The 112,911-nt window shown below is 66.6% G+C and carries 115 protein-coding genes and 2 pseudogenes (2 of these 117 cut by a window edge); 54 read left to right on the top strand and 63 right to left on the bottom strand.

The annotated features are described in order from the left end of the window. Together OCQ_RS04250 and OCQ_RS04245 are read right to left on the bottom strand one after the other, a co-directional pair. Window positions 1-511, bottom strand: the 5' end (the start) of a protein-coding gene (locus tag OCQ_RS04250; protein WP_014383875.1) for a CaiB/BaiF CoA transferase family protein. Its footprint begins 569 nt before the window's first position; 511 of the gene's 1,080 nt are visible here — the first part of the coding sequence; the start codon lies at window positions 509-511; the stop codon falls past the left edge of the window. Window positions 512-516: 5 nt separating this feature from the next. Further along, the gene (locus OCQ_RS04245) at window positions 517-960 is read right to left on the bottom strand and encodes an SRPBCC family protein (protein ID WP_009951796.1); all 444 of its coding nucleotides are present in this window, start codon (window positions 958-960) and stop codon (window positions 517-519) included. A gap of 35 nt (window positions 961-995) precedes the next feature. Here OCQ_RS04245 and OCQ_RS04240 point away from each other — a divergent pair, with 35 nt between their 5' ends. Next, window positions 996-2,711: an alpha-keto acid decarboxylase family protein gene (locus tag OCQ_RS04240; protein ID WP_009951798.1), complete on the top strand. Its 1,716-nt coding sequence runs from the start codon at window positions 996-998 to the stop codon at window positions 2,709-2,711. 4 nt (window positions 2,712-2,715) lie between these two features. Here the strand turns inward: OCQ_RS04240 and OCQ_RS04235 are convergent, their stop codons facing one another. The 5 genes from OCQ_RS04235 to OCQ_RS04215 form a co-directional block, all read right to left on the bottom strand. Beyond that, window positions 2,716-2,901 carry a (2Fe-2S)-binding protein gene (locus OCQ_RS04235; RefSeq protein WP_008253794.1) on the bottom strand — a complete coding sequence of 62 codons (186 nt, stop codon included), beginning with the start codon at window positions 2,899-2,901 and terminating at the stop codon, window positions 2,716-2,718. Window positions 2,902-2,910: 9 nt separating this feature from the next. Then, entirely contained in the window at window positions 2,911-3,537 is a 627-nt protein-coding gene (locus OCQ_RS04230) for a hypothetical protein (protein WP_014379215.1), read from the bottom strand. Continuing rightward, window positions 3,534-4,937: a FadD3 family acyl-CoA ligase gene (locus tag OCQ_RS04225; RefSeq protein ID WP_014383874.1), complete on the bottom strand. Its 1,404-nt coding sequence runs from the start codon at window positions 4,935-4,937 to the stop codon at window positions 3,534-3,536. Before OCQ_RS04225 ends, OCQ_RS04230 begins: the two co-directional genes overlap by 4 nt. A 257-nt stretch (window positions 4,938-5,194) precedes the next feature. Further along, the gene (locus OCQ_RS04220) at window positions 5,195-6,385 is read right to left on the bottom strand and encodes an amidohydrolase family protein (protein ID WP_009951843.1); all 1,191 of its coding nucleotides are present in this window, start codon (window positions 6,383-6,385) and stop codon (window positions 5,195-5,197) included. A 91-nt stretch (window positions 6,386-6,476) separates the two neighbouring features. Continuing rightward, complete coding sequence (locus OCQ_RS04215; protein WP_026071394.1) at window positions 6,477-6,896, bottom strand: lipoprotein LpqH; 420 nt, start codon at window positions 6,894-6,896, stop codon at window positions 6,477-6,479. A gap of 107 nt (window positions 6,897-7,003) precedes the next feature. Here OCQ_RS04215 and OCQ_RS04210 point away from each other — a divergent pair, with 107 nt between their 5' ends. Then, on the top strand, window positions 7,004-7,759 hold the full coding sequence (locus OCQ_RS04210) for an enoyl-CoA hydratase/isomerase family protein (RefSeq protein ID WP_014379212.1): 756 nt from the start codon (window positions 7,004-7,006) through the stop codon (window positions 7,757-7,759). A gap of 71 nt (window positions 7,760-7,830) precedes the next feature. Then, window positions 7,831-8,196: a hypothetical protein gene (locus OCQ_RS25780; protein ID WP_009951839.1), complete on the top strand. Its 366-nt coding sequence runs from the start codon at window positions 7,831-7,833 to the stop codon at window positions 8,194-8,196. On the opposite strand, the gene OCQ_RS04205 is transcribed toward OCQ_RS25780, so the two are convergent. Then, a complete protein-coding gene (locus OCQ_RS04205; protein ID WP_014379211.1) occupies window positions 8,112-8,813 on the bottom strand; it encodes a TetR/AcrR family transcriptional regulator in 702 nt (233 codons plus the stop codon). The genes OCQ_RS25780 and OCQ_RS04205 overlap by 85 nt on opposite strands. A 194-nt stretch (window positions 8,814-9,007) precedes the next feature. On the opposite strand from OCQ_RS04205, the gene OCQ_RS04200 reads away from it, so the two are divergent. Further along, window positions 9,008-10,303, top strand: a complete 1,296-nt coding sequence (locus OCQ_RS04200) for a cytochrome P450 (RefSeq protein WP_009951837.1) — start codon at window positions 9,008-9,010, stop codon at window positions 10,301-10,303. Between the two features lies 1 nt (window position 10,304). Here the strand turns inward: OCQ_RS04200 and OCQ_RS04195 are convergent, their stop codons facing one another. The 4 genes from OCQ_RS04195 to OCQ_RS04180 are packed head-to-tail and all read right to left on the bottom strand — an operon-like array spanning window position 10,305 to window position 12,773. Continuing rightward, the gene (locus OCQ_RS04195; protein WP_029383847.1) at window positions 10,305-10,589 is read right to left on the bottom strand and encodes a cytochrome C oxidase subunit IV family protein; all 285 of its coding nucleotides are present in this window, start codon (window positions 10,587-10,589) and stop codon (window positions 10,305-10,307) included. After that, complete coding sequence (locus OCQ_RS04190; protein WP_009951833.1) at window positions 10,589-11,179, bottom strand: cytochrome c oxidase subunit 3; 591 nt, start codon at window positions 11,177-11,179, stop codon at window positions 10,589-10,591. The genes OCQ_RS04195 and OCQ_RS04190 overlap by 1 nt, the downstream gene beginning before the upstream one ends. Beyond that, on the bottom strand, window positions 11,176-11,991 hold the full coding sequence (locus tag OCQ_RS04185) for a hypothetical protein (RefSeq protein WP_014379209.1): 816 nt from the start codon (window positions 11,989-11,991) through the stop codon (window positions 11,176-11,178). Before OCQ_RS04185 ends, OCQ_RS04190 begins: the two co-directional genes overlap by 4 nt. Further along, complete coding sequence (locus OCQ_RS04180) at window positions 11,988-12,773, bottom strand: hypothetical protein (protein WP_036458235.1); 786 nt, start codon at window positions 12,771-12,773, stop codon at window positions 11,988-11,990. Before OCQ_RS04180 ends, OCQ_RS04185 begins: the two co-directional genes overlap by 4 nt. Before the next feature lie 101 nt (window positions 12,774-12,874). On the opposite strand from OCQ_RS04180, the gene OCQ_RS04175 reads away from it, so the two are divergent. Further along, window positions 12,875-13,477 (top strand): TetR/AcrR family transcriptional regulator, encoded by a 603-nt coding sequence (locus OCQ_RS04175; RefSeq protein ID WP_009951830.1) that lies wholly within the window; start codon window positions 12,875-12,877, stop codon window positions 13,475-13,477. A 5-nt stretch (window positions 13,478-13,482) separates the two neighbouring features. Here OCQ_RS04175 and OCQ_RS04170 read toward each other — a convergent pair whose 3' ends face one another. Further along, on the bottom strand, window positions 13,483-13,872 hold the full coding sequence (locus OCQ_RS04170) for a hypothetical protein (protein WP_014379207.1): 390 nt from the start codon (window positions 13,870-13,872) through the stop codon (window positions 13,483-13,485). Between the two features lie 212 nt (window positions 13,873-14,084). On the opposite strand from OCQ_RS04170, the gene OCQ_RS04165 reads away from it, so the two are divergent. The 3 genes from OCQ_RS04165 (at window position 14,085) to OCQ_RS04155 (ending at window position 16,146) form a co-directional block, all read left to right on the top strand. Continuing rightward, window positions 14,085-14,879, top strand: a complete 795-nt coding sequence (locus OCQ_RS04165; RefSeq protein WP_036458233.1) for a hypothetical protein — start codon at window positions 14,085-14,087, stop codon at window positions 14,877-14,879. Further along, window positions 14,876-15,493, top strand: a complete 618-nt coding sequence (locus OCQ_RS04160) for a hypothetical protein (RefSeq protein WP_014383871.1) — start codon at window positions 14,876-14,878, stop codon at window positions 15,491-15,493. Before OCQ_RS04165 ends, OCQ_RS04160 begins: the two co-directional genes overlap by 4 nt. A gap of 131 nt (window positions 15,494-15,624) precedes the next feature. After that, a complete protein-coding gene (locus OCQ_RS04155; RefSeq protein WP_014383870.1) occupies window positions 15,625-16,146 on the top strand; it encodes an Rv2253/PknI dimerization domain-containing protein in 522 nt (173 codons plus the stop codon). A gap of 45 nt (window positions 16,147-16,191) precedes the next feature. Here the strand turns inward: OCQ_RS04155 and OCQ_RS04150 are convergent, their stop codons facing one another. From OCQ_RS04150 to OCQ_RS04105, 10 genes are all read right to left on the bottom strand, one after another. Further along, the gene (locus OCQ_RS04150; RefSeq protein ID WP_014379204.1) at window positions 16,192-17,931 is read right to left on the bottom strand and encodes an MCE family protein; all 1,740 of its coding nucleotides are present in this window, start codon (window positions 17,929-17,931) and stop codon (window positions 16,192-16,194) included. Next, window positions 17,932-19,218 carry an MCE family protein gene (locus OCQ_RS04145; protein ID WP_014383869.1) on the bottom strand — a complete coding sequence of 429 codons (1,287 nt, stop codon included), beginning with the start codon at window positions 19,216-19,218 and terminating at the stop codon, window positions 17,932-17,934. It lies immediately after the preceding gene. Next, the gene (locus OCQ_RS04140; protein ID WP_009951822.1) at window positions 19,215-20,642 is read right to left on the bottom strand and encodes an MCE family protein; all 1,428 of its coding nucleotides are present in this window, start codon (window positions 20,640-20,642) and stop codon (window positions 19,215-19,217) included. The genes OCQ_RS04145 and OCQ_RS04140 overlap by 4 nt, the downstream gene beginning before the upstream one ends. Further along, window positions 20,639-21,757 (bottom strand): MCE family protein, encoded by a 1,119-nt coding sequence (locus OCQ_RS04135; RefSeq protein ID WP_014383867.1) that lies wholly within the window; start codon window positions 21,755-21,757, stop codon window positions 20,639-20,641. The genes OCQ_RS04140 and OCQ_RS04135 overlap by 4 nt, the downstream gene beginning before the upstream one ends. Then, window positions 21,757-22,779, bottom strand: a complete 1,023-nt coding sequence (locus OCQ_RS04130; RefSeq protein WP_014379201.1) for an MCE family protein — start codon at window positions 22,777-22,779, stop codon at window positions 21,757-21,759. The genes OCQ_RS04135 and OCQ_RS04130 overlap by 1 nt, the downstream gene beginning before the upstream one ends. After that, window positions 22,776-23,939 carry an MCE family protein gene (locus tag OCQ_RS04125; protein ID WP_308012930.1) on the bottom strand — a complete coding sequence of 388 codons (1,164 nt, stop codon included), beginning with the start codon at window positions 23,937-23,939 and terminating at the stop codon, window positions 22,776-22,778. The genes OCQ_RS04130 and OCQ_RS04125 overlap by 4 nt, the downstream gene beginning before the upstream one ends. Before the next feature lie 129 nt (window positions 23,940-24,068). Then, window positions 24,069-24,914, bottom strand: a complete 846-nt coding sequence (locus OCQ_RS04120) for an MlaE family ABC transporter permease (RefSeq protein ID WP_026071391.1) — start codon at window positions 24,912-24,914, stop codon at window positions 24,069-24,071. 40 nt (window positions 24,915-24,954) lie between these two features. Further along, window positions 24,955-25,761, bottom strand: coding sequence for an MlaE family ABC transporter permease (locus tag OCQ_RS04115; protein WP_014381835.1), 807 nt, complete (start codon window positions 25,759-25,761; stop codon window positions 24,955-24,957). 372 nt (window positions 25,762-26,133) lie between these two features. Beyond that, entirely contained in the window at window positions 26,134-27,339 is a 1,206-nt protein-coding gene (locus OCQ_RS04110) for a CaiB/BaiF CoA transferase family protein (protein ID WP_009951816.1), read from the bottom strand. Continuing rightward, complete coding sequence (locus OCQ_RS04105; protein WP_089151357.1) at window positions 27,336-28,913, bottom strand: aldehyde dehydrogenase family protein; 1,578 nt, start codon at window positions 28,911-28,913, stop codon at window positions 27,336-27,338. The genes OCQ_RS04110 and OCQ_RS04105 overlap by 4 nt, the downstream gene beginning before the upstream one ends. Window positions 28,914-29,165: 252 nt before the next feature. Between OCQ_RS04105 and OCQ_RS04100 the strand changes: the two genes are divergently transcribed. From OCQ_RS04100 to OCQ_RS04075, 6 genes are all read left to right on the top strand, one after another. Continuing rightward, window positions 29,166-29,867, top strand: coding sequence for an SDR family NAD(P)-dependent oxidoreductase (locus OCQ_RS04100; protein ID WP_009951813.1), 702 nt, complete (start codon window positions 29,166-29,168; stop codon window positions 29,865-29,867). Between the two features lie 57 nt (window positions 29,868-29,924). Beyond that, window positions 29,925-30,122, top strand: a complete 198-nt coding sequence (locus tag OCQ_RS04095) for a ferredoxin (protein ID WP_009951811.1) — start codon at window positions 29,925-29,927, stop codon at window positions 30,120-30,122. Window positions 30,123-30,168: 46 nt separating this feature from the next. Next, on the top strand, window positions 30,169-31,533 hold the full coding sequence (locus tag OCQ_RS04090; protein ID WP_014379197.1) for a cytochrome P450: 1,365 nt from the start codon (window positions 30,169-30,171) through the stop codon (window positions 31,531-31,533). 100 nt (window positions 31,534-31,633) lie between these two features. Then, window positions 31,634-32,077: a hypothetical protein gene (locus OCQ_RS04085; protein ID WP_172417488.1), complete on the top strand. Its 444-nt coding sequence runs from the start codon at window positions 31,634-31,636 to the stop codon at window positions 32,075-32,077. A 32-nt stretch (window positions 32,078-32,109) separates the two neighbouring features. Continuing rightward, on the top strand, window positions 32,110-32,988 hold the full coding sequence (locus OCQ_RS04080; protein ID WP_009951806.1) for a hypothetical protein: 879 nt from the start codon (window positions 32,110-32,112) through the stop codon (window positions 32,986-32,988). After that, entirely contained in the window at window positions 32,985-33,557 is a 573-nt protein-coding gene (locus OCQ_RS04075; protein WP_014379195.1) for a hypothetical protein, read from the top strand. Before OCQ_RS04080 ends, OCQ_RS04075 begins: the two co-directional genes overlap by 4 nt. Before the next feature lie 52 nt (window positions 33,558-33,609). Here OCQ_RS04075 and OCQ_RS04070 read toward each other — a convergent pair. Next, window positions 33,610-34,904, bottom strand: a protein-coding gene (locus OCQ_RS04070) for an IS3 family transposase (RefSeq protein WP_139826619.1) whose coding sequence is annotated in 2 segments (ribosomal slippage) — window positions 33,610-34,631 and window positions 34,631-34,904 — 1,296 coding nt in all. Because the reading frame shifts where the segments join, the coding sequence is not laid out codon by codon here. Between the two features lie 148 nt (window positions 34,905-35,052). On the opposite strand from OCQ_RS04070, the gene OCQ_RS04060 reads away from it, so the two are divergent. Beyond that, a complete protein-coding gene (locus OCQ_RS04060) occupies window positions 35,053-36,312 on the top strand; it encodes an IS30 family transposase (RefSeq protein ID WP_167324038.1) in 1,260 nt (419 codons plus the stop codon). Window positions 36,313-36,504: 192 nt separating this feature from the next. On the opposite strand, the gene OCQ_RS04055 is transcribed toward OCQ_RS04060, so the two are convergent. The 3 genes from OCQ_RS04055 to OCQ_RS04045 form a co-directional block, all read right to left on the bottom strand. Then, the gene (locus OCQ_RS04055) at window positions 36,505-37,680 is read right to left on the bottom strand and encodes an acyl-CoA dehydrogenase family protein (RefSeq protein ID WP_014383863.1); all 1,176 of its coding nucleotides are present in this window, start codon (window positions 37,678-37,680) and stop codon (window positions 36,505-36,507) included. After that, window positions 37,664-38,662, bottom strand: a complete 999-nt coding sequence (locus OCQ_RS04050; RefSeq protein WP_014383862.1) for an acyl-CoA dehydrogenase family protein — start codon at window positions 38,660-38,662, stop codon at window positions 37,664-37,666. Before OCQ_RS04050 ends, OCQ_RS04055 begins: the two co-directional genes overlap by 17 nt. 124 nt (window positions 38,663-38,786) lie before the next feature. Beyond that, window positions 38,787-39,437 (bottom strand): nitroreductase family protein, encoded by a 651-nt coding sequence (locus tag OCQ_RS04045; RefSeq protein WP_014383861.1) that lies wholly within the window; start codon window positions 39,435-39,437, stop codon window positions 38,787-38,789. 224 nt (window positions 39,438-39,661) lie between these two features. Here OCQ_RS04045 and OCQ_RS04040 point away from each other — a divergent pair, with 224 nt between their 5' ends. From OCQ_RS04040 to OCQ_RS04015, 6 genes are all read left to right on the top strand, one after another. After that, window positions 39,662-40,042, top strand: coding sequence for a carboxymuconolactone decarboxylase family protein (locus OCQ_RS04040; RefSeq protein WP_009952143.1), 381 nt, complete (start codon window positions 39,662-39,664; stop codon window positions 40,040-40,042). Window positions 40,043-40,051: 9 nt separating this feature from the next. Continuing rightward, a complete protein-coding gene (locus OCQ_RS04035) occupies window positions 40,052-40,945 on the top strand; it encodes an NAD(P)-dependent oxidoreductase (protein WP_014383860.1) in 894 nt (297 codons plus the stop codon). A gap of 269 nt (window positions 40,946-41,214) precedes the next feature. Next, the gene (locus OCQ_RS04030) at window positions 41,215-42,306 is read left to right on the top strand and encodes an amidohydrolase family protein (protein WP_014379185.1); all 1,092 of its coding nucleotides are present in this window, start codon (window positions 41,215-41,217) and stop codon (window positions 42,304-42,306) included. 40 nt (window positions 42,307-42,346) lie between these two features. Continuing rightward, on the top strand, window positions 42,347-43,492 hold the full coding sequence (locus OCQ_RS04025; RefSeq protein WP_009952148.1) for an amidohydrolase family protein: 1,146 nt from the start codon (window positions 42,347-42,349) through the stop codon (window positions 43,490-43,492). Between the two features lies 1 nt (window position 43,493). Further along, entirely contained in the window at window positions 43,494-43,907 is a 414-nt protein-coding gene (locus tag OCQ_RS04020; protein WP_026071476.1) for a Rieske (2Fe-2S) protein, read from the top strand. Window positions 43,908-43,922: 15 nt separating this feature from the next. Then, window positions 43,923-44,789, top strand: a complete 867-nt coding sequence (locus tag OCQ_RS04015) for an alpha/beta fold hydrolase (protein WP_014383859.1) — start codon at window positions 43,923-43,925, stop codon at window positions 44,787-44,789. A 26-nt stretch (window positions 44,790-44,815) separates the two neighbouring features. Here OCQ_RS04015 and OCQ_RS04010 read toward each other — a convergent pair whose 3' ends face one another. Further along, a complete protein-coding gene (locus OCQ_RS04010; RefSeq protein ID WP_009952151.1) occupies window positions 44,816-45,289 on the bottom strand; it encodes a hypothetical protein in 474 nt (157 codons plus the stop codon). A gap of 36 nt (window positions 45,290-45,325) precedes the next feature. Between OCQ_RS04010 and OCQ_RS04005 the strand changes: the two genes are divergently transcribed. The 3 genes from OCQ_RS04005 to OCQ_RS03995 are packed head-to-tail and all read left to right on the top strand — an operon-like array spanning window position 45,326 to window position 48,127. After that, window positions 45,326-46,630, top strand: a complete 1,305-nt coding sequence (locus OCQ_RS04005) for an NADH-ubiquinone oxidoreductase-F iron-sulfur binding region domain-containing protein (RefSeq protein ID WP_014383858.1) — start codon at window positions 45,326-45,328, stop codon at window positions 46,628-46,630. Beyond that, window positions 46,627-46,923, top strand: a complete 297-nt coding sequence (locus OCQ_RS04000; protein ID WP_008253702.1) for a ferredoxin — start codon at window positions 46,627-46,629, stop codon at window positions 46,921-46,923. Before OCQ_RS04005 ends, OCQ_RS04000 begins: the two co-directional genes overlap by 4 nt. A gap of 28 nt (window positions 46,924-46,951) precedes the next feature. Next, window positions 46,952-48,127 carry an acyl-CoA dehydrogenase family protein gene (locus OCQ_RS03995; protein WP_014383857.1) on the top strand — a complete coding sequence of 392 codons (1,176 nt, stop codon included), beginning with the start codon at window positions 46,952-46,954 and terminating at the stop codon, window positions 48,125-48,127. On the opposite strand, the gene OCQ_RS03990 is transcribed toward OCQ_RS03995, so the two are convergent. Genes OCQ_RS03990 through OCQ_RS03980 form a run of 3 tightly spaced genes read right to left on the bottom strand, consistent with a single transcriptional unit; the run spans window position 48,128 to window position 50,784 of the window. Continuing rightward, window positions 48,128-49,084 carry an LLM class F420-dependent oxidoreductase gene (locus OCQ_RS03990; RefSeq protein ID WP_009952155.1) on the bottom strand — a complete coding sequence of 319 codons (957 nt, stop codon included), beginning with the start codon at window positions 49,082-49,084 and terminating at the stop codon, window positions 48,128-48,130. A gap of 21 nt (window positions 49,085-49,105) precedes the next feature. Continuing rightward, a complete protein-coding gene (locus OCQ_RS03985; protein ID WP_014383856.1) occupies window positions 49,106-49,849 on the bottom strand; it encodes a hypothetical protein in 744 nt (247 codons plus the stop codon). Between the two features lie 11 nt (window positions 49,850-49,860). Beyond that, a complete protein-coding gene (locus OCQ_RS03980) occupies window positions 49,861-50,784 on the bottom strand; it encodes an NAD-dependent epimerase/dehydratase family protein (protein WP_014383855.1) in 924 nt (307 codons plus the stop codon). 106 nt (window positions 50,785-50,890) lie between these two features. Here OCQ_RS03980 and OCQ_RS03975 point away from each other — a divergent pair, with 106 nt between their 5' ends. The 7 genes from OCQ_RS03975 to OCQ_RS03945 all read left to right on the top strand — a co-directional run bounded on the left by OCQ_RS03975 (window position 50,891) and on the right by OCQ_RS03945 (window position 57,350). Continuing rightward, window positions 50,891-51,214 carry a hypothetical protein gene (locus OCQ_RS03975; RefSeq protein WP_014383854.1) on the top strand — a complete coding sequence of 108 codons (324 nt, stop codon included), beginning with the start codon at window positions 50,891-50,893 and terminating at the stop codon, window positions 51,212-51,214. Between the two features lie 114 nt (window positions 51,215-51,328). Continuing rightward, window positions 51,329-52,984 carry a thiolase C-terminal domain-containing protein gene (locus OCQ_RS03970; protein ID WP_041784801.1) on the top strand — a complete coding sequence of 552 codons (1,656 nt, stop codon included), beginning with the start codon at window positions 51,329-51,331 and terminating at the stop codon, window positions 52,982-52,984. 260 nt (window positions 52,985-53,244) lie between these two features. Next, a complete protein-coding gene (locus OCQ_RS03965; protein ID WP_014383852.1) occupies window positions 53,245-54,207 on the top strand; it encodes an alpha/beta hydrolase in 963 nt (320 codons plus the stop codon). Beyond that, on the top strand, window positions 54,207-55,022 hold the full coding sequence (locus OCQ_RS03960; protein ID WP_009952161.1) for an NAD(P)-dependent oxidoreductase: 816 nt from the start codon (window positions 54,207-54,209) through the stop codon (window positions 55,020-55,022). The genes OCQ_RS03965 and OCQ_RS03960 overlap by 1 nt, the downstream gene beginning before the upstream one ends. 38 nt (window positions 55,023-55,060) lie before the next feature. Beyond that, window positions 55,061-55,819: an NAD(P)-dependent oxidoreductase gene (locus tag OCQ_RS03955; protein ID WP_014941304.1), complete on the top strand. Its 759-nt coding sequence runs from the start codon at window positions 55,061-55,063 to the stop codon at window positions 55,817-55,819. Window positions 55,820-55,931: 112 nt separating this feature from the next. Then, entirely contained in the window at window positions 55,932-57,137 is a 1,206-nt protein-coding gene (locus tag OCQ_RS03950) for a cytochrome P450 (RefSeq protein WP_009952165.1), read from the top strand. 12 nt (window positions 57,138-57,149) lie between these two features. Further along, window positions 57,150-57,350, top strand: a complete 201-nt coding sequence (locus OCQ_RS03945) for a ferredoxin (RefSeq protein WP_007777398.1) — start codon at window positions 57,150-57,152, stop codon at window positions 57,348-57,350. 3 nt (window positions 57,351-57,353) lie between these two features. Here the strand turns inward: OCQ_RS03945 and OCQ_RS03940 are convergent, their stop codons facing one another. From OCQ_RS03940 to OCQ_RS03900, 9 genes are all read right to left on the bottom strand, one after another. Continuing rightward, on the bottom strand, window positions 57,354-57,587 hold the full coding sequence (locus OCQ_RS03940; protein ID WP_230487555.1) for a DUF1330 domain-containing protein: 234 nt from the start codon (window positions 57,585-57,587) through the stop codon (window positions 57,354-57,356). Between the two features lie 81 nt (window positions 57,588-57,668). Then, window positions 57,669-57,857, bottom strand: a complete 189-nt coding sequence (locus OCQ_RS03935) for a ferredoxin (RefSeq protein ID WP_008253680.1) — start codon at window positions 57,855-57,857, stop codon at window positions 57,669-57,671. Next, complete coding sequence (locus tag OCQ_RS03930; protein ID WP_014379176.1) at window positions 57,854-59,128, bottom strand: cytochrome P450; 1,275 nt, start codon at window positions 59,126-59,128, stop codon at window positions 57,854-57,856. Before OCQ_RS03930 ends, OCQ_RS03935 begins: the two co-directional genes overlap by 4 nt. Before the next feature lie 152 nt (window positions 59,129-59,280). Continuing rightward, window positions 59,281-59,799: a hypothetical protein gene (locus tag OCQ_RS03925; RefSeq protein ID WP_008253678.1), complete on the bottom strand. Its 519-nt coding sequence runs from the start codon at window positions 59,797-59,799 to the stop codon at window positions 59,281-59,283. Next, window positions 59,796-60,410, bottom strand: coding sequence for a TetR/AcrR family transcriptional regulator (locus tag OCQ_RS03920; RefSeq protein WP_008253677.1), 615 nt, complete (start codon window positions 60,408-60,410; stop codon window positions 59,796-59,798). Before OCQ_RS03920 ends, OCQ_RS03925 begins: the two co-directional genes overlap by 4 nt. A 123-nt stretch (window positions 60,411-60,533) precedes the next feature. Beyond that, window positions 60,534-61,688, bottom strand: coding sequence for a thiolase family protein (locus OCQ_RS03915; protein WP_008253676.1), 1,155 nt, complete (start codon window positions 61,686-61,688; stop codon window positions 60,534-60,536). 4 nt (window positions 61,689-61,692) lie between these two features. After that, on the bottom strand, window positions 61,693-62,526 hold the full coding sequence (locus tag OCQ_RS03910; RefSeq protein ID WP_008253671.1) for an enoyl-CoA hydratase/isomerase family protein: 834 nt from the start codon (window positions 62,524-62,526) through the stop codon (window positions 61,693-61,695). Between the two features lie 59 nt (window positions 62,527-62,585). Further along, a complete protein-coding gene (locus OCQ_RS03905) occupies window positions 62,586-63,752 on the bottom strand; it encodes an acyl-CoA dehydrogenase family protein (protein WP_008253669.1) in 1,167 nt (388 codons plus the stop codon). A 96-nt stretch (window positions 63,753-63,848) separates the two neighbouring features. Beyond that, the gene (locus OCQ_RS03900; protein WP_008253666.1) at window positions 63,849-65,147 is read right to left on the bottom strand and encodes an amidohydrolase family protein; all 1,299 of its coding nucleotides are present in this window, start codon (window positions 65,145-65,147) and stop codon (window positions 63,849-63,851) included. Between the two features lie 397 nt (window positions 65,148-65,544). Here OCQ_RS03900 and OCQ_RS03895 point away from each other — a divergent pair, with 397 nt between their 5' ends. From OCQ_RS03895 to OCQ_RS03860, 8 genes are all read left to right on the top strand, one after another. Further along, window positions 65,545-66,078, top strand: a complete 534-nt coding sequence (locus OCQ_RS03895) for a carboxymuconolactone decarboxylase family protein (protein WP_009952174.1) — start codon at window positions 65,545-65,547, stop codon at window positions 66,076-66,078. 14 nt (window positions 66,079-66,092) lie between these two features. Beyond that, window positions 66,093-67,370 carry an aromatic ring-hydroxylating oxygenase subunit alpha gene (locus tag OCQ_RS03890; RefSeq protein ID WP_009952175.1) on the top strand — a complete coding sequence of 426 codons (1,278 nt, stop codon included), beginning with the start codon at window positions 66,093-66,095 and terminating at the stop codon, window positions 67,368-67,370. Next, entirely contained in the window at window positions 67,354-67,677 is a 324-nt protein-coding gene (locus OCQ_RS03885; RefSeq protein WP_009952176.1) for a hypothetical protein, read from the top strand. Before OCQ_RS03890 ends, OCQ_RS03885 begins: the two co-directional genes overlap by 17 nt. A gap of 3 nt (window positions 67,678-67,680) precedes the next feature. Further along, the gene (locus OCQ_RS03880; RefSeq protein WP_014383848.1) at window positions 67,681-68,901 is read left to right on the top strand and encodes a metal-dependent hydrolase family protein; all 1,221 of its coding nucleotides are present in this window, start codon (window positions 67,681-67,683) and stop codon (window positions 68,899-68,901) included. Next, window positions 68,879-69,349, top strand: coding sequence for a nuclear transport factor 2 family protein (locus tag OCQ_RS03875; protein ID WP_014383847.1), 471 nt, complete (start codon window positions 68,879-68,881; stop codon window positions 69,347-69,349). Before OCQ_RS03880 ends, OCQ_RS03875 begins: the two co-directional genes overlap by 23 nt. A 23-nt stretch (window positions 69,350-69,372) precedes the next feature. Then, window positions 69,373-70,470: an acyl-CoA dehydrogenase family protein gene (locus OCQ_RS03870; RefSeq protein ID WP_014383846.1), complete on the top strand. Its 1,098-nt coding sequence runs from the start codon at window positions 69,373-69,375 to the stop codon at window positions 70,468-70,470. After that, window positions 70,467-71,300, top strand: a complete 834-nt coding sequence (locus tag OCQ_RS03865) for an acyl-CoA dehydrogenase family protein (protein ID WP_014383845.1) — start codon at window positions 70,467-70,469, stop codon at window positions 71,298-71,300. The genes OCQ_RS03870 and OCQ_RS03865 overlap by 4 nt, the downstream gene beginning before the upstream one ends. Before the next feature lie 87 nt (window positions 71,301-71,387). Further along, window positions 71,388-71,657 (top strand): DUF4190 domain-containing protein, encoded by a 270-nt coding sequence (locus OCQ_RS03860; protein ID WP_008253654.1) that lies wholly within the window; start codon window positions 71,388-71,390, stop codon window positions 71,655-71,657. Window positions 71,658-71,665: 8 nt separating this feature from the next. On the opposite strand, the pseudogene OCQ_RS27300 reads toward OCQ_RS03860, so the two are convergent. Together OCQ_RS27300 and OCQ_RS27295 are read right to left on the bottom strand one after the other, a co-directional pair. Continuing rightward, window positions 71,666-72,076 (bottom strand): annotated as a pseudogene (locus OCQ_RS27300) (acyl-CoA dehydrogenase family protein); the annotation flags it as partial. Window positions 72,077-72,235: 159 nt separating this feature from the next. Next, window positions 72,236-72,817, bottom strand: a pseudogene (locus OCQ_RS27295) (acyl-CoA dehydrogenase family protein); the annotation flags it as partial. 267 nt (window positions 72,818-73,084) lie between these two features. Here OCQ_RS27295 and OCQ_RS03850 point away from each other — a divergent pair. From OCQ_RS03850 to OCQ_RS03840, 3 genes are all read left to right on the top strand, one after another. Next, entirely contained in the window at window positions 73,085-73,735 is a 651-nt protein-coding gene (locus tag OCQ_RS03850) for a TetR/AcrR family transcriptional regulator (RefSeq protein WP_008253652.1), read from the top strand. A 238-nt stretch (window positions 73,736-73,973) separates the two neighbouring features. Then, on the top strand, window positions 73,974-74,822 hold the full coding sequence (locus OCQ_RS03845; protein ID WP_014383844.1) for a mycofactocin-coupled SDR family oxidoreductase: 849 nt from the start codon (window positions 73,974-73,976) through the stop codon (window positions 74,820-74,822). 23 nt (window positions 74,823-74,845) lie between these two features. Then, window positions 74,846-75,676 (top strand): SDR family NAD(P)-dependent oxidoreductase, encoded by an 831-nt coding sequence (locus tag OCQ_RS03840; RefSeq protein ID WP_026071475.1) that lies wholly within the window; start codon window positions 74,846-74,848, stop codon window positions 75,674-75,676. On the opposite strand, the gene OCQ_RS03835 is transcribed toward OCQ_RS03840, so the two are convergent. The 9 genes from OCQ_RS03835 to OCQ_RS03795 form a co-directional block, all read right to left on the bottom strand. Continuing rightward, a complete protein-coding gene (locus OCQ_RS03835; RefSeq protein ID WP_014383843.1) occupies window positions 75,673-76,482 on the bottom strand; it encodes an SDR family NAD(P)-dependent oxidoreductase in 810 nt (269 codons plus the stop codon). The two genes, OCQ_RS03840 and OCQ_RS03835, sit on opposite strands and share 4 nt — an antisense overlap. A 6-nt stretch (window positions 76,483-76,488) precedes the next feature. After that, window positions 76,489-78,912, bottom strand: coding sequence for a CaiB/BaiF CoA transferase family protein (locus tag OCQ_RS03830; RefSeq protein WP_036458227.1), 2,424 nt, complete (start codon window positions 78,910-78,912; stop codon window positions 76,489-76,491). Then, window positions 78,909-79,889, bottom strand: a complete 981-nt coding sequence (locus tag OCQ_RS03825) for an enoyl-CoA hydratase/isomerase family protein (protein WP_009952191.1) — start codon at window positions 79,887-79,889, stop codon at window positions 78,909-78,911. The genes OCQ_RS03830 and OCQ_RS03825 overlap by 4 nt, the downstream gene beginning before the upstream one ends. 2 nt (window positions 79,890-79,891) lie before the next feature. Next, window positions 79,892-81,031 (bottom strand): M24 family metallopeptidase, encoded by a 1,140-nt coding sequence (locus OCQ_RS03820; RefSeq protein ID WP_014379162.1) that lies wholly within the window; start codon window positions 81,029-81,031, stop codon window positions 79,892-79,894. Beyond that, window positions 81,021-82,265 carry a M24 family metallopeptidase gene (locus OCQ_RS03815; protein ID WP_014383841.1) on the bottom strand — a complete coding sequence of 415 codons (1,245 nt, stop codon included), beginning with the start codon at window positions 82,263-82,265 and terminating at the stop codon, window positions 81,021-81,023. The genes OCQ_RS03820 and OCQ_RS03815 overlap by 11 nt, the downstream gene beginning before the upstream one ends. Next, window positions 82,265-83,326, bottom strand: a complete 1,062-nt coding sequence (locus OCQ_RS03810) for an amidohydrolase family protein (protein WP_026071473.1) — start codon at window positions 83,324-83,326, stop codon at window positions 82,265-82,267. Before OCQ_RS03810 ends, OCQ_RS03815 begins: the two co-directional genes overlap by 1 nt. A gap of 164 nt (window positions 83,327-83,490) precedes the next feature. After that, window positions 83,491-84,735 (bottom strand): cytochrome P450, encoded by a 1,245-nt coding sequence (locus tag OCQ_RS03805; protein WP_009952196.1) that lies wholly within the window; start codon window positions 84,733-84,735, stop codon window positions 83,491-83,493. A 2-nt stretch (window positions 84,736-84,737) separates the two neighbouring features. Beyond that, window positions 84,738-84,932, bottom strand: coding sequence for a ferredoxin (locus tag OCQ_RS03800; RefSeq protein WP_026071472.1), 195 nt, complete (start codon window positions 84,930-84,932; stop codon window positions 84,738-84,740). A 12-nt stretch (window positions 84,933-84,944) separates the two neighbouring features. Continuing rightward, window positions 84,945-85,622 carry a TetR family transcriptional regulator gene (locus tag OCQ_RS03795; protein WP_014383840.1) on the bottom strand — a complete coding sequence of 226 codons (678 nt, stop codon included), beginning with the start codon at window positions 85,620-85,622 and terminating at the stop codon, window positions 84,945-84,947. A gap of 278 nt (window positions 85,623-85,900) precedes the next feature. Between OCQ_RS03795 and OCQ_RS03790 the strand changes: the two genes are divergently transcribed. The 4 genes from OCQ_RS03790 to OCQ_RS03775 are packed head-to-tail and all read left to right on the top strand — an operon-like array spanning window position 85,901 to window position 89,889. Then, window positions 85,901-86,947, top strand: a complete 1,047-nt coding sequence (locus OCQ_RS03790) for a glycosyltransferase (protein WP_009952199.1) — start codon at window positions 85,901-85,903, stop codon at window positions 86,945-86,947. Beyond that, window positions 86,944-88,182 carry a glycosyltransferase gene (locus OCQ_RS03785; protein ID WP_041784799.1) on the top strand — a complete coding sequence of 413 codons (1,239 nt, stop codon included), beginning with the start codon at window positions 86,944-86,946 and terminating at the stop codon, window positions 88,180-88,182. Before OCQ_RS03790 ends, OCQ_RS03785 begins: the two co-directional genes overlap by 4 nt. Further along, window positions 88,166-89,047, top strand: a complete 882-nt coding sequence (locus OCQ_RS03780; protein ID WP_036458256.1) for a glycosyltransferase — start codon at window positions 88,166-88,168, stop codon at window positions 89,045-89,047. The genes OCQ_RS03785 and OCQ_RS03780 overlap by 17 nt, the downstream gene beginning before the upstream one ends. Beyond that, window positions 89,047-89,889: a glycosyltransferase family 2 protein gene (locus OCQ_RS03775; protein ID WP_014379154.1), complete on the top strand. Its 843-nt coding sequence runs from the start codon at window positions 89,047-89,049 to the stop codon at window positions 89,887-89,889. Before OCQ_RS03780 ends, OCQ_RS03775 begins: the two co-directional genes overlap by 1 nt. Here the strand turns inward: OCQ_RS03775 and OCQ_RS03770 are convergent. Continuing rightward, the gene (locus OCQ_RS03770; protein WP_014379153.1) at window positions 89,861-90,670 is read right to left on the bottom strand and encodes an SDR family NAD(P)-dependent oxidoreductase; all 810 of its coding nucleotides are present in this window, start codon (window positions 90,668-90,670) and stop codon (window positions 89,861-89,863) included. The genes OCQ_RS03775 and OCQ_RS03770 overlap by 29 nt on opposite strands. A gap of 201 nt (window positions 90,671-90,871) precedes the next feature. Between OCQ_RS03770 and OCQ_RS03765 the strand changes: the two genes are divergently transcribed. The 4 genes from OCQ_RS03765 to OCQ_RS03750 all read left to right on the top strand — a co-directional run bounded on the left by OCQ_RS03765 (window position 90,872) and on the right by OCQ_RS03750 (window position 96,921). After that, on the top strand, window positions 90,872-93,631 hold the full coding sequence (locus OCQ_RS03765; protein ID WP_014383839.1) for a helix-turn-helix transcriptional regulator: 2,760 nt from the start codon (window positions 90,872-90,874) through the stop codon (window positions 93,629-93,631). A gap of 85 nt (window positions 93,632-93,716) precedes the next feature. Then, window positions 93,717-94,484 (top strand): SDR family oxidoreductase, encoded by a 768-nt coding sequence (locus OCQ_RS03760; protein WP_026071471.1) that lies wholly within the window; start codon window positions 93,717-93,719, stop codon window positions 94,482-94,484. Between the two features lie 20 nt (window positions 94,485-94,504). Continuing rightward, window positions 94,505-95,227: an SDR family NAD(P)-dependent oxidoreductase gene (locus OCQ_RS03755; protein ID WP_008253618.1), complete on the top strand. Its 723-nt coding sequence runs from the start codon at window positions 94,505-94,507 to the stop codon at window positions 95,225-95,227. A gap of 152 nt (window positions 95,228-95,379) precedes the next feature. Continuing rightward, a complete protein-coding gene (locus OCQ_RS03750) occupies window positions 95,380-96,921 on the top strand; it encodes a multicopper oxidase family protein (RefSeq protein WP_232065647.1) in 1,542 nt (513 codons plus the stop codon). Window positions 96,922-96,925: 4 nt separating this feature from the next. Here OCQ_RS03750 and OCQ_RS03745 read toward each other — a convergent pair whose 3' ends face one another. The 8 genes from OCQ_RS03745 to OCQ_RS03710 are packed head-to-tail and all read right to left on the bottom strand — an operon-like array spanning window position 96,926 to window position 106,083. Further along, window positions 96,926-97,747: an alpha/beta fold hydrolase gene (locus OCQ_RS03745; protein ID WP_014941295.1), complete on the bottom strand. Its 822-nt coding sequence runs from the start codon at window positions 97,745-97,747 to the stop codon at window positions 96,926-96,928. Beyond that, the gene (locus OCQ_RS03740; protein WP_036458223.1) at window positions 97,747-98,739 is read right to left on the bottom strand and encodes a cyclase family protein; all 993 of its coding nucleotides are present in this window, start codon (window positions 98,737-98,739) and stop codon (window positions 97,747-97,749) included. Before OCQ_RS03740 ends, OCQ_RS03745 begins: the two co-directional genes overlap by 1 nt. After that, on the bottom strand, window positions 98,727-99,554 hold the full coding sequence (locus OCQ_RS03735; RefSeq protein ID WP_139826525.1) for a coniferyl-alcohol dehydrogenase: 828 nt from the start codon (window positions 99,552-99,554) through the stop codon (window positions 98,727-98,729). Before OCQ_RS03735 ends, OCQ_RS03740 begins: the two co-directional genes overlap by 13 nt. Window positions 99,555-99,587: 33 nt before the next feature. Continuing rightward, entirely contained in the window at window positions 99,588-100,892 is a 1,305-nt protein-coding gene (locus OCQ_RS03730; protein WP_014383834.1) for an LLM class flavin-dependent oxidoreductase, read from the bottom strand. Between the two features lie 2 nt (window positions 100,893-100,894). Then, window positions 100,895-102,622 (bottom strand): FAD-binding protein, encoded by a 1,728-nt coding sequence (locus tag OCQ_RS03725; protein ID WP_014383833.1) that lies wholly within the window; start codon window positions 102,620-102,622, stop codon window positions 100,895-100,897. 8 nt (window positions 102,623-102,630) lie between these two features. Beyond that, the gene (locus tag OCQ_RS03720; RefSeq protein ID WP_008253611.1) at window positions 102,631-103,548 is read right to left on the bottom strand and encodes a 3-carboxyethylcatechol 2,3-dioxygenase; all 918 of its coding nucleotides are present in this window, start codon (window positions 103,546-103,548) and stop codon (window positions 102,631-102,633) included. Then, entirely contained in the window at window positions 103,496-105,220 is a 1,725-nt protein-coding gene (locus OCQ_RS03715; protein ID WP_008253610.1) for a bifunctional 3-(3-hydroxy-phenyl)propionate/3-hydroxycinnamic acid hydroxylase, read from the bottom strand. The genes OCQ_RS03720 and OCQ_RS03715 overlap by 53 nt, the downstream gene beginning before the upstream one ends. Continuing rightward, window positions 105,220-106,083 (bottom strand): alpha/beta fold hydrolase, encoded by an 864-nt coding sequence (locus OCQ_RS03710; protein WP_008253609.1) that lies wholly within the window; start codon window positions 106,081-106,083, stop codon window positions 105,220-105,222. Before OCQ_RS03710 ends, OCQ_RS03715 begins: the two co-directional genes overlap by 1 nt. A gap of 126 nt (window positions 106,084-106,209) precedes the next feature. Here OCQ_RS03710 and OCQ_RS03705 point away from each other — a divergent pair, with 126 nt between their 5' ends. Together OCQ_RS03705 and OCQ_RS03700 are read left to right on the top strand one after the other, a co-directional pair. After that, on the top strand, window positions 106,210-106,887 hold the full coding sequence (locus OCQ_RS03705) for an IclR family transcriptional regulator (RefSeq protein ID WP_008253608.1): 678 nt from the start codon (window positions 106,210-106,212) through the stop codon (window positions 106,885-106,887). 26 nt (window positions 106,888-106,913) lie between these two features. Next, window positions 106,914-108,530: an FAD-dependent oxidoreductase gene (locus OCQ_RS03700; protein WP_008253607.1), complete on the top strand. Its 1,617-nt coding sequence runs from the start codon at window positions 106,914-106,916 to the stop codon at window positions 108,528-108,530. Window positions 108,531-108,602: 72 nt separating this feature from the next. Here the strand turns inward: OCQ_RS03700 and OCQ_RS25775 are convergent, their stop codons facing one another. Next, on the bottom strand, window positions 108,603-109,358 hold the full coding sequence (locus OCQ_RS25775) for a CTP synthase C-terminal region-related (seleno)protein (RefSeq protein WP_014710968.1): 756 nt from the start codon (window positions 109,356-109,358) through the stop codon (window positions 108,603-108,605). Between the two features lie 136 nt (window positions 109,359-109,494). On the opposite strand from OCQ_RS25775, the gene OCQ_RS03695 reads away from it, so the two are divergent. Continuing rightward, window positions 109,495-110,238 carry a class I SAM-dependent methyltransferase gene (locus OCQ_RS03695; protein ID WP_014383831.1) on the top strand — a complete coding sequence of 248 codons (744 nt, stop codon included), beginning with the start codon at window positions 109,495-109,497 and terminating at the stop codon, window positions 110,236-110,238. A gap of 133 nt (window positions 110,239-110,371) precedes the next feature. Here the strand turns inward: OCQ_RS03695 and OCQ_RS03690 are convergent, their stop codons facing one another. Further along, the gene (locus OCQ_RS03690) at window positions 110,372-111,592 is read right to left on the bottom strand and encodes a sensor histidine kinase (RefSeq protein WP_014383830.1); all 1,221 of its coding nucleotides are present in this window, start codon (window positions 111,590-111,592) and stop codon (window positions 110,372-110,374) included. A 113-nt stretch (window positions 111,593-111,705) separates the two neighbouring features. Here OCQ_RS03690 and OCQ_RS03685 point away from each other — a divergent pair, with 113 nt between their 5' ends. After that, window positions 111,706-112,359, top strand: coding sequence for a response regulator (locus OCQ_RS03685; protein ID WP_009954400.1), 654 nt, complete (start codon window positions 111,706-111,708; stop codon window positions 112,357-112,359). Here the strand turns inward: OCQ_RS03685 and OCQ_RS03680 are convergent. Then, window positions 112,352-112,911: the 3' portion of a thiamine pyrophosphate-dependent enzyme gene (locus OCQ_RS03680; protein ID WP_014941291.1), read on the bottom strand. Its footprint extends 337 nt past the window's final position; only the last 560 of its 897 coding nucleotides appear in the window; its start codon lies off the right edge, out of view; the stop codon is at window positions 112,352-112,354. The genes OCQ_RS03685 and OCQ_RS03680 overlap by 8 nt on opposite strands.

Here is a 112,911-nt window from a genome sequence, read left to right as displayed (position 1 = left end):
CGATGCCGAACACCACCAGCATCGAGCCGCCACCGAAGTCGGCGACCAGGTTCAGCGGCGGAATCGGCGGACGGTCGGCGTAGCCGAGCGCCGAGAGCGCGCCGGTCTGCGACAGGTAGTTGATGTCGTGACCCGCCGTGCGCGCCAGCGGCCCGTCCTGCCCCCAGCCGGTGATCCGCGCGAAGATCAGGCGCGGATTGGCCGCCGCGCAGTCGTCGGGACCGATTCCGAGCCGCTCGCACGTGCCGGGGCGAAAGCAGTCCAGCAACACGTCGGCCTTGGCGGTCAGCTCGAGCAGGGCCTGCGGTTGCGTCTTGACGTCGAGGTCGACGATCCGCTTGCCGCGATGCAACAAGTCCCGGCCCTCGGCCGGCATTTCGAGGCCGCCCGACGGCCGCCGCACCCGCACCACGTCGGCGCCCAGGTCCGCCAGCAGCATTCCCGCGTGCGGCCCCGGTCCGATGCCGCCGAGTTCGATGACCCGCACCCCGGCCAGCGGGCCGCCGCCCACCGTGACTACTTGCCCTTCTTGACCGTGAGCACCCGCTCGCGCAGGGCCTTGGTGGCGGAGTCGATCGTCCCCTTCACGGCACGCTTCAGCACGAAGCCGGGCAGCGGCACGTTCGGGTCCGCCAGCAGCTCGAACTTCACCAGGGTCTTGTCGCCCTGCGGTATCAGGGTGTACTTCCCGTCCTGCGCCTTCTGCTGCGAGGAACTCACCAGCGTCCAACTCACGGCGTTGTCCGCCCAGGTGTAGGCGACCACCTGTTCGTCGGTGATCCCGGCGACCTTGACCCTCATCCTGACTTGGCGGGGCCGCCCGTCGTCGCCGGTCTCGAGGACCTCCGCGCTCTGGTGCGGTTCCGACCATTCGGGCATCGATTCGAAATCGGCGATGACGTCCAGAATCTCCTCGGGACTGGCTTCGATCACGATGTCGCGGGATTCTTTGAGTGCCATGGCCCGCACGATACTGGCCCGGCGTCCCGCCCGGAATGGATTCGGCCGAGCGTACCGTCGTGCCTGTGACTGATGCCGCGACCGATCCCGCTTACACCGTCGGTGACTACCTGTTGGACCGTCTCGCCGAACTCGGCGTGTCCGAGATCTTCGGCGTTCCCGGTGATTACAACCTGGAGTTCCTCGACCACATCATCGCCCACCCCAGCCTGCGCTGGGTCGGCAACGCCAACGAGCTGAACGCCGGCTACGCCGCCGACGGGTATGGACGGCTGCGCGGAATGTCGGCGTTGGTAACGACATTCGGCGTCGGTGAGCTGTCCGCGGCCAACGCGATCGCGGGCAGTTACGCCGAGCAGGTGCCCGTCGTGCACATCGTCGGCGGCCCGTCCAAGGACGCGCAGGGCACCCGCCGGGCGCTGCACCACTCCCTCGGCGACGGGGACTTCGAACACTTCTTCCGGGTCAGCCGCGAAATCACCTGCGCCCAGGCCAATCTCATGCCCGCAACGGCCCGCCGGGAGATCGACCGGGTGTTGTGCGAGGTGCGCGAGCAGAAGCGACCCGGATACATCCTGCTGTCCACCGACGTGGCCCGCTTCCCCACCGAGCCGCCCGAAGCTCCGCTGCCCCGCTACAGCGGCGGCACCAGCCCGCGCGCGCTGGCGATGTTCGTCGAGGCCGCGACCGAGCTCATCGGCGGCCACCGGTTGACCGTCCTCGCCGACCTGCTGGTCCACCGCCTGCAGGCGATCAAAGAACTCGAGGCGTTGTTGGCCGCGGACGTCGTGCCGCACGCCACGCTGATGTGGGGGAAGAGCCTGCTCGACGAGAGCTCACCGAATTTCCTGGGGATCTACGCGGGATCGGCCAGCGCGCCGGCGGTGCGCACCGCGATCGAAGAGGCACCCGTGCTGGTCACCGCCGGGGTGGTGTTCACCGACATGGTGAGCGGCTTCTTCAGCCAGCGGATCGACCCGGCCCGGACCATCGACGTCGGGCAATACCAAAGCAGCGTCGCCGGAGAAGTCTTCGCGCCGTTGGAGATGGGCGCCGCGCTCGAGGCGCTGGCCACCATCCTGGCCCGTCGCGGGACCGCGTCGCCACCGGTGGCGTCGCCGCCGGCCGCACCGCTCCCGCCGCCCCCGCCCCGCGATCAACCCCTGACCCAAAAAATGCTGTGGGATCGGGTTTGCCGGGCCCTCACACCGGGCAACGTGGTGCTGGCCGACCAGGGCACCTCCTTCTACGGCATGGCCGATCACCGGCTGCCGCACGGTGTCACCTTCATCGGCCAACCTCTTTGGGGCTCAATCGGTTACACGTTGCCCGCCGCGCTGGGGGCCGCCGTCGCGCATCCCGACCGCCGCACGGTGTTGCTGATCGGGGACGGCGCCGCGCAACTGACCGTCCAGGAGCTCGGCACCTTCTCACGCGAGGGGCTCTCCCCCGTCATCGTGGTGGTCAACAACGACGGCTACACCGTCGAGCGCGCCATCCACGGCGAGACAGCGCCCTACAACGACATCGTCAGTTGGAAGTGGACGGACGTCCCGCACGCGCTGGGCGTCACCGACCACCTGGCGTTCCGGGTCCAGACCTACGGGGAGCTCGACGACGCGCTGACCGCCGCCGCCGAACACAAAGACCGCATGGTTTTCGTCGAGGTGGTGCTGCCGCGGCTCGAGATTCCCCACCTGCTGGTCGAACTCGTGCAACCGACGTCACCGGACGGCAGTCCGCGCCGCTGAAGTTCTAGCGCGGATTCGGCGTCCGCTCCGGGGACGATGATCGCAGGATGGCTTGCACCGTCCGCCGGCAGCGACCGCAGTCGGTGCCCGCTCCGCACGCCTGGGCGACTTCGTTGGTGGTCGACGCCCCGCACTCGACGGCCTCGGTCACGGTCTGGCTGGTGACCCCGTTACACAGGCACACGAACACCGGCGAACCTCAGTCCGCCTCGATGCGCATCATGTCGGAGAACCGGCCGACGAACAGCGGGGGGTAGGCGCCGATGCCCGCTCCCGACATCCACTGCGCCGCGGCGTCCGGGTGGTCGATCCACTCTCGCGCGCGTTCTTCGTCGGGGAACTCCTGCAGGATCAGCACCTCGTGGTCGTCGTCGAAAGCCTGGAACACCCAGGTCTTTCGGATGCCGGCCGTGGTGAACCTGTCGATCGCCGTGCTGACTTCGGAGGTCAGCAGGGTCACGTCGTTGACCGACGCGATGGCGGCCACCACGACGCCCGGCGCTGCCGGGGTTTGCGGCGGCTGGGCAATGAACCGGTCGATGATCTCGCCGGCGAACACCGCGGGGATGTCGTCGACACCGGCTTCGTCGAACCAATCGAAGAAGACCCGCGAGCGCAGCAGCTCGACGATCGGCTCACGGCTGTGGACCCCGATCATCACCAGGACCCGGCCGTAGTCGTGGGTCGAGGTGTAGACGAGCACGTGGTGCGCGCCGATGTCGGCCAGGGCCGCCTTGTTGCGTTCCAGCAGCGGCCATACTCGCGACGGATCGGGGACGCGGTAGTCCGACGCGATCACCATCGAATGAATATCGCCGTTATTCATCGAAGTTGGTCCTTCATCACTTTCCCCGTCGCGTTGAGTGGGAGTGAATCAAGGAACTGTACCGCGCGCGGCACCTTGAACCCGGCCATGCGGTCGCGGCACCAGCCGATCAATTCGTCGGCGCTGACCTCGCCCTTGCGGACCACGAACGCCTTGCCCACCTGGCCCATCCGTTCGTCGGGGATACCGATGACGGCGGCCTGCGCGACGGCGGGGTGGTTGAGCAGGAAACCTTCGATCTCGGCGGGATAGGCGTTGAAGCCGCCGACGATGAACATGTCCTTCTTGCGGCCGACGATGCGCAGCCGCCCGGCGTCGTCGAAACTTCCCAGGTCCCCGGTGTGCAGCCACCCCTCGGCGTCGATCGCCTGGGCCGTGGCGGCCGGGTCGTCGAGGTAGCCCTGCATGACGCCGTAGCCGCGGACCACCACTTCGCCGTCGTCGGCGATGCGCACCTCGACTCCGTCGCAGGGCAGGCCGGCGGTGGTGGCGACATCCTCGAAGGAATCCCCGGGCCGCGACAGCGTCACGTTGCCGGCCTCGGTGAGTCCGTAGCCGGTCATCAACGTCTCGAACGGCAATTCGCCGTGGATGCGACGGACGAGTTCGACCGGGATGTCGGCGGCGCCGGTCACCGCCGCCCGCAGCGTCGACAGCTTGGACTTGTCGCCGACGCTCAGCAATGAGTGGTACAGCGTCGGCGGCCCCGGAAGCATCGTGATGCGTTCGCGTTCAATGAGTTCCACCACGGTGTCGATGTCGAAGACCGCGACCGGCAGCATCGTCGCGCCGCGCAGGAAGGACGTCACCAGCCCCGCCTTCAGGCCGAACGTGTGGAAGTACGGGTTGATCTGCAGGTAGCGATCGCCCTCGCGCAGATCCGCAAGCGACGCCCACTCCTCGTACATCCGCAGCGTTTGGCCGTGGTTCAGCATCGCCCCCTTGGGGCGGCCCGTCGTGCCCGAGGTGAAGATGATGTCGGAGATGTCGGTGCCGCTGACCGGCCGCTCGAAGGGCGAACCGCTGGACAAGAAGTCGGACTTCAGATCGATGACCGGTGTCCCGGCCGGCGCGGTGTAATCCTGGTCCAGAAAGCCCTTTTGGACCAGGACGGCCTTCACCTTGCTGCGGACGATGATGTCGCCGGCTTCCTCGGTCTTGAACCGGGTGTTGACCGGGACAAGCACGCCGCCGGCCGTGAGCAACCCGAACGCCGCGATGATCCACTCGGCCGAGTTGGGCGCCCAGATCGCGACCCGGTCGCCCTTGTCGATGCCAAGTTCCGCGAAAGCGCCTGCCGCACAGCGTATCCGCTCGACGACTTCGGTGAAGGTGAGGCGCAGCGGACCGTCGACGACTGCTTCCGCGTCGCCGAAGCGGTCCGCCGCGCTCAAGACCATCTCGGGGATGGTCCGCCACTCAGGCTCGATTGGTCAGCTCCTCCTCATCGCGCTGCGCGCTCTGCATCGTCGCCGACCGGGGCTCGATTGGTCAGCTCCTCCTCATCGCGCTGCGCGCTCTGCATCGTCGCCGACCGGGGCTCGATTGGCCGGCTCCTCCTCATCGCGCTGCGCGCTCTGCATCGTCGCCGACCGGGGCTCGATTGGTCAGCTCCTCCTCATCGCGCTGCGCGCTCTGCATCGTCGCCGACCGGGCCTCACACCGTGACGAGTCGACCGAGGTTGCCGCCCATGATCTTTGCCTGGTCTTCAGTGGACAGGTGCGACAGCGCCTCGATGTAATAGGTCGGCTCCGCCAGCCCCTCCGGGTGCGGCCAGTCCGACCCGTAGAGCACCTGGTCCACACCGACCAGGTTGACCAGATCGTCGATGCCGTCCTCGAAGAACGGGCTGACGTGAATCCGGCTCTTGACCATCTCGACCGGGTCGCTCGGGAACGCCTCCGGGGCCTTGCGGAAGACCTCCGCCAGGCCGTCCAGCAGCGGGGTCATCCACTTCGAGCCGGCCTCGACGATCGCGACCTTCAGCTTGGGATGCCGGTAGAGCGCGCCGTGAATCACCCACGACCCCACCGAGTCCTGGATCGGCCGCCACTCGTTGAGGATGCCCATCGCGTTGGTCTGGAACGGCAGCATCTCCTGGTCGGCACCGTCCCACTCGGAGGTGTACCGGGAGTAGCCGCTGTCGGACGAGTGCATGCCGACCAGCACGTCGTGCTCGACGACCCGCTCCCAGAACGGGTCGAACTCGGGCACCGCGAACGACCGCGGACCACGGAAGCCGGGGACCGGAGCCGGGCGGATGAGGATGGCGCGAGCGCCACGCTTGACCGCCCACTCCAGCTCCTCGATCGCCTTCTCGACGATCGGCAACGTGATGACGGGTGTGGTGAAGATTCGGTTCTGGTAGTTGAAGCCCCAGACCTCGTCCAGCCACTGGTTCAGCGCGTGCACCAGGACGTGGATGGCGACCGGGTCGTCACGCAGACGCTCCTCCAGGAGGCTGGCCAACGTCGGGAACATCAGCGTCTTGTCCAGGCCCAGCTCGTTCATCGTCTCCAGGCGCGGGCCGGGCTCGAAGAACGCCGGGATGGCGCGCATCGGCTCGCCGAACAGCTCACGCTTGCTCTTGCCGTCCGGGTTGCCGTACTTGAAGTACTCCTCCCAGGCGCCCGGCCGGGCGACGACCTCGAAGGTCGGGTTGGGAATGTAGTTGCTGATCTGGCCGCGGATGGCGATCTTGGTGCGACCGTTGACCTGCACGTACTGGACGTAGTCCTTGTACTCCTTAGGCAGGAACTTGGTCAGCGCCTCCGGCGGCTCGTAGAGGTGGTTATCCGCGTCGAAGATCGGGAACGGAACGTCCACCTTGTGGGACAACTGGCCCATGGAATCCTCCTTCTTGATTTGTGAGAATACTATTCTCTACAGGTGCCCAACCGCAACGTGTGGGCCCCGCCGAGCCCGGTTCGGCGCGATGTCAGCACGTCACGACGATTTTGAACGTGGCGGCGGCGGGTTCACTGGGTTTGTCGGTCTGGTAGCCGTTGGCGGTGCCGCTGACGGTGAATTTGTCGCCGGTCATGCTCATGTCGGCGTTGCCGTCGCCGCCCTGCGAGTACATCCCGCTGAACCCACCCACGTTCCGGATGCGCACGGACTGGGTCGTCGCCGGCTGCGCGTTCTCGTCGACGACGACCTTGGCGCCGGAGAATTCGCTGCCGATGTCGATCATCCGAGTCCACTGCACCTGACCACACTTGACGATGTGGAAGGTTCGATCGTGACCGTTCACGGTCACTGATGCCGTGCTGGAGATGTGGGTCGGTGGATGCGAAGTGCATGCCCCGAGCAAGGCAGCGGTGAGGACCGCGCCGGCGGCCACTGTTCGGTTCCGCACCGAGTCACCTCCATCCTCCCAGCGAAAATTCTTTTGCCTGCAGCGATGATGTTATTCTCGCGAAAAGAGAATGCCAATATCGGGTTGGTGTCGAGGAGCGATGACGCATGGTGGACCTGGAGATCGACGGCGGGCTGGCGGTGGTCACCATCGACCGTCCGCACGCGCGCAACGCGATCGGCCTGGACACCATGGACCAGCTGGAGAAGGCGCTCGATGCGGCGGCGGGCGCCCAGGCGCTGGTGATCAAGGGCGCCGGAGAGCACGCTTTCGTCTCCGGCGGTGACCTCAAGGAACTGAGCGCGCTGCGGACCGAAGAAGACGCGGCGGCGATGGCCCGGCGCATGCGGTCCATCTGCGATCAGTTGGCGGACTTCCCCGCTCCCGTCGTCGCCGCGCTCAACGGTCATGCCTTCGGTGGGGGTGCCGAGGTCGCCGTCGCCGCCGACATCCGGGTGGCCGCCGACGACATCAAGATCGCCTTCAACCAGGTGCAGCTCGAGATCATGCCCGCGTGGGGCGGGGCCGAGCGGTTGGCCGCGCTGGTCGGAAAGAGCAAGGCACTCTTGTTGGCCGGCTCGGGAACCGCGCTGAGCGCGGCGGACGCCGAGCGACTCGGCCTGGTGGACAAGGTGTTGCCTCGCGCCGTCTTCGACTCGCCCGACGAGGGGTGGCGTTCTGTGGCGCGGTCGCTCGCCCGCCTCCCGGCGACCGAGATAAAGCGGGTGATCCGCGGAGTTTCCCCCGAGGAGGCGATAGCATCCTTTGCACGGTTATGGGTTGCCGACCCGCACTGGCAGGCTGCGGAACGGGTCATGACCCGCAACAGCAAACCTCGCCCGGCGGCCGGAGGAGCGTCATGACGATCAAAGTGAGGACGGCGATGCGCGTCGGGTCGGTCCTGTCGTCGGCTTCCCTCTTGGTCGCAGCGGGTGTGCTGGCGGGAAGCGGCCGGGCACATGCCGACGACCTCGTCATGCACCACGTCAAGTACACGGTCTCCACGCAGAACCCGATCTACACCAGCATCTATTACCTGGACCATGAGCCGGCCATTTTCGCCGACTACAGCCACAACCCTTACTCGTTCACGCCGCACGTCGACGTCGACCTCGCACCGGGCAAGCCGTGGAGTTACGAGCTGGACCTGTCAAAACCCGACGTGTATGCGATGGTCGTGGCAAGCACCGGTACCGAACCCGGAACGCCAAACCTTCACTGCGACTTGGCGGTCGACGGCGCTGTCGTCGTATCCAAGGACGGTCCCAAGGGTGTGCTCTGCTCGCTGCGGCATTGGTGAACCACCCAGGTTTGCGGGATATCTTCCATGGGGCGCGGTTCGCCTTCCAGGCGACGCAGATAACTTTCGACCAGTGCCACGGTTTCGGCGTGGCCACCATGAATGCCCACCGCCTGCTCGAGCACCAGGAACCACGACAGGCTGCTCATCAGGACCGTCCACACCACCGGCGGCATGTCTTCCCTGACTTCCCCGTACCGCTCCAACGCGGCCGTCACCGCCTGGCGCTGGTCCTCGCGGAGGCGCTGGGCGTAATAGGCGATTTCGGCACGCATCTCCTTGCGGTGGTTTGCCAGCGCCATGAATTCCATGGAGATCCGGGTGAACGCGGGGTCGGTGCCGAACCGCCACAACGCCCACAGCGGCTGCGGCGATTGCAGCAGTCGCGCATGCACGTCGAGCGCTTCCTCGGCGCGGCGGCGGAAGACCTCGAGGAACAACTCCTCCATGGTGCGGAAGTAGTAGTGCACGAGCTGAGGCTTCAGCCCCGCCTTGTTCGCGAGGCGGCGCGAGGTCACCGCGGCATAGCCCTCTTCGAGCATCAATTGCTCGGCGGCGTCGAGCAACAACCCGCGATTTTTCGCGTCCGGCGCCCCGATCCTGCGGGCAGATGTCATGTCCCTGCTCCGTACTGTGTGCCATCCCGTGCCGACCACACGGATCGTATCGTGGCGCGGCACCCTCGATCTTGACCCTGACATTACCGCCATGCTAAGCAGGTGCTCAGCACATTTCCGATTTCGAATTCACCGCGGCGGTACCGCTTGCCGCCGATACCACCGGTAAACCCAGCCCAGGGAGACGCAATCCGATGAGCACCTTCGAGTCGATCGACTTCTTCACTGATCCGTCTCTGGTCCCAGATCCGCACCCTTACTTCGACTATCTGCGCAGCCAGAACCCAGTGCTGCGGCTGCCGCACTACGGCGTCGTTGCGATCACCGGCTACGACGAAGCCTGCGAGGTCTACAAGGATCCCGAGACGTTCTCGAACATCGTCGCGCTCGGCGGGCCGTTCCCTCCGCTGCCGTTCACCCCCGAAGGCGACGACATCAGCGCACAGATCGACGCGCACCGCAGTTCGTTCCCGATGTTCGAGCACATGGTCACCATGGATCCGCCGGACCACACCAAGGCCCGGTCGGTGCTCGCCAAGCTGCTGACCCCGAGCCGACTCAAGCAGAACGAGGAGTTCATGTGGCGCCTCGCCGACCGTCAGCTCGACGAGTTCCTCGGCCTCGGTGAGTGCGAGTTCATCGCCGAATACTCAAAGCCGTTCGCCACCTTGGTGATCGCGGACCTGCTCGGTGTGCCGGAGGAGGACCACAAGGAGTTCCGCACCGTGTTGGGTGCCGATCGTCCTGGCGCGCGGGTGGGCGCCCTGGACCACGAGTCGGTCGGCATCAACCCGTTGGAGTGGCTCGACGACAAGTTCTGTCACTACATCGAGGATCGGCGTCGCGAGCCGCGCGGCGACGTCCTGACCTTCCTCGCCGAAGCGAAGTACCCGGACGGCTCGACGCCCCCGGTGATCGAGGTCGTCCGCTCGGCGACGTTCCTCTTCGCCGCCGGCCAGGAAACCACGGCCAAACTGCTCAGTGCCGCCCTGCAGGTGCTCGGCGATCGGCCGGACATCCAGCAGCAGCTGCGTGAGGACCGCAGCCTGATTCCGGGCTTCATCGAGGAGTCGCTGCGGATGGACAGCCCGGTGAAGAGCGACTCACGCCTGGCCCGCAAGTCGACCAGCATCGGCGGAGTCGACATCCCCGCCGGCACCGTGGTCATGATCCTGCCGGGCGCCGCCAACCGCGACCCGCGCCGATTCGACAACCCGCACGAGTTCGACCTGCGCCGCAAGAACGTCCGCGAACACATGGCGTTCGCGCGCGGCGTGCACTCCTGCCCCGGTGGCCCCCTGGCCCGCGTCGAGGGACGCGTGTCGATCGAGCGGATCCTGGATCGCATGCCGCACATCGAAATCAACGAGGCCCACCACGGGCCGGCCACCGAGCGTCGTTACACCTACGAGCCGACGTACATCCTGCGGGGTCTGAGCGAGCTGCACCTGACGTTCACGACCGCCGACGCCGTCGCACCCGTGGCCTGAGTCAGACCTGCATGCCGACGAAGTAACAGCCGAGCAAGACGGCGCCGACCAGCGCCACCCACGCATCGGTGAGTCGGCACAGCAGGACCGGAGCGTTTCGCACCTCCATGAACTCGCGAAAAATGATGCGCACCTTGATGAGTGCGATCACGATGACGCTCGACGTCACCACCGCGCTGGACTTCAGCAATCCGCCGGCGGAGTGATCTATCCATAGGTAGGCCAGCGTCAGCGCCGAGAGGACGAGCCATACGAACATCAGCCGCTTGTTGAATTTGATTGCGATCACCTCACCACGTACAGCAGCGCAAAGATGAGCACCCACAGGAAATCAACGGTGTGCCAATAGGTAGCGCAGGTTTCGACGAGTTGCTGGGCTTGGACGGGCCCCTGCGCTTTTCGCGCCGCCCTGCGGATTTGGTAGACGATGACGCCGAGCGCGACGAAGCCGATCAGCAGGTGCACGAAGTGGATGCCGGTGAGAAAGAAGTAATAGGTGAAGAAGTCGTCGCTGTCGAACCCGTGCCCGATGCCGACCAGCCGGGCCCACTCCAACACCTTGAAAAAGAGGAACATTGCGGCGAAGGCGGCCGTGATGTACACGTCCTTGAGCGCCGCCCGGTAGGCGCCGGCCCGGGCCGACTGAACGCAGCGCGCCACCGACCAGGAGCTCAGCAACAAGACGAGCGTGTTGAAGACCCCGATCCGCAAATCCAGCTGCGCCTGCGAGTGCAAGAAGAGCTCGGGATTGTGGGCGCGGTAGAACAAGTAGAACCCGAAATACGCTGTGAAGACCAGCGTTTCGAACAGCACGAAGGCCCACATGTCCGGCTGGCCCGGCACGGCGCGCTTGTTCGAATCGGCGAGGTCCGTCATCGTGTGGCCGCCTCCTTGCGGGGACGGTCGGGCAGCGGCCCGGTGCCGAAGTCTTCGCGCCGGATCATCTGGAACAGCATGACGATGAACGTGACCTGGTAGATGCCGAACACCACCATGTCCAGCCACCAGGCGATCTGGCCGTTCCAGGCCAAGATGCCCCGCCGAAAGATCCAGCACGGAGCCACGACGACCTCGGTCAGTGCGTTGCACAGGTTGAGATAGCCGAACCACTTGGGGAACACGCGATTCCTGTCGAGCAGGATCGCGACCATCCAGATCAGCGATCCGATCAGGAACACCCCCATGGTCCCGTCGAAAGACAGGAACGCGAAGTCGTAGAGCCAGCCCAGCGCTTCGGGGTCTCGCTCGGGTCGCAGCGTCCCCACGATGAGCGCGATGTTGAGCAGCAGCATGCCGGGAACCGCGCTGAGCGAGTAGATGATCAGATAGCTGTAGCCGAACGCGGGACTGACGGACATGCGCCGCATGGAATACGCGATGAGGGCGTTGTTGATCGCGATCATGCCGCTGATGGCGAAGATGACGCCGAAGCCAAACGGTATGCCGAGGTGGCGCTCCGAGAACCAATGGGCTTGCGTCGCCAGATCCCAGGTGGGCTGCGGCGGCGGCTGGACTTGGGCCACGATGAAGAACATCGGAAAGAAGATGTTGTAGAACACCACGAGCGTCCACCACGCCAACCAGAGTTCGCGTTTGGGGTTGTGGCGCAGGTGCCAGGCGAATCGCTGGTGCAGGGGTCCGGCGGGCGGCGTGGCCGGAACGGACGGCGGTGTGATCACCGCACTCATGCGCCGACCAGTTCCTCTGCGCGCCTGGCGTTCTCGGCGCGCTCCCGGTAGACGGCTTGCCCCAACACCACGCCCGTCACGACGATCCAGACGGCGATCGCCACGTTTTTGACCCAGAAGGACAAGAGCCCGTCCCAGGCCAGCGGGCCGGTCAACGACACGCCGACGAAGGCGGCGGGAACCAGCGCGGCCGCCACCACGAGATTGAAGTGGGCCACCCAGTGGCGGAATACCGGACGCGGCTGATCGTCGAAATAGATTGCCAAGGCCAGGATTACGCTTTGGCCGATCAGGAACGGGACGAGGATGGTGAAGGTCATCCAGCCCAGGTCGTTGAGCAGCTGGGTCAGCGCCGGGCTGCGTTCCGGGCGAAAAGCGGCCAGTAACCAGCAGACGTTGGCGACGAGAAACAGTGTCGGACCGCCGGCCGCGCAACCCAGCATCGCGTACGAGAAGATCGGCGTCCGATGTGCCATGCGGCGGATCTGCAGCACGATCAGGGCCAGGATCGGGACCAGGCACACGCCGAACCAGTTGAACAGGATCATGCTGTAGCGGATCTCTGGGAGGTGGGCCGGATCGCGATAGAACGCGGCAACCTGGTCCGCCGGCATGGTGGGCGACATCGGCGGGTTGAAGCCGGGAAACAGGAAGAAGGAGGCGATCCACAGGATCAGCGCCACCGGCAACGTCCAGAGCAGGATCACCTCGCCGTCCGTCCGCCGGGGCGCGGTGCGCGCAGGCTGTCGACGGCCTGCATCGTTTCGTCCGACGTCGGACATCGGTACTCCTTCCCCGCACGAGATCACCGCACGAGCTCGGCTCGTGAGCGAAGCTAGCCGATCGGCTAGCCTCGGTCAATAGCGTCGTCTAGTCTCGGTGCGTGGGAACAGCACGCCAGCCGGTCGCCGGAGAGCAATTCTGGCTGATCGCGCACAGCGCGGCCCGGACGCGCGTGCTCGACGCCGCCTTGGACCTGATCGCCACGCACGGGGTCAGCGGTACGTCGCTGCAGATGATCGCCGACGCCGTCGGCATCACGAAAGCTGCTGTCTACCATCAGTTCCGCACCAAAGAGCAGATCGTCATCGCCGTGACCGAGCGCGAACTCGGCCGCCTCGCGCCCGCGCTCGAGGCGGCCGAAGCCTACGACGACGGCCCTCAAGCACGAGATGCCTTGCTGGTGGGCGTCATTGAGATGGCCGTTCGCGACCGCCGGTTGGTACGCACGCTGCAATTCGACCCCGTCGTCGTCCGGCTGCTGGCCGAGCACAAGCCGTTTCAGCTTTTCATGGACCGCCTGTACCGGGTGCTACTGAGCGATGCGGGCCTCGACGGCCGGATCGAGGCGGCGATGTTCTCCGGCGCGCTGAGCACCGCGGTCATGCATCCGCTGGTCGCCGACATCGACGACGACACACTGCTCGACCGGGTTACCGATCTGAGCCGCCGACTGCTGGGTCTGCCTCGGCAGACCCGCGACTGACGAAGCTACGTGTCGGCGCGGACCCAGCTCGATATGCCGTCGTGAGCAATACAGATCAGGAACAGGCCATCGGGCGCCTGCGCGACATAGTTCAGATAGTTCGTGCAGTCGGCGTTTTCTTCCTTGACCCCAGCCATGGGCGGGGAGCGGAACCATCGAGGCTGGTATCGCCTCGGCGACCCGCAGAACATCAACCGTCCGGGTTCCGAGGCGAAGGAGACGTAGCCGTCGGCGACACCGAAGGCGTAGTAGGTGGTGTTGTCACACGGCGCGCCGAGAACCTGATGGGGCATGATGCCCGGGGTGCAGGCGGGGTAGTCGCAGACGGTCGGTCCTGCCGAGGCTGGCGGCGCCGCCACCACACCGGCGCCCAGCAACGCGGCAACCAGAGGCACGATTGATCGCACCCGATTACTCTGCCACACCTGAAAAGAAAATTCTCCTGGTTGGAGAAGATCTCCATTACCGAACGGTGGTGGCGCCGGGCCCTCCCGAACACATGGAAGCCCCGTCCCCCGGCCAGCGCGCATTTCCGCACGTAAGAGCCATGAAGGCGGCCGTCCGGCGACGGCGTTGAGCCCAGGTTCCAGTGATAAGCTGCTTCTCCGTGCACGACCCGGAGGGACCTAACGTCGACGATCGTAATGACCCGAGGGACGCAGTCGATCCTGACGCACCACAGTCGAGCGCAGGGGCCGACAGCGACGACGTAGCGGCCCCCTCAGAATCGGACGTAGAAGACGAAGTTGCCAAGGCCGAAGCGCGCGCCGAGGCGGCCCTGGCACGCCTGCTGAAGCTGCGCGGGGCAACCGAAACCGCGGGCGCGGACGACACGGAAGATGCCGAGCAGCGCCCCGCCAAGTGGACCCGGAAACGGCTACGGTTGGGGCGGCTTCGACGTCCGGGGTGGCTCCGGCGCCCAGGGCGGAAAACGATAGCCGCCGGCGTCGGCATCGTGCTCGCCTCCACGTCGCTCGCCGCGAGCGGCTACATGCTGTGGCAGCACCGCATCGCGGTGCATAACCGCCACCTCGCCGCGGAGTTCAGTGCGGCCGCCCGGCAAGGGGTCACGTCACTGATGTCGATTGACCCCGATCATGCCCGGGAGGATGTTCAGCGCTCGATCGATGCCTCGACGGGCGACCAGAAGAACCAGCTATCTGTGCTGTCGCCCCTGATCGTCAACAAGGCCCAGGAAACGAAGGTCGGCACCAAGGTCACCATCGAAGCCGTCGCCGTCGAGTCGCTGAGCGACAATTCCGGCGTCGTGCTGGTGGCAGCGAAAACCATTCCCACCGGACCGGATAACGCCAAACCGCCACCGGCCTTGTTTCGGCTCAGCGTCAACATGGACCGCGACGACGGCCAACTCAAGATGTCGAAAGTTGATTTCTTGCGATGACCGAGGAACATGGCTCGTCGCCGAACGGCACCGCCAAGCCGGTTGACGACGTGGAAACTTCACCCGCCGGCGAGGGTCCGGCACGCTCGGGTCGGCTGGCAGCGATTCGGCGTCGCGCGCACCGGTATTTGGCACGGTGGCGTTCGATGGTCGCGACAACGATGGTCATTGCCGCGGTGGGAGTCGCTGCCGGCGTGTACTTCTTTCTGTATCGGCCCGATCAGCAGGTCGGCGACGCGGCGGCGCGCCGGGCAATCCAGGCGGCGTCAGATGGTGCCACGGCGGCGTTGTCGTATTCGTACGAGCATTTGAACCGCGATTTCAACAACGCGAAGTCCCATCTCACCGGCGACTTTCTCACCTACTACAGCAAATTCGCCGAGGAGGTGGTGGCGCCGACGGCGCAGAAGGGGCAACTGACGGCCAGCGCCAAGGTGATTCGGGCCGCGGTCTCGGAATTGCATCCCAATTCGGCCACCGTGCTGGTTTTCGTCGACCAGACCACGGCAAGCGTGAAAAAGAAAGATCCCGAGAAGACGCAGAGCAGCATCCTGGTCACGATGACAAAAGTCGACGGTTCCTGGCTGATCTCGAAATTCGACCCGGCCGGGTGAGCCCAGCGGATCTTGTCCTAACCGTTACCGGGCCGACCGAAGCGGTGTAACGTCATCGCTCGAGGACGCCGCAACCGACGGCGGAAAGGTGCCACAGGCACTCTCGGATTACGCGCTTCGAGGAGCACCTGATGCGTTCAGTCAAAACACTCACCACCGCAACGCTGGTGGCCGCCACTGCATTCGGCGGTTTGAGCACTGCCCCCACGGCCCGGGCAATAACCAAAGAAGACGTGGCGATCAACGGAACTTTCCGGGCCACGTCCATTGGCGATTATGCCCAGACCAACGATCAGTACAAGGGTGAGCCGACGGTCTACCAGGTATGGACCATCACTTCCACGTGCGACTCAACCCAGGAATGCCATGGTCAGGTGACGAGCGACCAGGGTTGGACCGCCCCCCTGTACATGAACGATGGGGAGATGTGGAAGGTGAGACGCGAAGTGCCGAACTGGGAACGGTGTGAAGACGGCACCACATTCACCGGAGTGCAGACCTACTTTTTCTACCCCGTAAACGACAACGGCGGATGGCAACTCGGGTCTCGAGTCTTCTCGGGCAAGGACAAGACGGTCGGCCCCAGCGGTGCCTGCGGGCAGAACCAGTGGCTTGATGTTGCGATGCCGTTGCGCCTGGACCAGCTGTCCTGACCGGGCGGCCATAACGTCGTTCCCGCGCTTCGCCTCCGGGTGGATTCAGGTGGGGAGCATGTCCTTCCACGTCTTGGGCGCCTTCTGAGCGACGAGATCCGACTGCTGGTACAACTTTCCGTCCGGCCCGACGTAACGACCGGTGTGCGGATCGTACTTCGCCACCACGACCGAGGGCGCGGGCTTAGATGTGTTGGCGCCGAACGAGCTTGGCGCGGCCTGGGGCTGTCCACCGTCGACCTGATCCAGCGGTGCAGGCGCTAGTGCGGGCACCGGTGGTGGCGGCGGTGGCGTCGGAAGCTCGCCCGGGGCAGCGACATCGAGCGGCGCAAAAGCCGGGATGTCAGCCGACATTCTCGTCATCGGCGCCAGCGTTGGTCCCGACGACGGCATGGGGGGCACAGCTGCCCCCGCCGTGCCCGGCGGTGGATTTTCTCCCCGCGGCCCCGCCGCGTCGCCGCGAGGCACCGCCCCCGGGGGCAGCGGCGTGCCCTCGACCGGGCCGAAGATCCTGTCGTTGACGGTAATCCGGTCATCGGGCGGGACGCCCTGGGAAATCAGGTTCGGATCCAATGGGTAGGGCCCCGTGGTGTGCTGACGCATCGCCAGCGGCATGTACGGCTTGTCGCTGTTGCAGATTTCGACGGTGGGCGCGCGCTTGCCCGGGTGACCCATGCAGGGATAGTTGCGGGCACCGCGAACCGCGATCGGCGAATCCTGCGGGAGTTTGCAATACAACCCGTCCGGTGTGTCGATGTCGCTGAGGTCGTCCGGGGATCGCCAGGTGTTGGGCGGCATGAAGCCGACGGTGCAGATCGGCGGATCGTCGACCGTGGCCGCGAAGTCGCCGTAAGCCCTACCGTCGGGGTGGTTTTCACCCGTAGCGGCCTGCTCGATTGCGACCCCCGAGGGCAGCAGCACCAGCAGCTGCTCGATCGAGGGGTGGTAGGTGATGCCGATCTGCCCGATGGTGGTCAGGTTGGCGAGCAACACCGGCAGCGTCGGCTTGATCTGTTCGAGAAGCCGGGATGCTTCGTTCGCGGTGTCCGGACCCTTCTCCAGGATGGTCCGGAAGTGGGAATCGTTGTTCACCAACACATCCGAGATGCCGGCGAAGCTGCGCGCCCACGTTCTGATCGAGTCGGTGGTGTGCGCCTGGGTATCCAGCAGCGGCCCGGTGTCTTCGGTGAGGGCCCGGGTGCGATCGACGACGCCGTTGGCGTCGCGCGACAGGGTCTTCGAGGAATCGATCAGTGAGCCCAGGTCGTAACCGGTGCCGTTGAAGCCCTCGAAGGACTCGTCGAGCAATTGGCCGAGTTTGGCCTTCGGGATGCTTTGAACCATGGCATTGACCTGCTCGAGCATCGGGGCGACCGGCTGCGGAATCGTGGTGTCGCGCACGGAGATTACCGAGCCGTCGTGCAGGTAGGGCGGCGAATTGGTTTTGGGCCGCAGGTCCACGTACTGCTCACCCACCGCGGAGACACTGAGCACCTCGGCGGTCAGGTCCGCGGGGACTTTTGGTGAAGTGCTCAGCGACAGCGTCGCTTTCGCGCCCGTCGGCGTCAAACCCACCGCGGTGACCTTGCCGAGCTGAACACCGCGGTAGGTCACGTTGGAAAACCGGTACAGCCCGCCGGTGGCCGGCAACTCCAGCGTCACCGTCATCCGGCCGATGCCGAGCAGGGTCGGCGCCTGAATGTAGAAGAGCACCATCGCGACCACGCCGATGATCCCGGCGACCAAAAAAATCCCCAGCTGAATTCGAACGAAGCGCGTCAGCATCTATCCACCCGCTCCCGTCGAAGGTGCCTCCGCCGGCGGTGGCGTTTGACCCAGATTCGCGTCAGGCATCGGCGCCTCAGCCGGAGCAGGCCCCGGACGAGGTCCATAGTTCCCCGGTCCCGGCACCGCACCCGGCGGTGGCGGGGGCAACGGCAACGCGTCGGGATCGACCCACGGTGGCCTCAGCGGGTTATGCAGGGGATCGAGCGTGTAATTCATGCGATACGGATCGCCGGGCACCGGCGGCACCGGCATATCGAGTTGCCCCCAGTGGGTTCCCAGGAACAATCCCTTCTTGAGCCTTGGGATCGTCAGGTCGAAATCGAAATGCAGGTTGAAGAAGTCGCCTCGGACGGCTCGGTCGACGAAGTTCTGGGTGAACGGGAACACGAACGACGCCGCGATGGCCGCGCCGAAATCCGGTCCGACGTCGGCGAGCGCTTTGATGGTCGGCTCCAAGTTTTTGAGGTTCCTCACCAGGTCGGCCTGGGCGTCGTTGACCAGCCGGTTGGCGGTGTTGCTGAACACGCGGAGGTGATCCAGCGCCGCCGTCAGACGCGGCCGCTCCTTGATCAACACCTCGAGCGCCGGCGGTATCTTGCGCAGCGCGTCGGTGACAACGTCGCGCTGGTCGGCGAAGGTGGCCGACAGCCGATTCAGCGCCTGGATGGAGGCAATGATGTTGTCCTGCTGGTCGTCCAGAGTTCCCACGAACGTGTCCAGGCGGGTGATCAGGTCACGCACCGCACCCTCGTGCCCGGACAGGGCGGCCGAGAAATTGTGGATGACCTCCCCGATCTGACCCAGTCCACCGCCGTTGACGACCGCACCCAGCGATGACAGCGTCTGCTCGGTCGACGGGTAGGCCGAGGACCGGCTCAGCGGGATGGTGGCGCCCGGTTGCAGCCGTCCGCTGCCCTGCTGGCCCAGCGGGGTATTGAGCTCCACATGCATCGAGCCCAGCAGGCTGGTCTGACCGACGGTGGCCACCACATTGGCCGGGACCACCACGTCGCGCTTGACGGAGATCTCGACGTCGGCGTGCCAGCCATGCACCCTCATCGTGCCGACACTGCCGACCACGACGTCGTTGATCATCACCGGCGAATTCGACTCCATCGTACCGACATTGGGGAGTTCGACGTGGTAGATGTTGGCCCCCGGCCCGCGTCCGACCGCGCCCGGCAGGGGTAGTGAATTCAGGCCGTGGAACGCGCATCCCGTCGCCGTCAACACCACGCAACAGCCGACGGTGAACACCCGCCGTGCCGCCACCCGGGCGATCATTGTTGCGGCCCGTCTGTCGGCAACAGCATCTCCGAGGCACTCGGCGCCGGCGGTGGTGGCGCCGGTGTCGACGGTGGGGGCGGCAGCGGCATCGCCGCGCCCGGTATCCGCGCCGGTGGCACCGCCCCCGGCGGTCCCACCGGGTCACCCGGCAGGCCGGTGTAGGCCGATACCGCGGGCGGGATCTCGGGTGCCGTGGGCTTCGGGCCCTCCCCGCCGGGTGCCAGGCGCGGTTCGGTGTAGAGAACCCTCGCCGGGTCAATCGACTTGGATATGAACGGGTTTAGCGGAAGGGGCGAGTTATTCCAGCTGGTCTGCCGCAATCCAGGACCAATGAACAGGGAGCAGAGCTTGCCCGTTTCGACCGAGGTGATGTTCCCGATGGCGCCGATTTGTGTGCAGCCGGGTACGGATAACAGAACCTGACCGCCCCATGTGGGATTCGACATGTTCATGAGCCCGAATCCTCCGACGATGGTTCCGGTGTCGGCGTTGTAGTCGTTGAAGAAGTTGCCGAACGCGTTCGGCGCTGCGTGCAGGATGTTCTCCAGGTCCAGGTGGTGATCGACCAGGTTCTGCGTGACGTCGGCCAATCGGGCGATCTGTTCGCTGGTCTGGTTGCGCGTGCCGGCGATGAAGCGCTGTACCTCGCCGACCGCCGTCGACAGATCGGTCAGCGCCGCGTCCAGGTCGGATTTGCTGTCGTTGACGACGCTGGTGAGCGTGGCCAGGCGACCGTTGAACTGCTCGATCTGCACGTTGCTGTCGCGCAGCGCGCCGATGAACGTCTGCAGGTTTTTGATGATGTCGACGATGTTGCCGCTGCCGTTGGCGAGGATCCGGCCGACGCCCGAGAGCTGACCGAGCGTTTGCCGCAGCTTGTCGCCGTTGCCGTCGAGGGCGTTGGCGGCGCTGTCGATGAACCGGCCGACGGATGTGCCCGATACCCCGCTTTTGGGTCCCAAATCCGTTGCCAGCCGCATCAACTGGGTTTTGACCTCGTCCCACTCGACCGGCACGGCGGTCCGTTCGACCGGTATGACCGCGCCGTCCCGCATGACCGGCCCGCTGTCTCGATAGGCCGGGGCGAGCTGAACGTAGCGGGCGGACACCAGGTTCGAGGCGACGATCACCGCCTTCGCGTCCGCCGGAATCGGCACGTCATGGTCGACCTTGAGGATCATCTTGGCCTGGGTGCCCTGCGGCTGAATGGATTTGATGGTGCCGACTTTGACACCCGAAACCCGCACCTCGTCGTGGGGATAGATTGCGGTGGCGGTGGTGAAATAGGCCGTGATCGTCTTCTGCCCGAAGAACGTATTGCGGACGACCACGGCGGCTCCGGCAAGCAGGAGCCCGACCAAGGCAACCGCCGTCACGGCCGCGAGCCGCTTGCGCGGGATCCGAGAGGTCCAGGAGGTCACTGTGACCCTCCGACCCGTCCGCCCAACGTGCAGCCAGGGCACATTGGAATGGAGTTGTAGGGCCAGGGGGTCAGCGCCCGAGGCACCGGCGATGGGAAGCCGGGACCCTTCGACGTATCGAAGGTGCGGAATCCCCAGAGGTAGTCGAACAACTCCTGGAAGAGTTGCGGGATAAGGAAGTTCGGGGCGAACGCCTGGTAGGCGTACATACCGGCGATGGCCTCACCGACCGTGATCTGAAATTTCTTGAGGCCCGCCAGCGACTTGGCGATGTTGTCGCGGTTCTTTTCCAGCATCGCGGTCACCGAATTCAGTCTCTCCAGCGTCGGCGCCAACGTGCTTTCGTTGTCGTGCACCAATGCCGTCAGCTGCTTGGCCACCGCCGACGTGTTGGCCAGCAGGTCGACGATCTCTTGACGCCGCGCCACCAGGACTTGGAGCAGGGAGTCGGAATTGAGGATGAGCTTGTTGACCTGCTGGCTGCGTTCGGAAAGAACCCCGGTGACGTCGCCGGCGCTCTTGAAAAGGTCTCCCAGGTTCTTGTTGCGACTGTTGAGGGTGCGCGATAACCGAGTGAGCGCGTCGAAGGCCGGGCCCATTTGGGGCGCAATCTGATCCAGCGTCGCCGCCAGCGTGTCCAGCGACTGATTCAGCGCCGCGGTATTGGTTCCCGCGGTGTCGGTGGTCAGGTCGCTGACCGCTTCGGTCAACGAATACGGCGAGGACGTGCGCGAGACGGGGATGAGGGCCATCGGGTGCATCGTGCCGCTGCCGGCGGACTCCACAGCGAGCATCCGCTCGCCCAGCAGCGTGCCCGTGCGGACGTGCGCGGAGGTCTCCGAGCCGAGCAGGACGTTGCCCTTCATCGCGAACGTCACCAGCGCATCGCCATGGCGCAGCTTCACATCCGACACCGTGCCGACCTTCATCCCCGACACGATGACGGGGTTGCCCGCCGCAAGGCCCCCGGCTTCGGTGAAAAGCGCCTGGTACCTGACCATCGTCGCCCATGCGACGAATCGGTCGGGCGACAGCCCCACCAGGATGACCATCACCGCCAGGACGGTGCCGATGAGTCCGGCTTTGACCAGCCCGGCTCCGCGATACTTGAGCATTAGGGTTCCGTGCACCTTCCTGCATCTGACCTGAAGATATTGGCGCGCACGGTCTTGCCGTTGAGATCCGTACCACGGAGCCCGAACTGGCAGATGTAGTACGGGATGGTGGCGCCGTTCACGCCGAGTCGAACCAGCTTGCGGTAGTTCCTGGGCGCCTTCTGAATTGCGGTGTCGATGCGGTCCTTGTCGTTGTCGAGAATGGGTGCCAGTCGATTCAGCTGAGCGATGGTCCCCGACAGCGGCGGGCGAGCCTCGGCAAGCAGATCCGCCAGCGAGGCGGTTCCCTTGTCCAGGGCGTCAATCGCGGACCCGATCGTGTCGCGGTCATTCGACAGCCCGCTGACAAGCTGCTCGAGGCGATCGATTGCGCCGGAGAACTGTTTGCCGTCCTTGGCGATCGTGCCGATCACCGTGTTGAGGTTGTCGATCAGCTGCTGCACGGTTTGATCGTTGTCGGCCAAGGCGTTCGAAAACGACGTCGTCTTGGTGAATAGCGACTCGATCGTCCCACCCTGACCCTGGAAGACCTGCAGCAGCCCTGCGGTCAACGCGTTGACATCGTGCGGATTCAGCCCCTGCGTAACGGGTTTCAGTCCGCCGAGGAGGAGGTCGAGGTCAAGCGCGGGCGCGGTGCGGCTGACGGGAATCTGACCGCCGGCGGGCAGCCGTTTGGGAGAGCCCGGACCATCGAGCAGTTCGAGGTAGCGGTCGCCCACCAGGTTCAGGTAGCGGACCGCCGCCCTGCTGCCCTCGGTGAGGACGACGTTGCGGTCGGCATCGAACTTCACCACGACTTTTTTGTCGGGCCGCAACGAAACGCTGTCGACGGTGCCGACGCGAATCCCGGCGACGCGCACCGACTCGCCCGGTTTCAGCCGCGACACGTCGTTGAACACCGCCGAGTACCCGGTCGTCGCGCCCGTCCGGTACTGGCCGAAGATGAAGAACAGGAAGGCGGTCAGCACCGCCATCACGACCGCAAAGGTCGCGAACTTGATGAGCGTTGCGCGCGTTCTCATCCCTGTTGTCCGATCTGGGCGGGGTTGCGCGGCGGGCCGGCGATCGGCCCGTACAACAGCTGCTTCAGCCCGTCGAAGTTGAGCAACAGCTGCGGGTTTCCGTAGTTCACCGGGTTGGCGCCGATGTCGGCAATCAACTGCGGCGGGGCGGTATTGAACGGCAGCTTCGGCAGGCCCACACATTGCGGGCCGCCCGTCGCCGCGACCTTGGGCAGGTTCGTCGGATACCGATAACGTTCTGCGCCCCACGTGAGGCTCGCCGAGATGTTGATGCTCGGTTCCGACAACGGCGCCCCGTGCGTTATCTGTACGAGCCCGGCGAACGCACAGTTGAGCGCCGGGGCGTACTCATTGGTCAGATCCGTGGTCGGCGCCAGCAGATGCACCACGTCCGTCAGCGGTTGACGGTTCGTCGACAAGACGTCGTTGCCGATGTCGGCCAGGCCGATCGCGCTGATCAGCAGCGCATCCAGGTTGCGTTGCTCGTCGACGATCGTCTTGCTGATCCGCGTCGCGTTCGAGGCGGTCTTCATCAGGTCGGGCGCCGCGTCGGCGTAGGCGTTGGACACCACCGGTAAGACCGCGAGGTCATGCCGGAAAGCGGGCAGGCTCGGCTCCAGCCTGGCGAGAAAGGAATCCAGGTCGCTCAGCGATTGGCCAAGCTGTGGACCCCGCCCACTGAACGCCTGTGCCAGCGCACCCAGCGACTCGTTGAGCTTGGGCGGATCGATGTGGCTCAGGACCGACACCAGTTGCTGGAACACCGTGTTGATTTCGACCATGACGTGCTGGCCCTGCAGCGTCTGGCCGCTGTGTAGCCGCTGCGCCGAGGGTTCGGCCGGTTCTACGAGCAGGACGGACTTGGCGCCGAACACCGTCGAGGACGCGATGTCGACGAGCACGTTGCCGGGGATGAAGTGCAACTGGGACGGGTCCATCGCCAAGTGGATGGCTGCTTGGCCGTTGGGAAGCGGGTCGATCGAGGCGACCTTGCCCACCTGCACGCCGCGCATCTTGACCTTGGCGTCCGGGTTCATGACCAGGCCGGCTCGTTGCGAAATCACGGTCACCGGCACGGTTTCGGTGAAAGAGCCCCGAAACAGGCCAACGGCAACGGCGACGATCACGGCAACCACGGCGACGGTCGCCAAACCGGCCAGGGGGCGCGCATACGATTGCGCGCCGAAGTTGCCACCGGGTGACGCCGCGACAGGCGCTGCGCTGCTGGCTGTTTCCGAACGGTCGATAGGGCCGGGTCCGAGGCGGTCCGTCACGTCAGGTCTCCTCCCCTACCCGGACAAGTTGAAGTTGCCGTTGGAGCCGTAGATCGACAGCGAGACCAGCAGCGTCACGGATACCACCACGACCAGCGAGGTGCGCACCGCGTTGCCGGTCGCGACGCCGACGCCGGCCGGGCCGCCGGAGGCAAAGTAACCGAAGTAGGTATGGATCAACAAGACGGTCAGCGCCATCAAAACGGCTTGCAGGAATGACCACAGCAAGTCGATGGGGTTGAGGAACGTGGTGAAGTAGTGCTGATACAAACCGCTTGACTGACCGAACATGAACACCGTGATGAACTGACTGGCCACGAACGACAAGATGACGGCGATGGAATAGAGCGGGGTCACCGCGAGCATCCCGGCGACGATCCGGGTGCTGACCAGATACGAAACCGGCCGGATAGCCATGGATTCCAGCGCGTCGATTTCCTCGTTGATCCGCATGGCGCCCAGCTGCGCGGTCACGCCGGCGCCGAACGTGGCCGCCAAGCCGATGCCCGCGACGATCGGCGCGGCAATCCGCACGTTGATGAAGGCCGATAGGAATCCGGTCAGCGCCTCGATGCCGATATTGCCCAGCGAGCTATAGCCCTGGACGGCCAGCACGCCACCGGCGGCGAGTGTCATGAAGCCGACGATTCCCAGCGTGCCGCCGATCATCGCCAATGTGCCCGCCCCCATGCTGATTTCGGCAATGAGGCGAATAATTTCGCGGCGGTAGTGGGCCGTCGCGAACGGCACCCCGGCCAGCGCCCTGGCGTAGAACAGCGTGTGATCGCCGATCCGACTCAACGTGCTGACGGGCTTCTCAAGCTGCCGCGTCAGACGCGGGTAGGTAGCGCGTAGGGCTATCACGATCTGTCCTTACACCTCCTTCGTCACTACTTGGCCGCTACTTGGCCGAAAATCGGATGCCGATGGCGGTGACAACCACGTTGACGACCATCAGGGACATGAAGGCATACACCACGGTTTCGTTTACGGCGTTGCCGACGGCCTTGGCGCCACCGCCGGTGATCGTCAACCCGCGATAGCACGCGACCAATCCGGCAATAAGGCCGAAAAGCGCTGCCTTGACGCAAGAAATGATCACTTCCGGCACGCCGGTGAGCAAGGTGATGCCCGCAGCGAACGCGCCTGGGTTGACGTCTTGAATGAACACCGAGAAGGCGTAGCCACCGACGATGCCGATGATGACGACCAGACTGTTCAGCAACAGGGCCACCAGCCCCGCGGCCAGCATGCGCGGAGTCACCAGGCGCTGCACCGGATTGATGCCGAGCACCTCCATCGCGTCGATCTCTTCTCGGATGGTTCGCGACCCCAAGTCCGCGCACATCGCCGTGGAGCCGGCGCCGGCCACGATCAACACGGTCACCATGGGGCCGATCTGAGTGACGGCGCCGAACGCCGCGCCCGCGCCGGAAAGGTCCGCGGCACCGAGTTCTCGCAGCAAGATGTTCAGGGTGAAGCTGACCAGAACGGTGAACGGGATGGCCACCAACAATGTCGGCGCAATCGCGACCCGCGCGATGAACCACGACTGCTCGAGAAACTCACGCCACTGGAACGGGCGCTGGAACAAGAACTTGACCGCGTCCGCCGACATCGCGAACAACCCACCGATCGCCTGTGCCGGCTTGGAGCCGCGCCCCAACATGATCCCGGGTGACCAGCGGTCAGCCCCTTTATTCGCCATGGGAACAACACCCTTTCGGCATTACGAGACTGCCAGTCTTGTTCCGGCGCAAGGCCTGCGGTAGATTCGGCAGAACCGGCGCCCGCGAAGCCGTGCCGCCGATGGCGAAATGCGCAGCGGGCGGCCGCATTTCGGAGTCGACATCCGGTACGACAGCCGCGACCTCGGTCACGCCAGTCCTCCGTTCTGCTGCGGGAGTCGGCGCTGCAAAACGGGTGGCCCCACGTCTTGAAGCGTCCGGAGATTATGACTCATGCGCCGTCCCGGCGGAGCGAAAAAGGCATAACCGTTATCGGACTCCGCAACGCCGGAACGGCGACGCGGCACGGGTGGGTCGCAACAAACATGTTCGGCATCAGGCAAACTCCAGTCCTAGGTGACGGCGCCGGCCGTCTTGAGCTCGATGATGCGGTCCCAATCGAGTCCGAGTTCCATCAGAATTTCGTCGGTCTGCTCAGCGAACCCGGGGGCCGGTCCGGTCTGTGGCGCTGCGACGTCGAACTGTACCGGGTTGGCAACCAATTCGAGCTCACCCGCTCGCACCATGTACTCGTTCGAGCGGATCTGCGCGTCGTCGACGGCTTGCAGGGTGTCCTGCACCGGCGCCCACGGCCCGGACAGCGTCGCGAAGCGTTCGCTCCACTCGGCCAGGGTGCGGGTTGCGATGGCCTTGCTCAAAAGCTCCACCGCTTCCGCCGTGTTGGCGGCAATCTCCTCCACCGTGGCGAAGCGCGGATCGTCGGCCAGCTCCGGCAGGTCGACGTGGCGGCACACGTCAGCCCAGAACTTGGTGGGCTGCATCATCACAAAGGAGATGTAGCGGCCGTCGGACGTCGTGTACAGCCCCACCAACGGATTGTTGGGCGCGCCGTGCACGCCGGGCGGGGGCGCTTCGAGCCGCTGCCCCAGATGCTTGGTCAGCGCGACGGTGTGCCCCATCGACCACAGCCCACTGCCCAGCAGTGACACGTCGACGACGGACGGTTCGCCGGTGCGCTCACGTTTGAGCAGCGCGGCCGCGATGCCGCCGGCGAGGTTGGTTCCCGAGATGGTGTCGCCGTAGGCGGGTCCGGGCGGGGCGATCATCCCCGGCATCCCGGCGGGGGTGATGGTCGCCGCGGTTCCCGCCCGGCACCAGAAGGCGGTCATGTCGTAGCCACCCTTCTCCGCCTCGCCGCCGCGCGGGCCGAGTGCGCTGCCGCGGGCGTAGATGATGTTCGGGTTGACCGTACGAATGTCGTCGACGTCGATGCCGAACTTGTTCCGATGAGCGGGAAGGAAGCTGGTCAGGAACACGTCGGAGCGACGGGCCAGCTCGTAGAGCACTTCCTTGCCCTCGGGCACCGACATGTCCAGCCCGATGCTGCGCTTGCCGCGGTTGGCGTGCTCGATGTTGGGGTTGGGATCGCCTTCGACGCGCAACATCCCGGTCTGGCGCAGCCCGCGCTGCGGGTCGCCGGTCACCGCGTGCTCGACCTTGACCACGTCGGCGCCCCATTCGGCGAGCACCGCGCCCGCCGACGGGACGAACCCGTACATGGCGACTTCCAGCACCCGGATGCCCTCCAGCGGCCTCACGCGCCCGCCCCCTTGGTCGGCACCGCGGGAACGGCGAACGTCTTGCGCTCCAGGAACTCCTCCAACCCGGCCACCCCCATCTCGCGGCCGACGCCCGACTGCTTGAAGCCCCCGAACGGGCTGTCGGCGCCGAAATAGTTGCCGCCGTTGATCGAAAACGATCCGGCCCGGATCCGGCGCGCCACGGCCAGCGCCCGGTCCTGGTCGCGGCTGAACACCGCGCCCGCCAGGCCGTAGATCGAGTTGTTCGCGATGCGCACCGCATCGTCGTCATCGTCGAACGCGATCACCGCGAGCACCGGCCCGAAGACCTCGTCCTGGGCGATCTCGCTGTCGGGATCGACGTTGGTGAGCAGCGTCGGCGCATAGAAATGGCCGGGATCGAGCCGCTTGCCGCCCGTGACCAGGGTTGCCCCGGCGGCGACGGCGCGCTGGACCATGCCGTCGACCTTGTCCCGCTGCCGTTCGTTGATCAGCGGGCCCATGTAGGTCTTGGGGTCGGCCGGGTCGCCGTGGCTCACCTTGGCGAAGTTCTGCGCGATGAGGTCGACGATTTCGTCGTGGTGCGATCGGGGCACCAGGAGCCGCGACGTGAGCGCGCACCCCTGGCCGGCGTGGGTCACCATGCTGAAGGCTGCGAACAGCGCCGCGTTGGCGAAGTCGGCGTCGTCGAGCATGATCGCCGCCGACTTGCCGCCCAGCTCCAAAAAGACGCGCTTGACGGTCTGGCTGGCGGCGGCCATGATCTTGCGCCCGACCTCGGTCGATCCGGTGAAGGTGATGACGTCGACGTCCGGGCTGGTGGTCAGCGCGACCCCGGACACGGGATCCGACGAACTGAGCACGTTGACCACGCCGGCGGGAATGTCGGTGTGGTTGGCGATCAGCTCGCCGAGCGCCAAGGTGACCAGCGGCGTGTCCGGGGCGCCCTTGAGCACGACCGTGCATCCCGCGGCAAGCGCCGGCGCCAGCTTGGCGAGCGCGAGCTGGTTCGGATAGTTGTAGGCGATGATGGCGCCGACCACCCCGGCGGCTTCCTTTTCCACCCAGCGGTGGTGCAGCATGCCCCGCGATTCCCGTTCCCCGAGGTCCTCGGAGAACTGATAGGTGCGCAGCAGGTCCGCGTAGAAGCGCACGATGCCGATCGGCTCGTCGAGCTGCGCGCCCTGGGTCAGCGCGCGGGTGGCGCCGACCTCGGCGATGGTGAGCTCACGCAACTCGTCGGCGTGCTCGACGAGCGCCCGGTGCAGCTGGTCGAGGCAGCGAATGCGCAACTCGACATCGGTGGGCCAGTCGGTGCTGTCGAACGCGCGACGCGCCGCCGCGATCGCCGCTTCGGCCTCCTCGGCGCCGGCGTCCGGCGCGTGCCCGATGACAGCGCCCGTCGCGGGATTGATCGAAGCGAACGTCTTGCCGGCGGCGACGAGGCGGCCGTCGATCAACAGGCGGCGGTCTGCGCCTGACCCCGGGCCCGGCTCAGGCGCGGCTTCCGCGATGGTCGCTGTGGACCCAACGGCGGGTTCTGCCGTGTCCTGGGCAGGCATGCCGGTACCCCCTGGTGTGGTGACGATCACGATAATTTCATTCTCTTCCCCGGCGAATCTTACATTCGAGTTTCGATAATTCAAGAAAGTCTCAGGAATGAGATCGAGGTGCTGACCAGCGGCGCAAACGGCCAGAAGTTGCCCCCGAGGCCCTCTCGACGCAGGCCGAACGCGGTTTCGCGGGCGTGTTGCACGCCACTCCGCGTGGAGAGTAGGGTTCTCATAATTGTAAGGGAGATTCTTTGTGGCTGAAATGGCCCCCGTCGGAGTAGAGGCCTCAAGATGAAGACTGCGGTGGTCACCGGTGGCGGATCCGGCATCGGCCTTGCCGTCGTGCAGCGCCTACGCGCCGACGGCTTGAACGTCGCCACCATCGACCTGCGGCCGTCGGACGCCGAATTCACCTTCACCGCCGACGTGACCGACCGGTCGCAAGTGGACGCCGCGCTCTCGGCGATCCGCGCCCAACTCGGCCCGGTGACGGTGCTGGTCAACGCCGCCGGGCTGGACGGCTTCAAGAAGTTCCACAACATCACCTTCGAGGACTGGCGGCGGGTGATCGACGTCAACCTCAACGGCGTCTTCCACACCGTCCAGGCGGTGCTGCCCGACATGGTCGAGGCCGGCTGGGGACGCATCGTCAATATCTCTTCGTCGAGCACACATTCCGGCGCGCCCTACATGAGTCACTACGTGGCGGCCAAGTCGGCGGTCAACGGCCTCACGAAATCGCTGGCACTCGAATACGGGCCCAAGGGCATCACGGTCAACGCCGTGCCGCCCGGCTTCATCGACACCCCGATGCTGCGCGCCGCCGAGAAGAACGGCTTCCTCGGCGACATCGAAGAGACCATCGCCCGCACCCCGGTCCGTCGCATCGGCACACCCGAGGACATCGCCGCGGCGTGCGCGTTTCTGGTGTCCGAGGAAGCCGGCTACATCACCGGTCAGATCTTGGGCGTCAACGGCGGTCGCAACACCTGAGCGGTGGCGATTCGTCGACGGTGCCCGGCAACCAGCATCAGGTGAGAGGAGACAGCCGTGAAGGTTTGGGTGGATTCGCAGCGATGCCAGGGCCATACCCTGTGCGCGATGATCGCTCCGGATTCGTTTCAGCTCAGCGACATCGACGGCAGCTCGTCGGCGATCGACGAAGTGGTGCCCGCCGATCGGGAGGACCAGGTTCGTGAGGCGGCGCAGTCCTGTCCGGAGCAGGCCATCATGATCACCGAAGACTGAACCGGCACCGAAGTCGTAGAAGCGAAACACTGAGGGAGACAGAGCGTTGAGTGTCGACGACGTCGTCAATGACGGTGACCGGAAGAAGAACCGATACCACTTCGATCGGCATTCTTCCGAGTATCGGTCGCAGTTCAAGGCCATCACCGAAGAGATGCACGCCAAGTGCCCCATGGCCTGGACGGATACCTACGGCGGCCACTGGGTGGCGGCCGGCAGCCACGAGGTCTTCGAGCTGGCGCGCTGCCCGGCGGTCTCCAACGACCACGACATCCACGGCGAACGCCGTGGCTATAAAGGCATTTCGATCCCCACGGCCAGCCGCGTCAGCGCCGTCCGCGGCGGCATCCTGGAGATGGACGACCCCGAGCACCGCACCTACCGGACCGTGCTCAACCCTTATCTGTCCCCGGCCGCGATCAAGCGCTGGGAGCCGTTCATCGACGACGTGACGCGCGCCTGCCTCGACGAGAAGATCGAGGGCGGCAGCATCGACTTCGTCGACGACCTCGCCAACATCGTGCCCGCCGTCTTCACCCTGGCCATGCTCGGCATCCCGCTGAAGAAGTGGAACATGTACAGCGAGCCGGTGCATGCCGCGGTCTACACACCCGAGCACTCCCCCGACATCGAGCGGGTCACCGCGATGCACCGGGAAATGGGACTCGACATGGTCAACAACATGATCGAGATCCGCGCCAATCCGCGGCCAGGAATCGTGAACGGTCTGCTCCAGATGCGCATCGACGGCGAGCCCGCCCCGGAACTGGAGATCCTCGGCAACCTCGGGTTGGTCATCGGCGGTGGCTTCGACACCACGACCGCACTCACCGCGCACTCGCTGGAGTGGCTTTCGGAGCACCCGGAGCAACGGCAGCTGCTCAGCGACGAGCGCAAGACCCTGCTCGACCCGGCGACCGAAGAGTTCCTGCGCTACTTCACCCCGGCACCCGGGGACGGCAGGACCTTCGCCGAAGACACCGAACTCGACGGCACCCGGTTCAAAGAGGGCGAGCGGCTGTGGATTTCGTGGGCGATGGCCAACCGAGACCCCGCGGTGTTCCACGACCCGGACGAGATCATCCTCGACCGTAAGGGTAACCGGCACTTCAGCTTTGGGCTCGGGGTCCACCGATGCATCGGGTCGAATGTGGCACGCACGGTGTTCAAATCCATGCTGACCGCGGTTCTCGACCGGATGCCCGACTACAAGTGCGATCCCGAGGGGACCGTCCATTACGAGACTATCGGTGTCATCCAGGGCATGCGTAAGCTGCCGGCGACCTTCACGCCCGGCCGCAGGATCGGAGCCGGCCTGGACGAGACGCTCGAAAAGCTCCAACGCATTTGCGACGAACAAGAGCTCGCCCGGCCGATCACCGAACGCAAGGAAGCCGCGGTCATCGACTAGGTAGGCCTGGACGGACCAATCGTTGACGGCCGCAATTTTTCCGAGTAGGCCTGTTCAGCGTGACCGCCCCCTATATTTGGGCGCAAGCGCGTGTGCAGAGATGGGAGACGCAACGGTGAAGCGATTCGCAGTGAGCCTTGCGGTTGCCATGGCCGCGCTGACCATCGCGCCGACCGCCCACGCGGACATGCTGTATTCCAACTACAGTGTGAACTCGGACCGGGATCCCGGCCATTTCTGGGTTTGGTCGATCAACCCGTGCTTCCCTAATCAGCCGGGATGCCTGCAGATCTACGCGACTCCGCAGCCCAACGGGCAGGCGACGGTCTACCGGGGAGAGGCCCGCCTGTCCAACGGCCGCTACACCATGGCCGTCGACGTGCCCGATGGTGTGCGCTGCGTGGTCCAGTTCTTTCCCTCGCATGATGTTTACTCGTGGGATGCGGTGACGCTGGCGGGTCAGGTCGACTCGACGTTCGACACCGGTTGCGGTGGCGGACCGGGGGGCACCAACAGTTGGCCGTTCACGCTCGTGCGATTCTAGCCGCGTGAGAGGTACAGGAGTCGGTAAGCACGATGGCTGAGGCCAAAGAACCGCCGCGCGATTCGGCCACGTCGAAAGCCGATGCCAGGGCATTGCTCGAGGAAGCCGAGGCCGAAGCAGCCGAAGCCGAAGCGCTTGCCGCAGCGGCGCGCGCCCGCGCCCGCGCCGCCAGGCTCCGGCGCGAAGCGCTGGACGAAGCCCGAAAAGAGGCCGAGGCAAAGGCCGCCGAGGACAAGGCCGCCGAGGAGAAGGCCGCCGAGGAAGCAACCGACACCGACGGGCCGAAGGCCGACGACGACGTCGCCGACACCGACGAGGCAACCGACGCCGACGAGGCGGAGACCGAAAAAGAAGAAGTTTCCGACGAAACCCCCGAAGACGCGGAGCCGGAAACCGAGCCGGCCCGCAGCCGGCGGCGCTTGCGAATGCCGCCGCTGTCCGTGACGTGGAAAGTGGCCGTCATCCTGCTCATCTGCGCCTTCGTCGCGGCCAGCGGATACATGATGTGGAACCGCCATGAAGTCAACGAGCGCAGCCAGCGGATCGCGAACTTCGTCGCGGGAGCCAGACAAGGTGTCGTCAACTTGACTTCCATGGACTGCAATAAGGCCAAGGAGGACGTCCAGCGGGTGATCGACAGCTCGACCGGCCAGTTCCACGACGACTTCCAGGCCCGCGCAAAAGATTTCACGACCGTCGTCGAGCAGTCCAAGGTGGTGACCAAAGGAACCGTGAACGCGGCGGCCGTGCAATCCATCAACGGCGATTTCGCGTTGGTTCTCGTCGCCGCGACGTCGCGCATCACCAACGCCGCGGGCGCCAAAGACGAACCGCGCAATTGGCGGCTCAAGGTGACCGTCAAAAATGACGGCGGGCAATACAAGATGTCCAACGTGGAGTTCATCCCATGAGTGAGGACGAGCCCAGCATCGACACCGCCGACGAGTCTGCCGACCGAACCGAGGGCGGCGAAACAAGTGCCCCACCGGCGCGGCGCAGGGTGAAAGTCGTTCCCGCGATTCTGATTGCGCTGCTGCTGCTTTCCGGTGGTGGGGCGACGTGGCTGTACTTCAAGCAGTACCGGCCCGATAAGCAGACAGACGCCAGCGTCGCGACCGCGGTCGTCAATGCCGCCTCCGACGGAACGGTCGCGCTGCTCTCCTACTCGCCCGACTCTCTCGACAAAGATTTCGCCACCGCCAAGTCGCACCTGTCCGGCGACTTCTTGTCGTACTACAACCAGTTCACCGAGCAGATCGTGGCTCCGGCGGCCAAACAGAAGTCACTGAAGACCACCGCTCGAGTGTTGGGGGCCGCGGTCCAGGAGTTGCATCCGAATTCGGCAGTCGTGCTGGTGCTGGTCGATCAGAGCACCACGAGCAAGGACAACCCAGACCCAGCGATGGCGTCGAGCAGCGTGCTGGTGAGCCTCACCCGGGTCAACGGCAAGTGGCTGATCACCAAATTCGACCCTGTCTAAAAACACGTTAGGTGTCGCCGGGTCGCATCGTCATCGTGAACCATCCCGAGTTTCATGCACCCTCGGGGTTCTGTGAGCCGGCCGATTGGTCGGTCACGAGTTGGGAATAGTAGCGGGTCTCGGCTTCGGCGGGTGGGATGCGTCCGAGGCGGTGCATGAGGCGCTGCTGGTTGTACCAGGCGACGTAGTCGGCGGTGATGTACTCGACGTCGCCCACGGTGTTGAGCTTGCCGCGGCGGAACGGGGAGTCGGCTCGGACGCACTCGTTTTTGTAGAGCCCGATCGTGGTCTCGGCCAACGCGTTATCGTAGGCGTCACCGACACTACCGACCGACGGTCGGATCCCCGAAAGACTCAGTGTCTCACCGAATCTCACGCTCGTATATTGCGACCCGGCATCGCTGTGGTGGATCGCACCGTCGATCGGATGCCCCTGGCGGCGGCGTAGTGCGGCGGCCTGACGGATGGCTGATTCGACGAAGCGGGTGTGCTTGGAGGCCGACGCCTCCCACCCCAAGATGGCTCCGGCATAAGCGTCGATGACAAACGCGACATAGACGAAGATCCCGGTCACCAACTTCACGTAGGTGAAGTCAGCCACGAGCAGCAGGTTGGGAGCGGGCACGGCGAACTGGCGGTCCACCAGATCCGGTGGCCGCACCGCGGCCGGGTCCGGGATCGTGGTGCGCACCTTCTTGCAGCGTCGCACGCCCTGCCAGCCGTTTTTACGCATCAGCCGTTCCACCGTGGACTTGGCCACCGGGATGCCCTCGCGCTGCAGATGGGCCCACATCTTCAGCGACCCGTACAGCGACTCCGGTTTGCGGCGGCCCTGCTCGTCGGGCTCGTAGCAGCCGGCCAGGATCTGCGTGATCGTGGCATCCCACAGGGCCCGTTTCGAGGGCGCCCGCGTAGCCCAGGCGTGAAACGTTCTCGGGGCGATCGGCATCCCGTGCTCGGAGAGCACGCGGCAGATCGGAGCGACCCCGAAACGGTCCCTGTTCTCGGCGATGAACTCGCAGACCGTGGCTGTCAGCGGCGGTTGCGCGGGTCGCTCTCCCGCACGAAGAAACTCGTTGCCGCTTTGAGGATTTCGATGGTCTGCTCCAGCTCGGCGTTACGGCGCTTGAGCGCGCGGATCTGCGCCGCAGCGTCACTGGACACACCGTCGCGCTCACCCTCGTCGACCTGATGCCGACGGATCCAACTTCGCAGCGTCTCGGCGGTCATCCCCAGCCGCTGAGACACCGCAGTGATCGCCGCCCACTCGCTTGGATAGTCATCACGATGATCCAGCACCAAACGCACAGCCCTGGCCCGGGTCTCCGGGTCGTACTTGCTCGCCACGACATGCACCTTCCCAAGAAGAGAGGTGCGCATCAAACGCGGGACGGTTCATCGAGTGTGAATCCGCGGCTTTGACTGTGCGCTGAGGGCGACGACACGCCGCTTGGGCTCAAGGGGTGATTGCAACACTTCGTAGTTAGGGGTGTTGATGACGGGTCAGCCTCAGTTGTTGTCGGTGCAGCGCCGGTATTGGGAGTTGATCGCGTCCGGGGTGTCCTCGGAGGATGCCGGGGTTGCGGTCGGCGTGTCGGCAACGTGCGGCGGCAAGTGGTTTCGCAGGTTTGGTGGTGTGAATCCGCGATGGTTAGCCCCTCAGGGGCAGAAACGGCCGCGGTTGTCGGCTGATGAGCGTGAACAGATCATGATCGGCACCGCTCAGGGCGAATCGATTCGCTCGATGGCAGCCCGGTTGGGCCGGGCCCCGTCGACAGTCATGCGCGAGATCGCCAACAACGGCGTGATGCGGGGGTATGTGGGCCGTTATCGTTCTCGTTACCGCTTCGGAGCCCGCCGAGCGGGCGTGGATGCGAAATCGGGCTATTCGGCGCGGATTGCTCAGCTTCGCAGCGAGCAGCGAGCGCGCCGGCCCAAGATCGGCAAGCTGGGTCGCTGCCCTGCGTTGCGTGATCAGGTGCAAGCGTGGTTGGTCAAGAAGTACAGCCCGGAGCAGATTGCCGGGATGTTGGCCACGACGTATTCCGACCGCCCGGAGATGCAGGTGTCCCACGAAACCATCTACAAGGCGCTCTACGTGCAAGGACGCGGGGAGCTACGCCGCGAGCTGACTAAGTGTTTGCGGACCGGGCGGGCATTGCGCAAGCCACGGGCCAGAGTCGGCGCCCGTAGCGGCTGCGGCCGAATTCCGGGCATGGTCAACATCAGTGAGCGGCCCGCTGAGGCCGCTGACCGCGCGGTGCCCGGGCACTGGGAGGGTGACTTAATCCTGGGCAAAAATCAGCACTCTCAGATCGGCACCCTGGTCGAACGTTCCACCGGGTTCGTGCAACTGCTGCACCTGCCCGCCCGTCGCGACCCTGAGACGGTGGCTGATGCGATGATCGCCACCATCAAAACCCTGCCCCAGGCATTGCGGCGCTCGCTGACCTGGGACCAAGGCCACGAAATGTTGCGCCATGCCCGCATCAGTATCGATGCCGGTATCGACATCTACTTTTGCGATCCACACTCACCCTGGCAGCGCGGCAGCAACGAAAACACCAATGGCCTATTGCGCCAATACTTTCCGAAAGGCACCGACTTATCCGTGCACTCGGCCGACTACCTCGCCGAAGTCGCCGCTGAACTCAACGAACGCCCACGCAAACGCTTCGGCTGGGACAGCCCCGCCCAAGTCCTCAACCGGCTACTGTCAAACCCGCCACAAACCACTGTTGCAACCAAACCTTGAAACCACCCCGGGTGGCTGCCACCGTGGCTTCACGCTCAAAGCCGTGGCTTCACGCTGCGCGGCGGCCCGTCGCCATGCTGAGCACATGGCCTTCCCCACCGCGTTGCCGTGCTTGCCGGCCAGCTGGCAACTCCGGACGTGGTCCGGATCCCGTTGCCCAGCAAGTTCTCTGGACAGGCGCTTTGACACGCGCTAGGCGCGCGGGAGTCCGAGCACCCGCTGGGCGATGATGTTGCGCTGGATTTCCGACGTGCCGCCGGCGATGGTCCCCGAGAAGCTGCGGGCAAAGCGCTCAAACCAACTGGCGAAGTAGTGGTCGAGATTCATGTGCGCATACGGCCCGGTCTGCCCGGGCTGGACGAGCCCGTCGGCGCCCGCGGAGGTCAGCGCCAGTTCCATCCCGCGCAACTCCGCTTCGGAGCCGAGCAGCTTGAGCACCGAGATCGCGGCCACGTCGTCTTCGCCACGGGCGGTGCGGGCCAGGGCGGCCGAGCCCAGCAGGCGCAGCGCCTGCCGGTCCATGATCGTCGTGGCGTACTGGTCGCGCTCGACATCGGTGGTGGGGTGGAAGTCGTCGATCATGTTCTCGAGACGGTCCGCAAAGCCCAGCCACATCATGGTGCGCTCGTGGCCCAACGAACCGTTGGCCACCATCCATCCCTGGTTGAGTTCACCGACCAGGTTTTCCGCCGGCACCCGCACGTCGGTGAAGAACACCTCGTTGAAGTCCAAATCGTCGATCGAGCAGATCGACGGGAAGGGCCTGCGGACGACGCCGGGGGTGTCGGTGGGAATGACCAGCGCGCTGATTCCCTTGTGCTTCGGCGCATCTGGATCCGTCCGCACGAAGGTCAACAAGAAGTCGGCGTCGTGGGCCCCGGAGGTCCACACCTTCTGCCCGTTGACGACGAAGTGATCGCCATCAAGCACCGCGCGGGTGCGTAGCGACGCCAGGTCAGAACCCGCGCTGGGCTCGCTCATCCCCAGCGACGCGGTCATCTCGGCGCGCAGGACGGGCACGGCCCAGCGTTGTTTCTGCTCATCGCTGCCGAACGACAACAGCGATGCCGCAACGATATTGACGCCCTGCGGGTTGAAGCTGTGATAGATGCGGCGGCGGCTCAGTTCCTCCAGGTAGACGAACTGCTGCAGCACGGTCGCGTTGCGGCCACCGTATTCCGGTGGCTGGCTCGGCAACAACCAGCCGTTGTCGAAGAGGAGCCGTTGCCAACGTCGCGCCCACTGCGGCATATGCGACACCGACCGCGGGCGCTCGCTCGTTTCGCTTGCGGGAGGCAGGTTTTCGTCGAGGAAGGCCGCAAACTCGGACCGGAACGCCTCGACGTCGGGATCAAAAGTCAGCTGCACGATATTCCTCGGCGATCCTCGCCCGATGCTCCGCCGCGCCGCCCAGCATGAGTTCGCCCGCCTTCGCGCGCTTGAGCGCGAACTGCAGGTCGTTCTCCCACGTGAATCCCATCGCGCCGTGCAGCTGCAAGCCGTGACGGAAGACCAGCGACTGGCACTCCCCCGCCGACGCCTTGGCCATCGCGGCCGCCAGCCGGCGGCGCGGATCGTCCGCCGCGATCGTCAATGCCGCGAAGTACGCCAACGCCCTCGCCCGTTGCACCGCGACGTGCATGTCGGCGGCCTTGTGCTGCACGGCCTGGAACGAGCCGATCGGCACACCGAACTGCTGGCGGCTACTCACGTGCTCGAGCACCAGGTCGAGGATGCGTTGGCAGGCGCCGACCATGGTGATTGCCATGCCCGTCAACGCAATATGGTGCGCGCGCTCGTCGTCCACGCTGATACGGGCGGTGTCGGGGACCCGGACCTCGCCGAACGACAGGTCGGCCACGTGCAGGACGGGGTCGAAGACCGCCGTGCGGCGGGCCGACACCTGGCTGGACGGCGCGATGAACACGCCCGCGTCGGTCACCACCGCGAGGCGGTCGACGCGATCGCCGTCGAGCACATGGCGCGCGGTGCCGTCCAACACCCAGCCTTCGGCGTCGCGGTATGCCACCACCCCGCCGTACACGGCCGTGCCCGACTCGTGCGGGTCGAAGCGATCCGCCACCAGCGGCGCGAACTGGCTCATCGTCGCCAGGAACGGTGTGGGATCGGTGGCGCGGCCCAGCTCTTCGAGAACGATGGCGAGCTCGACCGTGCTCTCCGGGTCGTTCAGCTCGGTCCAGCCCTGATCCACATAGGAGTTCCACAGCGGGCTCGGGTCGACGCCTTCTTCGGCCACGCTGCGCACCAGCGAGGGCGGGCACTGCTTGGTGACGGCATCGCGCACCGTGTCCTGCCACAGTCGCTGATCAGCATCGAACTCCAACAGCATCCGCGCCGCCTCTCGTCGTGACTGTCACGGCGAGAATATCATTCTCGGTTCCGGAAGTAATAATCTCTGAATCCGGGCATGGGTTCACCGAACGGTGCGTGACGAGCCGGATCGCTGAGGCCACCTAGTCGCTGGTCAGCAGCCCGTCGGCGGCTCCATCCCAGCGGTCGAGGTTCACGAACTCGGCAAGCGGACGGCGGCGCAGCGGCCCGTGTTTGCCCTTGGGCCATCCGACCACGATGTGCCCGGCGACCATCCAGCCGTCGGGGATACCGACGGCATCGCGCAGCAGCTGCTCACCGCCGTACGAGGCCCAGCTGGTCATGCAGGCGCCGAGCCCCTGTGCACGAGCGGCGAGCAGAAAGTTCTGCATGGCGGGGAAGATCGAACCGCCCAGCAGCAGTTCCGATGCCGTCGGGTAGTGCGCCTGCGCGAACAGCACCGACGTGAATTCACCGGCGCGGTCGTGCAATTCGTAGGTCGCGCGGTAGGTGCGGGCGCGACGGCTGTTGTCGCCGTCGGCGGGCCGGCTCATTCCGTAGACCGGCTCGATCACCTGCAGTGCGTGGGCGGCGGCCTTGGCCACCACGGCGCGCTGCTCGGGCGACCGCAGCACCACGAAACGCCAGCCCTGGGCATTGGCGCCGGAGGGGGCCCATCGCGCCGCCTCGAGGCACCGCGTCAGGGTCGCGTCGTCCACCGGTTGGTCGGTGAAGCGCCGGATCGTTCGGGCGGTCGCCATGACTTCCCAGACGTCGGCGCTTGCTCCGGTCATCGCGTCTCCTCCACGTCGAGGTTCGTTTCGCTCGTATTCTTGTTCACCGCAGGCGAATTGGGACGCGGTGACGTTCCGTGGGGAACGACGAGGTGAGCGGGAAGGTCCATGTGAACCTCGACTGTAGACCTCGCGGTTTTGGCGCGGTGCAAGACTGCGCTCAGGCAGTTCGAGCTCAGCGGCAACCACCGCGGCCGCCGCACCCGGAGTGGAGGAGGAAGACATTGGATCGCGAAACCTATGAGCGGGGGCTGCAAATCCGCTCCGAGGTACTGGGGGCGGACTACGTCGAGCGCGCGCTGGCCGGAGCGGACGACTTCACCGGGCCCCTGCAGGATCTCGTCACCGAGTACTGCTGGGGCGCCGTGTGGGGTCGCGACGAACTGCCGCGCAAGACCCGCAGCATGCTCAACCTCGCGATGATCGCAGTGCTCAATCGGCCCAACGAATTGCGGATGCACGTCAAGGCGGCGCTGACCAACGGTGTCACCCGCGAGGAGATTCGCGAGATCTTTCTGCAGGTGGCCATCTACGGCGGCGTGCCGGCCGCGGTCGACAGCTTTCGCATCGCCCGCGAGGCGTTCGCCGAGCTGGACCGGGACTAGGGGCGCATCATGGAGATCGGCTTCATCGGGTTGGGAAACATGGGCTTTCCCATGGCCTGCCGCCTCATTCAGGAAAAGCACGACGTCGTCGCCTTCGACACGCGCAGCACCGCACTCGCGCGCGTCGTGGCGCTGGGGGCACGCCCGGCGTCGTCACCCCACGAGGTCGCCGATCGCGCCGACACGGTGCTGGCCAGCCTGCCCACACCCGGGGTGTCGCTGGAGGTGGCCACCGGCCCGGCGGGCGTGATCGAGGGCGAACGGATCAAGCGCTACGTCGACTTGTCCACGGTCGGTAGCCAAATGGCGATGCGGATCCACGGCCTGCTCGCCGAACGGAACATCGCGCGGATCGACAGCCCGGTCAGCGGAGGTGTGGGCGGCGCGGAGAAGGGGACGCTGGCGCTCATGGTGTCCGGGCCCGGCGGCGAATTCGAGGCCATCCGAACGGTGCTCGACGCCCTCGGCCGGCCCGTGTATGTCGGGGACACCCCCGGTTCGGCGCAGACGATGAAGCTGGCCAACAACATCCTGGCGGCCAACGTCTTGGCCGCGACGGCCGAAGTGGTCGTCATGGGGGTCAAGGCCGGGCTCGACCCGGGCGTGATGATCGAGGTGCTCAACGCGGGGTCGGGCGCGACGAGCGCGAGCCGCGACAAGTTTCCCCGCGCGATCCTGCCGCGCACCTTCGACTACGGCTTTGCCACCGGCCTGATGGTCAAGGATGTGCATCTTTACCTCGACGAGGCCAAGGCGCTCGGCGTGCCCGCCGAGGTCGCGGAGGCGACCGCCCGGCTGTGGGAGGCCGTCGCCCGCGACGAGGGGCCCGATTCCGATTTCACGACGGTGATCAAACCGCTCGAGAGGGCCGCCGGCGTCACGGTGGGCCCGTCCCCGGCCTAGCTCGCGCGGGGGCCACAGCAAGTTTGTGAGGAGTGCGCGCGGCGCGGGCCACGCGGATCGTATCCCTGGACAACCCGGAGAATGGTATTATCCGTAATGAAGAACGACACTTGCTCAGTAACCCGCAAAATGCCCGCTACCAGCTATAACGACTAAACGGAACGCTTACCGAAAACCTATTGATTGAGCGCTCAGCAAAATGTTAGATTGGCTATTCACATGACCTCGCACGGCTCGTTGTTGGCCGCCGGAGCCGAAGGGTGGCTCTCGTGATCACACACGCTGACGGGACAAGCACACCGCTGATCGACGCGAGCGTGCACATCTTCTTCCCGTCCAACAAGGCGCTGCGGAAGACCCTGCGGGAGCCGTTCAAGAGTCGCGGCTTCCCCGATTACGAGATGGACTGGTACGGCGCCCCCGGCGGGGAGTACGCGCCCAACACCGAGGGGCCGGACCGGCAGTACCCCGGGTCGGATCCGGATTTCGTTGCCGCCGAACTCTTTACGAAGCGCGGGGTCGACGTGGCGGTCCTGCATCCGATGGGCCGTGGCATCATGCCGGACCGGCATCTGGGCAGCGCGCTGCACGCCGCGCACAACGAAATGATGGTGTCGAACTGGCTCGAGTCCAGCGAGTTCGGCGAGCGGTTCCGCGGCACCATCCGGGTGAACCCCGACGACATCCCCGGCGCGTTGCGGGAGATCGAGAGATGGCGTTCCCATCCGCGCGTGGTTCAGATCGGCGTCCCGCTGCAGTCCCGCGAGCTGTATGGCAAACCGCAGTTCTGGCCGATCTGGGAAGCCGCGGTCGACGCCGGCCTGCCCGTCGCCGCGCACATCGAGGTGGGGTCGGGCATCGCGTTTGCGCCGACGCCATCAGGGAACACCCGAACCTACGAGCAGTACGTCAGCTTCATGGCGCTGAACTACCTGTATCACCTGATGAACATGATCGCCGAGGGGGTCTTCGAGCGGTTCGACGGCCTCAAGTTCGTGTGGGGCGACGGCGCCGCCGACTTCGTGACGCCGTTCATCTGGCGGATGGACACCTTCGGCCGGCCGCACCTGGAGCAGACGCCGTGGTCCCCGCGGATCCCCAGCGATTATCTGCCCGGCCACGTGTATTTCGTCCAGGGCAGCCTCGACGGCCCCGGCGACGTCGAGTTCGCCGGCGAATGGTTCGGCTTCACCGGCAAGGACGACATGGTGATGTTCGGCTCCAGCTATCCGCACTGGCAGTGCGGCGATATCACGAAGCTGCCCCGCGCCCTGTCCGCCGAGCAGCGCGAGAAGTTGTGCTGGCGAAACGCCGCGCAGCTCTACGGCATAGACATTCCCGCCGGGGTGGGCGCACAGTAGAAGTGGACGCGGGCGGACCGAGAAAGACGAGGAGTTTCAGATGAGTTTGACCCATTCTCAGGAGCGGCTTCCCGCTGCCGAGCGCATCGCCGTCCGGTGCGTCGACTCGGACGTCCACCCGGCACCCAAGCGCGGAGAGCTCCTCCCGTACATCCCCGAGCCCTGGCGCAGTAAGTACTTCCTCACCCGCAACGTGGGTGAGCAGATCTACTACGACGCCCCGGACTACGCGCACTCGTATGCGATGCGGGTGGACTCCTTCCCCGCCAACGGCGAGTTCCCTTGCAGCGACCCGGACTTGGCGTTTCGCCAGCTGATCATGGAGGCCGGCTCCGACATCGCGATCCTGGAACCGGCGGCGTACCCGGCGCGCATTCCCGAAGCGCAACACGCGATGTCGGCCGCGCTCAACGACTGGCAGGCCAATCACTGGCTGGACAGCCACAACAACTGGCACGAGCGCTGGCGCGGTTCGATCTGCCTGGCCATCGAGGAGCCGGAAGAGTCGGTGCGCGAGATCGAGCGCTGGGCCGGACACCCGTACATGGCGCAGATCCTGATCAAGGCCGAGCCGCGGCCGTCATGGGGCCATCCCAAGTACGACCCGATCTGGGCGGCCGCAACCAAGCACGACATCACGGTGAGTTGTCACCTGTCGCGCAGCCACTTCGACGAGCTGCCGATGCCGCCGGTGGGGTACCCCAGCTACAACCACGATTTCATGGTGACCTACTCGCTCCTGGCCGCCAACCAGGTGATGAGCCTGATCTTCGACGGCGTCTTCGATCGGTTCCCGACGCTGCGGATCGTGTTCGTCGAGCACGCGTTCAGCTGGATCCTGCCGTTGATGTGGCGCATGGATGCGATCTACGACGCCCGCAAGTCGTGGGTGGACATCAAGCGCAAGCCCTCGGAATACGTCAAGGACCACATCAAGTTCACCACCCAACCGCTGGACTACCCCGAGGACAAGACCGAGCTGACCCGCGCGCTGGAGTGGATGGAGTGCGAGAAGATCCTGCTCTTCTCCTCGGACTACCCGCACTGGACGTTCGACGACCCGCGCTGGCTGGTCAAGCACCTGCCCAAGCACGCGCGGGACGCGGTGATGTACAAGAACGGCATCGCGACTTACCACCTGCCCGAGACCGTTCCGGTTCTCGAGGGTCAGACCCGGGTGCTCTGAATTGACGACCCAAGAGGAAGGGGCAACCACCAGGCGCCCCGAGCCCCGTCTCGCCCAGGGCCGCGAACATGTAGTCGCCACCGTGGACGAAATCCCGCCGGGCACACACAAACTGGTGCCGATCGGACGTCATGGTGTCGGTGTCTACAACGTCAACGGCACCTTCTACGCCATCGCGAATTACTGCCCCCACCAAGGCGGGCCGCTGTGTTCGGGACGTGCCCGAGGACGCACGATCGTCGACGAGACCGCGCCCGGTGACTCGGTCATGGTGCGCGACCTGGAATACATCTACTGCCCGTGGCACCAATGGGGTTTCGAGCTGGCGACCGGCACCACCGCGGTCAAGCCGGAGTGGAGCATCCGCACCTATCCGGTGCGCGTCGTCGGCAAAGACGTTTTGGTACAGGCCTAACAACAGGAGAATCGGGTGCCTTCTATCGAGATCAACGGGGGAAATGTCGTCTACGAAATCCTCGGTGACTCGGGCGATCTCATTGCCCTGACGCCGGGCGGCCGGTTCAGCAAGGAGATCCCCGGCCTGCGCCCACTGGCCGACGCGCTGGCCGCGGGCGGCTATCGGGTGCTGCTGTGGGACCGCCCCAACTGCGGCGCCTCGGACGTGCAGTTCTACGGGCAGAGCGAGTCCCATATGCGCGCCGAGACGCTGCACAAGCTGGTGACCGGCCTGGGCTTCGAGCGCTGCATTCTCGCCGGAGGCTCTGGCGGGGCGAGGGATTCGATGCTCACCACGATGCTCTACCCCGAGATGGTCACCAAGCTCGTGGTGTGGAACATCGTCGGCGGCATCTACGGCACCTTCGTGCTCGGTTCCTTCTACATCGTTCCCAGCATCCTCGCGGTGCGCGGCACCGGCATGGACGGCGTGGTGAAGGTGCAGGAATGGCGGGAGCGCATCGAGGAGAACCCGGACAACAAGCAGCGATTCCTCGACGTCGACAAAGACGAATTCCTCAAGGTGATGCTGCGCTGGCTCAACGCGTTCGTTTCCAAGCCGGGGCAGACGATTCCCGGCGTCGAGGATGAGATGTTCGACCGGATCAAGGTCCCCACCTTGATCATTCGCGGCGGCGAGAACGACATGGATCACCCCAAGCGGACGTCGCTGGAGGTCAGTTGCTTGATCAAGGGGTCAAAGCTCATTGATCCGCCCTGGCCCGAGGACGCCTGGGAGCGCGCGTCCGAAGACCGCGCCGCCGGCAGGGTGCAGCATTTCAACATGTTCGACACGTGGGTGCAGGCGGCGCCCGCGATCCTGGAATTCCTGGGCTCGTAATGTCCCTACGTCGTCTTTTGTGGTTCCTACCGGGTGCGAATGTGGACCTCGCAATTGAGCGACGCCTCCAGCGCCGTGTGCACACGGCTTTCCGGAATCCGTTCGAGGTCTTTCTCCCGAAGCGTCACGTGCACGATGTCGAAGCCGTCGTCGCCCGGGGTTCGCTCGATGTCACCGGTCAGCCCGAAGGCGGACAGCACCCCGTGTGCGTCGTCGTTGGTCCCCCGGCTGACGAAGGTGATCACGCCCGGGCGCGGGGTCGTGCCGAAAGCTTTGGCGCACACATTGATTGCGGTGTTCTGCGCGGCGGCGCTGTCTTCGGCCGCGATGAGCAATTCGACCTCGCGGCGGCGCACCGGCATCGTGGCGAGGTCGTTTTTGACCACGTCGGCGCCCACCGCGGTCGCGAGCTCGTGGAGAGCTGCCATGCCGACACGTAGTTGTGCGGGTGTGAGCCCGCTTTCCGGGTCGACGTTGACACGCACCACGGCAGTTCGCATGTGTGCAAGCCTAACTAAGACGATGGCAGGCCAGCTTTGAACACCACCCAGTCCGCAACCACCACCGCCGTCCCCGCCGGGTGCTCGCCGCGGCTGCTGTCCGAGCAGGGCGGCCGGGAAGACCTGGCCGCCTATCGGCAGGCCGGCGGCTATCACCCGCTGACCGACACCGATGCGTTGCTGGGCGAGGTGGAGGCCGGCGGACTGGTGGGCCGGGGCGGCGCGGCGTTCCCGCTTGCGGTGAAACTGCGGACGGTGCGCGAGAACGGGCGCCTGATGGTGGACACCGGGGGCCCCGTCGTGGTCGCGAACGGCGAAGAGGGAGAACCGGCGTCGATCAAGGACCGCTGGCTGCTGCGCAACCGTCCGCACCTGGTCTTGGACGGGCTGCGGTTGGCCGCAACGATTGTTGCCGCCGACCGCGCCTACCTCTATGTGTCGGACGCGGAGTCGGCGCACAGCGTCGAGACCGCGCTGGGCGAACTGGGCCCCGACACGCTCGGCGTGCCGATCACCATGCTGGCCGTGCCGGCCGGCTACGTGGCCGGCGAGGAGACCGCGGCCGTCCGCGCGATCAACGGCGGCCCGGCCAAGCCAACGGACAAGCCGCCCCGCCCATTCGAGGCGGGCGTCGACGACCGGCCGACCTTGGTGAGCAACGTCGAGACCTTGGCCAACCTGCCTTACCTGCAGCGGCATGGCTCGGCGGCGTTCCGCGCGCAGGGCACGCCGCTGTCGCCGGGTACCTTCCTGGCCACCATCACCGGGGCCGGGCGACCGCCGGTCCTCTACGAGCTTCCCCACGGCCTGCCGTTCACCGAATTGCTTGCCCTGCACGGCGTTCCGGCCGACCAAGTGCGCGGCGCATTGATGGGCGGCTACTTCGCCGGCCTGCTCAACCGCTCTGTGCTGGAGACGACGCTGGACCACGAGACGATGCGACGGGTCGGCAGCGGGCTGGGCTGCGGCGCGATCTCGGTCATCACGGACGACTGCCCCGTCGCCGTGGCGGCGTCGGTGCTGGCCTATTTCGACCGCGAGAACGCCGGACAGTGCGGCTCGTGCTTCAACGGGACGGCGGCGATGGCCGCGGCGGCCGGTGCCCTACGTGACGGCGCCGCAACCCCAGAGGACGTCGAGCGGCTGCGACGCTGGTCGGTGGTGCTGCGCGGGCGCGGGGCCTGCGCGACCCTGGATGCCGCCACCAACGTGGCCGCCAGCCTGCTCGATCAGTTCCCGGACGAAGTCGGCGCGCACGTCGATGGCGCGTGCCCGGACTGCGCCCGCGGCGCGTTCCACGCCGAGCGCCCCTACGAGGCGGAAGCTGTGAGGCACGCATGAAAATCCGTCTGGACCGCACCATTTGCGACGGCTTCGGCATCTGCGCCAAACACGCGCCAGGATACTTCTCGCTGGACGACTGGGGGTATGCATCCCTGATCGGCGATGGCACGGTCGCCGAAGCGGACCGCGATGCGGTCATGCGGGCGCTGCTGGACTGCCCCGTGCACGCGATCACCGAAATCGGTCAGCGCACCGCTCGCGCCCCCCAGCCGCCACTCGCCGATGCGGAGGATCCGGCGGAAAACCTCAAAACCGAAGAGAACGAAGCCGAATGGGGATTCACCCGTTGAACTTCTGCGGGCCTGAATTTTAGCGACCATGCAACTCACCTTTGACGCCGACGTTGAAACCTTCCGCGCGGAATTCGTCGCCTTTCTCGACGAACATCTGCCGGTGGAGGCCCAGGCCGCGGAGCGCCCCTCGTCGACCTCGCATGTGCCCGAGTGGTCGCGCCGCTGGCAGCGGCTCCAGTTCGACCACGGGTGGCTGCTGCCCGGAAACCCACCCGAATTCGGCGGCCGCAACGCCAACATCCTGCAGCAGTTCGTGCACCGCGAAGAACTCTCGCGGCGCCGGATCTATCACTGCTTCAACCCCCAAGGCGTCGGCATTATCGCCGCGTCGCTGCTGTCCTTCGGGACCGAGGAGCAAAAGCAGCGCTGGGCCGTCCCGATTCTGCGGGCCGACAAGACCGCCTCACTGGGAATGAGTGAACCCGGCGCCGGCTCCGACCTGGCCGGGTTGCGGACGAAGGCCGAGTTGGTGGGCGATCACTTCGTGGTCAACGGGCAGAAGGTATGGACGTCGGGCGCCCATGACGCCGACGTCATCCTGACCTTCGTTCGCACCGACCCAGATGCGCCGCGGCACAAGGGGATCAGCGCCCTGCTCATCCCCACCGAAACCCCCGGGGTTCAGCGCCGCCCCTTCGCCTCGGTCTATGACCCCGACGAGCTGGACTTCAACGAGGTGTTCTTCAACGACGTCCGGGTGCCCGCGGACAACCTGGTCGGCCCGCTCAACGGCGGATGGCGGGTGGCCAACGGGTCGCTCGGCCACGAACGCACCCTGATGTGGATGGCGTTCGCGAACCGGCTCGAGCAACTGCTCGAGGACTACCGGCCGGCCGACGAGTTGAACGCAGACCACTACGCCACCATTGTGATGGACTACTACGCGCTGCGGCTGCTCGGTTCGGCGGCGCTGGGGCGCGCGGCCCGCGGCGACGTCGACGTCGCCGCCTTGTCGGTGCTGAAGGTCTTCGGTTCGGAGGCCGAGCAGAGCGCGCTGCGGCACGCGCTGGACGCGGCCGGCGCCGACGGGTTGCGCGCCAAGGGGCTGACGGCCCAGTACAACCCTTACGCCCCCGACCTTTTCACCGCCGGCTGGTTCGCCCGCTACATCAGCAGCTACGCGGGCACCATCGCCGGTGGCACGTCGGAGATTCAGCGCAACATCATCGCCCAGCGGGTCCTCGGCCTGCCGGCGCGCTGATCACAACTCCGGACACAGCGACGACAGGAAGTCCTGGGTCCGGCGCCGCGAGTCGGCCCGCTCGCCAACATCCTTGCCCAGCGGCACAATTCGCGCCGCCAGGTCGGTCACGCCCGCGTCACGGTAGCGGGACAACCGGGCGAGGATGGCCCGTTCATCGCCGGCCGCCATGGTGTCGCCGACGTCCTCGGCGTCGCCGTGTTCCAGCAGCCGCACGTAGTTCGGCGAGAAATCCGCGTGTCCGAGCACCTCGCTGGCGTAGGCGCGGGCATCGCCGACCTCGTTGGCCGAGCACAGGGCGACAGGAACACCGGCGACGATTCGTGGCGCCTGCCGCCCGGCCCCGGTCGCCGCCGAGGTGATGCGCGGGACGACGTGGTCCGCGATCGCGCGCTCGTCGGCCATCCACAAGATGGTGCCGCCGGCCCGCTCGCCCGCGAGCCGCAGCATCGCCGGTCCCAGCGCCGACAACAAGATGGGCACGCCGTAGGCGTCCGTGACATCCACCGGCGAATGGACGCAATAGCTTTCGTTGTCGACGTCGACGCTGCCCGGTCCCGCGAAGGACGCGTTCAGCACGTCGAGGTAGTCGCCCATCAGGCGCGCCGGGCGGTCGTAGGCCAGCCCCAGTTGACCGTTGACGATCCAATGATGCGACGGACCGATGCCGAGCGTGAACCGCCCGCCGCACGCGATCTGCGTCGTCAAGGCTTGCTGCGCCATGATCATCGGGTGGCGCGTCTGGATCGGCACGACCGCGGTCCCGATCTCGATGCGATCGGTCGCCTGCCCGATGAGCGTCACGGCGGTCATCGCGTCGAGGTAGCCGGGAACCTGGGGAATCCAGAACGCGGCGAAGCCGGCGCTTTCGGCGCCCGTCCCGTCGTCGATCAGCCCGGCCAGCCGGTCCGCCCGCGCGCGCTCCTTGTCGGAGCCAACCATCAAGCCGATGCGCACGCGACCCTCGACTCTCGCCGTCTACGGGACATATCGATCCCATTCATAGGGCACCACCGCGAAAAACGGTGCGGCGAACAAGGGTTCGACGCGGTGATCGGCCCAGCGGTCGGTCAGCACCGGTCGCATCCGCTCCGCGGTGTCGACCGGGTCGTCAGCCAGGAAGCAGTACGTGATCGACTGATTGCCCTGAGCGCTGGCCAGTTTGGCGTCGACCCGGCGCGATAGTGCGGACCAGACACCGGTCACACCGTCGACTTCGAGCAGCGGGTCCGGCGATGCCGACCCGCGTTCGACCAACAGGTACACGCCCCGCGCGGGCAACCATGGCAGGACGTCCGACCCGGCCTTGATCCCGGGCGCCGCCGCCTTGTGCTGCACGTCGTACACGCCGCGCTCCACGGGTGGCAGCAAGGCAAGCTTGCGGCCGGCGTTGCCGAGCGCGGTGGACAATTCGTTGAAATCGTGCAGTCCGGCGACGTCGGTGAAGAAGTAGGTCATCACGTGGTCGACCGCGTTCAACGGCCCCTCGGTGAGCGCGCGTGCGGTGCGGCAGGCCGGCGTGGACACCAGGCGCAACGAGGCGCGCACCGCGGCCAGCCGGTGTTGTTCGGGGCGGTGGTCGAGGGTGTGCCAGCGCAGGTATTCGGCGTCCTTGCCCTCGGGGTGGCGCGTGGCCATGGACACGAACAGGGTGGTGATCCCGCCGTCGCCGGTGGCGAGGACCTCGGGGACCTCGTCCGAGGGTGTGCCGGGTAGATGCATCGCATTCGTCCTCACCCTCGCGTCGAATCGTGCTGGGGCAGCGCTATTTCGGGATGACGGGCTGCAATCATGCGGCGGAAGCCCTCGCGCCACGGCACCTTCGTGCGGCCGAGCACCTCGTGCATGTGGGTGACGTCCGGCCACAGCGGCGTGTGCGCGTCGGGCGTGTATTCGAAGGTGGGCTCTACACCGATCAGCTCACCCATGAACGTGCAGTAATCCTCGACGCTGACCGTTTCACTGCCGGCCCAGTTCACCACGACCGGCGGCGTCGCGGCCACTTCCATGGCGCGGATGCCGAGTTCCACGTAGTCGTCCTCATAGATCGGGTTGTAGTTGTTCGGCTTGTCGGGATGCAGTCGAATGGGCTTGCCCGCCAGCATCGCATCGAGGCGGTCGGCGGGCGCACCGCCCTGCGGCCCGTACGTCGAACAGATCCGGATGATGGTCAGCGGAATGCGAAAATGCCTGGCGATCCACGTGCAGACCGCCTCTGCCGCAACCTTGGAGAAGCTGTAGTTGGCGCGCAGCGGCACCCCAGGCGGGTCGGCCTCGGTCAATGGGCGCTGTCCCTGGTACGCGTAAATCGAGCCGGTCGAGCACAACACGAATCCCTTGGCGGCGCGGCAGTGATACAGCAATTCGCCCGACATCTGCGCATTGGTTTCGACGCAGCGGCCCCAGTCGTCCGCGCCGGGGTCGACTGCCGCGTGAAAGACGTAGCTGAAATCCTCGGGGAGACCGGAGAACTCGCCGGCGCCGACGTCCAGCGCGACGGGTTTGATGCCGGCCTCGACGAGTTTTCCCCGCGCCGTCGCATCTTTCAGGCGCGCGGCGCCCCACACCTCGTTTCCCGCTGCCACCAGGGCGCGCGCGATGGGAAACGCGATCTTGCCCGTCGCCCCGGTGATCAGGATCTTCTCCGCTACGAGCAACCAGGCCTCCGAATGTTAAGTACTTGATATCGCGCTTGGAGCATAGCGCCCGACGCAATAAGCTGAAACCCGCCAACGTCGGAAAGGCCCCAACAGGAGGCCCACCATGCAGTGGTTTGTTCGTCGTTTGACCACCGGCATCGCGCTCGCCGTCGCGGCGATGGCGGTCGGGGTGATCGCGACTCCGGCGATCGCCTCCGCGGAGTGCGATCGCAACATGTCGTGGAATCGGACGACCGAAGAGTGCAAACCGCCGCCGCCACTGCCGGACTGGTACACCGCTCCGCCGGACTACGCGCCGGAGTTTGCGGCGCAGGACGTGCCACCGCCGCCTCCGCCGCGGCCATGGTGGTCACCGAACGAACCGATGTGGAATGCCGGCTTTCACCAATGGGGTACCTATTTCACCGGCACCTGGGTCCCGTACTGACGGCACCGGTGCGATACGTGCGGTCTAGATCGTGCCTGCGCGCAAGTGATAACGTGATTCTCCGATTCGTATAACGGCCCTACCGAATTGGTCGTGCGACGCACCGGAGGTGACGTGTCAGCAGCACCCGGCCGACCATTGCCCCTGGTCACGCCCGAGAACGAGTTCTTCTGGACCTCGGGTGCCGACGGAAAGCTACGGCTGCAGGAATGCAAGAGCTGCGAATCGCTGATCCATCCGCCCGCGCCGGTATGCCGGTACTGCCGCTCATTGGATGTCGGGGTCCGGGCCGTCTCGGGCAGGGCGACCCTCGCGGGATTCACCATCAACCGCCGGTTCAGCCTGCCCGGCTTGCCGGCGCCGTACGTGATCGCCCAGGTCGCGATCGATGAAGACCCCCGGGTTCGGCTGACCACCAACATTGTGGAATGCGATCCCGACGAGCTCGAACTCGGCCAACAGGTCGAGGTCGTGTTCGAGCAGGCCGAGGACGTGTGGTTTCCGCTGTTCCGGCCCGTCTCCGGCGCCGAGCCCGGCCGGCTGCCGGTCGACGAGATCGCGCCCGAGCGCTTCGGCGAATACGTCCGGCCCATGCTCACCACGGAGAAGTTCGAAGACAAGGTCGCGCTCACCGGAATCGGCATGTCGCCCATCGGGCGTCGGCTGATGCAGCCGCCGCTGGCGCTGACCGTGCAGGCCTGTGAGGCGGCGATCGCCGACGCCGGCCTGACGTTCGCCGACATCGACGGCCTGTCCACCTACCCCGGCGCGATCAACGTCGGCGGCTTCGGGGAGGGCGGCGTCACCGCCCTGGAGGCCGCGTTGGGCATCCGGCCGACATGGCACAACGGCGCCATGGAGACGTTCGGCCCGGGTGGCTCGGTGATCGCCGCGATGCTCGCCGTCGCGTGCGGGTTGGCGCGTCACGTGCTGTGCTTCCGGACGCTGTGGGAAGCCACCCACGGTGAGCTGATGAAGCAGGGCAAGATCGCCCCGTCCATGGGCCGAATGTCGGGCTGGCAGATGCCATTCGGCGCGACCTCTGCGGCACACACCCTGGCGATGAACGCGCAGCGGCATTTTCAGCGTTACGGCACCACCAAGGAGACGCTGGGCTGGATCGCGTTGAACCAGCGAGCCAACGCCGAACTCAACCCGACCGCGATCTACCGCTCCCCGATCACGATGGAGGACTACCTCGACGCGCGGCCGATCACTACTCCCTTCGGCCTCTACGACTGCGACGTGCCGTGCGACGGCGCGATCGCCGTCATCGTCTCCGCCGCCGACGCCGCCCGCGACCTGGCCAAGCCGCCCGTGCTCGTGGAGGCCGTGGGAACCCAGATCGTCGAGCGAATCGACTGGGACCAAAGCACTCTCACGCACGAACCGCAGGTATTGGGCCAGGCGGCGCACGTCTGGACGCGGACCTCGCTGCGTCCCGCCGACGTGGACGTGGCCGAGCTGTATGACGGGTTCACCATGAACTGCCTGTCCTGGATCGAGGCGCTCGGATTCTGCGGGATCGGTGAGGCCAAGGAATTCCTGGACGGCGGCAAGAACATCGCCCGCGACGGCCAGCTTCCGCTCAACACGCACGGCGGCCAGCTTTCGCACGGCCGCACCCACGGCATGGGTCTGCTGCATGAGGCCGTCACCCAGCTGCGCGGGGAAGGTGGTGACCGGCAGGTCGCCGATGCCCGCGTCGGCGTCGTCAGCAGCGGCGGCCTCACTCCCAGCGGCGTGATCCTGCTGCGAGCGGACCGGTGAGTCCCGCCGCGCCGGCGACGATGCAGAGCGAAGCGATGAGGAGGAGCGGCGCGATGGGCACCGCCGGCGACGATGCAAAGCGAAGCGATGAGGAGGAGCGGCGCGATGGGCACCGCCGGCGACGATGCAAAGCGAAGCGATGAGGAGGAGCGGCGCGATGGGCACCGCCGGCGACGATGCAGAGCGAAGCGACGAGGAGGAGCGGCGCATGAGTGCCCGCCGGCGACGATGCAGAGCGAAGCGATGAGGAGGAGCGGCGCATGAGTGCCCAGCCCCGCCCTCGACTCGTCATCGTCGACGGGGTGCCGATGTCGGCCATTGTCGCCGAAGCCGCCGACCCGAAGGCCGTGATCGTGGCCATCCACGGCGGCGGCACCACCGCCGTCTACTTCGATTGCCCCGGCCACCCGTCGTCCTCACTGTTACGCAGCGGCGCCGCAGCGGGATTCACCGTCGTCGCGCTCGACCGGCCCGGCTATGGCAGCTCGGCCCCCTATCCGGAGGCGATGGCGCGGCCCGAGCAACGAGTCGACCTCGCGTACGGGGCGGTGGATCGCATCCTCGCGCAGAAGCCGCGCGGCGCCGGGCTGTTTCTGATGGGCCATTCGGGCGGCTGCGAACTCGTCATGCGGATGGCGGCCGACGGGCGCGGCGCGGATCTGCTCGGGATCGAATTGGCCGGGACCGGCCGGCACTATCACCCCGCGGCCCGCGACATCCTGAAGACGGCGACGCGCGAACGTCGTCCCGCGGGACTGCGTGACCTGTTGTGGCAGCCCGAAAGCCTTTATCCGCCCGAGGTTCTCAACGGCGCGACGGTCTCCCCGAGCGCCCCGTCCTACGAGGACCAGATGGTGTCGAACTGGGCGCGCCAGGATTTCCCGGCGCTCGCCCCCGCCATACGCGTGCCGGTGCGGTTCAGCATCGCCGAGCACGAAAAGGTGTGGCAGAACGACACTTCGGCGATGGACGAGATTGCGGAGCTGTTCTCCACGACACCGCGGTTCAGCGTTCATCGGCAACCCGATGCGGGACACAACATCAGCCTCGGGCACACGGCGCCCGCTTACCACGCCACGGTTCTGGCGTTCGCGGACGAATGCGTGAGGGCCCGGTCGGATTCGTCCGACTCGCCGAACGTGACAGCACAGTCACCGTCGGGCCCGAACGTGACTGAGGTGTCACGGTCGGCCGATGACGAAGCCGATTTGGAGGCCGGTTGATGCGCGTCGGGTTCATCGGGTTGGGCAGTCAGGGCGGGCCCATGGCGCGGCGCATCGCCGAGGGCGGCTACGCCACCACGCTGTGGGCGCGCCGGCCCGCGACGCTCGAGGCGTTCGCCGACACCCCGGCCCAGATCGCCGGTTCGCCGGCCGAACTCGCCGCGGCCAGTGACCTGGTCTGCCTCTGTGTCGTCGGCGACGCCGACATCGACGAACTCACCGGCGGCGAAGGCGGATTGCTCTCGGCGATGAAGCCGGGCGGCATCATCGCGGTGCACAGCACGGTGCACCCCGAGACGTGCCGAGAACTGGCGAAGCGGGCTGGGGCGGTCGGTGTTTCGATCGTCGATGCGCCGGTGAGCGGGGGCGGCGGAGCGGCGGCGGAAGGCCGCCTGCTGGTGATGGCCGGCGGTGACACCGAGGCCGTCGAGCGCTGCCGCCCGGTCTTCGAAACCTATGCCGATCCGGTGGTTCATCTGGGCGAGCTGGGTTCGGGGCAGACCACCAAGCTGCTCAACAACTTGCTGTTCACCGCCAACCTCGCCACGGCGGCGACGGCCTTGTCGCTGGCGGACGCGCTGGGTGTCACCCCGGAGCGTCTCACCGAGGTCGTCTCCCGCAGCAGTGGAAACAGCTTTGCGCTCAATGCTCTTGGCGGCATCGGCGGGCTGGATCGGCTGGCCGGTGTCGCCGGGGGGCTGCTGCAGAAGGACGTCCGGCTGGTCGTCGACCTTGCCGACCAGGCCGGGGCCGACGGCGGCGCCGTGCTCGCGGCGGCCGATGCGGCACTGACGCTGATGGAGCACCCCCGTTGAGGGTCGGATTCGTCGGCGCGGGGCGGATGGGTGGCCCCATGGTCGGTCGTCTGGTCGCGGCCGGTCACGACGTCCACGCCCTGGGCCGCACCGCCGAAAAGCGCCGCGAGCTCGAGCAACTGGGCGCGCGCGTCGTCGCGGAGGCCGCCGACGTCGGCGCGCACGCCGACGTGGTGGTGCTCTGCGTGTTCACCGACGAACAGGTGCGCCGCGTGTGCCTGGACGGCGGATTGCTACCGGCCATGCCGTCGGGATCGACGCTGGTGGTGCACACCACCGTCAGCCCCAACACCATCGAGGCCATCGCCGCGCGCGCCGATCACGTCGACGTCGTCGACGCCGCGGTCAGCGGTGGCCCGCACGACATCGCGACCGGCCGGCTCACCCTGTTCGTGGGCGGGGCCGAGCCAGCGGTGGACCGGGTACGACCGCTGCTGGGTTGCTACGGCGATCCGGTCCTGCACGTCGGGCCCGCCGGCGCCGGCCAGAAGGTGAAGCTGGTCAACAACGCCCTCTTCGCCGCACAGATCGGGCTGCTCGCGGAGGCCATCCGGCTGGGCGAACGCCTCGGCGTGCCCGAATCGACGTTGCTGAGCGCCCTGGGCCATGGCAGCGCGACCAGTCGCGTGCTGGACCTCGTCGCGGCGGGCGGGTCCGTCGCGGAGTTCATCGAGGTAACCGGCGACTTCGTCGGCAAGGACGTGGCCGTGGTGCGCGATGTCGCGGCGGAACTGGGCAGCGACCTGGGCGCGCTGGATGACGTCATCACGGCGATCGACACCGCGAAGATGGTTTGAGATGCCAGCGTTTTGGTCTTTCCGGTTCGTCACGAAGGTATTACCGTTAGCGTTACAGTCGGGGACTCCGCTGTAAAGGTTTCAGCCCGACCTCGCCGCTGAGGAGGATTCAGTGACAAAAGCGAAAGTCGTCTTCGATCCATACTCCGAGGACTACTTCAACAACCCGTACGACATCTACCGGCGGATGCGCGAGGACGCGCCCCTGTATTACGACGAAAAAGAGGACTTCTACGCGTTGACCCGCCATGAAGACGTGGCGGCCGCGTTCAAAGACTTCGAGACGTACTCGTCGGCACGCGGCTGCGACCTGGCGATGGTGCGGCGGGGCATTGCCCCCGAGCAGAAGTCGATCATCTTCATGGACCCACCAGAGCACCGCCACATGCGCAGCCTGCTCAACAAGGCGTTCACCCCCCGGGCGATCCAATCGCAGCGCGAGACGATCATCGAGGTGATCGACAAGTATCTGGGCGCGGTCGACCCCGACAACTTCGACGTCGTGCAGGACTTCTCCGGGCCGTTCCCGGTGGAGGTCATCACCCGGATGGCCGGTGTGCCCGAGGAATACCGCCAGCAGGTCCGGCACTGGATCGACACCAGCCTGCACCACGAGCCGGGCCAGATCGAGGTCAGCGAGGCCGGCGTGCAGGCCAACATCGACACGGCGATGTACTACTTCAGCCTGGTCCAGGAACGGCGCCAGGAGCCGCAGGACGACATGATCAGCCGGCTGATCGCCGCCGAGATTCCCGGCGAAGGCGGGCAGCTGCGCAAGCTCGACGACATCGAGATCTGCGGGTTCGCAACCCTTCTGGGCGGCGCGGGCGCGGAGACCGTCACCAAACTGATGGGCAACGCCGCGGTGATCTTCGCCAATCACCCCGACCAGTGGCAGAAGCTGCAGGAGGACCGCGACAAGATCCCCGGGGCGGTCGAAGAACTCCTGCGCTACGAGGGGCCGGTGCAATACAACGTCCGCTACACCCTCAAAGAGGCCCACGTCAGCGGCGGCGTCATTCCGGCGGGCAAACCCGTGTTCCTGTGCGGAGCCGCGGCCAACCGCGACCCGGATGCCTTCACCAACGCCGACACGTTCGACATCGAGCGCGATCACACCGAGGCGCAGCACCTCGGACTCGGGTACGGCATCCACAGTTGCCTGGGCGCCGCGTTGGCCCGCCTGGAGAGCAGGATCGCGCTGGAGCGGCTGCTCGACTTCATGCCGCGCTACGAGGTCGACTTGGCCGGGTGCAAACGGGTGACCATGCAAAACGTGGCGGGCTGGAAGAACGTGCCCGTCAAGGTGCTTCGTTAAAAGGGGGCCACGATGACGAAGAAGATCGAAGTCGACTGGGGACTCTGCGAGAGCAACGGTGTCTGCATGGGCATCAACCCGGACATCTTCGAGCTCGGCGACGACGACATGCTGACCGTCCACCAAGAGGAAGTCACCCCGGAGAACGAGGCGGACGTGCGCGAGGCCGTCCGTCAATGCCCTCGGCAGGCAATCTCCATCGTCGGTGAGTAGCGATCAGAATCCGGAGAGGATGACCGCGTTGCAGTCGGCGGCCTGCTGGCGCAGCTTCGCTGCCTTTTGGTAGCCCTCGGATTCGTACCAGGCCCGGGCGGCATCCACCGATTCGAATTCCAGGACGACGGTCTGGTCGCCGTGCCAGTCACCCTCAATGACTTTGGGCGCGGTGTCCACCGCGAGAATGGTGGCCCCGCTCATCGCCGATCCGGCCGCCTGGGCGTACGCCTTCATGCCCTCCGGATCCTTGATCGCCTCGGTCAGGATGACATAACCTTTTGCCACGCCGAATCTCCTTGCCTGCCTGTGGATTAGTTACTTCTCGCTGATCGCCTGCTCGGGACAACACTGGATGGCTTCCCGGGCGTCGGCCTCCAATTCCGTTGGGACGTCGGAATCTATCGCTTCGGCGTAGCCGTCGTCGGTCAGGCTGAACACGTCGGGACACAGCGTCAAGCACATCCCATGACCGCGGCACCGCTGATCGTCCACCCAGACCTTCATGCGAGCGTGAACTCCAGGTGCAGTTCGGTCAGACCGCGCAGGATATACGTCGGAACATATTGGTAGCGACGGTTATTCGCCGGGCCGTGCTTGTCCTCGTTGATCCTGATGTCGGTCGTGCGGTCGAGCAGCCGCTCGAGCGCCACCCGCGTTTCGGCCCGCGCCAGCGGCGCGCCCGGGCAGCTGTGAATTCCGCGGCCGAAGGAGATGTGCTGTCGGGCGTTCTTGCGGGCCGGGTCGAACGTGGCGGGGTCCTCGAAGCGACGCGGGTCGCGGTTGGCGGCCGCCTGCACGATCATCACGGTGCTACCCGCGGGCAGGTCGACCCCACCGACATTGGCCGGCACCCGGTTCATCCGGAAGTCGCCCTTGACCGGGCTCTCGTGGCGCAGGGACTCTTCGATGAAGTTGGGGATCAGGCTGCGGTCCTTGCGCAACTGCGCCTGGACGTCGGGCCGCTCCCCCAGCGTCTGCAGCGCGGCACCGAGCAGCCGCACGGTGGTCTCCTGGCCCGCCGAGAAGACGTTGGCCGCCACGCGCGCCACGTCCTCGACCTCGGGGATCGAGCCGTCGGGGAAGGTGGCGGTCGCCAGGCCGGTCAGCACGTCGTCGCGGGGCTCGCGGCGACGGTCCCGCACGTAGTCGGAGAACAGGCCGTAGAGGAATTCCAGCGGGCTGTGGGCCAGCGATTCCTTGCCGGTGCCGCCGACGCCGCCACCCGAGTGCTCGCGGATGCCCTTGACGAATTTGTCGCGGTCTTCCATGGGCACGCCCAGCAGGTCGGCGATCACCAACAGCGTGAAGGGGCCGGCGAAGCCCTTGATCCATTCGCCGTGACCGGGCGCCAGGAACTCGTCGAGCGCCTGGTCGGCCAGCGCCCACATCGCGTCCTCGTTCTCCTTGAGGCGCTTGGGGGTGATCAGCCGCATCAGCAGGGAGCGGTGGTTGGTGTGGGTCGGCGGGTCGAGCGTGGGCAGCTGGTCGCTGAAGGGCAGTTCGTCGCGGTGCCGCTCGATGAGCTCGGTGACGTCGTCGCCCTCGAGCGGCACCGGAAAGCCGGGGAACGGCCCGGTCACGGAGATGCACGACGACCACGTCTCGGCGTCGTTGAGCACCGCGCACGCCTCGTCCCAGCCGGTGATCATCGTGACGTCGTGATGGCTTTCCCGCGTGACGGGGCACCGCTGGCGCAGCGCCTCGTAGTAGGGGTACGGGTCCGCGATGAGCTCGCTGCCGCGGAAGAAGTCCAACTCGGAGAATTCCTTCGTCATCTCCTGCTCCTTGAATCTCGGCTAGTGAGAACGTGCCTCTCGCAGATGAGCATTACATTTCCATAGGGCGCGGTGGTCGTCAACGCGGGGTCCCGTCCGCGCGCCGAGACGGGCGGCACGTCGAGCCGTCGTGCGGGCCCCGGCACGCCGAATCAGCTGGCGGGCACCAGATCGGCGGCGACCGACGGCCACGCCAAAAGACCGCTCCGAAAGGTCTCGACGTGCCCCACGGGAAGCTGCGGGGCACCCGCGGCATTCGACGCGGCCGCCAGGGCCTGCGCCTTGAACGTCTGGGCGGCCATGCTCAGCTGGTGTTGCACCAGTCCGACGCTTTCGTCGAGTTCGGACGGCCAGTTCTCCCCCCACAGCGTGACCTCGGTGACGCCGTGATCGAGGGCCTGCAGCACGCCCTGACGCACCCGCGGATCGCAGCCGAACAGGTCGGCCGCGGCGGCCAGGGCCTGCGGTCGGGGACGCGACTGCACCGACGTCAGGGCGTCCTCGAGGTCGAGCACCCGGGCGCCGACGATCTGCAAGGGCCGGACGTCGGGGTGGTCCGCGACCAGCACGGTGACGTCCCATCCCGCCATCGACCGGTCGAAGATCCAGCCGCCGGCGAAGCGCACCACGTCGATGACGGTGGCGGCGACGACGTCGAGCCGGTATCTCATGGCGTCGCGGGTTTCTTCGTGGGCGCGAAGTCCCGCGCCAGTGTCTCGGCGTACTGCTTGAACACCTCGGGGAGCGGTATCGAAGGATCGAGCAACCATGTGGTTTCCATTCCGTGGACGAAGGCGAGGATTTCCACTGCCTTGACGGCGGGGTCGATGTCGTCGCGGTACCGGCCATCGGCCTGACCGCGACGGATGAGATCGGCGACGATGTCGGTCGCGGCGCGGTGCCGGGCCAGCATCCGGTCGTGCAGCGGCGCCTCGGGGAGGATGTTCTCCACCAGGAGCACCGTGAAGGTGCCCACCAGCTCGGGGGCGCGGTGGAACCGGTCGGCGACCTGGGTGATCTGGTCGAACAGGTCGCCGGTTCGGTCGGCGTGGGTGTCGTCGTCGAGGTCGCGCGCATCGAGCACGGCGTGCAGCAGCTGCTCCTTCGATTCGAAGTGATGCAGCAGGCCCGCGGGGGTCACCCCGGCCTCGCCGGCGATCTGCGCGAGCGTCGTGCTGCGCCAGCCGTTACGGGTCAGGAGGCGTTGGGCGACGTCGAGGATCCGCTGTTTGCGGTCCTCCCCCTTGGCGAGAAGCGTGTCGTAGCGCCGTGCGACGGCCAACTGGACTCCCTGGAGCAAACGGGTGCGATTGGCGGCTGAACCAACCTAGTGAACACACAGTAGGTTAGTTGGGCCGCTGTGACAAGGGTCACCGGGGTGTCTTTTTCGTGAGCCGGGTCGCCGCTAGCGGACGAGCTCGACCAGCGTCGCGTTGGCGGTCCCGCCGCCCTCGCACATGGTCTGCAGCCCGTACCGAATCCCGTTGTCGCGCATGTGATGCGTCATGCGGGTCATCAGCACGGCTCCCGAAGCGCCCAGCGGGTGCCCCAGCGCGATCGCGCCGCCCAGCGGATTCATCCGGGCTGGGTCCGCCCCGGTTTCCGCCAGCCACGCCAGCGGGACCGGCGCGAACGCCTCGTTGACCTCGAACACACCGACGTCGGACAGCGCGACGCCGGCCTTGCTCAGCACCTTCTCGGTCGCGGGAATGGGGCCGGTGAGCATGAGCACCGGGTCCGCCCCGGTGACCGCGCCCGCCACGTACCGCACAATCGGGGTCAGACCCAGTTCGACGGCCATCTCGGCGGTGGTCACCAGCAACGCGGCCGCACCGTCGGAGATCTGCGAGGAATTGCCGGCATGGATCACGCCGTCCTCGGTGAAGGCCGGCTTGAGCGCGGCGAGCTTCTCCGCGCTGCTTCCGCGCCGCACCCCCTCGTCGGCGGCCACGACGTTGTTCTCGGCGCCGTCGACGAACACCGGCACGATCTGGTCGGTGAACGCGCCGCCGTCCTGGGCCGCGGCCGCCCGCTCGTGGGACTCGGCGCTGTACTCGTCGAGGCGGGTGCGGGAGAAGCCCCACTTTTTGGCGATCATCTCCGCCGAGAGGCCTTGGTTGAAGGAGAAATCGTCATAGCGGGCAAGCACTTTCGGGCCATAAGGCATGCCCGAGGCGCGCGCCGAGCCGAGGGGGACGCGGCTCATGACCTCGACACCGCCGGCCACCACGACATCCTGCTGGCCCGACATCACCGCCTGCACGGCGAAGTCCAGCGCCTGCTGGCTGGAGCCGCAGGCGCGGTTGACGGTGGTCCCGGGGATGCTTTCCGGCCAGCCGGCGGCCAGCACCGCGTAGCGGCCGATGTTGCTGGACTGGTCGCCCACCTGGGAGACACAGCCCCACACCACGTCGTCGATGATCTCGGGCCCGATGCCGGTGCGTTCGGCGAGTTCGTTGAGGACGATCGCGGACAGGTCGGCGGCGTGCATGCCCGCAAGTGCGCCGTTACGCTTCCCGACCGGGGTGCGCACGGCCTCGACGATGACTGTTTCACGCATATCTCTACTCCGATTGTTTCTCGCCCGAATCCGGTTCCACCCCGGATTTTGTTAGGGCCCATCGACCAGTAAACGACGGCTCCCGCCGCTGCGCGAAAGCGGCATAGGCCGCCGCGGTGTCCGCGGTGGCGAAGTTGACTCCCTGCGCGCGGGCCTCGCTGGCCAGCGCGTCGCGCAAGGTGCGGTCGGCGCCCTCGTTCAGCAGCGCCTTGGTGTGGGCGAGCGCGATCGGGGGGCCGGCGGCCAGCCGATCGGCGAGATCCGTGACGAAGGCGTCGATCTCCGCGGCCGACACCACCCAGGTCACCAGGTTCAGCGCGCACGCCTCCTCGGCATCGATCGTGTCCGCGAGCAATGCGAGGCGCTTCGCCTGTTGCAGGCCAACGATTTTGGGCAGCAGCCAGGAGCCACCGAGGTCGATCGACAGACCACGCTTCGAAAAGATCTGACAGAACGTCGATTCCGGGGTCGCGACCACCAGGTCGCAGCCCAGCGCGAGATTCCAACCGGCCCCGACGGCCACACCGGTCACCTTGGCGATCGTCGGAATCGATAGCTCGTGCAACGCCAGCGCCACGTCGGTCAGGCGCTGCAACTTGTATTTCGGATGGATGTCATCGGGCACCGAGATGTCGGCCCCCGAGCAGAAGCTGCCCCCGGAACCGGTGAGCACGAGCGTGCGCACGCCAGGATCGTGACCGGCGGCGTCGAGCGCGTCGCGCAGGGCGACCCACAATTGCGGGTTGATCGCGTTCTTGCGCCGTGGCCGGTTGAGGGTGAGTGTGCGCACGCCGTCGCGGTCTTGCGACAGCAACAACGGTTCGTCGTTCGTGGTCATCGGTGTCGAACGCGCGTCACATCACCACGCCGCCGTCAACCGGCGGCAGCCGACCGGCATCAGTAGCTCCTCGGCAGCTTCAAAACGTTGGCTCCCAGGAAATTCAGGATCATCTCCTGGCTGACCGGCGCGATCTTCATCAGCCGGGCCTCACGGAAGTAGCGGGTGATGTGGTACTCCTCGGCGTAACCCATGCCGCCGTGGGTTTGCAGCGCGCGGTCCGCGGCGGTGAAGCCGGCATCGGCGCACAGGTACTTGGCCGTATTGGCCTCGCGCCCACAGGGTTTGCCGTTGTCGTACAGCCAGGTGGCCTTGCGCAGCATCAGCTCGGCGGCATCGAGCCGGGCCAGGGAATCGGCGAGCGGGAACTGCAGGCCCTGGTTCATCCCGATCGGCCGGCCGAAGACCTCGCGCTCGTTGCCGTATTTCACCGCCTTCTCGAGCGCCACCCGGCCGATACCGAGGGCCTCGGCGGCGATCAGCATCCGCTCCGGGTTCAAGCCATCGAGGATGTACTGAAATCCCTTGCCCTCCTCACCCACCCGGTCCTCGACCGGCACCTCGAGGTTGTCGATGAACAGCTCGTTGGAGCTGACGGCGTTGCGGCCCATCTTGCGGATCGGACGGATGTCGACCCGGCTCCGGTCGAGGTCGGTGAGGAACAGCGTCATCCCGTCGGTCTTCTTGGTGACCTCGTCATAGCTTTGGGTCCGGGTCAGCAACAGGATCTTGTCGGATTCCATCGCTTTGGAGATCCACACCTTGCGACCGTTGACGATATAGCGATCGCCATCGCGCTTGGCGAACGTGGTGATGCGGGAAGTATCAAGCCCCGCACCGGGTTCGGTCACGCCGAAGCACACGTGTACCTCTCCGGTCGCGACCGCGGGCAGCGTCCGGGCCTTGAGGTCATCGGAGCCGTGCACCACCACGGGCTGCATGCCGAAGATGGACAGGTGGATCGAGCTGGCGGCGTTCATGGCGCCGCCGGACTTGGCGACTTCCTCGAGCAGGATGGTCGCTTCGGTGATCCCGAGGCCGTGGCCGCCGTATTCGGTGGGGATGGTCATTCCCAGCCAGCCGCCATCGGCGATGGCGCGGTAGAACTCGGTCGGGAATTCGTGCGCCTGGTCCTTTTCCATCCAGTACTGGTCGTCGAACTTGCGCGCCAACTCCGCGACCGACCGACGGATCAGTTCCTGGTCCTCGGTCAATTCAAAGTTCATTCCACCCACTGGTGGCACTCCTCGTCCTCAGCGCGAGAAGACGCAGAATCGCACGAATTCCGCCCGAACAGTGCGATTCTGCGTCCGCTCGCCAGGTCAGTCCTTGTTGCCGGAAAGGGCTTTGGCGTTGGCCGCGAAATCCGCGAAGGACGAGCCGCCTCGGCTGTCCTTATCGTGGCCCTGGGCCTTGATTGACACGTCGTGCCCCTCGGCGGCTTTGCGCAACGCACCGACGGTCGCCTGCTCCCGCGAAATGTGGGTGAACGGGTCGAACGAGTACCAGCGCATGGCGTTCTCGTAGGTCATCTTGTTGATCTCGTCGTCGGGAACGTTGTTGAGGGACAAGACATCCCACAGCTCTTCGGGCGCACCCGGCCACATCGAGTCGCTGTGCGGGTAGTCGGCCTCCCAGCAGATGTTGTCGATGCCGATCATGTTGCGCAGCGCCACGCCGACCTTGTCGCTGATGAAGCAGGTCAGGAAGTGGTCGCGGAACACCTCGCTGGGCAGCTTGCCCTTGAAGTCCTGGTGCGTCCAGGCGGAGTGCATCTCGAAGGTGCGGTCCGCGCGCTCCAGGAAGTAGGGAATCCAGCCCGTTCCGCCCTCGGACAGCGCGATCTTGAGGTCCGGGTATTCCTTGATCGGCCTGGACCACAGCAGGTCGGCGGCGGCCTGCACGATGTTCATCGGCTGCAGCGTGATCATCACGTCCATCGGCGCGTCCGGCGCGGTGATGGCCAGCCGCCCTGAGGAACCGATGTGCACGTTCATCACGGTGTCCGTGTCCACCAAGGCTTTCCACAGGGGGTTCCAGTATTCGTCATGGAAGCTGGGATAGCCCATCGCGGCGGGGTTCTCGGTGAAGGTCAGCGCGTGCACACCCTTCTTGGACACCCGGCGCACCTCGGCGGCGCACGCCTCGGCGTCCCAGATGACCGGTATCGCCATCGGGATGAACCGCGCCGGGTAGGCGCCGCACCACTCGTCGATGTGCCAGTCGTTGTAGGCCTGCACCAGCGCGATCGAGAAGTCGTTGTCGTCGGTGGCGAACAGGCGCCCGGCAAAGCCGGGGAACGACGGGAAGCAGATCGAGGCCAGGATGCCGCCGGCGTTCATGTCCTTGACGCGCTCGTCCACGTTGTAACAACCTGGCCGGATCTCGTCGAGCCCGGTCGGCTCGATGCCGTACTCCTCCTTCGGCCGGCCGGCCACCGCGTTGAGGGCCACGTTGGGGATCACGGTGTCGCGGAACTTCCACATGTCCGAGCCGTCGGCGTTGTGCACCAGCCGGGGCGCATCGTCCTGGTACTTCTTCGACAGATGGTTCTTGAACATGTCGGGCGGCTCGACCGTGTGGTCGTCGACGCTGATCAGGATCATGTCCTCTTTGTTCATGGCCGTCCCTTCCGTCGGTTCCACCGAATCGATCACGGACTCGGCGAATCGCTGTCCCGTGCCAAGATCACTAAAATGAAAACTATCTTCTCGCCAGGCGAGAATCAACATCCATCGGTTGCTGAGCCGGCCCGCACCCGCCTGACCAGCGACCGAAGGAAAGGGAGGAATTTCCCGCCGCCGACCGGCGATGCCATGAGGTAGGACCCGGCCTGACGCCGCGGCGGGCCGCGCCGCCCGTTGTTCGGTACGGCGGCCATCCCGACCACCGCGTAGACCAGGCGATGACCGCACCTGTACTCGGGCGACACGCCGGCATTGACCGGGCGCACGTTTCGTGCCAGTCTGTTAGTTGCAAATGAGAATATGATTCTCTTTCACCGAGAGGACACTGCTAATGCGCTTGCGGCCGCTCCCCGCCGATCAGTGGGACGAGGCTACCCAGCAGGCACTCTCGGCCATGCGTGAAGCGGACACCAACAACGCGCTGTCGACGCTGGCCCACCACCCGGCCCTGGCCAAGGCGTTCCTTCGCTTCAATGTCCACCTGCTGACGTCGTCCACGCTGCCGCCTCGCATCCGCGAACTGGCCATCCTGCGGGTGGCCCATCGCCGACAGTCCGCCTACGAGTGGTCCCACCACGTACGCATGGCCAAGGAAGAAGGGGTCACCGAGGACCAGATCGCGGCGGTGCAGCGTGGGGAGGGACTCGACGCGTTCGACCAAGCGGTCATCATCGGGGTCGACGAGCTCGACGAGAAATCGGAATTGTCCGACCACACGTGGGCGACGTTGGGCGAGCGCCTCAACGACCAGCAACGCATGGACTTTGTCTTCACGGTCGGCTGCTATGCGCTGCTGGCCATGGCCTTCAACACTTTTGGCGTCCAGCCCGAACACGCCACCACAGCCGCTAACAACGTCGAATAAGAGGAGTAAGAACGTTGCCGCACTTCCCCAAGCCAGCCGCCGGCAGCTGGACAGAAAACTACCCCGATCTGGGCACCGAACCGGTCGACTACACCGACTCGATCGATCCCGCATTCTTCGAAGCCGAGCGCGACGCGGTCTTCCGGCGAATGTGGCTCAACGTCGGAAGGGTCAACCGGCTCCCCCGCACCGGCAGCTACTTCACCAGGGAACTGCCGTCGGCCGGCAAGGGGACGTCGGTGATCATCGTCAAGACCAAGGACGGGTCGGTCAAGGCCTACCACAACGTCTGCCGCCACCGCGGAAACAAACTGGTGTGGAACGACTTTCCGAACGAGGAGACGTCCGGCACCTGCCGGCAGTTCACCTGCAAGTACCACGCCTGGCGTTACAACCTCGACGGTGACCTGACCTTCATCCAGCAGGAAGAAGAGTTCTTCAACGTCGACAAGGGCGACTACGGGCTGGCGCCCGTCCGCTGCGAGGTGTGGGAAGGTTTCATCTTCATCAACTTCGATGACAACGCGGCGCCGCTCACCGACTACCTCGGGCCGCTGGCCAAGAGCATCGAGGGCTACCCCTTCGGCGAGATGACCGAGACCTACTCGTACCGGGCCGAAGTCGGCAGCAACTGGAAGCTGTTCATCGACGCGTTCGTCGAGTTCTACCACGCGCCGATCCTGCACCAGGGTCAGTACACCAAGGAAGAAGCCGCCAAGATCCAGAAGTTCGGCTACGAGGCGCTGCACTACGAATTGGCCGGCCCGCACAACCTGCAGTCGACGTGGGGTGGTCAGGCACCGCCGGAGGACATGTCCATGGTCAAGCCGATGGACCAGGTGTTGCGCAGCGGGTTGTTCGGTCCATGGGACAAGCCGGAGATCATCGAAAAGCTCGAGCTGCCTGCGGGTGTCAACGTCAAGCGGGTGCCGCAGTGGGGCATCGACTCGTGGCTCTTCTACCCGAACTTCATGCTGCTGATCTGGGAGCCCGGCTGGTACCTGACCTACCACTACTGGCCGACCGCGGTGGACAAGCACATCTTCGAGTCCACCCTGTATTTCGTCCCGCCGCGCAACGCGCGGGAACGCCTCGCCCAGGAGTTGGCGGCCGTGACGTTCAAGGAGTATGCGCTGCAGGACGCCAACACCCTGGAAGCGACCCAGACCATGATCGGCACCCGGGCCGTCAAGGAGTTCCTGTTGTGCGACCAGGAAGTCTTGATCCGTCATCTGCACAAGACGACCAATGACTACGTGAAGGAGTACCAGCGCAATGGCGCTACCGTCTGAATTCGCCGCCCTCGAGCCCTATTTGGATTGGGACCTGGCCACCGAGCCCGAGCGCTACGCCAAACGGCTGGCCTCGACGATGGCTGAGATGCAGGAGTTCTACGACGTCGCGTTCCCGTTGCTGAACGACGTGATCGCGTACTGCGACAAGTTTCCGCTGGACGACCTGCCGGATGACGCAAAGACCCTGATGCACATGATGCAATCGTTGGTGATGGTGTCGTTCCCGATCGAGGCGTGGAAGCAGCCGCGCGTCCCGGACAGCGGCGCGGCGTGGGTTGAAGTGCTTCGGGAACCGGTGATCTGACTCGTGCTGACCCTCAAGGCCGCCGGGCTTCTCGACGTTGACAGCGGCGAGATCCTTCGGCCCGGCATCGTGCGGATCGAGGGTGGCCGGATCGTCGGTGTGGGGGGCGAGCCGGAAGGCGAGCTCATCGATCTCGGCGACCAGATACTGCTGCCCGGGTTGATGGACATGGAGGTCAACCTCTTGATGGGCGGGCGCGGCGAGACGCCCGGGCTGTCCCAAGTGCAGGACGACCCACCGACGCGGGTGCTGCGCGCGGTCGGCAACGCCCGACGCACGCTGCGCGCCGGGTTCACCACCGTGCGCAACCTCGGCCTGTTCGTCAAGACCGGCGGATACCTGCTGGATGTCGCGCTGGGCAGGGCGATTGACGCGGGCTGGATCGAGGGGCCCCGAATCGTCCCGGCCGGTCACGCGATCACGCCCACCGGCGGGCACCTGGACCCGACGATGTTCGCCGCGTTCATGCCGGGCGCACTCGAGCTCACGGTCGAAGAGGGCATCGCCAACGGCATCGACGAGATCCGCAAGGCGGTGCGATACCAGATCAAACACGGCGCCGCATTGATCAAGGTGTGCGTTTCGGGCGGCGTGATGTCGTTGACCGGCGAGGCCGGCGCACAACACTATTCGGACGAGGAACTGTGCGCGATCGTCGACGAGGCGCACCGGCGCGGGCTGCGCGTCGCCGCGCACACGCACGGGGCGGAAGCGGTCAAGCACGCGGTCGCGTGCGGTATCGACTGCATCGAACACGGCTTCCTCATGGACGACGAGGCCATCCAGATGCTGGTCGACAACGACCGGTTCCTGGTGACCACCCGCAGGCTCGCCGAGGCGATGGACGTGTCCCGCGCGCCGAAGGAGTTGCAGGACAAGGCCGCCGAGATGTTCCCGAAGGCGAAGACGTCGGTCAGGGCCGCCTATGAGGCCGGCGTGAAGATCGCGGTCGGCACCGACGCGCCGGCGATACCGCACGGCAAGAACGCCGACGAACTCGTCACGCTGGTGGAGTGGGGTTTGCCGCCTTTGGCGGTGCTGCGCGCGGCCACCACCACCGCGGCCGAGCTTATCAACAAGACCGACCGGGGGCGCCTCGCGACGGGCCAGCTCGCCGATATCATCGCGGTGCCGGGAAATCCGTTGGAGGACATCACCGTTACCCAAAACGTCAGCTTCGTGATGAAAGGTGGCAAGGTCTATGTCGACCCCCGGTCAGCCTGAAGGCGGCCCAACCAAAACCGACGACCTCGTCGAGATCCAGCAACTGCTCGGCCGCTATGCGGTGACCATCACCCAGCAAGACATCGACGGTCTCGTCGCTGTCTTCACCCCGGACGGAACCTATAGCGCGTTCGGCGAAACCTACAGCCTGAGTCGATTCCCGGAGCTGGTGGCGGCGGCCCCAAAGGGCTTGTTCCTCACCGGGACTGCGGTGGTCGATCTCGACGGTGACGCGGCCAGCGGGACCCAACCGCTGTGCTTCATCGACCACTCCAGTCACGACATGCGGATCGGCTACTATCGCGACACCTATGTGCGAACCGCCGACGGATGGCGCCTCAAGACCCGCGCGATGACGTTCATCCGCCGCAGCGGTGTGCACGATTCCGGGCGCCCGCACGCCATCGGGCGTCCCGCCGGTGACTCGGCGTCCCAGGCAACGACCTAAGGAGCCAACCAATCGACAGTGCGGTGAATGTCGAGCAGTTCCGGGCGGACCTGCGCGCGTGGCTCGACGACAACGATCTGACACCCGGGCCCGACCACTCGCTGCAGGGCCATATGCAGCAGTTCGCCCGGGTCAGTCGCGCGCTCTACGACGCCGATTGGATGCGCTACGGCTGGCCGGAGAAAGTCGGCGGATTGGGCGGTCCGGCGGTGCTGCGGGCGGTCGTCGGCGAAGAAGTGGTGGGCCGTCGGCTGGCCGAACCCGGCCCGTACTCGATGCTCGAGGTGCTGGCACCCACCATGATCGACTACGCGCCCCCGGAGCTCGCCGCGGAGATGGTGCCGCGGCTGCTGAGCGGCGAAGAGCAATGGTGTCAGGGCTTTTCCGAACCGGGATCCGGCAGTGACCTCGCGTCGCTGACCACTCGCGCAACCCAGCAGGGCGACAACTGGATCGTCAACGGACAAAAGGTGTGGACCAGCTTCGCGCAGTTTTCGACGCGGTGCGTCCTGCTCACCCGCACCGCGCCCGGCCACGACGGCATCACCGCCTTCTTCGTCGACCTCGACACCCCCGGCATCACCATCCGGCCACTGCGCACGATGCACGGCGTCGACGAATTCTGCGAGGTGTACTACGACGACGTGGTGATTCCGGCGAGCAGGATGCTCGGCCGGCCCGGGGACGGCTGGCGGCTCGCCATGGACCTGCTGCCCTATGAGCGTTCCTCGTGCTTCTGGCAGCGAATCGCCTACCTCTACTCCCGGTTCGACGACCTGATCGCCGAGGCATCCGAGATCGGTGAGCCCGACGAATCCGCGCTGGGCGGAGCCTATCTGGCGCTGCACACCCTGCGCTGCCGTTCGCGCGCCACCCAGCACCGGATGCGCGACGGGGCCCGCCTGGGCCCGGACACCTCCATCGACAAGGTGTTGTTGGCCGCCGCCGAGCAGCGGCTCTACGACACCGTCCATGACCTGTTGCCGGGGAAGCTCGAACTCGAAGACACACCGTGGCGTTCGGAGTACCTGTACTCGCGCGCGGCGACGATCTATGGCGGTACCGCCGAGATCCAGCGCAATATCATCGCCCGCCGATTGCTCGACCTCGGGAAGGAGTGACCGTGACGCCTTCGCCGGACACCGAGTCAGACCCCGAATCGCTGCGGCTGCTGGCCGACTCGCTGCGGACGACGATGGGCGCCGCCTCCGGAGCCAAGCTCGACGCCGCACTGACCGACCTCGGCTGGCGCGACATGCTCGAGGAAATGCCCGACGCCGCAATACCGTTGGTCTTCAGGCTGCTCGGCGAGACCGGCTCGCACGCGCCCGTGCTCAACGATGTGCTGCTGTGCGCGGCCGGTGATGCGCCCGGGGGCGCGCTTCCGCTGCCGTTCGCCGGCGGGTCCTGGGTGCTGTGGGAGCGTCGCGACGAGTCCGACGCTGCGATCGACGAGCTGCTTCCCATACACCCTGTGCCGCAAGGCGATCCATTGCCGTCGGCCGCGCTGCACGCGGGATGGCGCGCCCTTGGCTGGTGGCTGGTCGGCACCAGCCGCGCCATGCTCTCGCTGGCCCGTCAACATGCCCTGGACCGCGTTCAGTTCGGTCGCCACATCAGCTCCTTCCAGGCGATCCGACACCGTCTGGCCGAGACGCTGGTGGCCATCGAGGGCGCCGAGGCGACGCTGCAGGCGGCCACCGAGTGCGACGACGAGGGGCTGGCCGCACTGCTGGCCAAAGCCGCGGCCGGCCAGGCGGCGCTGACCGCCGCGCGGCACTGCCAGCAGGTGCTCGGCGGTGTCGGATTCACGGCCGAACACCCGCTGCACCACCACATCAAGCGTTCGCTCATTCTCGACGGACTGCTGGGAAGCGCGCGAGAACTCACCCGCGAGGCCGGAAGAGCTTTGGTGACAACGGGTTCCGCCCCACGGCTTGCCCAGCTGTGACGGATCGGCCCGCGCGGTGCCGATCGGCGGGCCTCTTCTCGGCGGCGTCCACGTAGACTCGTCCCGACACCATAAGGATGGGACGCAATGAGTCACCCCGACGCACCGCGCAACGAGGCCGGCGTCGCCTCGCTGCTGCTGGGCCTGGTCGGGCTCATCACGTGTTGGATGATGCTGGGGGTGCCGTTCGGTATCGCGGCGGTGGTGACGGGCGACGTCGCCCGGCGGCGCGTCGCCCGCGGGGAGGCGAACAATCCCCGAACCGCGTTGGCGGGAATGGTTTTAGGCGTGATCGCGATACTGGTCGGTCTCGTCGCCATCGGCTATTACGCCAGGCTGGACGTCGCCAGGCACTGACGCGCGGATCAATTCCGCGGGAGCCCCAGCACGCGTTCGGCGATGATGTTGCGCTGAATTTCCGAGGTGCCGCCGGCGATGGTCGCGGCGAACGTGCGCGCGTACCGGTCGAACCAGGCGCCGTAGTGGCTGTCCAGGTTGAGTGGGGCGAACGGGGCGGTGACCCCGTGCAACGCCAGTCCCTCCCCGCCCTTGGCGCCCAGCGCGTCTTCGCAGGCGCGTTGCATTGCCTCCGATCCCAGCAGTTTGAGCACCGACTGGGCCGGCACGTCCTCTTCGCCGCGCGCGGCTTTGGCCAGCGTCGCCGACCCGAGCAGTCGCATCGCGTAGAAATCCATCACCAGCGTCGCGTAGCGATCCCGCTGGACGGGCCCCGCGGGCCTGGACTCGACGGTCAGCGCGTGCAACATGTCTGCGTAATCCAGCCACAGCATCGCGCGTTCGTGACCGAGCGAACCGGTCGCCACGCGCCAGCCCGCGTCGAGCTCCCCCACCAGGTTCTCGGCCGGCACCCGCGCGTCGGTGAAGAAGACCTCGTTGAAGTCGACGTCTTCGATGTCGCCCATCGACGCGAATGGACGGCGGACCACACCGGGGGTGTCGGTCGGAATCAGTAACGCGCTGATGCCCTTGTGCTTTGGGGCGCCCGGATCGGTGCGCACGAACGTCAACAGCACGTCGGCGTGATGGGCGCCCGATGTCCACACCTTCTGCCCGTTGACGACGAAGTGGTCGCCGTCAAGCACCGCACGGGTTTTCAGCGACGCGAGGTCGGATCCCGCGCCCGGTTCGCTCATGCCCAGTGACGCGGTGATCTCCGCCCGCAGGATCGGCACCGCCCAGCGCTGCTTCTGTTCGGGGGTGCCGAACGTCAACAACGACGCCGCGATGATGCCCACGCCCTGCGGGTTGAAGCTTTGATAGATCCGCCGTCGTGACAACTCTTCTTGGTACACGTATTGCTGCAGCAGCGTCGCGTTGCGCCCGCCGAACTCGGGCGGGTTGCCGGGCAGTAGCCATCCGCTGTCGAACAGCAGGCGTTGCCAACGGCGGGCCCACGTAGGGATGTCCGAACTCGACCGCGGCCGGTCGAGTGCCTCGGCCTCGGAAGGCAGATGTTCATCGAGGAACGCGATGAATTCGGCGCGGAACGCCTCCACGTCGGCGTCAAACGTCAGCTGCACGGCACTTCCCGAAATGGTCCTGAGCGCAATCGCGCCGCCGGTAGATCACGCTTTCCGCCAGCGGCGCGGTTCACTCTTGCGATTACGCTTCCATACACACGTCTAAGAGAATAGTATTCTCGTGGTAAGAAAGTTACAATCTCCGACACGTGATCCGTGAGGGGGTCGAGCGCAGCGATGTCACGGCGTTCTCCGGTAGAGTCCAACCATGTTCTCCCAGCGCGGCAATCACCTGAGTCGGCCGTGACCAGTCCCAGCGAAGAGCCGGCCTGGAAGCAACGCGCTGTCGAGCGGTCCATCAAGACGGCGAAACTGCGTGCGGCGCAACGTGTTCAGCGCTTCCTCGACGCCGCCCAGGCCATCATCATCGAAAAGGGCAGCACCGACTTTACCGTCCAGGAGGTCGTCGACCGCTCCCGCCAGTCGCTGCGCAGCTTCTACCTGCAGTTCGACGGCAAGCACGAGCTGTTGCTGGCGCTGTTCGAAGACGCGCTGAGCCGCTCGGCCGACCAGATCCGCGCCGCCACGGAAAGCCACACGGATCCGCTGGAGCGGCTGCAGGTCGCCGTGCAACTGCTGTACGAGGCCTCGCGCCCGGATCCGACCGCCAAGCGCCCGCTGTTCACCGACTTTGCTCCGCGGCTGCTGGTGACGCATCCGGCCGAGGTCAAGGTCGCGCATGCTCCGCTCCTGGCGTTGCTGACGGAACTGATGGACGCGGCTCACGATGCCGGCAAGTTGCGTAACACCATCAATCCCAAGCGCGTGGCCGCCATGACCATGCAGACGGTGATGTTCATCGCGCAGTCCAGCGGCGGCCCCGACGACGCGACGACCCACCCCATCACCGCAGAAGAGGTATGGGACTTCTGCTCGCGCGGTTTCGTCGCGTAGCACGCCCCCACGGGCCGTAATCTTCCTCACTCCGGAGCTGAGCAGATAGCGCACGCCGTTTGCCCGTGAGAATGAGATTCTCTAATATCTAGAACCACAAATGGCCGAAACGGATTCGCCATTGACACCCGTGTTGGCCGAATGACAGAGTTCAAAAGCGGCAAGACCCACGATCCGGGGACGCGATTGTTCTCCGCGCAGGCGAGCCGATCAGATCAAGTCAGGAGTTGAGGTAGCCATGACCGGACGTGTTGAGGGCAAAGTCGCCTTGGTCACCGGAGCGGCGCGCGGTCAGGGCCGCAGCCATGCGGTGCGATTGGCGGAGGAGGGCGCCGACATCATCGCCGTCGACATCTGCAAGCCCATCCGCGAGGGCGTGCTGGACACCGCGATCCCGGCGTCGACGCCCGAGGACCTCGCCGAGACCGCCGACCTGGTCAAGGGGCACAACCGCAGGATCTTCACGGCCGAAGTCGACGTGCGCGATTACGACGCGCTCAAGGCGGCGGTCGACAGCGGCGTCGAGCAACTCGGCCGGCTCGACATCATCGTGGCCAACGCCGGAATCGGCAACGGCGGAGAGACTTTGGACAAGACCAGCGAAGAAGACTGGACCGAGATGATCGACATCAACCTGGCCGGGGTGTGGAAAACCGTGAAAGCCGGTGTGCCCCATCTTCTGGCCGGCGGTCGCGGCGGATCCATCATCCTGACCAGCTCGGTCGGAGGGCTCAAGGCCTACCCCCACACCGGCCACTACGTCGCGGCCAAACACGGTGTCGTCGGGCTCATGCGCGCCTTCGGAGTTGAATTGGGACAGCACATGATTCGCGTCAACTCCGTGCACCCCACGCACGTCAAGACCCCCATGCTGCACAACGAGGGCACGTTCAAGATGTTCCGGCCGGACCTGGAGAACCCGGGCCCCGACGACATGGCACCGATCTGTCAGCTGTTCCACACGCTGCCGATCCCGTGGGTCGAGCCGATCGACATCAGCAACGCCGTGCTGTTCTTCGCCTCGGACGAGGCGCGCTACATCACCGGTGTGACCCTGCCGATCGACGCGGGTAGCTGCCTGAAATAGAGTTCCGTCCCATGGACGGATTTCTGTCTGGCTTCGACGGCCGCGGGGCCGTGGTCACCGGCGGTGCCAGCGGCATCGGCCTGGCCACGGCCACCGAATTCGCCCATCGCGGCGCCCGCCTGGTGCTCTCCGACGTCGATCAACCCGCGCTGGAACAGGCGGTGAACCGGCTGCGCGGCGAGGGTTTCGACGCGCACGGAGTGGTCTGCGACGTCCGGAATCTCGACGAGATGGTTCACCTCGCCGACGAAGCCTTCCGGTTGCTCGGCAGCGTCGACGTCGTTTTCAGCAATGCCGGCATCGTCGTCGCGGGGCCGATCGGCCAGATGAACCACGACGACTGGCGCTGGGTGATCGACATCGACCTATGGGGATCGATCCATGCCGTCGAGGCCTTCGTGCCCAGGTTGATCGAACAGGGCAGCGGCGGGCACATCGCCTTCACCGCGTCCTTCGCCGGGTTGGTGCCCAACGCCGGTCTGGGGACGTACGGCGTCGCCAAATACGGTGTCGTCGGACTCGCCGAGACACTGGCGCGTGAGGTCAAGGCCAATGGCATTGGCGTATCGGTGTTGTGCCCGATGGTCGTGGAAACCAAGCTGGTCTCCAATTCCGAGCGAATCCGGGGCGCGGACTACGGGCTGTCGGCCAGTCCCGAGGGCGCGTTCGGGACGTTGCCCACCCAGGACGAGAGCGTCAGCGCCGACGATGTCGCGCGGCTGACCGCCGATGCGATCCTGGCCAACCGGCTGTACATCCTGCCGCACGCGGCGGCCCGGGCGTCCATCCGCCGCAGGTTCGAGCGCATCGACCGGACCTTCGACGAACAGGCCGCCGAGGGCTGGACGCACTAGGTCGACGGGCCCAGCCGGTAGTCGCCGGTCCGCGGGTCGTGATACCACCCGCTGGAGGCCTGGGTGCCGCCGTCGATGTGCAGCGTCTGGCCGGTCAGATAGGCCGCCATGTCGGAGGCCAGAAATACTGCCGCGCTGGCGATTTCGTCGACATGGCCGGGACGGCCCAGCGGCACCATGTCGCGCATGGCGCTCGTCGCGGCCTCGCCGCCGAGCTGCGCGAGCCCCTCGGTGAGCGTGATGTCCGGGGCTATCGCGTTGACCCGGATCGCGTGCGGCGCCAACTCCAGCGCCGCGGTCTTGGTGTAGTTGATGACACCGGCCTTGGCGGCCGCGTAGGCGGCGTAGCCCGGCGCCGCGCGCACGCCCTCGATCGAGGTCAGCGAGACGATGCTGCCGGACAGGCCCTCGGACACCATCTTCCGGGCGACGCGCTGGCTGCACAGCAGCACGTGGCGCAGGTTGGCGCGATAGAGCGCGTCCCAACCGTTTTCGCTCGTTTCCAGCAACGGCGAGGAGAACACGCCGCCGGCGTTGTTCACCAGGATCGTCGGCGTGCCCAGTTCCGCGATGGTGCGTTCCAGCGCGGCATCCACCTGGCCGCCGTCTCGGACATCGGTGACGATCCCCAGGCCGCCGATGGATTCGGCTGCCTGTGCGCAGGTTTGGGGGTCGCGCTCCCAGATCGCCACCCGAGCGCCGAAAGCCGTCATTCCGGCCGCGATGCCGCGGCCGATGCCCGCGCCCCCGCCGGTCACCACCGCGACGCGGCCGGTCAGCAGGATGTTCGAGGGGTCGATCGCCATCGTCGATCAGCCGTGCATCGCCGGCGCGCGGCCGATGACACCGTCGGATTCCAGGCCGGCGATCTCGGCGTCGGACAACCCGAGCCCGGCCAGCAGCTCGCGGTTGTGCTGCCCGAGCAGCGGCGCGTGCTCGGTGTGGAACTTGTCGGGCCCTGCTGAGCATCTCATCGGCACGGTGCTGAGCCTAGCCGGACCGTTGACCGGGTGGTCGACCTCTTCGAAGAAGCCGCGGAACGCCAACTGCTCCAGCTCGGTTTGACGATGCGGTTGCATGACCTTGGCCACCGGCACTCCGGCGTCCCAGAGGGTTGCGACGATCTCGTCGCGGCTGCGCCGTTGGCACCAGGCTGCGAGTTGTTCGTCGATCAGATCGTGGTGCTCACTGCGGCCGGCGTGCGTCGTCAGCCCGGGATCCGTTGCCCAGGAGGGTGATCCGATGGCGCGACACAGCTTCGCCCACTGATCGTCGGTGGCCACGGCGATGGCGACCCAGCTGTCGAGCCGGCCGAATTCGTCGATATCCGCGCTGAGGTAGAGGTTCTGAGGTGCGGCCGCCGGTCCACGGTTGCCGGCGCGCTCGAGCAGCGCCCCGTACGCCGAGTACTCGAGGACCTGCTCGGCCGAGATGCTCAGGGCCGCATCGACCATTGCCGCTTCGACGAACACGCCCTCGCCCGTTCGGCGGCGATGCTCCAGCGCCAGTAGCAGGGCGTTGGCCGCGTGCACACCGGCATTGGGGTCACCGATCGAATACGGGTCATAGGGTGTGCGGTCCGGGTAGCCGGTGAGCCAACTGACTCCGGAGGCGGCTTCGATGACGTAGGCGAAGGCGGGATTGTCACGCCATGGCCCTTCGAGGCCGAAGCCGGGCATCCGCACCATCACCACGTCGGGCCGAATCGATTGAACGGTGGCGAAATCCAGCCCGATCTGGTCCAGCACCCGGGGGGTGAAGTTTTCCACGACGACGTCGCAGGTGGCGATGAGCCGGCGCAACAACTCCCTGCCGCGCGGGCTCTGCAGGTCCAGCGTCAGACCCTTCTTGTTGGTGTTCAGCGCCTCGAAGATCGGCGACTTCTCCCACCATTGCTCCTCGGTGACCGGCACGCCGGCGATCAGCCGCGTGCCGTCCGGCCGTCGCGTCGATTCGACGTGGATGACCTCGGCGCCGAGCATCGCCAGAAAGTGCGTGGCGCAGGGTCCCGCCCAGAATGTCGTCATGTCCAGCACTCGAATGCCGCTGAGTGGCAGTGCTTTTGCTACGCCCGTCGGAGTAGGCCGGGCGGGGAGGTTCGCGGCCCGGTAATGCTCGGTGTGCGCCCCCAACCGCGGCGCCGGGCGCGGTCCGCGCAACTGCGCCGGCCGCATCCGGTAGGGGTGACCCGGCTGCTGGTAGCCGTCGCGCGGATTGCGGACGAACGAACCGCGTTCCACGAACTGATCGAACGACGTGACGTTGGCGCCGTTGGCTACCGGCGCGTTGGGAATGCGGAACGCCGAAGCGAGTTCCCGGATTTCGGCGACCGTGGTGTGGGCCAGCCAGTCGAAGAGCTCCTCGGCGTGGATGTTGGCCTGCTCCGTGATCGACAGCGGCGATTCCTCGTCGATCCACTCCGGGTGGCCCACCATCGCGCACAAGTCGAACCACTGCTGCGCGGTCCCGCAGCCGAGGTCCACCAGTCCGTCTTTCGCCTGAGCCACGCCCGGAATCGTCGGCCGTCGCATGTCCCGCCACGGCCGCCCGAGCACCTCGAAGTACGACACCGGGTAATAGGTGAGACACAGGATCTGCGTCTCGAGCATCGACAGGTCCAGCAGTTCCCCTGGCCCGCCGTCGAAGCGGCGCCATCGCGACGCCAGGGTGGCCGCGCTCGCGTAGGCTCCGGCCAGGTACTCGCCGACCTGACCGCCGACGAAGACGGGCGGGCGTTCCTGCTCGCCGCGGCCGAGCCCGACGATTCCTCCCGACCACGCCTGCAGCGTGAATTCCGTTGCGGCGCGGTCACGCCAGGGGCCTTCCAGCCCGAACGGCGTGATCGCCGTGACGGTCAGCTGCGGGTGCCGCCGGTGGATGGCGCGCGGCGCGAAGGCCGGGTGCTCGGCCACGTTCGAACCGGCGGACCAGACCACCGCGTCCGCGGAGGCCAGGAGCCGGTTCACCAGCTCGGCGTCGTCCTCGTCGGAGGGGTCGGCGATGACGCTGTGTTTTGCACCGGCCAGGAAGCCGAACAACGCGCCGTCGTCGCCGGGCGCGATGGGCACTCCCGAGGCAGACCATTTGCGCAGCGGATCTCCTTGCGGCGGCTCGACTTTCACGACATCGGCGCCACCGTCGCAGAGCAACTTGGTGCAGTAGGCGCCCGCTATGCCGGTGGACAGATCGATCACCGTATAGCCGTTCAGTGGCGGTTCGACCCGGGATGGCGTCACGAGTTCTTTTTCTTCGCTTTGGCTTTTTTGCGGGCTTTCTTGCTCAGGCGCCACTCGGCGGGAAACTTGCCGTCGTTGTCTTTGACCGCATCGCCCAGCCCCTGTTCCATGGCGTCAGCGAGCGTCAGTTCGTCACCGACATCCGGGCGCACCATGGCGCCCATCGACTCGAAGACACCGCTGAGCATGCTGCCCAGATACTCGCCCTGGAACTGCTTCATGATCTCGAAGAAGACCTTCTGCATGAAGACGGTGTCGGTGGGGCGGTTGCGGGCGCAGGCCAAGGCGTACTTCTCGACCTCCGCCTCGAGTTGGTCCCTGGGCACCACGCTGTTGAGGAAGTTGCAGTCGTACATCTCGGCGGCGGTGAAAGCCCGTCCGGTGAACACCATTTCCTGGAATTTGCGGATGCCCATGGTCTGCGCCCACCACCACATGCGGGGACCCCAGCCGTAATACCGGAACGACGGATGCCCGAACAGGGCGTCGTCGCTGGCGATCACCAGGTCCGCGTCGGCGGCCTGGTAGAAGTGCCAGCCGTAGCAGTAGCCCTTGGCTTCGAGGATGCTGATCTTCTTGAAATCCTGCAGGCCGCGGATGCCGGAATTCGGATTGGCATACCACTGACCGAGCGTGGCGCCGTTGCGAAACGAGCCCTCCGGCGGGTGCCTGACCTCCTGGGCACCGATCCGGTATTCGGCGAGCCGCGGCCCTTGGTCGGCCGCGGCACGGACCCGCATCACCTCGACCAGGTCCGCACCCGAGCCGAGGTCGTCGCCGGCTCCGCGGACCACCAGGACCTTGACGTCGTCGTCAATGCCGGCGCGGTGCAACAAATCCGCGTAGCGCAGGCGCGCGGCGATCGTCGGCGCGTTGAGGTAATCCGGGCGGTCGAACGTGATCGTGGCGATCCGCGTCTCGGCGTCTTTGTCGTACCGGATGATCTCGTCGGCCGGTGGCTCTGCGGGATCGGTCATGGCTAGGGCTGCCAGAACGGGCTGGCGGTGAGCACTTCCGGACCGTCGGCGGTGATCAGGACCGCTTCTCGCCCGAATACCGCGCCGACTCCTTCTTCCCAGACATAACCCGTCACGGCGAGCACCATCCCCGGTTCCAGACGTTCGCCGGCCGCGGTGGCGGGCAGATGCTTGGAGACGACGGGTGGGTCGAACCCCATGCCCAGGCCACGGGCGACCGGCATCGGTGGGTCCGGCTCCCCCGCGGCGTGGTACGCGGCCATCAGCTCGGCCGCGCCGGCGCCGGGCCGACAGGCCCCGATCAGCCTGTCCCACAGGCTGTCCCAGCGCCGATAGAGGGCCGCGGCGCCGCCGGGAACCTGCTTCTTGCCGGCCGGCCAGGTGCGTCCCACCTCGCCGACGTACCCGCCGGCCAGGACTCCCGCGGAGAACGCCACCAGATCGCCGTCCTGGATGCGGCCTTGAACACGGTCACCGCCGTCGGCGCGCCGCCACGGGTGCGTGCGCGAGGTCGCCCACGCGACGTCTTGATTCGACGGCGTGCTCACGCCGCCGGCCGCCGAGGCCTCCAACACGACGCCGGCCAGCGCTTGTTCGCTCACCCCGGGCCGCAATTCCGCGACCGCGGCCGCCAGGGCCGATTCGGCCACCGCGACGGACTCCCGCACCGCGGCGATCTCTTCCGCCGTCTTGACGCGGCGTGCGGCCCGCATCGCGAGCTCGCCGTCGATCAGCTGGGCGTTGGGGAATGCGGTCGGCAGCAGCTGCGCGAAAACCGGTGAGAGCGCGTCGGTTCCGACCCGCTGTGCATCGGCCGCGCCGTCGATGCGCTGCAGCGCCGACATGGTGTTCACCGGGTTCCACGAGATGCCGTAGAGGTTCTCGTGGGGGATGTCGTCGGGCACGCCCTCGTCCCACGTGCTGAGGAGGTGCACGGCACCTGTCTCCCGCACCACCACACAGGTCGGACCGAACGGCCGGGTGCCGGCGACCCAAAGCTGCGGCGCGCCGGTGACGTAACGGACATTGGCTTGCCGGCCGAGGACCAGGACATCGAGGTCGTGCGCGGCCATCTGGTCGAGCGCCCGCTGGCGACGCCCCGAGCGCAGCGCGCGCTCGTCGGGCAGGACTTCAGTTCCCATAGGGGTCATAGGGGTAGTCGGTCAAACGGATCCAGCCTTCCTCGGTGATCACCAGGACCTCTTCGCTGCGGTAGCCGCCGGTGCCGTCCTCCCACACCACGGGCTCCAAAACCAGCACCATCCCGGATTGAAGGACGAAATTCTCGTCGAACTCCTGGCCGAGATCCGTTCCGATCATCGGCATTTCGGCGGCATTGACGCCGATGCCGTGGCCCAGGTAGAAGTGCGGCAGCCAGGGCTTGGTGCCGCCGTTGGCCTTGATCGCGGCCCGGCCGAGGTCCGCCGCGGTGGCGCCGGCCTTGGCGACACCCAGGACGGCGGTCATGATCTCGAACCAGCTGTCGAACTGCGCCTGTTGGCGCGGGGAGGGGTCCCGCCCGACGATCCAGGTGCGTCCGAAGTCCGAGCAGTAGCCCTGGTAGGTGATGCTGACGTCGGTCCACAGCACGTCGCCCTCGGCCAGCTCGCGCTCGGTGCTCAGCAGCGGCAACGCCAGGTCGCCGTGCGTGGTCCACACGCCCTCGGCCTTGCTGGGCGGCATCACCTGCCAGATCGGTTCGAGCATGCTGGCCGTGGCGCCCAGCTCGAAGGCGCGTCGCAAAAAGCTTGCCGACAAATCGATCTGACGTATCCCGGGCGCCAGCCGCTTCTGCACCTCGACCATGGCCTCGTCGGTGATCCGGATGGCGGTGCGCATGCACGACAATTCGTCCGGGGTCTTGACCGACTTGGCCGCGCTGACGACGGCCGCGGCGTCGACGGGGGCCCCGTTCGGGAACAGGACGTTCGCGGCGCGCGACATCGCCCCCGTGCATTCGTCGACAGCGACCACCGATTTGGCCGGGATCAGCTCGGCGAGTGTCCGCGCGAAATGGGCCACGCCCTCGTCGAATTCGAGATAGACCGGCCCGTGCAGGTGGTCGGCGGGCAGATCCGACTCCTGTGCGGCCCCCTCCCGGAACGGGAGGAACAGGTGCGGCCACTCGTCGTCGGCGAGCACCACGGCCACCGGGCGCTCGACATAGGACAGTCCGGCGTCGCCCAGTGGCCAACTGGCGCCGGTGGCGTAGACGACGGCGTTGTTGCCGAGCAGGATCATCGCGTCGACGCCGCGTTCGGTCATCGCCGACCGCAGCCGCGCTCCCGTCTCGCGGCGCAGGCGCGCCAGGTCGGGTGTTTCGGGAATCACCAGTCCGTTGCCTCTGCTGGTGCCCAGGTCCGCGAGCGTCTTCACTACAGGCCCAAGAACGTTGTGATGTTGTCGCTGACGATCTTCTTCGCGTTCGCCGGACCGACGGCGTCGACAACGGCCTTCAGCGACTTCTCCGAGTAGCCATAGGTGCTTTCGTTGTGCGGGTAGTCGCTGGACCACATCACCCTGTCCACCCCGATCTGGTCGATCAGCTGCAGGCCCAGGGGGTCGACCATGAACGACGCGCTCATGTGGGTGTCCCAGTAGTAGCGCACATCGTGCTGCAGCGGCCGGTTGAACATGTGCTGATAGGACGCGACCAGGTGCTCGGCGTCCTGCAAAGCCCATGGCACCCAGGCGATTCCGCCCTCGAACCAGCCGATCCGCAGCCCGGGATGATCGTCGAGAATTCCGGTGAAGAGATACTTGGCGAACTGCTCGCGGAAGCCGTCGACGTTGATCATCATGCCGACCACCACGCTGTTGAACTGACACGGGGTCTTCGGCGGGGTCTCGCCGATGTGGTGGGTCACCGGCAGGCCGGCGGCCTCGATCTCGTCCCAGACCGGTTTCATCGCGGTACTGCCGTAGTCGATGATGTTGCCCTCGTCGTCCTTGCCCGGGTTGAGCGGCAGTAGGAACGTCTTGAGTCCCAGGGACTTCAGCTCTTCGAGGGTCTTGCGGGTCCCCCGAGGGTCCCACCAGTTGATCAGGCCCGCACCGTAGAAGTGGCCGCCGGAGCGCTCCTGCAACTCAGCGATGTATTCGTTGTAGATGCGGAAGGCGAGCTCGCGAAGTTGCTTGTCCGGGTAGTGGAACAGCGCCAGCACCGCGTTGGGAAAAGCCAGTTCCTTCTCGACCCCGTCGTCATGCAATTCCTGAATCCGGGCCTCGATGTTGGTGCTGGCGGCGCCGGGCAGGTCGTCGTACTGCATCAGGACCGCGCTGAAATCACCCGGCAGGAACGACTGTCCCTTGCGGCCGACCTGGTAGGCGCCCTCCTCGTACCAGATCCGCGGTGCCTTGTCCTTCAGGTCTTCCGGGAAGCGTTGGTAGAAGATGTCATCGGCGAGCGAGATGTGGTTGTCCGCCGAGAAGACCACGGTCCCCGCGGGCAGGCCCACATCGCTGCCGGCGGCGTGGCCGCGCCGGTCCTTCGGAGCGCCATAGCCTCCGGGCGGGTAGAGCGTGCTTGCTTGAGTCGTCATCGTTGACCCTCCATTCGGATCCGCTGTTGTCGGCAGTTTTTCAAAGGCAGCGAGCTGGGCTACCAGGTCACCGGCAGTTCGTAGACGCCGTAGGCGAGGCGGTCGTGCTTGAACGGGACTTCTTCGATCGGCACGGCCAGTTCCATCGTCGGGACGCGGCGCAGCAGGGTCTGGAACACGATCTGCAGTTCCGCCCGCGCCAACTGCTGGCCCACGCACTGGTGGCGGCCGTATCCGAAGGCCACATTGCGATCGGCTCCCGAGCGATGCAGGTACAGGCGATCGGGTTCGGCGAAGGCCTGCGCGTCCCAGTTGGCCGGTGCCAGGTCGATGATGATGCCCTCGTTGGCACGAATGGTCTCGCCACCGATATGAATGTCTTCCACGGCGACGCGGCGCTGTCCGTTTTGGATGATGCTGAGGTAGCGCAGCAATTCCTCCACCGCGTTGGCGAGAATCTTCGGGTCCTCGGCATCGCGGATGACGGCGGCCTGGTCCGGATTCTCCAGCAGCGCAAGCACTCCGAGCCCGATCATGTTCGCGGTCGTCTCGTGCCCGGCGATCAGCAATCCGGTGCCCAGCTGCGCGGCTTCCTTGACACTGAGCTCGCCGGCCTTGACCCGCTCGGCGAGGTCGGAAACCGCGTCTTCCGCAGGGTTTTCCATCTTGGCTTCCACCAGCTGAGCCAGGTACTTGTGCAGGCTCATCGCGCCCTTCATGGTGTCCTCGGCGGCGGCAAAGCGCGCGAGGCCGACGTTGGCGTGGTGCTGGAACATCTCGGCGTCCTCGTAAGGCACGCCCAGCAATTGGCTGATCACCAGCGACGGAACCGGAAGCGCAATGGCGGCAACGACATCCGCGGGCTGCGGGCCGGCCAGCATCGTGTCGATGTGGTCGTCGGTGATCTGCTGGATCGTCGGGCGCAGACCCTCCACCCGCCGGAACGTGAAGGGCTTGGACAGCATCCGCCGGAACCGGGTGTGCTCCTCACCATCGGAGGTGAACACCGACCGGGGCCGCTTGTGCACGGTCGACAACATGCCTTCGTTCCAGTGCGGGAAGCCGGGCACCCGGTCGTCGACGCTGACCCGCGAATCCGAGAACAGCTCGCGCACTTGCTCGTAGCCGGTGATGAGCCACGGCGTACTGCCATCCCAGATCCGCACCCGAGACAGCGGCCGGGACTCGGCCAGCGCCATGACGTCCGGCGGCGGGGCGAACGGGCAGCGCGGCTCCCTGGCCATCGGATAGTCCGGAATGTCGGCGGTCTGCTCTGTGGTGGCACTCGTCAGAATGTCTGACATCTCTATTCCTCGATGTGGATGGCCAGGGCGGGACAGGCGGCCGCCGCCCGCCTCGCACCTTCGGCCTGGTCGGCCGTAGGACTGGGATTGAGTAGGACGACCACGCCGTCGTCATCGCGCTGGTCGAACACTTCGGGCGCATTCATGACGCAGTTCCCGGACGAGGCGCAAACATCTTGGTCAACAGTCACTTTCATCTTCAAACCCCCTCACTCGTACGCCGTCACGGGCGCCAGCCACAGGCCCACGATCGCGTCGATGAGCCCGGACGCCGCAGCGCGCCAGGAACGATGGGACGTCAACGTTCCCGCGACAAGCGCGCGTTCACGGTCGGCGCAGGTGTGCATCAACAGGTTTCGGGCCATGATGTTGCGTTCGAAGTGCACCTCGGCCGGCAGCTCGGGCAGACACCGGTTGATGCCCTCCACGACCTGAACCAGCGAGGGCGAGCTGAGCGCGCCCTTGACGATGATGTTGTAGTAGGCGGGGTCGGTCATCGCCTGCGCCGCGAACCGCGCGTACCACGTCGGATTTCCGAGCTCCTCGAGGTGATCGGTGAGCGGGCGCACCAGGCAGGCCACCCAGTTGCGCAGTTCGGCGTCCCGGCCGTCGGCGGTGGCGGAGGCCAACAACTCGTCGACCATCCGCTCGCGGAGCTGCTCGACGGGTCCGCGGTGCTTGTGCTCGATGGCGCGCACCAGGTCGGCCTTGGTGCCGAAGTGGTAGCCGACCGCGGCGTTGTTGCCCTGGCCGGCGGCCTCGCTGACTTGTCGGTTGGACACCGCGAACATGCCGTGCTCGGCGTAGAGCCGCTCGGCGGCCACCAAGATCGCCTCTTGGGTGGAGCTGGCCCGCTCGGTGCGCACGGTCCGGCCGACGGTGGTCATCGGCCCAGTCAACCCGCCGCAAGCCGTTAAGTCAAGCGCTTGATTTAATCCACAGACCGACCTTGGAGCGGGAGGCCGCCGGCACAGGCGGCCCGGGCGCGGGCTTACGGTCGCGTATCCGAGTTTGGCCCCGCGGGTTGCGGGTATTGCAGCTTCGCAGCGTCCTTCAGTCAACAGGGACGGTTCTGCTTCTCGACAGACGGGACGGTGCCGCCAGGACGCGCGGCTGCCCCTACAGATTTTGAGAAGGGGCCTTGAGTTTGTTGCGCGTAGCTTCGGTGCCGGCGTCGCACGTCTACGTCCGTCACCTCGGCAATCCGCACTCGGATTGCGTTGTGCGCCTGGATGATCCGGCGCCGGCGGATGGCCGCACCGTGCCGGGAGGCTGGTGGCCGCCGCTGATGTTGGAGCCGGGCTGGGTCAGCGACAACCACTCACGATTCGACGTGTTCCACATCCACTTCGGGTTCGACGCCATCACTCCGGAGGATTTGGCCGGAGTCGTCCAGGAGCTCAAGGAGCACAACAAGCCGCTGGTGTACACGGTGCACGATCTGCGCAATCCACATCACCCGGAACCCGAGGCCCACGCCGCGCAGCAGGACGTCCTGATTTCCGCCGCCGACGAGCTGATTACGCTGACACCCGGTGCCGCACAGCTGATTTGGCGAAACTGGCGGCGGCGGGCCCGCGTATTGCCGCACCCGCACGTGCTCGAAAAGGAGTGGATCGAGAGGCCCCGCGGCCGCGGCGAGCGATTCGTCGTCGGCCTGCACGCCAAAAGTCTGCGCGCCAACATGGACCCGTTGCCCGTCGTGGACGCGCTCGCGGCGATCGTGTCGTCCCTGCCCGACGCGATCCTGCAGGTCGACGTCCACGACGAGATCTTCGATCCCGACAATCACTGGTTCGCACCGTCGACCGGCGCGGCACTGCTGGCCTACGACTCCCACGAGCATGTGCAGGTCCGGGTGCACCCGTACTTCTCGGACGACGAATTCTGGGACTACCTCGCTTCGCTGACGGTTTCCGTACTGCCCTACCGGTTCGGCACCCATTCGGGCTGGCTCGAGGCGAGCTACGATCTCGGAACCGCCGTGGTGGCCCCCAGCTGCGGCTTCTATCGCCAGCAACGCCCGTGCGGCGTTTTCGGTTTCGGCGACCGGGGCTTCGATCCCGTGTCGCTGTGCGGTGCGATCCACCGGGCACACGCGCGTTGGGCCGCCGGCTGCCCCGCCCCCCGGGCCGACTGGGTGGCGCGGCTCGCCGAAAGGCGAGAGCTCGCCGCGGCGCATCGTGCCATCTACGCGAGCGTCCTGCGATGACGGAGCCACTGCGCGTGGCGCTGATCGCCTCGACCCGCCATCCGATCCGGCAACCGTTCGCCGGGGGGCTCGAAGCGCACGTCTGCCACCTGACCGGCGCGCTCGCATCCCGCGGCTATCGGGTGTCGCTGTTCGCCGCGGCGGGTTCGGATCCCGGTTTGAACTGTCAGACGCTCGACGTGCGCCCGTTGGATCTGTCGGAGGCGGCGCGCCACGACGTGTCGATGCCGCCGGCAGATTTCATGGCCGATCACCACGCGTACCTGTCGTTGATGTTGTGGCTGGCGGGGCCCGGGAGCCAACAGTTCGACGTCATCCACAACCACAGCCTGCATTACCTTCCGGTGGCGATGGCCTCGGCGTTGTCCACTCCGATGCTCACCACGGTGCACACGCCGCCGACGCCCTGGCTCGAGTCGGCGATCGGTGCCGCCACCGGGAAGGGCACCCGCTTTGCGGCGGTCTCCCGGCACACCGCTGCGGCGTGGCGAAGCCTCACCGGAGATATCACCGTGGTTCCCAACGGCATCCATACGGGCCAGTGGCCCCTCGGCCCGGGTGGGCCGTCCCTGGTGTGGTTTGGTCGGATCACACCGGAAAAGGCACCCCATCTGGCGATCGCCGCGGCCCAACGGGCGCGCCGACCGCTGGTCCTCGCCGGTCCGATCTCCGACCAGCAGTACTTTGTTCGCCACGTCGAGCCCCACCTTCGGGGCGACATCCGGTATGCGGGCCATCTGGACCACCGGCGTCTGGCCCACGTGGTCAGCCACGCCGCAGCGGCGCTTGTCACCCCGAGCTGGGACGAGCCGTACGGGCTTGTCGTCGCCGAAGCGATGTCGTGCGGCACCCCCGTCGTTGCGTTCGCCCTCGGTGGCATCCCCGAACTCATCAGCGCGGCGTCGGGGCGACTCATCGTCGCCGGTGACGTCGCCGCCATGGCGGACGCCATAGGCACGGTGCTCGCGCTACCGCGAAAGCGGGTGCGCGAGCACGCCATTCGCCAGTGTTCGGCCGAAGCGATGGTGACCGCCTACACCAATGTGTACCGAGAAATGATCGACGACTTCGCGGGCAGGCAACATGATCGGGTACTACATTCACCACCACGGGTTCGGGCATCTGGCTCGGGCCATGAGCGTCTGCGCACGGATGCGCCGCCCGGTGACCGCCATGACATCGCTGGATGTGCCGGAGCCCCAGCCGTTTTCGGCGGTCATGAGGCTACCGTGTGACGACGAGGGACCGCGGCCACGCGAGGCCACCGCACACGGCGCGCTGCACTGGGCGCCCCACCACGACGCCGGGCTGAGCGCCCGAATGAATCAGATCGCGGAGTGGGTGTCCGACGCGCGGCCCGAGGCCGTCGTTGTCGACGTATCGGTGGAAGTGGCGCTGTTCATCCGGTTGCTCGGCGTACCGGTGATCGTCGTGGCGTTGCCCGGCACCCGCGTGGACGCCCCGCATGTGCTGGTGCATCGCCTCGCCGATCACATCGTGGCGGCCTGGCCGCGCGCGTTGTGTGTGCCGTCATGGCTGCGGCAATGGGAGGACAAGACCAGCTACGTCGGTGGCATCAGCCGCTTCGAGGGCCGTGACCGTCGCGGCGACGAGCCCGAGTCATCGGCACGACCGTTGAAGGAGACGCGCGTCGTCGTATTGGGCGGGGCCGGCGACGCCTTCGGAACCTCGCTACAGGATTGTGCCGCAGCGGATTCGGTCCGGTCATGGACGACGCTCGGCGGCAAGGTCGGTGCGTGGAGAGATGATCCGTGGCCCGAGATCCGCGGGGCGGATGTCGTCGTCACCCACGCGGGTCAGAGCTGTATTGCTGATGTCGCCGCGGCGAGGCGCCCCGCGTTGGTCCTCCCGCAGCCGCGGCCCTTCGATGAGCAACACGCGACGGCCCGGATGCTCAAGCGCCATCAGCTTGCGGTGGTCGCGCACGGCATGCCCGACCCACGGGCGTGGCCGGCGCTGCTGACCGCCACCGCGGCGACCGACCCGCGACGGTGGCGACGGTGGGAAGTGGATGGGGCGGCCGACCGTGCCGCCGAAGCCATCGAGTCGACGGCCCGCCGTTGCAGGCAAGGCACGTAGTGCGCACCGCCGTCATCACCATCGTGCACGGCAGGGGCGCCCACCTGCGGCGGCAGCTCGAAGGCCTCGCCACCAGCACACTGCGGCCGGACCTGCACATCGTGGTCGCGCTCGGTGACCCCACCGTCGCCGCCCTGGTAAGCGAGCTGAAGGCGCCGGCGCTGGTGGTTGAGTGCGAGGCCGCCCGCCCGCTGCCGGTGGCGATGGGACGCAACGTGGGAGCCGCCGCGGCGATACGAAATGCCGCCGAGCTCTTGGTTTTTCTCGACGTCGATTGCATTCCCGGCGCGGAGTTGCTCGACCGCTACCACGGGGTCGCAGGCAGATCCGAGCACGCGGACGCGATCCTGAACGGCCCGGTCACGTATCTGCCACCACCCGGGCCGGGCGGCTACGTGATCTCCGAGGTGCGGTCGAATCCCGATCCGCATCGTGCTCGGCCCGCGCCGCGGGACGGCGCTGTCCTGTCCACGACGGACTATGCGCTGTTCTGGTCGCTGTCTTTCGCGGTGAAAGTCCCTACGTGGCAGCGGATCGGGGGATTCTGCGAGCGGTACCGCGGCTACGGCGGAGAGGACACGGACTTCGCGCAATGCGCGGCGGCACGCCAAGTTCCGATGCGCTGGGTCGGCGGGGCCCACGCATTCCACCAGCACCATGCGGTCGCCGATCCCCCCGTCGACCACCTCGAGGACATACTGCGCAACGCCGAGATCTTCTATGGGCGTTGGGGTTGGTGGCCGATGGAGGGCTGGCTGTCCTCCTTCGCGGACCAAGGCCTGATCCGTCGCGACGCCGACGGGCGTCCCCGCCCTATCCCCCACCCTTCTTGGGCCGAATGACCTTGCCCGCCACCGTTCCGCCGTCGACGGGCAGCACGGTCCCGGTGACGTATCGCGACCGGTCGGTGGCGAAATACAGCGCGGCCTCGGCGACGTCATCGGGCGTGCCGTCGCGCTTCAGCGGGCGGTCATCGCGCATCCCCTGGCGAATCCGCGCCTCGAACCGCTCGAGCTGTTCGGGGTCCATGCCGGCCGCCGACTTCCCCAAGATCGGCGTGGGGATGCTGCCCGGCGCGATGGCGTTGACCCGAATCTCGTGATACGCCAACTCGATTGCGGCGGACTTGGTGAACTGGATGACCGCCGCCTTGGACGCGCGGTAGATCATCACGCCGCCGCCGGCCTGGATCCCGCCGATCGAGGTGATGTTGATAATGGATCCGCCGCCATGTTCGGCCATGTGCCGCGCGGCATCTCGGGTGCCCGCCATGACGCCCAGCACGTTGACCCCCATCACCCTGTGGAAATCGGTCAGGTCGTCGTCGAGCAACTTCCGCAGGGGGCTCGAGATTCCGGCGTTGTTGACCATCACGTGCAGGCCGCCGAACTTCGCGACGGCAGCGGAGACCAGCGCGCCGACCTGCTCGAGGTCGGAGACATCCGTCGGCTGGAAGAGCGCATTGTCGCCCAGCGATGCCGCCAGCGCCTTGCCCCGGTCGGTCTCGACGTCGGCGATGACGACGCGTGCGCCCTCGGCCACAAACCGCTCCACGAGGCCCCGGCCAATGCCGGACGCGCCGCCGGTGACGATGGCGACCTTGCCATCAAGTTCGTTAACCACCTGACGAGTTAATCGGGGCCCTCAGCGTTAAGTCAAGCAGTTGATTTAAGACTGCGCGGGCCGGGTGCTCGTCGCCCCGGCGACGCGCGCCATCGGTAAGGTCGTACAGCAAATCCTTCGGACGCGGCGGTGTGGGTGAAAGTTCAGCAGGCGCAACCTTTGCGCGGCCGGAGCGCGGAATGCGCGGCGCTCGAACGCCTGGTGTCGGACGCCCGCGCCGGCCAAAGCCGGGTCCTGGTGTTGCGGGGGGAAGCGGGCATCGGCAAGACCGCATTGTTGGACTTCGTTTCCGAGCGTGCTTCGGGATTTCGCGTGGCGCGGGTGGCGGGCGTGGAGTCCGAGATGGAGCTCCCGTTCGCCGCGCTGCAGCAACTCTGCGTGCCGCTGCTCGAATTCTCCGACCGCTTACCGGCTCCGCAACGCGACGCCCTGGAGATCGCCTTCGGGCGAAGCGCCGGACGGGCACCGGAGCGCTTCCTGGTCGGGTTGGCGGTGCTCAGTTTGATCGGCGCGGCGACGGAATCGCAGCCCTTGATCGTCCTGGTCGACGATGCGCAGTGGATTGACCGTATCTCGGCCCAGACGTTGGCGTTTGTCGCCCGCCGCCTGATCGCCGAGCCGGCGGCGATGGTCTTCGCGATGCGCGACGGTGCCGTGGCGTTGGACACCGATGAGCTGAGCGGGCTGCCCGAATTGACGCTCGGCGGGCTCGAACCGGGCGACGCCCGCGCGTTGCTGGATTCGGTCATCCTCGGCCGGCTGGACGACCAGGTGCGCGATCGCATCGTGGCGGAAACGCGGGGCAATCCGTTGGCTCTGCTGGAGCTGCCCCGGGGCCTGACCGGCGCGGAGCTGGCGGGCGGCTTCCAGCGCCCGGACGTGCGACCGCTGACGGGACAGATCGAGCAGACATTCCTGCGGCGGATCCGCTCGCTTCCCGACCACACCCAGCGCCTGTTGACGACCGCCGCCGCGGAACCGGTGGGCGACGCCGCGCTATTGCTGCGCGCCGCCGAGCATTTGGGCCTTCCGCCGGACGCGGCGGCCGATGCGGAAGCGGCCGGGTTGATCGACGTGGGGACCCGGGTGCGGTTCCGGCATCCCCTGGTGCGCTCGGCCGCATACCGCACGGCGGACCTGATCGAGCGCCGACGGATCCATCGCGCGCTGGCCGAGGCGACCGACAGGCGAAGTGATCCCGACCGCCGCGCATGGCATCTGGCCATCGCGGCCCACGGCCCGGACGAATCCGTTGCCGCCGCGCTGGAGCGCTCCGCCGACCGCGCCCAGGCCCGGGGCGGCGTCGCCGCCGCGGCCGCCTTCTTGGAACGGGCGACCCAATTGAGCGCCGAGCCGTCCCGCCGGGGAACGCGGGCGCTCGCGGCCGCTCAGGCCAAACGCGACGCGGCAGCCTTCGACGCGGCGGACGAGCTGATCACGGTCGCCGAGGGCGCGTCGCTGGATGAGTTGCAGCAGGCCCGTGCCGCCCGGTTGCGCGCGCAGATCGTCTTCGCCCGAAGCCGCAGCGGTGCCGCCGACGCGCCAACGGTCTCCGACGCCGCCATCGGTTTGCTCGATGCCGCCCGCGGGCTGGAGAGACTTGACGACGCGCATTCCCGCGAAACGTACCTAGAAGCCTTGGGGGCGGCGATGTTCGGCGGCCGGCTCTGCCCGCACGGCGGCATTCACCTGGTCGCCGAAGCGGCCCGCGCCGCGCCGCCCGGACCGCAACCCGCGCGTCCGGTCGACCTTCTGCTGGACGGCATCGCGTTGCGGGCCACGGCCGGGCAAGTCCCGAGCGTGACGGCGCTGCGCGACGCGCTAGCCCGCATCCAGGACGAAGCCGAGCGGGGCGACGATGTGCTGCACTGGTTCTGGCAAGCCTTCCCCGTCGTCCAGGAATCCGCCGTCCACGAGCTGTGGGACGACGAGGTATGGCACCGTCTGGCCACCCACGCCGTTCGGCTCGCGCGCGGCGCGGGCGCACTCGCCGTGTTACCGCACGCCCTGGTCTACCGCGCCGGAGTGCACGTGCAGGCGGGCGAATTCGCGACGGCGTCTCAACTCATCGAGGAGGCCAAGGCGATCTCGGCCGCCACCGGTTATGTCCCGGTCAAATACCACTCGGTCCTGTTGGCCGCGTGGCGCGGCAACGAGGACGTCGCGACCGCCCTGATCGAGCAGGCCGCCGCGGACGGGATGGCAAGGGGCGAAGGGCGAGTCGTCGGATTGACCGGGTATTGCGGCGCCGTCCTCTACAACGGCCTGTGCCGCTATGACGACGCCTTCGCGGCGGCCCGCAGGGCATGCGAATACGAGGACCTGGGCCTGTTCGGATGGTGCCTGATCGAACTCGTCGAAGCCGCCGCGCGAAGCGGCCAAAAGGACGCGGCCCGCGACGCCCTGCGCCAACTGGAAGTCCGGGCGCTCAGCGCCCGAACAGATTGGGCCGACGGCGTTTACCTTCGGTCCAAGGCGCTGCTGGCCTCCGACCGCGACGCGGAGGCCTGCCACCTCGAGGCGATCGACAAGCTCGCGCGGACGCGCATCGCCGTCCAGCTGGCCCGCGCGCACCTGTCCTACGGGGAGTGGCTGCGCCGTTGCAACCGCCGGATCGACGCGCGCTCCCAGTTGGGTACCGCCCACGAGATGTTCACCCGGATGGGTGCCGACGCGTTCGCCGCGCGAGCCCACCGCGAGCTGCTGGCCACCGGCGAGAAAGTGAACAAGCGGTCCGGGAAAACGGGAAACGCCTCCGGCGGCGAGCTGACGGCGCAGGAGGCCCAGATCGCCCGGCTGGCCGGTGAGGGCCTGACCAACCCCGAGATCGCCGCGCAGTTGTTCATCAGCAGCCACACCGTCGAATGGCACCTGCGCAAGGTGTTCGCCAAGCTCGGCATCACCTCCCGCCGGCAACTGCGCGGCTTGGCCAAGGAGTTCGGCCCCCTGAGTTCGGCATGACTACGGACTTTCCAGGGTTCCCCCGGACCGGCGCGCGGGCCATGCTGAAGAGGCCAGTTCGTCGGGAAGCGTGAAAGGCGTGGTCATGAAGGTTTTGGTAATCGGTGGCAGTGGGTTGATCGGATCACAGGTTGTCACCCTGCTCACCGAGCAGGGACACGAAGCCGTCCCGGCGTCACCGAGCACGGGCGTCAACACCGTGACCGGTGAGGGGGTCGCCGAGGCCGTCGCCGGTGTCCAGGCGGTGGTGGACGTCTCCAACTCGCCGTCGTGGGCAGATGACGACGTGCTGAACTTCTTCACCACCTCCACCCGCAACCTCCTCGAGGCGGAGCGGGCCGCGGGCGTGCAGCACCACGTCGCGCTCTCGATCGTGGGAGCCGACCGCGCGGCCGCAAGCGGCTACATGCGGGCCAAGATCGCTCAGGAAAAGGTGATCGTGGAATCCGGAGCCCCCTACACCATCGTGCGGGCCACTCAGTTCTTCGAATTCGTTGCGGGCATTGCGGATTCGATGACCGAGGGTGACACGGTCCGGGCGCCGCATGGGGCGTTCCAGCCGATCGCCGCCGCGGATGTGGCCACGGCCGTCGCCCGCGCCGCGATCGGTGAGCCGGTCAACGGGGTGATCAACATCGCCGGACCCGAAAAGCAGGGCATGGACGACTTCATCCGGACCCGGTTCGCCGCGACCGGCGATGCCCGCCGCGTGGTGACCGACCCGGATGCGCAGTATTACGGCGCGGTCCTCGACGAGCGCATGATCGTTCCCGTCGAGGGCGAAGAAGTGACCATCTACCCCACCCGGTTCGGCGACTGGCTGGCCTCGCAGGCGCCCAGCAACGCCGAGTAACGGCTGGAGGAGGCGGTCCGATGGAGCTGATGGACCACACCGCGGTGATCACCGGCGGGACGGCGGGCATTGGACTGGAATCGGCTCGGCTGTTCGCCAGCGAAGGCGCCACCGTCATCGTCTCGGGCCGCGATCCGGCCAGGGGAGCGCACGCGGTGGAGGTCATCGGCCCGAAGGCACGGTTCATCCAGACCGACATGGCCGATATCGATTCGGTGAATTCGCTTGTGCAGCAGTGCGGTGAGGTCGACATCATCGTCAACAACGCCGGCAGCTTTCCGTCGGCATTGACGGTGGAGCAGGGGATGTCGGCGTTCGAGACGATGTTCGACACCAACGTGCGCGGCGCGTACTTTCTGGTTGCCGGCCTGGTCCCGGGAATGCTCAACCGCGGCCGCGGCAGCATCGTCAACATCACGACCATGGCCGCCTTCAAGGGAATTCCCGGTGCGTCGGGCTACAGCGCCTCCAAGGCCGCGGTGGAATCGCTCACCCGCACCTGGGCCGCCGAATTCGGAGGGGCCGGGGTGCGGGTGAACAGCGTGGCGCCGGGGCCCACCCGCACCCCCGGGGTGGCGGCGGAATGGGGCGACGTCAACGAGGAGCTCGGGCGGGCCCTGCCACTGGGGCGCACCGCCTTCCCGTCCGAGATCGCCGAAGCGGTGCTCTTCCTGAGCTCCCCTCGCTCCAGCTTCATCACCGGCTCGACCCTGCACGTCGACGGCGGCGGCGCCGCGGTTTGACCGCCGCGGCGGTCAACGTCGAGTTGTTGCGGACTTTTCGCCGGCGTTCGCTCTACGGTGGGTAGTTGCGCAACGACGAGGAGCATTCATTGCCCGGGCAACCCACCAGCGACGTAACCTTCGACCGAACCCGGCTCACCAGGCGCGGTTTCATGGCCGCGGGCATCGCCGGCGGGTTGGCGCTGACGGCGTGCAGCCAAACCAAACCCGAGCCGTCGGGCAGTGCCAGGATGGCCGCCGCCGTCGATGCGGCCGAGGCCGCCCGGCCGCACAGCGGCCGGACCGTCACCGCCACCCTGACGTCCCAGCAGGTGCAGATCGACCTGGGCGGACCGGTCGTCCGCACGCTGGCCTTCGGCGATTCCATCCCCGGTCCGGTGCTCCGCGCCAGCATCGGTGACCAAGTCGTGGTGACGGTGAAAAACCGGCTCGATCATCCGACGTCGGTGCATTGGCACGGTATCGCCGTGCGCAACGACATGGACGGCGCCGAGCCCGCCACGCCCAACATCGCGGCCGGCCACGACTTCACTTACCGGTTCTCCGTGCCCAACTCGGGCACCTACTGGGCACATCCGCACACCGGCCTGGACGAGGACACCGGGCTGTACCTGCCGGTCATCGTCGACGACCCGACCGAGGGCAACTACGACGCCGAATGGATTGTCGTCCTCGACGATTGGACCGACGGCGTCGGCAAGAGCCCCCAGCAGCTCTACGGCGATCTGAGCAACCCGAACAAGTCGCCCATGCCCGCCACATCCGAGACGACCCCGACCACCACGCCGGCGAGCGAAGCGAGTACGACCGAGACCAGCCCGACGACTTCGACGAGCCCGGCGCCCGGCGGGCCCGGGCCCACGGCGGGAAGTGCCGGCAGCAGCGACCTCCTCGGTGGCGACGCCGGAGACATCACCTACCCCCACTACCTGATCAACGGCCGAATTCCCGCCTCCCCCATGACGTTCAACGCGAAGGCTGGCCAGCGGATACGGATCCGCTTCATCAACGCCGCCTCCGACACCACCTTCCGGGTCGCGCTGGCCGGCCATTCGATGACGGTGACCCACACCGACGGCTACCCCGTGGTGCCCGCTGCGGTCGACGCCCTGCTCATCGGCATGGCCGAACGCTACGACGTCCTGGTGACCGCCGCGGACGGTGTCTTCCCACTGGTCGCCGTCGCGGAGGGCAAAAACGGCCTGGCGCGGGCATTGCTGGCCACGGGGGCGGGCAGCGCGCCCGACCCGCAACTGCAGCCCGGCGAACTCACCAAGCGCGTGGGCACCGTCGAAATGTTCACCGCCACAACACCGGTCAACCTTGGGCGCCCCGACCCGAACCTCAATCTCCCGGTCGTGCTGGGCGGCAACATGATGCAGTACAACTGGACGATCAACGGGCAGCCCTTCGGCAAGACGAGCCCGCTGCGCGTGCAACAGGGCCAGCGGCCCACCATCACCTTCGACAACACCACGACGATGTATCACCCGATTCACCTGCACGGGCACACGTTCCAGGTGATCAAGCCCGACGGCAGCCCGGGCGCCCGCAAGGACACCGTCATCGTGCTGCCCAAACAGAAGCTCGCCGCCGTTCTCGTTGCCGATAACCCCGGCACGTGGCTGATGCACTGCCACAACACCTATCACCAGGTCGCCGGGATGGAGACGCGCCTGGACTACGTCTTCTGACGATTCAGAGGCTGCCCAAGAATTCGGTCAGCAACCGGTTGACCACCGACGATTGCTCGATCTGCGGGCAGTGCCCGGCGTCGTCGACCACCACCGAACGGGCTCCGTCGATCTGCTTGGCGATCTGGGCCGCCCAGCCGCTGGGCAGGAGCTTGTCGTCGCCGCCCTCGACGACAAGCGTTGGCACGCCGATGCGTTCGTAGGCCCGCGCGCTGGACGGGGCGGAGGACGGCGTGGCGCCGGGGCGGCGGAACCTGGCCGCGGCGATGGCCTCCCATGCCCCCGGCGCGGTGCTCGACTCGTGACGGCGCCGCACGTAGTCCTCGTCGTCGGCATAGGCGGGGTCGGAAAACAGGGCTTCGACGATGCGGCGCATGGCCGGCAACGTGGCGTCATAGTTCTGCAGCGCCTCGAAATGCTGGTTCTGCTGGATTTCGCCGCCGCCGCAGATGATCACCAGGCTCCGGACCGGCAGCAGCGGCGTCTCCGACGTGCTGTCGGTGAGCAGGTTGATGGCGCCCATCGAATTGCCGACGAAGTGCGCCGAGCCGACGCCGAGCAATTCGCAAAACCGGGCGACGTGCCGGATCCGCATGCCGCGCCCGTCGACGAAGTCGATCACCTTGGCCGAACTTCCGTACCCCAGCATGTCCGGGGCCAGCACCCGGTAGCGTGCGGCGAGCGCGGAAATGTTGCGTTCCCAACCGAGTTCGGCACTCGCGCCGAACTCACCGCCGTGCAGGAGCACCACCGGCTCGCCCTCGCCGGCTTCCAGGTAACCGGTGGAAAGGCCGTCCACCGACAAGGTTTTGCGCTGAACGTCCATCATTTGATCGCGATCGGGTTGACCGGCGATCCCACTGCCCCAACGACTCTCAGCGGCGGGGCGATGAGCTGGAATTCGTAGACGCCATCGGCTGCGCAGTCCTCGGCCAGCGCGGTGAGATCCCAGTACTCGCCGAACATCATTCCCATGTCGCGCAGGCAGAGCAGATGCAGGGGCAGGAACACGCCCTCTACTCCCGAGACCAGGTCCTCGACCTGGAGGTTGTCGGCCGCGACCGCGGCGGCCTCGTGGTCGTGCAGCCACGAGGCGCAACTCCAGTCCAGTCCGGAGAAGGGTTCGGTCTTGTCCCCGGTCTGCGCGAACCTCGTCCACCAGCCGGTCCGGATCAGCACGATGTCACCGCGTTCGATCCGCACGCCCTGCGCGCGAGCGGCATCGTCTAATTCTTCGGGTGTGATCGGATTCCCCTGCTCGAGAAAGACTTCCGCATTCCGGTGGCGGACCATATCCAGCAGCACGCCTCGCGAAGTAATGCCCTTGCCGTCGACCTTGTCGATTCCGCAATGCACGGCGCCCATGCTGGTCACCGAATCCGCTCGGAAGCCGTTGTAGAGCTGCTCGTCGTAGTAGACGTGCGACAGCGCGTCCCACTGACTTGCCGCCTGTAGCGGCATGATGATCAGGTCGTCGTTGAAGCGGAACGGATTGTCATCACCCAGGTAACTGCTGAGCTGTTGGGCTATTGGGTTGCTCGCCCACCCCGGTCCGTACCGGGCAAGCGTCTTCGCGTCTCCGCCATCGATGGTCATGATATGGACCGGGTTGTGCCGATATTCGAAGGCGCCCTGCGGGCCCGACGCACCGAAGTCCACCCCGAGAGGAAAGACCCTGCCGCGCCGGACCAGGCTTGCGGCCTGGGCGATCTTTTCCTCGGTGATGAAGTTCAGCGTGCCAAGCTCGTCATCGTCACCCCAGCGGCCCCAGTTGCTGACATCGCGCGCAGCCCGGCGAAAGTCGGTCACACTGGCCACGAAGCACGCCCTTCCTCGAGTTCACGAGCTATCGCGGCGCCCACGTTTCCGCCGTCTACCCACACAACCTGACCCGAAATATAACTGGCCGCACGGCTATTCAGGAAGAGCAGCACCGCCGCCTGCTCCGCCGGTTCGGACACGCGTCCCAGCGGCTTGGGGATGTCGTCGAGGAAGCCCTGCCCGTATGCCGTACGAAGCTGGTCCAGGATCGGTGTCTCGGTGACCCCCGGCCCGGTGCAGTTGATACGGATCCCCCTGCCGCCCAGCGGCGTGGCGCTGCGCATGGTGTACAGGATGATGGCTTCCTTGGACAGTTGGTAGCCGTTGCCCAGCGCTTCGCGATGTCGATCGCACCAGTCGATCCCCTCCTGCATGGTCGCCGTGTCGAGCAACGGCGCCACCTCGCGCAGGTGCTCACGATAGGCGGCCGCCGCGAGCGAGGACACGCTGACGATGGACGATCCCGCGGTCATCTTCGGGATGAGCGCCTCGGTGAGATGGCGTAACCCCAAGAAGTTGATCGTGACGATCAACGGCGGGTTGCCCACACCCGAGGAGACCCCGGCGATGTTGAACAGCGCGTCGACCGGCCCGTCGATGGATGCCACCGCGCGATCGATCGACGCGGGACCGGCCAGGTCGATCTCGTGGAAACCGCCGATCCCGAAGTCGGGCCGGCGCTTATCCAGCCCGACGACGTCGGCCCCCAGATCGGTGAGCTGACGCACCACGTATTCCCCGATGCCCGAGGCGCATCCGGTCACCACCGCCCGGCGGCCGTCGTAGCGCCACAGCTCGTCGATTGCTCCCAAGGCTCGCCCCGACATCTTGGTATTGCTCAGGCTCTACTTCTTCTGCTGGTCCTTCGCCCGCTGCGCCGCCTGCACCCGGCCTTCGTTGATCTCCGCCATGGCTTCGGGGATCTCGCTGGCGGTGAACTTACCGCCGCGGCCGGTGGGCAGTCCACCGAACGAGTAATCCTCATCGAACTGCGGTGCGGTCGATTTCGGCCGACGCGCCTCCACCTTTTCGATGACGGGCTCGAGCCGCTTCGCCTTTTCCGCCACGGCCTTCGCGTCGCGCTCGATGAATTCCGGGAGCACCTCCTTGCCCATCAACTCGATGGATTCCATGGTGCCCTCGTGGCTGCGCGGGTTCAGCAGCAGGATGATTTCGTCGACGCCGCTTTCTTCGTAGCCGCGCAGGAATTCGCGCACCGTGGCGGGGGACCCGATCGCGCCGCGGCCCGGCCCGTACGCCAGCGTCGGATCCTTGTCGACCTCTTCGAGATACCGCTGCCACACTCCGGTCCGCCCGGGTGTGTGCACCCCGGTCATGTAGTAGTGCATGATGCCGAACGAGAAGAACCCGCCGCCCTGCCCGAGCCGCTGCAGCGCCTGCTCGTCGGTCTTGGCCACCATCATCGACAGGTCACCGCCGATGGCGAGGATGTTCGGGTTGATCCGCGGGGTGACCGGGACGCCGTTCTCTTCGAACTCCTTGTAGTAGCCGTTGACCCGCTCGGTCAGCGGGCCGGGCCCGGTGTAGGCGAAACTCAAGGCGCCGATGGCCTTTTGGGCCGCCATCTGCACGCTGGCGGGGCGTGTGCAGGCGACCCAGACCGGCGGATGCGGCTTTTGCAGCGGCTTGGGCACGACGTTGCGCGCCGGCATCTGGACGTGCTCGCCGTGGAAGCCGGTGAACGGCTCCTCGATCATGCACCGGATCGAGACCTCGAGGGCCTCCTCCCACTGAGCGCGCTTGTCGGCGGGGTCGATGTTGAATCCGCCGAGTTCGCCGACCGACGACGATTCCCCGGTGCCGAACTCGACGCGGCCGTTGGAGAGCAGGTCGAGGGTGGCGATGCGTTCGGCGACCCGGGCGGGGTGGTTGACCACGGGCGGCAGGTGCATGATGCCGAAGCCGAGGCGAATGTTCCTGGTGCGCTGGCTGGCCGCGGCCAAGAAGATCTCCGGTGCCGTCGAGTGGCAGTACTCCTCGAGGAAGTGGTGTTCGGTGAGCCACACGGTGGAGAAGCCCGCCTTGTCGGCGGCCTCGACCTCGTCGAGGCAGTCCTGCATCATGATGTGCTCGTCGTCGGGCGCCCACGGCCGCGGCAGGGCGAATTCGTAGAACAGCGAGATTTTCATTGCTACCTCCTATGAGTATTAACGGCTCGATTGGCTGCTTGTGCCGCAACGTGTTTCGCCGCGACATAGCCGAAGGTCATCGCGGGGCCGATGGTCGCGCCGGCGCCGGCATAGCTGCGGCCCATCACCGGCGCAGAGGTGTTGCCCACCGCGTAGAGCCCGGGCACCACGCTGTCATCGGCCCGCAGGACGCGGGCGTGCTCGTCGGTGCGCAGGCCGCCGGAAGTCCCTAGGTCCCCGAGTACGATCCGGAACGCGTAGTACGGCGGATCGCCCAGCGGATGCAAGTTCGGGTTGGGCAACGTGTGATCGCCGTAGTAGTTGTCGTACACGCTGTCGCCGCGGTTGAAGTCGTCGTCGTGGCCGTTGCGTGCGAGTTCGTTGAAGCGCCCGGCGGTTTCGGCGAGCTGGACCGCGGGCACGCCGATCTTGGCCGCCATTTCTTCCCACGTCATGGCCTGCTTCACCACACCCGATTCCAGCCAGGCCGGAGGAATCTTGCGCCCGGTCGGTACGGGGGCGAATGGGATCTTCGGTATCGGCAGGTGTCCGCCGACGACGTAGCGGTTGAACGACCGGTGGTCGGTGATGAGCCAGCACGGGATGTGGGTGACGCCGGATCTCTGCCCCTCGATCATGGCGTGGCCGAAATCCATGTACGGGGCCGCTTCGTTGATGAACCGTTTGCCGGCGCCGTTGACGATGAACTGCGCGGGCATCATCCGTTCGTTGAGCATGAATTGCATGCGGCCGTCCGGCCATTGGATCGCAGGGAACCACCAGGCTTCGTCGAGCAGGTCCGTGGCGGCGCCGACCTTTTGCGCCGCGCGGATACCGTCGCCCATCGCCGCCGGGTTGCCGAAGCTCCAGTCCCGGTCCACCTCGGGCAGCAGCTCCTTGCGCCAGCCGAGGTCGTGGTCGAACCCACCCGACGCCAGGATCACACCCAGCCGCGCGCCGATCCGCTTTGACTTGCCGCCGGTTTCCACCACCGCGCCGGTCACCGCTCCGTCGGCGTCGGTGAGCAGCTCGACCATCGGGGATTCCAGCCACAGCGGGATGCCGCGTTCCCTCAGCGCCAGCCGGAGCCGGGCCGCCAGTGACTGCCCGATCGCGGCCATCCGCTCGCCGAACACCCTGGCCCTCACCATCCTCGCGATCAGCTTGAGCAACACGGCTTTGCCGGCCCAGGATTGGCGGATCCTGTAAAAGGTGCGCAACTCCTTGGGGCCCAACCAGATTCCTCTGGGCGCCAGCGCCAGCGGCTGGAGCAGCCGCTGCTCGTCGTCGCCCAGCTTGCGCAGGTCGATGGGCGGCACGTTGATGGTGCTGCCGAGTTCGGAGCCGCCGGGGAGCTCGGGGTAGTAGTCGGCATACCCGGGCTTCCAGACGAATTCGAACCAGCCGGACAGCCGCTCCAGGAATTGGAGCATCTGCGGTGCCGTCTCGACGTATTGGCGAATGCGCGCCTCGCTGACCAGGCCGTCGGTGATCAGCTTGAGATACCCCACCACGCCCTCGGGCTCGGGCGCGTAGCCCTCCCGGCGCTGGGCGGGCGCGCCCGGAACCCAGATGCCGCCGCCGGACAACGCGGTCGAACCCCCGAAGTGCGAGGACTTTTCGACCACCAGGGTGTCGAGTCCGGAGGCCTCGGCGGTCAGGGCCGCCGTCATGCCTCCCCCGCCCGACCCGACGATGAGTACGTCGACAACGTGATCGAAATCGTCCACTGCGTCCGTCATTTCGGAAGTGCCGTTCTGATGGCGAAACCGGCGATCAGCTCGGGGGCGGGCTTGTAAAAGCGTCCCGTGGTTTCGTAGGGTCCCGCGGCCTCCAGCGCCGCGAAAGCCGCTACCCAGGTGCGGATTTCCTGCGCGGAGCTGCCGCCCTCATGGGCCACGAACGCGTTCGACCACTGATCCAGTTCGCTGAGCCATCCGCCGTCGATGATCTCCAGGAATCGGTGGTCCCACGCCGGGTTGAGGGGTTGCAGGTCACTGTCGCCGGCGGCGAAGCTCTTGGCCGCATCGACGACGGCCGCCTGCCGTGCCTGGCGCTGCTCGGAGGTCATCGGTCGCCCGTGCACGATGCGCTCCAGCACGGGTGGGCCCGCGGTGGCCAGCGTCGGCACGGGCGGACTGTGGGAGAGCCCACCCGAGCCCAGCACCAGGACGCGCTTGTCCAGGGTGGCGAGATAGCCACCGACGGCGGCGCCGAGCGCTCGGCAACGGTGCATCGGGCCCAGCGGCACCCCGATCGCGTTGACGAAGATCGGGATCACGGGACGCGAGATGGCGTCGCCGAACAGCTTTTCGAGCGGCTGGACCGTGCCGTGATCCACGTCCATGCTGGCCGACACCGCGATGTCGACACCCGCGTCGAGGATGGCCCGTGCGCAGTCGCCGGCGAGGTCCTCCGGCACGTCCAGTGGGCCGGCGTGGGTGCCGTAGTCCCCGACTCCGGTGGCGCTCATGCCAATACAGAACGGCGGCATCACCTTGTAGAAGAACCCGTTGTAGTGATCCGGCGAAAAGGTGACGACGAGTTCGGGATCGAAATCCTCGACAAATCCTCGCGCCTCGGCGATCGCGCCCTCGATGTCGTCAAGCAGGTCCCGCGACGGCCCCGGAAGACTCAGGAGCGGGCTGTGCGACATACAGCACAGAGCCAGTGCCACTTTGCAAATCACCCCCTTGCGGCGTCAGGGTCAGCGCGTCAAGGAGCGCGGCGCTCAGGTCGGGAGTGCGCTGAGCGATGCAGGCGCCCGCGATGCATCGGTCGGGGCGCAGGAACAACACCGAATCGGAATGGGTGTCGAACCACGCTTTGAGGTCACCACGCCGATCGCCGACGATCACGACGTCGGGGTCATCGTGCCCGGTCCAGTGCAACTGCGTCACCGGCCGCAGCGCAAAGAAGCGCGCGCCCAGCGCTTTCCAGCTTGCGAAGGCGGCTTCGCCGAGGAGTGTGCGGGGGTTGTTGTTCCAGCACAGCACCGCGAACCAGGTGCCCAGCACGTCGTCGAGCAGCACGTCCTGCCGGTCTCGGGTGTCGACTCGCGGCTGGATGAACAGCGTCCCGACCGGCGAATCACTGCGGCCAGACTCGGCGTGCACGACGGCGCCGTGCTCGTAGCGCGGCATGGGCTTGAACCGCATTTCCAGCACATATCGCTTGAGCGACGGCACGATTGACGCCGACCGCACGAGCAGGTCGCGCGCGCCGGCCACCCGTCGGTTGGTCGGCGAGATCACGCGGCCCACCATGGTGGACAGGTCGATCATCGCGCGCGCATGCTTGCGGCGCTCCACGTCGTAGGTGTCCAGCAGCTTGTCGTCAGCGCGGCCGCTCACCACCGCCGCGAGCTTCCAGCCCAGGTTGGCGGCGTCGCGAATCCCGCTGTTGTAGCCCTGCCCCTGCCACACCGGCATCAAGTGCGCGGCGTCGCCGGCCAGCAGCAGCCGGCCCCGGCGGAAAGCGCCGGCGATCCGCGAGTGGTGCGTGTAGACGCGGCGCCGGATCACGTCGACCCGGTCGGGGTGGGGCACCATCCGGGCCAGCATCTGTTGCAGGAAGGCCGGGTCTTCCGCCTGTTCGTCGGTCTCGTCGGCGTGAATCATGAACTCGAAGCGGCGAATACCGTGGGCGATCGAGATCGAGGCGTACGGGCGCTCGGGGTCGGCGCCGACCTCGCTGTTGGGGTGCCCGAGCGGGTCGTTGGCGATGTCGACCACCAGCCACCGCGTCGAGGACGTCGTCCCGTCGAACGACACCCCCATCACGCGGCGGGTCATGCTGCGACCGCCGTCGCACCCGACGACGTACCGTGCCCGCAGTCTCGTTGTGTCGCCGTTGTTCTCGACGCCGCCGCCGAGCTCGACGGTGACCCCGTCGGCGTCTTCCCGGCAGCCCGCCATCGGGCTGCCCCACCGGACCTGGACGTGGTCGAATCGGTCCAGGCCGGCCAGCAGCTCGGCATCGACGAGCGGTTGCACGAACCCATTTCGCTTCGGCCAACCGAAACGCGCGTCGGGCGGGGCCATTTCGGCAAGCACGCGGCGCTTGGCGTCCATGAAGCGCAGGATCTGGTTGGGCACCGTGTGCGGCAGCACCCGGTCGGCAAGGCCGATCGACTGGAAGGTGCGCAGCGCCTCGTCGTCGAGACCGACCCCGCGCGGGTAGTCGATGAGGGTGTCCCGCTCTTCGACCACCACCGCGCGGATCCCTTGCAGGCCAAGGATGTTGGCCAGAGTCAGCCCGACCGGGCCCGCCCCGACGACGAGGACGTCGGTCTCGGTGTCAGGTGTCTCTTGCCCCGGAGTCGCCATCAGCGACCCAGCAGGAAATCGAGATGCAGGCGGTTGAAGGTCTTGGCGTCCTCGTACTGCGGCCAGTGACCGCATCCGGGCATCACCTCGAAGCGCGCGCCGGGGATCATCGACGCGATGCGCCGGCCTTCGCTGACGTCGGCGGTAGGGTCGTCGCTGGTCCACAGCACCAGCGTCGGGGCGATGATCGAGCCGTACTCGGCCGGACCGAGGATGTTGCGTGCCCGAATCTCGGGATCCTGCAACGCCATGATGTCGCGCATGGCGGAGACGAATCCCGGTTGGCGATAGACGCGTTGGCGGCTGGCGACCAGGTCGTCGTAGTCCTGGGACTTGTCGGCCATCAACCATTTGATCCGCGCCTGCACCGTTTCCCAGGTGGGGTCCTCGGCGGCCGCCATGGACAGGGTGATGATCCGCTGCATCACGGCGGGGTCGGCCTGCGAGCCGCCAGCGGTGTTGAGCACCAGGCGGTCGACCACGTCGGGGTGGTCGACGGCGGCGCGCGCGGCCACCCAGCCGCCCAGGGATTCGCCGCTGATGCACGCCCGATCGACACCGATGGTGCGCAGCACGGCCATCAGGTGCTCGACGTAGTGGTGGACCTCCAGTGGGTGGCCCGGCTTGTCGGTGTAGCCGTGACCCAGCATGTCGATCGACCAGGTCCAGAAATGATCCGCATGGGCGGCCAGGTTGCGCACGTAGGCCTCGGCGTGACCGCCGGATCCGTGCAGCAGAATCAGCACCGGCTTGCCGGGGTCCCCGGCCCGCAGGTAGCGGGTCCGTATTCCTCCGGCGTCGAGGTAGCCCTGCTCAAACGCGACGCCCTGGAGATCGCTCCAGATGCTCTCGAACTCCGCCACGGTCCTGTCCGACCTCCAGATCGGGGAAATCTCGTTCTCGTTTTCGACGTACTTCGTGTGCTAATATCGCACACTAATGTGCGTTATATATAGAGCTTCGCTCTCGCTGGAAGGTCTGTCAAGGCTGTGACTGGTTCCGGTACCGGGTCGCAAACCCTGGCCAGGGGCCTCACCGCCCTGCAGATGGTGGCCGATTCCCCCGCCGGGCTCACCGTGCAGCAGCTCGCCGATCAGGTCGGGGTGCACCGCACGATCGCCTACCGGTTGCTGACGACGCTGGCGGAGTTTCGGCTGGTGGCCAAAGGTGAGGACGGGCGTTACCGCCCCGCGGCCGGTCTCGCCGTGCTGGGCGCGTCGTTCGACCGCAACGTGCGCCAGCTGAGTCTGCCGACGTTGCGCGCGCTGGCCGACGACCTCGGCACGACGGTGTCGTTGCTCATCGCCGAGGGCGACCAGCAGGTGGCGATCGCGGTCATCGTGCCCAGCCACGTCGCCTACCAGCTCTCCTTTCACGAGGGCAGTCGGTACCCGCTCGACCGCGGCGCCGCCGGGATCGCCTTGCTCGCGTGCATGCCCCCGCGCCCGGGCGAGCGGGAGCTGGTGGCGCGGGCGCGCGAGCGCGGATGGGTGACGACCTACGGCGAGATCGAACCGAATACCTACGGGCTGGCCGTGGGGGTGCGCCGCCCGGCGCCGTCCCCACCGACGTGCATCAACCTCATCTCGCACCGAGAAGACGTGGTGATGCGCGGGAAAGACGCGGTCGTCAAAGCCGCCAAGGAGTTGTCGGAGCTACTGAGCTAGCCGTTGAGCTGAAGGGATAGCAGTCCATGTCATGGGACCACGAGATCGACGTCGTCGTGCTCGGCAGTGGCGGCGCGGGGCTCACCGCCGCACTGACCGCGGTCGTGGCGGGCGCGTCGGTGGAGGTTTACGAAAAGGCCGCGACGGTCGGCGGGACCACCGCCGTGTCGGGCGGCATTGTGTGGATCCCCGCCCATAACCGTTCTCCCGACGGCGAATTGACGCCCGCCGACGCGTTGCAATACCTGCGCGCCCAGTCGCTCGGCTCGATGGACGACGAGCTGGTCGAGACGTTCGTGCGCACGGGTCCGGCGATGCTCGACTTCATCGAGGCGCACAGCGGCCTGCAGTTCGAGATCGCGACCGGCTTCCCCGACTATCGGCCGGAGTTGCCGGGCGGACAACCGACGGGCGGCCGATCGCTGAGCGCGGCCCCGTTCGATCTCGCGCAGCTGGGCGAATGGGCAACGCGGATCACGTCTTTCCCGGCCGACTGGTCCAACGTGGGTTTCGATGCCGAGACCAGGGCACGCCTGCACGCGGCGATCGACGAACGGACCGGCCACCTGTGTGTCGCCGGCACGGCGCTGATCGCGGGTCTGCTGAAGGGCCTGCTGGATGCCGGGGTGACCCCCCATACCAATGCGCGGGCCGAGGAACTCATTGCCGACGGTTCAGAGGTGACCGGGGTGCGCGTCGCCCTGCCGGAACGGACGATCAGAGTTCGCGCGCGACGCGGGGTCATCCTGGGCACCGGCGGCTTCGAGTGGGATCCGGCTCTGACACAAGCCTTTCTGCGCGGCCCCATGCACGGCGCGGTCTCTCCACCCAACAACACCGGCGACGGGCTGCGCATGGCCATGGCCCACGGGGCCGACCTGGCCAACATGGGCGAGGCGTGGTGGGTGCCGATCGTCCAGATCCCGGGCGACACCATCGAAGGCAAGCCACGCAGCCGCAGCGTGCGTCTGGAAAGAACGCGACCGCGCAGCATCATCGTCAATTCCGCGGGGCAGCGCTTCGTCAACGAAGCGTGCGACTACAACTCGATGGCCGGCGCGTTCCATTATCTGGATCCTCGCGGCGGGTACGTCAACGATCGCGGATGGATGGTGTTCGACTCGGTTCATCTGCAGCGCTACGGATTTCTTGGTGTGGAGCCGGGACAGCCCGTCCCGGATTGGTTCTGCGAGTCGGCGGACCTGGCCGAGTTGGCCGCCAAGACCGGCATCGACCCCGGTGGATTGGCTCGCACCGTCGAGAGCTGGAACCGTCACGTGGCCGACGGGGAAGACCCCGACTTCGGGCGTGGTTCCAGCGCCTACGACGGCTACTGGGGTGACGACAGCGCGACGACGCAGGCCGGCAAGACGCTGGGACCGATCGACACCGCCCCGTACTACGCGGTGCCGGTGAGCATCGGTGCGATGGGCACCAAGGGTGGCCCGCGCACCGATCACGACGCCCGCGTCCTGCACGTCGGTGGCGAGCCGATACCGGGGCTTTTCGCCGCCGGCAACGCGATGGGCGGAGTGACCGGGCGAGCCTACGGGGGCGCGGGCGGAACACTGAGTCCGGCAATGGTTTTCGGCTACCGTGCGGGTCACGCGGCCGCGACCGGAAAGTCCGTCGACCTTAAATAGCGTTTTGGCGCCGAAAGTGGGCTCTAGGTACGAAAGCCGCCGCGGGTTCGTTCACAAGCCCCACGCTCGGCGTTACTGGGGGATCGCTCGTCGTAGCCCAGCTCGTCGCTGACCATGCTGCGCGGCGCGTTTACGGGCGGCCGCGGACAACAGTTGTGTCACGAGCGGATGAGGTTCCTCGACGGTGGAGCGACTCTGCGGAACGAACAACGTGGCGATGTAGTACGGGTGGTCCGCTAACTCCAGGACGCGAGCTTCCTCGTGGTCGTCGACTCCGGTGACGCGCAATCCGGCTGCTTCCAGCGCTGGTCGATAGGTTTCATTCAATCCGAAGTTGCAATAGTAATTTTCATAAATCCGTCGCTTCCCATAGCACTGCGCAGCCAGTGATCCAGGCTGGAGGTTGACCGGCATGGTTCGGCCCGCCAGGGAACACGTCAATGAAGAGATGAACAACACCGATCCGTACGGATCGTATTCGGCGTGCTCCGCATCTTTGAAGCCGAGGACATTGCGGGCAAATTCAAGAACGATGTGCTGGTATCCGCCACAGGTACCCAACGTTGGCACATGGTTTTCGCGCCCAAAACGTAAAGCAGCAAGGGCTCCGCGCAAACTGCGGTATGGACTACCGGGAGCACACCACAGCGCATCGGCGGCAACGATCGGCCGGAGGTCGGCTTCCAGCGATTCGGTTGCCAGCCATGTAATCGAGGCGTGCAGACCCAGCAATGTCGCTGAGTGGCTTATCGCCCTGTTGGTCGCGATATGAGGACCATAGGAACTGTCGAAGTCGCCAACCACCGTAATGCTTAACGGCTCGGTCATTGGGGCTCTTTCGTTCGAAGGCCCTCCCAGCGTGGCAGCTTGCCTCGCTACACACCAATCCTTTTTGGTACGAGATTCGAAACGTAACTCACAGTGATGCTGGCACAATTGGTCCGACCTGCGTCATTCTGAGCTGATGGTGGCCTACGACCGGATCGGTGCTACCTATCGCAGCACCCGCCGGCCCGACCCGCGGATCGCTTCGCAGGTGCGCGACGCGCTCGCCACGATGGGCACCGTCGTCAACGTCGGGGCGGGAACCGGTTCATACGAGCCGGGCCAGACCGTCGCCGCGATCGAGCCCAGCATGGTGATGATCGCCCAGCGCCCTCCCGGCTCGGCGCAGTGTGTCCAGGCCGTGGCGGAGGCATTGCCCCTGCGGGACAAGTGCGTTGACGCCGCAATGGCGTTGTTGACCGTGCATCATTGGGGCGATCTCTCCGCCGGGATCGCCGAGCTGCGCCGGGTCAGCCGCCACCGAATCGTGATATTCACCTGGGATCAAGCAGTGATCGACGACTTCTGGTTGCTGCGTGAGTATCTGCCCGACGCCGCTCGCATCAATAAGGCGCTGCACGTACCGATTGAACGACTGGTGGAGCTGCTGGGCGGCGCGCAGGTGCACACCGTACCGATACCGCATGACTGCACCGACGGATTCGGCGCCGCCTTTTGGCGCCGGCCCGAGGCCTACCTCGACGCCACCGTCCGCGCCGGCATCTCGATGCTGGCCTACGCCGATGAAGGCGCCTTGGCCGACGGGCTGGGCCGGCTCGCGGCCGACCTGCGCTCGAGACGATGGCAACGACGACACGCGGAACTCCTTGAACAACAACAGCTCGACGCCGGCTACCGCCTGCTCATCAGCGATTGCGGCTAAGGATCAATAGGAGAGCCTCGGCGGTGCTAGCGGCGGCGATAGCGCAAGCCAAACAGATTTCATGCCAACCAGACTGGTGCCCGCGTGACTGGTGTGACCGACGAAGCGGGTCCACCGGATGGCGCGAGCGCCGTCAGTCCTTCAGCGGCACTTCGACGCAGACGTGCGTGCCCACCGGGACATCGAAAAAGACCGTTGCTCCCCCGGCGGCCTCCACCCTGGCGCGGTGTGACGCCAGGCCGATGTGCCCCTCCCCCAGGCGATGCGTGACGGTCTCGGGGCTGAACCCGACGCCGTCGTCGACCACATGCAAAACGCAGGTCCCATCGGTGATCCCGAGCCTGACCGACGCGTTGCGCGCCGCGGAATGTCGCACGACGTTGGACAGCAACTCACGCACCATCGCGAACACCACGGGATCGATGGCATTGCGCGCCGAATAGTCGATGTCCGTGGCGATCTCGATGCCCGAACGCTCGGCGGTGAACTCCGCAAGCTGCTGGACCGCGGCGCCGAGCCCGACCTGCTCGAGAACCGCCGGATGGAGCTCAAACGTGGCCTGCCGCAACCGTTCCGAGGCCTGCTGCAGTCCGGCCGATGCCCGCACGATGCGCTCATCGCCCGGGAATGCGGTATCCAGTTCGTCCAGCTCTTGGCGCACCGCCAGGATGTCTTGCAGCGGTCCGTCGTGAATGAACTCCGAGATCCGGCGCGCCGCCTCGTCCGAGGCGGTCATCGTCTGGGCAAGCAGTTCCTCCCGTAAGGCGCTCAGCCCGGCCACCGAGCGCGTATGCCGCTCCTCGATCCGCACCACCAGGAAGGCCGCGCAGCACAGGAACGCATAGAGCAGGAACCGAAATCCCGCCTCCGGCAATCGGACCGCGCTCGTCATCACCGGATCTTGCAGCACGGCGATCGCGAACCCGAGCATGGAGAAGATGAGCACCACCGCCGCGCGGCGCGAAGAGACATCGAGCCCCAGCAGGACCGGCAACATGGCCATGATCAGCAGCGGGTAGACCCCGTCGGTGGACAGCAGCTGAAAGACCGTCAGCGCGACGATGTCGATGACGGTGAACGCGAACGGCTCCAGTCGCCCGATCGCTACCAATCGGCCCATCCCGATCCATCGCCGGAAAGGCGCGAAGGCCAACGCCGCGGCGCAGGCCGCGACGCAGGCGTACAGGACGATCAGCACGGTTTCTTGCGGCCACTCGTGCCGGTCGGTGCCGATGATCATGGCCGCGACCATCAGTCCCACGACACCGATCCGAAGCACCGAGCCGATTCGATACGAGCGCAATTGATGAATCGTGCGCACCCGTTCCAGTTCCGCGTCACCGGCCCCTGCCACCCGATCACCGTACTCATCAAGGCACGCCGCCTCGGGGCAAACTGAAAAATGACTCATCGGCCGACACAGAAAAGGCGAACGCCGTTGCTTGGCAAACCGCTACACTGTCGGCCATGGTTGGCGCGACTGCCCCCGAAACGGTGCGGGTGGTCGTGGCCGATGACCATCCGCTCTTTCGTGAGGGCGTGGTGCGCGCACTGTCGTCGAGCGGCTCGGTCAACGTCGTCGCCGAGGCGGAAGACGGCTCTGCGGCACTGGAATTGATCAAGGTGCACGAACCCGACGTCGCGCTGCTCGACTACCGGATGCCGGGCATGGACGGCGCGCAAGTGGCGGCGGCAGTGCGAACCCAGGGTTTGGCCACCCGAGTGTTGCTGATCTCGGCGCACGACGAGTCGGCGATCGTGTATCAGGCGCTGCAGCAGGGGGCCGCCGGGTTCGTGCTGAAGGACTCGACGCGCGGCGAGATCGTCAAAGCCGTCCTCGACTGCGCGCAGGGCCGCGACGTCGTGGCCCCCGCACTCGTCGGCGGCCTCGCCGCGGAAATCCGCCAGCGCGCGGAACCGTCGGCGCCCGTGCTGAGTGCGCGAGAGCGCGAGGTGCTCAACCGAATCGCGCGCGGTCAAAGCATCCCGACGATCGCGGGCGAGCTCTACGTGGCCCCGTCGACGGTCAAAACGCATGTGCAGCGCCTCTACGAGAAGCTCGGCGTCAGCGATCGCGCGGCCGCGGTCGCCGAGGCGATGCGACAAGGTCTGCTCAACTAGCCGCCGACCAGGGGTTTGGCGCCCGCTCAGCCTCGGCCCCCACCAACGCTTTTGCGGACGCGATCGCCTCGGCCACCAGGTGGCGGGCGCCGCGTTCCACCTCGTAGAGCCGGTCGGCGTCGACGCCCTCGGCAATCAGCTGCCGTCGCGCAAACACCAGCGGATCCATCGCCACGGGGTGGTTGGTCCGGTAGGTGATCGCCTCGACGAGGGTGGGCCCGCCGCCGGCACTCGCTCGTTGCACCGCTTCGGCGACCGAGGCGCTCACGGCGGCGACGTCCCTGCCGTCGACCGACCGCATGGGCATCCCGTCGGTCTCATAGGCGCGGCGGCGCGCATCGGGCCCGCCACGGATGTTCTCCACGACGAACACCACCGGCAGCCGCCAGGTCACGGCGATCTTTGCGGCCGTGGTGAATTCGACGGAGTGCGCGTCACGACCGCCGACGACACACAGCGTGACCTTGCCTTCGCCGGTCATCCGCTGCGCATTGGCGTCGCCGAGGGCGAACAGGGTCGATTGCCCCAGAACGCTTTCGTTGGCCAGCGCTT

Source organism: Mycobacterium paraintracellulare (assembly GCF_000276825.1).
Classification (GTDB): domain Bacteria; phylum Actinomycetota; class Actinomycetes; order Mycobacteriales; family Mycobacteriaceae; genus Mycobacterium; species Mycobacterium intracellulare.
The sequence above is the reverse complement of the archived record's forward strand: the minus strand, read 5'-3'. Positions and strand labels throughout refer to the sequence as shown.

What these genes read in the sequence shown, in the direction of transcription:
- OCQ_RS04185 (WP_014379209.1), bottom strand. Translation starts at nt 11,991, where the DNA reads ATGAGTGCGGTGATCACACCGCCGTCCGTTCCGGCCACGCCGCCCGCC.
- OCQ_RS03935 (WP_008253680.1), bottom strand. Translation starts at nt 57,857, where the DNA reads ATGAAGGTCTGGGTGGACGATCAGCGGTGCCGCGGTCATGGGATGTGC.
- OCQ_RS03795 (WP_014383840.1), bottom strand. Translation starts at nt 85,622, where the DNA reads ATGACCACCGTCGGCCGGACCGTGCGCACCGAGCGGGCCAGCTCCACC.
- OCQ_RS03930 (WP_014379176.1), bottom strand. Translation starts at nt 59,128, where the DNA reads ATGACGAAGGAATTCTCCGAGTTGGACTTCTTCCGCGGCAGCGAGCTC.
- OCQ_RS03925 (WP_008253678.1), bottom strand. Translation starts at nt 59,799, where the DNA reads ATGAGATACCGGCTCGACGTCGTCGCCGCCACCGTCATCGACGTGGTG.
- OCQ_RS03985 (WP_014383856.1), bottom strand. Translation starts at nt 49,849, where the DNA reads ATGCATCTACCCGGCACACCCTCGGACGAGGTCCCCGAGGTCCTCGCC.
- OCQ_RS03750 (WP_232065647.1), top strand. Translation starts at nt 95,380, where the DNA reads ATGGCCGCGGGCATCGCCGGCGGGTTGGCGCTGACGGCGTGCAGCCAA.
- OCQ_RS04225 (WP_014383874.1), bottom strand. Translation starts at nt 4,937, where the DNA reads ATGGTCTTGAGCGCGGCGGACCGCTTCGGCGACGCGGAAGCAGTCGTC.
- OCQ_RS04025 (WP_009952148.1), top strand. Translation starts at nt 42,347, where the DNA reads ATGAGTTTGACCCATTCTCAGGAGCGGCTTCCCGCTGCCGAGCGCATC.
- OCQ_RS04080 (WP_009951806.1), top strand. Translation starts at nt 32,110, where the DNA reads ATGGCTGAGGCCAAAGAACCGCCGCGCGATTCGGCCACGTCGAAAGCC.
- OCQ_RS03910 (WP_008253671.1), bottom strand. Translation starts at nt 62,526, where the DNA reads ATGACCACGAACGACGAACCGTTGTTGCTGTCGCAAGACCGCGACGGC.
- OCQ_RS04135 (WP_014383867.1), bottom strand. Translation starts at nt 21,757, where the DNA reads ATGCTCAAGTATCGCGGAGCCGGGCTGGTCAAAGCCGGACTCATCGGC.
- OCQ_RS03755 (WP_008253618.1), top strand. Translation starts at nt 94,505, where the DNA reads ATGGAGCTGATGGACCACACCGCGGTGATCACCGGCGGGACGGCGGGC.
- OCQ_RS04060 (WP_167324038.1), top strand. Translation starts at nt 35,053, where the DNA reads ATGACGGGTCAGCCTCAGTTGTTGTCGGTGCAGCGCCGGTATTGGGAG.
- OCQ_RS04180 (WP_036458235.1), bottom strand. Translation starts at nt 12,773, where the DNA reads ATGTCCGACGTCGGACGAAACGATGCAGGCCGTCGACAGCCTGCGCGC.
- OCQ_RS03685 (WP_009954400.1), top strand. Translation starts at nt 111,706, where the DNA reads ATGGTTGGCGCGACTGCCCCCGAAACGGTGCGGGTGGTCGTGGCCGAT.
- OCQ_RS03965 (WP_014383852.1), top strand. Translation starts at nt 53,245, where the DNA reads ATGAGTGCCCAGCCCCGCCCTCGACTCGTCATCGTCGACGGGGTGCCG.
- OCQ_RS04200 (WP_009951837.1), top strand. Translation starts at nt 9,008, where the DNA reads ATGAGCACCTTCGAGTCGATCGACTTCTTCACTGATCCGTCTCTGGTC.
- OCQ_RS04035 (WP_014383860.1), top strand. Translation starts at nt 40,052, where the DNA reads ATGGAGATCGGCTTCATCGGGTTGGGAAACATGGGCTTTCCCATGGCC.
- OCQ_RS03955 (WP_014941304.1), top strand. Translation starts at nt 55,061, where the DNA reads ATGGTCGGTCGTCTGGTCGCGGCCGGTCACGACGTCCACGCCCTGGGC.
- OCQ_RS03720 (WP_008253611.1), bottom strand. Translation starts at nt 103,548, where the DNA reads ATGTCGCACAGCCCGCTCCTGAGTCTTCCGGGGCCGTCGCGGGACCTG.
- OCQ_RS03945 (WP_007777398.1), top strand. Translation starts at nt 57,150, where the DNA reads ATGACGAAGAAGATCGAAGTCGACTGGGGACTCTGCGAGAGCAACGGT.
- OCQ_RS03900 (WP_008253666.1), bottom strand. Translation starts at nt 65,147, where the DNA reads ATGAACAAAGAGGACATGATCCTGATCAGCGTCGACGACCACACGGTC.
- OCQ_RS03730 (WP_014383834.1), bottom strand. Translation starts at nt 100,892, where the DNA reads ATGAAAATCTCGCTGTTCTACGAATTCGCCCTGCCGCGGCCGTGGGCG.
- OCQ_RS03895 (WP_009952174.1), top strand. Translation starts at nt 65,545, where the DNA reads ATGCGCTTGCGGCCGCTCCCCGCCGATCAGTGGGACGAGGCTACCCAG.
- OCQ_RS04050 (WP_014383862.1), bottom strand. Translation starts at nt 38,662, where the DNA reads ATGCTGTTGGAGTTCGATGCTGATCAGCGACTGTGGCAGGACACGGTG.
- OCQ_RS03800 (WP_026071472.1), bottom strand. Translation starts at nt 84,932, where the DNA reads ATGAAAGTGACTGTTGACCAAGATGTTTGCGCCTCGTCCGGGAACTGC.
- OCQ_RS04000 (WP_008253702.1), top strand. Translation starts at nt 46,627, where the DNA reads ATGAAAATCCGTCTGGACCGCACCATTTGCGACGGCTTCGGCATCTGC.
- OCQ_RS04205 (WP_014379211.1), bottom strand. Translation starts at nt 8,813, where the DNA reads ATGACATCTGCCCGCAGGATCGGGGCGCCGGACGCGAAAAATCGCGGG.
- OCQ_RS03835 (WP_014383843.1), bottom strand. Translation starts at nt 76,482, where the DNA reads ATGGCGATCGACCCCTCGAACATCCTGCTGACCGGCCGCGTCGCGGTG.
- OCQ_RS04130 (WP_014379201.1), bottom strand. Translation starts at nt 22,779, where the DNA reads ATGAGAACGCGCGCAACGCTCATCAAGTTCGCGACCTTTGCGGTCGTG.
- OCQ_RS03885 (WP_009952176.1), top strand. Translation starts at nt 67,354, where the DNA reads ATGGCGCTACCGTCTGAATTCGCCGCCCTCGAGCCCTATTTGGATTGG.
- OCQ_RS03780 (WP_036458256.1), top strand. Translation starts at nt 88,166, where the DNA reads ATGAGGCTACCGTGTGACGACGAGGGACCGCGGCCACGCGAGGCCACC.
- OCQ_RS03715 (WP_008253610.1), bottom strand. Translation starts at nt 105,220, where the DNA reads ATGGCGACTCCGGGGCAAGAGACACCTGACACCGAGACCGACGTCCTC.
- OCQ_RS25775 (WP_014710968.1), bottom strand. Translation starts at nt 109,358, where the DNA reads ATGACCGAGCCGTTAAGCATTACGGTGGTTGGCGACTTCGACAGTTCC.
- OCQ_RS03785 (WP_041784799.1), top strand. Translation starts at nt 86,944, where the DNA reads ATGACGGAGCCACTGCGCGTGGCGCTGATCGCCTCGACCCGCCATCCG.
- OCQ_RS04150 (WP_014379204.1), bottom strand. Translation starts at nt 17,931, where the DNA reads ATGCTGACGCGCTTCGTTCGAATTCAGCTGGGGATTTTTTTGGTCGCC.
- OCQ_RS04010 (WP_009952151.1), bottom strand. Translation starts at nt 45,289, where the DNA reads ATGCGAACTGCCGTGGTGCGTGTCAACGTCGACCCGGAAAGCGGGCTC.
- OCQ_RS03805 (WP_009952196.1), bottom strand. Translation starts at nt 84,735, where the DNA reads ATGTCAGACATTCTGACGAGTGCCACCACAGAGCAGACCGCCGACATT.
- OCQ_RS04100 (WP_009951813.1), top strand. Translation starts at nt 29,166, where the DNA reads ATGAAGACTGCGGTGGTCACCGGTGGCGGATCCGGCATCGGCCTTGCC.
- OCQ_RS03960 (WP_009952161.1), top strand. Translation starts at nt 54,207, where the DNA reads ATGCGCGTCGGGTTCATCGGGTTGGGCAGTCAGGGCGGGCCCATGGCG.
- OCQ_RS03995 (WP_014383857.1), top strand. Translation starts at nt 46,952, where the DNA reads ATGCAACTCACCTTTGACGCCGACGTTGAAACCTTCCGCGCGGAATTC.
- OCQ_RS04045 (WP_014383861.1), bottom strand. Translation starts at nt 39,437, where the DNA reads ATGACCGGAGCAAGCGCCGACGTCTGGGAAGTCATGGCGACCGCCCGA.
- OCQ_RS03700 (WP_008253607.1), top strand. Translation starts at nt 106,914, where the DNA reads ATGTCATGGGACCACGAGATCGACGTCGTCGTGCTCGGCAGTGGCGGC.
- OCQ_RS04145 (WP_014383869.1), bottom strand. Translation starts at nt 19,218, where the DNA reads ATGATCGCCCGGGTGGCGGCACGGCGGGTGTTCACCGTCGGCTGTTGC.
- OCQ_RS03915 (WP_008253676.1), bottom strand. Translation starts at nt 61,688, where the DNA reads ATGCGTGAAACAGTCATCGTCGAGGCCGTGCGCACCCCGGTCGGGAAG.
- OCQ_RS03875 (WP_014383847.1), top strand. Translation starts at nt 68,879, where the DNA reads ATGTCGACCCCCGGTCAGCCTGAAGGCGGCCCAACCAAAACCGACGAC.
- OCQ_RS04115 (WP_014381835.1), bottom strand. Translation starts at nt 25,761, where the DNA reads ATGGCGAATAAAGGGGCTGACCGCTGGTCACCCGGGATCATGTTGGGG.
- OCQ_RS03845 (WP_014383844.1), top strand. Translation starts at nt 73,974, where the DNA reads ATGACCGGACGTGTTGAGGGCAAAGTCGCCTTGGTCACCGGAGCGGCG.
- OCQ_RS03760 (WP_026071471.1), top strand. Translation starts at nt 93,717, where the DNA reads ATGAAGGTTTTGGTAATCGGTGGCAGTGGGTTGATCGGATCACAGGTT.
- OCQ_RS04190 (WP_009951833.1), bottom strand. Translation starts at nt 11,179, where the DNA reads ATGACGGACCTCGCCGATTCGAACAAGCGCGCCGTGCCGGGCCAGCCG.
- OCQ_RS04075 (WP_014379195.1), top strand. Translation starts at nt 32,985, where the DNA reads ATGAGTGAGGACGAGCCCAGCATCGACACCGCCGACGAGTCTGCCGAC.
- OCQ_RS03825 (WP_009952191.1), bottom strand. Translation starts at nt 79,889, where the DNA reads ATGACCGATCCCGCAGAGCCACCGGCCGACGAGATCATCCGGTACGAC.
- OCQ_RS03940 (WP_230487555.1), bottom strand. Translation starts at nt 57,587, where the DNA reads ATGAAGGCGTACGCCCAGGCGGCCGGATCGGCGATGAGCGGGGCCACC.
- OCQ_RS03975 (WP_014383854.1), top strand. Translation starts at nt 50,891, where the DNA reads ATGCAGTGGTTTGTTCGTCGTTTGACCACCGGCATCGCGCTCGCCGTC.
- OCQ_RS04220 (WP_009951843.1), bottom strand. Translation starts at nt 6,385, where the DNA reads ATGGGCCAGTTGTCCCACAAGGTGGACGTTCCGTTCCCGATCTTCGAC.
- OCQ_RS04210 (WP_014379212.1), top strand. Translation starts at nt 7,004, where the DNA reads ATGGTGGACCTGGAGATCGACGGCGGGCTGGCGGTGGTCACCATCGAC.
- OCQ_RS04160 (WP_014383871.1), top strand. Translation starts at nt 14,876, where the DNA reads ATGACCGAGGAACATGGCTCGTCGCCGAACGGCACCGCCAAGCCGGTT.
- OCQ_RS04230 (WP_014379215.1), bottom strand. Translation starts at nt 3,537, where the DNA reads ATGAATAACGGCGATATTCATTCGATGGTGATCGCGTCGGACTACCGC.
- OCQ_RS03745 (WP_014941295.1), bottom strand. Translation starts at nt 97,747, where the DNA reads ATGGACGTTCAGCGCAAAACCTTGTCGGTGGACGGCCTTTCCACCGGT.
- OCQ_RS03905 (WP_008253669.1), bottom strand. Translation starts at nt 63,752, where the DNA reads ATGAACTTTGAATTGACCGAGGACCAGGAACTGATCCGTCGGTCGGTC.
- OCQ_RS03860 (WP_008253654.1), top strand. Translation starts at nt 71,388, where the DNA reads ATGAGTCACCCCGACGCACCGCGCAACGAGGCCGGCGTCGCCTCGCTG.
- OCQ_RS03820 (WP_014379162.1), bottom strand. Translation starts at nt 81,031, where the DNA reads ATGGGAACTGAAGTCCTGCCCGACGAGCGCGCGCTGCGCTCGGGGCGT.
- OCQ_RS04155 (WP_014383870.1), top strand. Translation starts at nt 15,625, where the DNA reads ATGCGTTCAGTCAAAACACTCACCACCGCAACGCTGGTGGCCGCCACT.
- OCQ_RS04085 (WP_172417488.1), top strand. Translation starts at nt 31,634, where the DNA reads ATGGGAGACGCAACGGTGAAGCGATTCGCAGTGAGCCTTGCGGTTGCC.
- OCQ_RS03695 (WP_014383831.1), top strand. Translation starts at nt 109,495, where the DNA reads ATGGTGGCCTACGACCGGATCGGTGCTACCTATCGCAGCACCCGCCGG.
- OCQ_RS04245 (WP_009951796.1), bottom strand. Translation starts at nt 960, where the DNA reads ATGGCACTCAAAGAATCCCGCGACATCGTGATCGAAGCCAGTCCCGAG.
- OCQ_RS04240 (WP_009951798.1), top strand. Translation starts at nt 996, where the DNA reads ATGGATTCGGCCGAGCGTACCGTCGTGCCTGTGACTGATGCCGCGACC.